Genomic DNA, 115,343 nt, shown 5'->3' on the forward strand with positions numbered 1-115,343 from the left:
TTATCTGACATAAAAAGCCTCCTTTGAGAATTAATCTATGAAGATTATCTCATCTGGAGGCTGAGTTGCATACGTGTGAAGTATTTGACGCTTACTTTTGAAACCTTTTGACCTTGAACATCTTGCTGATCAAATTCGTCAAGTTCATGGTTCAAAGCCAGTAAATGGTTCACATTCGCTTAAGAGTTCTAGAGAATCAAATAAAAAGTTTGATTTGGAAGGAAGTATAACGAATATAATACATGAAATTGGTGTACCTGCTCATATCAAAGGTTATATGTATTTAAGAGAAGCAATTACAATGGTGTATAATGATATTGAATTATTAGGCTCTATAACGAAAGTTCTTTATCCAGAAATAGCAAATAGATACAATACAACAGCCTCAAGAGTGGAAAGAGCAATTCGTCATGCAATAGAAGTTGCTTGGAGTAGGGGTAATATTGATTCCATATCTTCCTTATTCGGTTACACAGTAAATGTTTCAAAAGCAAAACCAACAAATTCAGAATTTATTGCAATGGTTGCTGACCGCTTACGATTAGAACACCGAGCATCGTAAAACTTTTTATCCTTAACATAATTTAATAATCACTAATTACTGCATAATCTTTGGATTTATGCAGTTTTTCTTTGCTTATTTTTAGTAGAATAAATTAATGCTTTATGAATAGTATGAATTTTTTGGGAAAGATTAAAAACTACTATCAATAATTGGAGGTATTAGGATGAAAAAAATATCGCTTTTGGTGTTGATTGGAATTTTTATTATGGGTGCAAATGTAGTTGCTGCAGAAGAATATGAAGTCATAAAGCATGACACATTGTGGAAAATTTCTAAGAAGTATCGAATCGGTTTATCAGAAATTATTGAGGCTAATCCACAAATAGAAAATCCAGATTTAATTTATCCAGAGCAAATCATTACCATTCCAGATAAAAATCAATTAAAGAATGTTGAATTACAAACGATTGAACTCACGAATGAAGAGAGAATTAAGTATGGACTGAACCCATTAAAAGTGGATTGGCAATTGGCAAGAGTGGCGAAATATAAGTCCAGAGATATGAAAGATAATGGATACTTTAGTCATCAAAGTCCAACATATGGATCTCCATTTGACATGATGAGAAGTTTTAATGTTTCTTATAGTGCTGCTGCTGAAAATATTGCAAAAGGACAACGGACAGCAGAAGAAGTAGTAAGAGCATGGATGAATTCTGAAGGACATCGGAAAAATATACTTAGTGAAAAATATACACATATTGGTGTAGGGCTTGTAAAAGAAGGAAATTATTGGACGCAAATGTTCATTGCAAAATAACTTTTTATAAAATGTTTCCACATACGCTATTATTTTAGGATTCATCCTTGAATTTTAACTTGTGGAGGATGTGAGGTAAAGATAACGCAAAATCTCTTCCATATGTTCGATATTAAACATAGCTTAGACATGACACCAAATTAGAAAATATGATAATATTTTTATGGTATATAAAAATATAATTGGAGAGATTAAACAATGAAGGTAGCTAAATTTGGTGGAAGCTCTGTTGCAAATGCAGAGCAATTAAAAAAAGTAGCAAAAATTATTCAAGCAGATGCAGATCGAAGAGTTATTGTAGTATCTGCACCGGGAAAAAGACACGGAGATGACACAAAAGTAACAGATTTATTAATATCTGTTGCAGAGGCATATTTCGATAATGATCCATATGAAGACAGACTTGAATCTGTTTTGAATCGTTTTCGTGAAATTACAGAACAGTTGTCACTCTCAAGTGACATTGTAGAAGAAATCCGTAATGATATTCAAAATACATTCGATTCAACTGCTTCAGATGTATTAAAATTAGACTCAATTAAAGCAACAGGTGAAGACTCTTTAGCTAAAGTATTGAGCTTGTATTTACAATCACTAGGGATGGACGCCATTTATTTAAATCCGAAAGATGCAGGTTTATTTGTAAGTGAGCAACCTGGGGGAGCGCAAGTGTTAGATGAGAGTTATGAGTTGTTGTATAAATTAAATGACAGAAAGCAAATTGTAGTTATTCCGGGCTTCTTTGGTTACACCAAAGAAGAAAAGCTAGTTACTTTTTCACGTGGTGGTTCTGATATCACAGGTTCAATAGTAGCTGCGGGTATTAAAGCAGAGCTATATGAAAATTTTACTGATGTTGATTCAGTATATTGTGTTAACCCTACAATTGTAGATAATCCAAAGGAAATAACCTCACTAACTTATAAGGAAATGCGTGAATTATCTTATGCAGGCTTTTCAGTTTTTCATGATGAGGCATTGATCCCTGCATTTAAAGCAAGTATTCCTGTATGTATTAAAAATACTAATAACCCTACAGGACTAGGAACTATCATTGTCTCTAAGAAAGAACCACAAGAAAATCCTGTAGTAGGTATTGCGAGTGATACAGGTTTTATTAGTATATATGTCAGCAAATATTTAATGAATAGAGAATTAGGTTTTGGACGAAAATTATTGAGTATTTTAGAGGATGAGGGTATTTCTTTTGAACATACACCTTCTGGTATTGATGATATTTCTATCATTGTCAGAGAATCTGGAATGCCAAAAGATGTGGAAGAAAGAGTAATTGCTAGAATTAAAGAAGAATTAGATCCAGATACTGTAACTGTAGATCGTGATTTAGCACTGATCATGGTTGTTGGTGAAGGAATGGATAGTACAATTGGTTTAGCAGATATGGCGACACATGCTTTTGCGAAAGCAAATGTTAATTTAGAAATGATAAACCAAGGCTCTTCTGAAGTTTCTATGATGTTTGGGATTAAAGCATCTAAAGTAGAATCTGCTGTTCGATCCTTATATGACACATTCTTCAAATAATAAAAGATACTTGGATGGATATTCATCCAAGTATCTTTTTCTCTTTTAACAAATCTTTATTTTTTTCGAATAATCTTTCATTATGCGAAGAGACCATTGCTTTCTCTTTTGCATTTGGATCGATAAATTTCTTTGCCTGATTTACTGCTAGTGCAGCATCTTGAAAAGCACCAGCAATTAAGTGTAACTTACCTGAATGTGTGATGATATCACCTGCAGCATAGATTCCTGGTACTGAGGTTTCAGATAAATTAGAACCATTTACAGCTCCATATTCGTCCAGGTCAAAATTCAGCTTATTTTGATCAAATAAGGATCGATCCCTTATATAGCCATGGTTTACTATTAAAGCATCCACATTAAGTTTAGTTAATGACTCTTTAGCAGAATTTTTTAATAAAACTTCTTTTATATAATTATTTTCTACATGCAAATTTTCTATTTGGCTTTCAAAAATACATTCGACAGAGCTAGAAAGTAATTTTTCAACTTGTGCTTCGTGTCCCTTTAAATCTTTATTTCGATAAACAAGATAAATTTTTTCAGCGATGGGTTCTAATTCATTTGCCCAGTCAATTGCTGCATTGCCACCACCTGAGATGAGAATCGTTTTATTCATAAATTGTTCCAATGACGGTACAGTGTAAAACAAATTGTGAATGTTTTCTGTTTCCAATCCTTTGATTTCTAATTCATGTGGTTGAAGTATGCCACTACCAACAGCAATTATTATTGTTTTACTATAATGCGTTTCACCACTAGAACCAACTACCTCAAATAGATCACCATTCTTATCAATTTTTTCAGCTTTCTCATTACATATAACGGTAGGATTAAAAGTTAAAGCTTGAAAGATCATGTTGTCCATCACTTCTTTACCAGTTGCTGGTTTTAATCCCCCTATATCCCAAATCATTTTCTGTGGATAGACGTGAATTTTACCTCCTAGAGTTCGTTGATATTCAAGTATCTTGGTTTTCATATTTCTTAAACCACTATAAAATGCTGAAAATAAACCAGCTGGTCCCCCGCCAATTATAGTGACGTCATAGATTTCTTTATTCATGAAACAAAGCCACCCCTCTAATAATGAGAATCATTATCAATAATAATACAGGAAGACTTAAAATTGAGCAAGTTGTTATTTTTTCACAAAAAAAGCAATTCTTCATATAAGATGAAAAATTGCAGATGTTACATTTATTCAAATCTTCCTTTTGTTTTTCTTCTTTTACGATCTCTATGTAAGATGAATCCTCCAATGAAAATTAATCCACCTACAAATAATAGTAACCCTACTATAAATTGTATGATCAAATGATAAAATAGGGGAGTTAGTAGACCAAAGAAAGCATCACGCATAAGCTTTATCCCAAAAGTTGATATTATACCAGGTATTAACAATAATAAAAAAGCAATAACGCGCATATTCTCACCTCAGTTAGATAGTTTTAAATCTAAAGAAATACTGTAAAATAATATTTTATATGAAAAAGGATATGGACGCAATGTATATGTTAGTTGCTAAATTTGATAGGACACGATATCATAAAACCATAATAAAAATTACGATTTAGTGAATGTTCTATAAAAACCTACTATCAATCTAAAATAAAGAGTATGCTATAAATAGAAGGATAAAATTGAACACAGTTCTAAATAAATAAATGTTGAATAATAAAAAGAGAAGGTGTTTTTATGACCAAAAATTATGACCTAGTAATATTAGGAGGTGGAACTGGTGGATATGTTGCTGCTATTAAGGCTGCAGAATTAAATTTATCAGTTGCCATAGTTGAGAAAGATAAATTAGGAGGAACATGCTTACACAGAGGTTGTATTCCTTCTAAGGCTTTATTAAAAAGTGCTGAAGTATATAGAAAAGCAAAAGAAGCTTCTCTTTTTGGGGTGCAGATTAATGAAATTGGGTTTGAATTATCTAAAGCAATGGATAGAAAAAACGAGATCGTGAATTCATTGCATCAAGGTGTAAAACAGCTTGTTAATAAAGAAAAAATAACTATATTTAAGGGTATGGGAAGAATATTAGGACCCTCTATTTTTTCACCTACTTCAGGAACCATCTCAGTAGAATATGATGATGAACGAGAAAATGATATGCTCATTCCTAAAAACGTTCTTATTTCTACAGGAGCATCACCTGTTGCGCCATCAAAATTAGGAGTTGATGGAGATAAAATTGTGACTTCTGACCATTTATTAGAATTAAAAGAACTGCCTGAAAGTATCACCATTTTAGGTGGAGGAGTTATTGGTGTTGAGTGGGCTTCGTTTTTTTGCGATCTAGGTGTAAAGGTAACAATTGTAGAAGCGGCAAAGACAATTCTTCCACAAATGGATCAAGATTTAGCTAAGCAAATGAAAAGTGCTTTAGAAAATAGAGGTGCAACTATTTACGAAAATTCAAAATTGCAGGAAGATTCAATAGAACAAAGTGATAATTCTTTAACGATCAAGGTTACACGAGATGGTGAAGAGTATTCCTTAGAGACTGAGAAGTTATTAGTATCCATTGGGCGAGCCCCAAACACAAAAAATATCGGTATCGAAAACACAGATATAAAAACTAATAAAAATGGATTCATTGAAATCAACGAATTTTATCAAACAAAAGAAGATCATATATATGCTATAGGGGATGTTATAGAAGGGAAACAATTGGCGCACGTTGCAATGCAAGAAGCAGAACTTGCTGTAGAACATATGTCAGGTGAAAAAATAGAAAAATTGAAAAATGAACATATACCTTCATGTGTTTACAGTTATCCAGAAATAGCCTCAATTGGTTTAACTGAAAATGAAGTGAAGAGTAAAGGCTTTGAATTTGAAATTGCAAAGATTCCATTTAAAATGATTGGTAAGGCAAAGATAAATGGGCAAGACGATGGCTTTGCTAAAATAATCATAAACAAAGAAAATGATGATCTGCTTGGAGCACATTTGATTGGTGATCAAGCAACAGAAATGATTACACAGCTTAGTTTAGCAAAATATTTAGACGCATCCGCATCAGAAATGGATGAGATGGTATATCCACATCCGTCTCTATCAGAAATAATTGGGGAAGCAGTTCATGCAATAAAAGGGAGGAATGTACAATGATATCGTTAAAAAGTAAAGCTGCTCATACGGAACTCGGTCTTACAAATGAAACGATGATAGAAATGTATAAACAAATCCTTTTATCAAGAAGACTTGATGAACGTATGTGGTTGTTAAATCGTGCAGGGAAAATACCATTTGTAGTATCTTGTCAGGGACAAGAAGTACAACAGGTTGCCGCTTCTATGGCCTTAAATAGAAAAGAAGACTTTGTCCTTCCTTACTATAGAGATGTAGGGGTAGTACTTAGTTTCGGAATGACTATCAAGGATTTAATGTTACAAGCATATGCAAAGGGTGAAGATCCAAACTCTGGCGGAAGACAAATGCCTGGTCATTTTGGACAGAAAAAAAACAGAATAGTTTCTGGTTCATCTCCAGTTACTACGCAAGTTCCTCATGCTGTAGGAATTGCCTTAGCAGCCAAAATGGAACAAAAAGAAATTGTTTCTTTTGTTACCTTAGGAGAAGGGTCCAGTAATCAGGGAGATTTTCATGAAGGTTGTAACTTCGCAGCTGTTCACAAATTACCAGTAATTTTCTTTGTGGAAAATAATCAATATGCCATTTCTGTACCTTTACGAAAGCAAGTAGCATGTGTGAACATTTCAGACAGAGCAATCGGATATGGAATGAAGGGTATTACAGTTGATGGTAACGATCCATTTCAAGTGTATCAGGCTGTTAAAGAAGCAAGAGCTAACGCTTTAAGTGGTGAAGGTCCTACATTGATTGAAGCTGTTTCCTATCGACTAACGCCACACTCCAGTGATGATGACGATAGTTCTTATCGAGAAAAAACTGAAGTAGAAGAAGCGAAGAAAAAAGATGGTATTAGCCATTATCGAAACTATTTAATAGAAAATTCTATATGGACCGAAGAAGAAGATGCAATATTAAATGAAAAGATAAAAAATGAAATAAATGAAGCAACTGAATATGCAGAAAATGCTGCATACGCAGACGCATCTACAATGTGGAAATATGTCTATAGTAGTAAGGAGGAAATCTAATGCCAGTCATGTCATATATCCAAGCAGTTACAAAAGCTATAGATGAAGAAATGGATCGTGATCAGAAGGTCTTCATTCTTGGAGAAGATGTAGGCGTACGTGGTGGAGTATTTAGAGCTACTGATGGTCTATATCAAAAATATGGAGAGAGCCGTGTGATTGACACTCCTCTTGCTGAGTCTGCAATAGCAGGTGTTGGAATTGGTGCTGCCATGTATGGAATGCGCCCAATTGCTGAGATGCAATTTGCTGACTTTATTTTACCTGCGGTCAATCAAATAATATCTGAAGCAGCTAAACTAAGATATCGGTCCAACAATGATTGGGAATGTCCAATTACAATAAGAGCGCCATACGGTGGCGGGGTCCACGGAGCCTTGTATCATTCTCAATCAATTGAAGCTATTTTTGCGAATCAGCCTGGCTTAAAAGTTGTGATGCCTTCCACTCCTTATGATGTAAAAGGCTTATTAAAAGCAGCGATTAGAGATGATGATCCAGTATTATTTTTAGAACACAAAAGAGCATATCGCTTAATTAAAGGTGAAGTTCCTGATGAAGATTATACATTACCAATAGGAAAGGCTGACATTAAACGAGAGGGCACAGATGTTACTGTTATAACCTACGGATTATGTGTACATTTTGCATTACAAGCTGCTGAAAAGCTTGCAGAAGAGAATATTTCAATAGAAGTATTAGATCTTAGAACGGTATATCCATTAGATCAAGAAGCAATCATTAAAGCTGCTTCTAAAACAGGTAAAGTTTTACTCATTACAGAAGATAATAAAGAAGGCAGTATAATTGGAGAAGTTGCAGCAATTATAAGTGAAAATTGTCTATTTGATTTAGACGCACCCATTAAACGTTTAGCTGGACCTGATGTTCCTTCCATGCCCTATGCTCCAACTTTAGAAAAAGAGTTTATGTTAAATGCAGATAAAGTGGAACAATCGATAAGAGAATTAGCAGAATTTTAATAGGATGAGGAGGGGTTACGTTGACGAAGGAAAGAATCAATATGCCTCAGCTAGGCGAAAGTGTAACAGAAGGAACAATAAGTAATTGGTTAGTTAAAACAGGAGATCATGTAGAAAAATACGATCCGATAGCTGAAGTAATGACAGATAAAGTAAATGCAGAAGTACCATCCTCTTTTACAGGGGAAATTAGTGAAATCATTGCTGGTGAAGGAGAAACAATTGAAGTCGGAGAATTAATGTGTTTTATAGAAACAAAAGAAAAGAAAAATGCTTTAAATGATGAAAAACCAGACAATGAAAAAGAAGACTCGTCTACTCAAACTAAGGATAATACTTCAATGAAGAAAAGATATTCACCTGTAGTTATGCGTATGGCTCAAGAAAACAACGTCGATTTAAATGAAGTAGTTGGAACAGGAAATAGTGGAAGAATAACTAAAAAAGATCTTGAAAGCTATTTAAATAATCCAAACAAGGAAAAAACAATTGAAAAAGAAGAAGTAAGTTCAGAGGATGAGGAAATAGAGTTTCATCCGCCAATAATTCGAAGAAAACCAATTGTTGCTAACCCTGGTGATAGAGAAATACCAGTAACAGGATTAAGAAAAACAATTGCTCAAAATATGGTTAGATCTAAAACTGAAATTCCTCATGCATGGATGATGATCGAAGTCGATGTTACAAATTTAGTTCGATATAGAAATGCAGAAAAAAATTCCTTTAAAGAAAATGAAGGTTACAATCTATCATATTTTGCTTTCTTTCTTAATGCAGTTGCCAAATCATTAAAACAATTTCCGCAGCTGAACAGCTGCTGGGCTGGTGATAAGATTATTCATCGCAGTGACATTAATTTATCAATTGCAGTCGCACATCATCATGAATTATACGTTCCAGTTATAAAAAATGTTGATGAAAAAAGCATAAAAGGTATAGCGAAAGAAATACATCAGCTTTCACAAAAGGCTCGTACAAATTCTTTAAAACCAGAAGACATGGAAGGCGGAACATTTACAGTTAATAACACAGGCTCTTTTGGATCTGTTGAATCGATGGGAGTAATAAATTATCCGCAATCAGCGATCCTTCAAGTTGAATCGATTGTTAAACGGCCAGTTATTATAGATGATATGTTCGCGGCTAGAGATATGGTGAATTTATGTTTATCACTTGATCACAGAGTATTAGATGGGGTTATATGTGGGGCTTTCATGTCACATGTAAAAGGAATACTAGAGAATATTTCTAGCGAAACCACTCCAATTTATTAAAAACAAATAATATTTTTTTCATATGATAAAAGTGCGTAGGCTAATTTAGCTTAGCGTACTTTTTTTATGAATATCGATAAATTAATTAAACTTGTAAAAGTGTAGGAATTATATGTTTTCCTTGCTATAATGAGTGAATATTATTTCTAAAATTGCAAGAGATGAGTGTGGTTTTATGCAACAGATGCTTAAAATAACATATGATGTGTTCATGTTAATATTAGTAATTCTAACAGTTCTGACATTATGGATGGAGAACTCATTTAATTCCATTATTGGGTGGATCGTATGGTTTATTTTCTTTGTAGATTTTGTAGTGAGATTCTTTAAAGAAAAAAAGAAATGGGTTTTCATTAAAAAGAACCCATTTCTTGTCATTGCAATTGTTCCATTTGATCAATTCTTTCAAGTTGCAAGAATTGTTCGTCTAATTTATTTGTTTAGAATAAAAACGATTACAAAATATTATATTAATCCATATTTAAATAGAATGTCCAAGTTTAAAAAGACTCTAATTTCACCTGTACTATTAGTCTTACTACTAGTTCTATCATTAAGTGTGTTTCTAATCGAAAACAAATTTGATAACCTTTATGAGAGTGTGTATATCATTCTACAACACCTTTTCCTTTTTGCGAGTAGTTTTCAAGATGTTGATCACTTTACTACTATTATTTTACTAACCTTCACATCAATGATTGGAGTCATTATTCAAGGTTTAGCTTTACAATGGCTTTTTGTTCGTATAGAAAAAATATGGAATAAGGTTACATCTACAAAAATGAAACTAGACAACAAATGACTAAAAGCGTATAATTCTCATCAGAAAGAATGAATCGTTTGTGTTTTATCAGATTTTTAAAATGAAAATTGTCTTTTTCTATTGATTATAATGAAAAAACCAAATCTAATGTTTTTCAAAAGGAGTGAGATAGATGACTTTAATCGAAACTTTTGTTTATTTTGGAACTATTGCCTTTGCAATTTCTGGCGCGTTAGTAGCTATTGATAAAAAATTAGATGTTTTTGGTGTATTACTTTTAGCTTTAACAACAGCATTAGCTGGTGGAGTTATTCGTGATATTATGATAGGTCAAATCCCACCAGTTAACTTGGTAGACCCACAATATTTTTTGATCAGCTTATTATCTGCACTAATCACGATTCTTTTTTATGAAATAATTATTAAGTTAAATCATAGTGTTATTATTTTTGACGCAATTGGACTCGGTGTATTTACTGCAGTTGGTGCTAATGCTGCAATTATGTTGGGATATTCACAACCTTTTTTAATTGTTGCAATGGGTCTTGTTACAGGTATTGGGGGCGGAGTTTTACGTGATGTATTTACACAACAAATTCCGTTAGTGTTCAGAAAAGAGATCTATGGAATTGCATCTATTGCAGGATCTGTATCGCTATATTTTGTCTATGAATATGCCCCAAATCTATCTTTATATTTATGTTTATTTGTTACTTTTTCAATCCGGATGTTGGCTGTGAAAATGAATTGGAATGTACCTATAGTTAGGAAAGCAGCAGTTGATAGTAAGCGCAACTTAACCTGATTTTATTCAATCAGTAGTTTCTTTAAGATTTTGCTTTGTCCTATTTTCAATATAGCCTGTAGCTAAAATAGCTATGGTTAAGATAATTTGAATCAACACAATTAGAAAAAAAGAGTCTAATAATAATAATCTTTTCATCTGTTGGTCCTCTGTTATCATACTAGCACCAGTATAAGCTAATATAGCTGCACCTATATAAATTAGGACTCTGTATTTCATCAACAATTTTACAATTAACTTAGAACCATAAATCATTATAGGAATACTTATAACAACTCCAATAGCTATTAACAATAGTTGTCCTTTTGCAACACCTGCTAAAGCAACCACATTATCCAAACTCATTATTGCATCAGCTAGAATAATGGTTAAGATTGCTTGTCTTAAATTTTTCGATTGTGATTTAACCTTTGTTTCAGACTCCTCATTTATTAATAATTTATAAGACACCCACAAAAGTAATATCCCTGCAATGAAGTAAATATATGGGAAATGCAGTAAGTAAACAACCCCACTTGCGAATAAAATCCTCAGCATAATTGCTCCTACAATGCCAATCGCTATAGCTTTATTTCTTTGCTTTTGAGGTAGATGCTTCGTTGCCATTGCAATTATTAGTGCATTATCACCGGAAAGTACAATATCTATTGCAATAACTTCAAGCATCATGATTAAATTAATATCCTCTAACCCAAACCATTGCATGTCCTAACCCCCATCATAAATAACTTGAAACGCTTATAAGATATAGATATGAGACAGCTTGAGTAAATATCCCATAGTATTTACAAATAAAAATGTCGAAAATAGTAGAAGAATGTAATTTTTTATGGGCAACTGGATAAATTTTATGTATAATTAAAATTATAGTTATAATATTTGTAAGAGGAGTTTGTCAGTGCTATGGAAAATAAGAAGCAAGTTAAATGGATATTATGGACTACCATAGGAGTTACAATTCTAATTATTGGAATTATTTTATTTAAATCTACGCAGATATTAAATAATATGAATGCAAAAGAAATCGTTCCACTTGAAATTTCAATCTTAACTACTGATGTGGTGACAGATCAAAGTTGGGGAAGTCTGGCATATAAAGGGCAAATTCTAATCGAAGAAAATTATCAAGCAAATGCTACGTTGCATAGTGAATTAGATGAATCTGAAATAGAAACGAAGCTTCACGATATATTAAAAAATCCAAAAGACCTTATCATTGGTCATGGAAGAGAATTTTCAGAAGCTTTTAATAAAGTAGCAGATAGCTATCCGGATGTTCAATTTGTAACGATTCATGGTGACAATTTAGCAGATAATTTAGCAGTATATACATATGATCATCAAGAAATTGAATATCTCGCTGGAATTGCGGCTGCAATAAAAACAACAAAGAAAAAAGTTGGATTGATTGATGCTATTGATAATATTGACAAGGATTGGGGATTTAGAACAGGTCTTGAAGAAATTGATCCTGATATTGAGCTTTTATATGGTGTAGCTGAGGGACGTGAGAATAAGGTTAAAGCAGTGGAGATTGCTAAAAATATGATTGATGCTGGTGTTGACATATTGTATGCTAAGGGTAATAGCTATAATAAAGCAGTATTTAATTATGCTAAGGATAAAGATGTATATCTTTTAGGATACTTAGAAGATCAATCATATATGGCTAAAGATAAAATGTTAACGAGTGTCCTAAATGATGTACCTCAAGCTTATGTCGCTATAATGGATGACTTTATAAGTGAAGAGGGAATTGCTAGTAAAAAAGTTATGTTAAATACATCACACGGGGTATATGGTTTAGCTCCTTTAGGTCCGATGTATACGCATCAAGAAAAGGAAATTGTATATGAGCATCAGGATGAAATTCTAAAGAAGCATTAATAAACAATAGGGTCAACCTTTATATAATACCGGGGGTTTAAAAATGAAAAGATGGCTACGCCTTGTAACACTTAGAAATAAAATACTTTTCATTTTACTTGGTATTATTTTTATTTTTAGCTGTTTCACTATTGTATTGACTAATTCTATATCAGAGGTTAATGAAGTAACCTATACCATTAAAGAAGATAATATCCCAGAACTTTTATGGTATAGCTACTGGGAAAAAGAATTAGATATTAAGGAATATATGGTTATTCATTATTTGCAAAATGATTTTGAGGGAAATTTTGTAGAGCAATATGAAGAAAATGAAATGGAAATGCAAAAAGAAAATAATCTGATTGAATTACCGTCCACCTTAGAAAATTATAATAGTAGAATTAATTTGTTAGATTTTATTATTGTTAACGAAGTAAGTGGTTTATTAGAGTATAATAATGTCGAAGCAGCAAAGGAAGTAATCAATAATGATTATCTTCCTGAGTTAGAAGAAATAAGATCAAGTTTAATAGAAGATATGGAGCTTGAATATAACTCATTTACCGAAAACACAAACACCTTCCCTGAAATCATCGAAAAAGCAGTTTGGTTACTAATCATAGTAATGGTTGGCACCATCATTTTATCTGTGTACGGTGCCTATCGATTAAGTAAAAACTTAACACAGCCACTAGATATTATGGTAGAAAAGGTTGATGACATTGCAACAGGAAATTATGGGGAAATTTTACCTGCTACTGATCAGAAGGAGTTAAAAACATTAACGAGTAGTATTAATCAGATGTCTGTTCGTTTACAACAATCATTTCAAACAATTCTCTCAGATAAAATAAAAAGAGAGCAAATTCTTAATTCTTTGCCTGTAGGAATTATTACATATGACCACATTCAGAAACACTTTAATCAAAATTTATTTTCAAAACAATTTTTTAATTTAACGGATGAAGAATTAGATAAAAAAGAGACTAATAATAATATTAAGAATTTTGATATTTTTAAGCTCTTATATTCAGGGGAAAATTTCCATAATCGTAAAGTTAAATTAAATTGGAATAACAAAAAATATGTATTTTTAGTATCACAAACAAATCTATATGATCATGATCACTCCATTACAGGTAGGATTTTTTATTTTGTTGATATTACGGAGCCTGAGGAACTTGAGAATAGAATGGTTCAATCGGAAAAATTGGCACTAGTTGGTGAAATGGCAGCTTCAAGCGCTCATGAAATCAGGAACCCATTAACAGTGATATATGGATTTATATCATTACTTGAAGAATCCTTATCGGAAGAGGAAAAAAACAAATTTCAAATCCCGCTTATTATGAAAGAGATTGATCGTCTTTATTCTATTGTAGAACAAATGTTGCTAATGTCACATCAAAGAGAACCTAAATTATTACCTGTTAATATAAATGACATTTTTGATGATCTATTACCATTACTAAATAGTTCTTTAGACGCGAAACAAATCCAGATTAAAATTAATGTAGCAGATTTATTAGTTTTAGCTGATTCTAAACAACTGAAACAAGTATTTTTAAATCTAATTCGAAATAGTATTGAAGCTATTAATTTTGATGGAAAAATAGAAATCTACTCCATGATTAAAAATAATAAATATTATGTATACTTTCATGATAATGGACCAGGAATTCCTACTGAAATACAGGAAAAACTTTTTGAACCTTTTGCAACCTCTAAAGAAAATGGTACGGGCCTTGGTTTGAATGTTGTATATAGAATTTTAGAAAATCATGAAGGAGAGATTGAGTTATTAAATAGTGATGGCAAAGGAACACTGTTTGTGATTGAATTATCAGTTGCTACTAAGGAAACTGAAACGTAATAATTTGATATTGTATGATACAATTGATAGGATTAAATTAGCTAGCAAAGGAATGGAGTTGATATTAATGGATTTTAACTTATTCATGAATGATGTGGTAGATAGTGCCAGAAAAGAAATAAAACAAGCGGGATATGAAGAATTAACAACACCAGAAGAAGTTGATGAGACATTTGGCAAAAAAGGGACAACCTTAGTGCTGGTAAATTCTACATGTGGATGTGCAGGTGGGGTAGCGAGACCAGCAGCTGCAAATGCAATTCATTATGATAAAAGACCAGATCAATTAGTAACTGTTTTTGCCGGGCAAGATAGAGAAGCTACAGAACGTGCAAGACAGTACTTTGAAGGGTATGCACCTTCCTCTCCATCTTTCGCAATCTTAAAAGATGGAGAAATTAAGAAAATGGTAGAACGACATGAAATTGAAGGACATTCAGCAGTAGAAGTTGTGACGAAATTACAATCATTATTTGATACGTATTGTGAGGAAATATAAAAGAAAGCTGTTCATGCAGAAAAAAGGCATCCATTTGAAATAAAATGGATGCCTTAACTTCTATTAAAACAAAATTACTTAGATTAAATAGGCTAATCCTGCGGTGAAAGTGGATAGAACCATCGCTATAATCATAATATATATAATAACTTTTGTTCTTTTTTCGCGTTTAGATAATTTTCTTGGAGCATTCGATGCCATGATAAAGCCTCCTTTATTGCCTAGTTACATATTATTTTACATCGAATAGTGATTTTGAACAAGTATATTATTTGTTTTTTCTAAAGGAAAGAATGAAGTATAAATTTTGATTTATATTACATGATGATCCAATACATTTTAAGAATGAAAGGAAATAATTGATGACAAATTCTAGACTAATTAAACAATTTATAGATCTTGTGAAAATAGATTCTGAAACCAAACATGAAAGAGAAATAGCAGATTATTTAACAGGTATTTTTGAACAACTGGGGTTAACTGTAAAGGAAGATCAAGCTAATAAAGGCACTGATCACGTGGCTGGAAACCTTATTTGTGAACTAGAGGGGAAGAATGAAGAAAAGGATGCAATTTTTTTCACTTCTCACATGGATACGGTTGTTCCTGGTAAGGGAATTAATCCTATATTGGAAGACGGGTACATAAAAACAGATGGAACCACAATCCTAGGAGCAGACGATAAAGCAGGTCTCGCAAGTATGATTGAAACAATTCATCTCATAAAAGAAAAGGAAATAAAACATGGGAAAATAACTTTTCTTATCACCTTTGGAGAAGAATCAGGGTTAGTAGGATCCTCAAAATTTAATATAACTAAATTAGATGCTAAATACGGTTACGCATTAGATAGTGATGGGGATGTTGGGAAAATTACAGTTGCAGCTCCAGCCCAAGCAAAACTATTTATAACCGTTTTTGGTAAGTCTGCTCATGCTGGCTTACATCCAGAAAAAGGTATCTCTGCAATTTTTATAGCAGCTAAAGCGATAGCAAAAATGAAACTTGGTCGTATTGATGAAGATACTACAGCAAACATCGGTCGATTTGAAGGAGGAAGGCAAACTAATATTGTCTGTGATGAGGTGCAAGTTGTTGCCGAAGCACGTTCTTTATCTAGTACAAAATTAGAAAAACAGGTTGAGCATATGTGTGAAACCTTTAAGCAAGTAGCAAAAGAAATGGGCTCATCATCAAAAATAGCTGTAAAACATATGTATCCAGGCTACCATTTTTCAGAAAAAGATCCTGTGATAGAGAAAGCAGTAATTGCTATAAATAAAATTGGTTTAAAACCTTCATTAGTTAGAAGTGGAGGAGGAAGCGATGCTAATCACTTGTCTGGAAAAGGTGTGCCGACAATTAATTTGGCTGTAGGATATGAAGATATACACACTGTTAATGAAAAAATAAAAATAAAAGAGTTAGAAAAAATTCCTTTTATGCTTCTATCTATTATCGAAGAAGCATAGGGCTGCCTTATGAAAGGACGAGATTATCATGTCAAAATGGAATCCAAAGAATGGTAGAGTGATTCTTCATGTCGATATGAATAGCTTTTATGCTTCTGTTGAAGCGGCATACGATCCTTCCTTAAAAGGGAAACCAATTGCAATAGCAGGTAATCCTGAGGAAAGGAAAGGGATAATCGTCACAAGTAGTTATGAGGCAAGGAAAAAAGGTGTAAAAACAACCATGCCCTTATGGCAAGCAAAGAAATTATGCTCAAATTTAATTGTGATGCGACCAAACTTTGAAAGATACCGTAAAGCTTCAAAAGAAATGTTTAATATTCTGTTTCGTTTTACGCCATTTGTTGAGCCAGTTTCTATAGATGAAGGCTATATGGATATAACGGAATGTGAAGAATATGGATCTCCAATCGATATTGCAAATCAAATTCAAAAAATTATATATCAAGAGCTAGATCTACCATGTAGTATAGGTATTGCACCAAATAAGTTTTTAGCTAAGATGGCTTCTGATATGAAAAAACCAAACGGAATTACAATATTGAGAAAGAGAAATGTTCAAGAAAAACTATGGCCGCTTAGCATTGATCATATGTACGGGGTAGGAGAGAAAACAGCATTAAAATTACAAGAGATAAATATTAATACGATTGGCGACTTAGCTAGTGCAAATAGAGCACAGTTAAAGCAACTCTTAGGTATAAATGGAGAAAAATTACAAGATAGAGCTAACGGATTAGATAAAAGAGCAGTGGATCCAGAATCTATTCATCGGTTTAAAAGTATTGGAAGTTCTCAGACACTTCCTTATGATACGGTGGAAGTTCAAGATATAGATCGATTACTTCATACCTTGTCTCGAAATGTAGCAAATAGATTAAGTAGAAAAGACGCTGCTGGTCAAACATTACAATTAATGATCCGTTTTCATAATCGCAAAACAATTACAAGATCAAAGAAAATAAATAAACATATAGATAAGGAAGAAGAGATTTTTGTTCATGCAAAAATTCTTTTTGAAGAAAATTGGGATGGTACAGCTATAAGATTACTAGGTGTTACCGTACAGGACATCATTACAAAAGAACAAATGGTGACTCAATTAGATTTATTTTCGTATCAGGAACATCAAGAAGATGAAAAGTTATATGAAGTTATGACCCACTTAAAAGATAAGTATGGGGATAATATTATCCGAAAAGCATCGTTTAATGAAAAAAGAAAGTTCGATTTAAAAACTAGCTTTCAAAAAGATTTTTTAGATGACTAGACTAAATTGACAAAAGTTAATAAAAAACTAAAACAAGCGAACTATACTAGAAATTTTCATTCTACTATAGTTCGCTTATTTAGTTTAAGTCGCAATAGTAGTCTAGCTTCTGAAATACTAATGAACGCTTGTTGTAATAGTGTAAGATAAGAACACACTAGCTATATGCTATTTGGTCTACTTAGTTAGCATAATCTGTGTCAGTGATAAGTACTTATTTTTAAAAAGATGATAATTCATCCCTTATATTGTAAAAAGTAAATTTTATTTATTCTAGGATAATGTATTAATTAATTGGTTTCATTCGGTGGATTTTATATGAAAAATAATCCATAGCAAGACTAGTTGCAGGAAATATAGATTTTGCTTCTTCTAATATCCTTGCGTAATCAGACTTTTGATACCTTGCTGAAATATGGGTTAGTATTAGCTGGTTTACTTGACTGGCTTTTGCAAGAGTTGCTGCTTGTCTAGTTGTAGAGTGAAAGTAATTATGTGCAAGTGTTTTTTCATCTTCCGAAAACGTCGCTTCGTGTACACAAACGTCAACACAATCCAAAAATGATACTAAATCTGGTTTATATCTTGTGTCTCCTAATATAGCGACAGATCTTCCTTTTTTATCAGGCCCTAGAAAGTCACGCTGTTTCAACACTCTTCCGTTTTCCATTTCTACAACATTTTCTTCTTTAATTCGTTGATACAGGGGTCCAGGTGGTATGTTAAGCTCGCGAAGTTTGTCTACAAGTAATTCTCCAGGACTATCTTTTTCTATAATTTTGAATCCATAACTAGCAACACCATGATCAAGTTTTGTTGAGATAACAGAAAATTTATCCGTTTCAAAAACAAATTCATTATCAAGTTCAACAATCTTAAGTTCATAGGCTAGATGTGTATTGCTAATTTCTAGACTCATCTTTATAAAGTCTTTTATACCTTTTGGTCCATAGACTGTAACGGTAGTCCTCCCATCGAGAAATGATCGACTACTTAAAAAGCCGGGTAAACCAAAGATATGATCTCCATGTAAATGTGTTATAAAAATCTTTGTGATTTTTCTAGGGCGAATTGGGACATGCAGTAACTGATGCTGGGTGGCTTCACCACAATCAAACATCCAAATTTCATCGATTTCTTCGACTAAATTAAGTAAAACAGATGAGGTATTACGTTGTTTACTAGGCATGCCTGAACCAGTTCCTAAAAATAATAATTCCATGATGCTCTCCTTTATTAAATGCTGCTTATAATTTAAGTGTTTATCACTTTTTTAGCAATATCTGGGACATCTGTTATAATCACGCGACAACCTAAACGCATCATTCTTTTTATTAAAATTGGATGATTAACGGTATAGGTACCTATATAAAGATCATGCTTTTCTGCATTTTTAATGAAATTTTTCGTTAGTAAATGATATTTCATATGAATACCTCTGACACTAAGCTCAGTTGCATGTGTATATAAATCACGAATTTTTGACGAAATTAAAAATGCTGTTTCAATAGTAGGATGATTATTACAAATTGTCCTTAAGCTTTTTTCATTAAAAGTTGAAATAGTTGTTTTTTGTGTAAGTTTATATTTATCTATCAAATAAATGACCTTTGATTCTATTTCATTATATTCAAGCACATTGTTTTTAAGTTCAATATTTAATTGAATTTCCTTGTCCTTACTCCACTTCAAAAATGCTTCAAGCGAAGGAATTTTCTCATTTTGATAGCTTTTGGAATGCCAACTACCTGCATCAAGTTTTTGTAATTCATTAAACGTATAGTCTTGAACAAAGCCTGTCCCATTTGTAGTGCGTCTAAGTGTTTCATCATGTATCAACACAGGAATTTGATCTTTTGTTAGTTGAACGTCTGTCTCTATACCATCTGCACCCATTTGATATGCTAATTCAAAAGCCGCCATGGTATTTTCAGGTGCTTTTTTACTCGCACCTCGGTGTGCGAATATTAGTTGGTTCAAGTTTCTCACCTCGTTTATGATCCCCAATTTAACTCTTAGAATAATTAACAACTTATAAGTTAATTAGAAAAAGTTGAGTTTAAGCTTTTTTAAAAATACAGCTAGTAACTAACTCTTATATAATTATGTTTAATTTATTGGAAATATCAATCATTATATCAGCTTTTATTAAAAGCGTATATGCATACTCTGTGTGATGTCACCTATTATATGCTAATATATGAAGTAACAACAATGAATAGGTGATATAATGTCAAATTTATTAAATAAAAGAATTTTAATAACTGGAGCTTCGTCTGGAATAGGAGAGAGTCTAGCATATTCGCTTGCAAAGGCTGGTAGTATAGTGATTTTAGTTGCAAGATCAGAGCAAAAGCTACTCAAGATTAAACAGGAAATAGAAGAGGAATCCTCCGCAAGTGTTTATACGTATGCAGTTGATATTACTGATACATATAAATGGATGGAATGTCTACAGAGAATTATTGATGACATCGGAACGCTTGATGCGATAATAAATAACGCCGGTATGGGATTATTTGAAGAATTATCAAATATGGATTGGAATTCAGCTCAAAAAATGATTGATTTGAATCTAACAGCATTAATAAAAACCACTCATTTCTTAATTCCTCATCTTGATGATAAAGAACCAGCGCATATTGTAAATATTTCTTCACAAGCGGGAAAAATAGCTACACCAAAATCAAGTGTTTATAGCGCAACAAAGTTTGCAGTCATAGGTTTTTCAAACGCATTACGATTAGAGCTCGCGGCGAAAAACATCTATGTAACTACTGTAAATATTGGGCCAGTACGCACGAATTTCTTTAATGTAGCAGATCCATCTGGTAAATACAAAGCTTCAGTAGATCGATTTATGCTAGAACCAGAGGAAGTTTCCAAGAAGATTCAGGAAAGCTTATTTACAAAAAAACGAGAAATCAATTTACCTATGTGGATGAATATGGCTAGTACAGTTTATCAACTTTTTCCAAAATTAGTAGAATTGCTTTTTAAAAAGCAATTCAATCAGAAATAAAGGAGTGGAAAGATGCAATTATTAATAACTCATGATGCGCTTGAAAAAATCAATACCATTTCACCAACTTCATCACCAGAATTATGGCTATATTATGATACAGAAGGCTGTGGATGTGGGGTGAACGGGGTGCCAACAGTTAAATTCTTTGATCAAAAGAAACGTGATTATGAATTAGTATATAATAAAGACTTGAACGTATTTGTGCATGCTCAACAAGCGGTATTCTTCGGTGAAGAAATAATACTCGACTTTAGAAATAATTTTTTTCAGCTTAAAAACAAAGAAGAAATGTTGAACCCTCGTATATCAGAAACCCAGTTATTACAAGCAGTAAATTAAAATGAGGAGGCAATATCGTTTGCCTCCTCATTTTTTAGTTAAGATGCTTGGTATAATTAATTGGTTTTGTTAATTGCTTTAAAGTTTCATATACGTTTCTATTAAAAGCAGTATCCATTCCATTTATATTTGTCTTTAGTTGTTTTTGACTACTGGCACCAAATACTGCTGAAGCGACAGCATCATGTTCTAACACGTATTTCAGAGCTAAGCCATTAATAGAAATATTTTTGCTTTTCACTCTATCTAATACTTGGGCCGTTTTCGCTAATTCTTCATAGCTATATTCTAAATAACCATCTTTTCCCTTTTCTTCTACCTTTTTAACTGCCTCATCTGAGAGCATTCCTTTCGCTAAAGGACCTCTTGCTACCACACTTATATTATTTTCATTTAATAAATCTAACATTTCAATCTCAGGTCTTCTGTCCAATAAACTGTATTGCATCATTACGCTAATCATATTTGATTTTTCAACAAATTTTCGAATCACATTTGGTCTTATAGAGGAAATACCATAATAACGGATATAACCTTCCTTTACTAAATCCTCAAATGCCTCAATCGTTTCTTCAGTTGGATCTTCTATCGTTCCACCGTGAAGCTGATATAAATCAATGTAATCTGTTTGAAGTCTTTTTAAGCTTTCTTTTACTTGATTTTTAATATGTGTTTTTGAAGGATCCCAATACCAAGATCCATCTTCTTTTAAATGATTTCCTACTTTAGTTGCTACTATTAAATCCTTACGTTTATGCTTGATCGCCTGACCGATTAATTCTTCATTAAGTCCTTGATCATATAGATCAGCCGTATCAAGGTAATTAATTCCATTTTCTACTGCACTATCAATTATTTTTGAAGCTTCTTTTTGATCAGTACCAAGGGACATACAACCTAACGAAAGTTCAGAAACGTACAATTCGGAATTGCCCAGTCTATTTTTTTTCATGGAATCTTCCTTTCTTTAAGTATGTTACTATTTATTTTAACCATAATAGATTTTGAATACAAAAATTATAAACACCAAGGATGACATTTTTTATGGAATAATGAATTCTGTTATAATGAGAAATATTAATTTTTCATACTTTGAAAGAGAAAGAGGGAATAGATCTTGAATAGTTTAGAAGAAAAGACTATAACAATTAAAAATATATACAAAGGAAGAATTATTGAATTAAATATTGAGGAAGTATTATTACCAAACGGTAAAAATTCACAAAGAGAAATCATTAAACACCCTGGAGCAGTGGCTATAATTGCCCTAACAGACCAAAATAAAATCGTATTAGTTAAGCAGTACCGGAAAGCTTTAGAAAAAAATATAGTGGAAATTCCAGCTGGTAAATTAGAAAAAGGAGAAAAACCAGTTATTACGGCAATAAGAGAGCTAGAAGAAGAAACAGGCTATACAACAGATCATCTAAAATATCTTACTTCATTCTATACCTCCCCAGGCTTTGCTAATGAACTCGTATATTTATATTATACAGATCAACTCTATTCACTTGAAAATAAAAAGGAACTTGATGAAGATGAGTTTGTTGAATTATTGGAGTTGTCATTAGAAGATACGGAAAAGCTAATTAATGATCAGGTGATTCATGATGCTAAAACGATGTATGCATTACTTTACTTAAAATTGAAGAGGTTAGAAAAAAATGAAAACCAATAAATATTTTGTTGATTTACATATTCATATTGGCAGAGATAAGTATGGTAAGCCTGTAAAAATTACTGCTTCTAATAATCTTTCGTTGGAAAATATAATCGAAGAAGCAAAGATAAAAAAAGGAATTGATATGATTGGTGTAATTGATGCACACACGCCTGCGTTTATAGAAGAAATGCATTCCTATATAAATAATAAGAAAGCACTAGAGTTAGCTGAAGGCGGCATAGAGATTGATAATGTGTGTTTAATCCTTGGGAGTGAAGTGGAAATTTATGACCATAATTGTAAAGGACCAATACATGTGCTTTGCTATTTTCCTACACTAAAAAGCATGGATCAATTTTCACGTTGGTTAAGTGAAAGAGTGACAAATATAAATCTAAGTTCACAGCGTTACTATGGTAGTGCTATCGATTTGCAGCATAAAGTGAAAGATTTAAAAGGATTATTTATTCCAGCTCATATTTTCACACCATTTAAAAGCCTCTATGGAAAAGGAGTAAAGAAATCTCTAATTGAAGTGTTAGACCCAGGTAAAATTGATGCCGTTGAACTTGGACTAAGCTCTGATACAACAATGGCTGAACAAATTGAAGAATTAGAAACTTATTCATTTCTTACAAATTCAGATGCTCATTCTTTAGGTAAAATTGCTAGAGAATATCAGCAAATTTCAATGATGAATTGTAATTTCAAAGAATTAGCAATGGCACTTAAACAAACATCGGGAAGAAAAGTTGAAGTTAATTATGGTTTAAATCCTCTACTTGGTAAATACTATAATTCTGTATGTAAAAATTGCCTTTCAGATAATATCACGGATTCAAGTTGTAATGATTGTGGGAGAAGTGGGATTATAAAAGGAGTGGCAAAGCGCATACAAGAAATCTCTAATTCCAGTGTTACTCCTGTTAAAAGACCACCATATATTCATCAGGTTCCATTGGACTTTTTACCTGGATTGGGACCCAAAACGTTGCAGAAATTGTTAAAACATTTTGGTACAGAGATGCATGTGCTTCATTATGTATCCTATAGTGATTTAAAGTCTATCATAGGAGAAAGATTAGCTAGTGCTATCATAATGATGCGGGAAGGAAAGCTAGAAATCAAAAGTGGTGGCGGTGGAAGATACGGAAAAATCAATAAATAAAAATTGTTGTTTCTCTCATTTGTTCTATTTATTTTTAACTTTCATATATTAAGAGGGAATCAAATCTTCGAGTTAATAGGAGAGGAAGCCCTCATGTATATGCAAAGAAAACAACGCTTTATTAATCATATTTACCACAATCAAAATACTTACGTATTCATGATCAGCTTATTTATTACTGGGATCATTTTTGGTGCTATCGTAGTAAATAGTATGAGCTTTATTCAAAAGCAAGATTTGTATTTCTATCTAGAAAACTTCTTTCATCAGTTTTCAACTGATATGAACTTATCTAAAGCAATACTATGGAAGGATTCGTATTTCTATCACCTTCAGTATATTGGCTTGATTTTCTTATTAGGTCTATCAGTAATTGGGTTACCATTAATTTGGGTGTTGATATTTATAAAAGGAACAGTTATTGGTTTTAGTGTAGGTTTTTTTATCAATCAATTAGGCTGGAAGGGGTTTATTTTATCATCGGTTGCTATTGCTCCTCAAAATCTATTGTTAATACCTATATACTTAGTAGCTGGAACAGTAGCGATGTCTTTCTCCATTCAATTACTTCAAAATCTTTTTATGCGAAAAAATCGATTAAATATTCCAATAGCTTTTTCTAAATATTTTATCACTTCACTAATACTAATTTTATTTATAGGGTTGGCTACATTTATTGAAGTGTATTTATCGTATAGCACAATGAGAATGACTATTAATAATTTATTATATTAAAATAATTATTAATAAGTATTTAATATAAATGAAGGAAGAACTTACTGAATTGAACGATTAAAGGGCTAATATAAAGCTTTTATATTGATATTCTCAATTTGTTTCTTATTTTTGTTTATAATTATTTTAATTGACACACCTTTGTAAGCTCTTTATAATTGAGCTTGTGAGGGAGGTCTCAATAATGGAACATCGATTAGACCGGATAAAAAAACAATTACATGCACAGAGCTATAAATTAACACCTCAACGAGAGGCCACTGTGAGAGTTCTTTTAGAACGAGAAGAAGATCACTTAAGTGCGGAAGACGTCTATTTATTAGTAAAAGAAAAAGCTCCAGAAATTGGATTAGCAACAGTTTACAGAACGCTTGAACTACTTTCAGAATTAAAAGTAGTTGATAAAATTAATTTCGGTGATGGAGTTTCGAGGTATGATTTACGTAAAGAAGGTGCCAAGCACTTTCACCATCATTTAGTTTGTACAGAATGTGGTTCAGTAGAAGAAATCATGGATGACCTTTTAGAAGAAGTTGAGGAAATTGTACAAAATGATTGGGGATTTTTAGTTCAGGATCATCGTTTAACGTTTCATGGTATTTGTAGAAAATGTCAAAGTGAAGGAAAAGAATAATAGTTAGGTATAATTAGAAAGCTTTTTGGCATAAATTCTAATAGAAGGAATTCTATTAGGAGTGATGACTTTGAAGGCCAAATTACTAATATTAAAAGACATAATTAAATTAATGATATTATTTGTATTGTGTACTTTCTTATTTTATTATGCTATCAAAATGATGCACCATGAATATCAAAACCTTGATAATCCTGCCCCAAGTGGAAATGCAGTTAAAGTAGTTCAACAAGAAGACAATGCTATCATCGAAAGATTGTCTATTTTTTTTCGATTAGGAGAATAGAAATGAAAGAAATGGAATATCCAATGGATGAATTCTTTCACTATTTGCAGATAGAACGGGGTTTAGCTGTTAATACGTTAAAATCCTATAAAAGAGATTTACGTATATATTATTTATATTTAAATAAACAGCGCCAAATAAGTAAATGGGAAAAAGTTGATAGAAATGATGTATTACAATTTTTGTATCATTTAAATGATACAGGGAAATCTACTGCATCTATTGCGAGAATGTTATCTACTTTACGATTATATCATCAATTTTTAATCAGAGAATTTCAATACAAGGAAGATCCAACATTACATATTGAAACACCAAAGAAAAAACGATCCTTACCTAAAGTTTTGTCTATGACAGAAGTTGAGAAACTATTAGAACTTGCACAAACTGATCCCCTATCGCTAAGAAATAAAGCGATGCTAGAAATGATGTATGCAACAGGTTTACGTGTGTCTGAATTAGTGGATCTAAAAATGAACGATTTACATCTAAGCATGGGATTTGTTCGATGTTTAGGAAAAGGTGATAAAGAAAGAATTGTACCATTAGGCGAACATGCTACGAGTGCTTTAAGCACGTATTTGAATGATAGCAGAGCGCAATTAGTTAAACGAAAGACTAGTGAGTATTTATTTGTTAATCATCATGGAAATCACTTATCCAGGCAAGGATTCTGGAAAATATTAAGACAAATTACGAAAGAAAAAAATATCCAAAAAGAAATTACACCACATACGTTAAGACACTCATTTGCAACCCATTTACTCGAGAATGGAGCAGATTTAAGAGCTGTTCAAGAAATGTTAGGACATGCAGATATATCCACTACACAAATTTACACACATGTGTCTAAATCAAGGTTAAAAGACGTCTATAAAAGCTATCATCCAAGAGCTTAATATTTTAACACGGTCTTTACTAAAATTAGATCGTGTTTTTTATTTAATTTTATTAATATTTTTTTGCATAATCACGCATAATGAAGGGTAATGAGAATAGAGGAGGGATTATTACATGAATAATTTTAATCGTGTTTTTTTAATTGTAATGGATTCTGTTGGAATCGGAGAAGCGCCTGATGCTGAACAATTTAATGATAAAGGTGCAGATACCTTAGGTCACATAGCTGCAGAAGTAAATGGCTTAAATATGCCTACTATCGGTAAACTAGGGTTGAGTAATATAAGGGAAATTAAAGGAATAGACAAAGCAGATACGCCTAAAGCTCATTATACTAAGATGCAGGAAGCCTCTTTAGGAAAAGATACAATGACAGGACACTGGGAACTAATGGGGTTATATATTGATACTCCTTTTCGAACTTTTGAGACTTTTCCGGATGAATTAATTCAAATGATCGAAGAAAAAAGTGGAAGAAAAGTGATAGGAAATAAACCAGCCTCTGGAACAGAAATTATTAAAGAATTAGGACAAGAACACATGGATACTGGTGCACTAATTGTCTATACTTCGGCAGATTCTGTGTTACAAATTGCAGCACATGAAGATATTGTTCCTATAGAAGAGCAATATGAAATCTGTGAATATGTAAGAGAAATTACATTAGATGAAAAGTATATGATTGGACGTATTATAGCTAGACCGTTTATCGGAAATCCTGGAGCTTTTGAACGAACGTCAAATCGACATGATTATGCGCTGAAACCTTTTGGTAGAACGGTTATGAATGAATTAAAAGATAGCAATTTTGATTGTTTAGCTATTGGGAAAATTAATGATATATATGATGGAGAAGGCGTTACGAAAGCCATTCGTACTACTGACAATGATGATGGCATGGATAAGCTGATTAAATCAATGGATGAAGATTTTACAGGGTTAAACTTTTTAAATTTAGTAGATTTTGATGCTAAGTTTGGACATCGCAGAGATCCGGTGGGGTATGCGAAAGCATTAGAAGATTTCGATAAACAATTACCGGATGTATTGAAAAAATTAAAAGATGACGACCTTTTAATTATAACTGCAGATCATGGTAATGATCCAGTTCATCATGGGACAGATCATACAAGAGAATACGTTCCCTTATTAGTACATTATAAAGGAATCGAAAAAGGTATGGAGCTCCCTATTAGAACTACATTTTCTGACGTCGGTGCAACCGTTGCGGATAATTTTAAAGTTACAATGCCAAAGTATGGGACAAGCTTTTTAGATAAGTTATAAAGAAGAAAGGATGATAAATATGGATAAAAATAAAGTAGCAGAAGCAGCCAGCTATTTAACAGAAAATATGAAATCTTCACCCGAAATTGGACTTATATTAGGTTCAGGCTTAGGTGTTTTAGCTGATGAAATAGAAAATGCTATCGTGATCGAATATAATGATATCCCTTATTTTCCAATGTCTACTGTTGAAGGACATAAAGGGCAGCTAGTTATTGGAACCATTGAAGGAAAAGATGTTATTGCCATGCAAGGGAGGTTTCACTTTTATGAGGGATATTCCCTTCAGGAAGTCACCTTTCCGATACGGGTCATGAAACAAATTGGTGTGGAAAATCTGATTGTAACTAATGCTGCAGGAGGAATTAACGAAAAACTTAATCCTGGTGATCTTATGCTTATCGAGGACCATATTAATAATTTAGGCACAAATCCTTTAATTGGTAAAAATGATAATGAGGCAGGAGATAGATTTCCGGATATGTCTCAGGCTTATGACCGCGAGCTAATCGATTTTGCAGAAAAGATAGCTGGAGACATTGGTTTAAATACTAAAAAGGGAGTCTACGTGGCTAACACTGGACCATCATATGAAACCCCAGCGGAAGTAAAAATGCTACGAACGTTAGGCGGTGATGCAGTTGGTATGTCAACTGTTCCTGAAGTTATTGTAGCAAAACACATGAAAATGGGTGTAATTGGCATTTCTTGCATATCCAATATGGCTGCTGGAATTCTTGATCAGCCTCTTAGTCATGAGGAAGTAATAGAGACAACAACAAATGTGAGAAGTGATTTCCTTCGTTATGTGAAAGAACTCATAAAATCTTTTCCAGATTCTAAATAATGAAAGGAGAGATAAATATGCGAATGGTTGATATTATAGCAAAAAAAAGAAATAATGAAGAATTAACAAAAGAAGAAATAGAATTTTTTATTAAGGATTATATGAGTGAGAAAATCCCTGATTATCAGGTTTCCGCTTTAATGATGGCTATTTATTATCAAGGAATGACATCATCAGAAACTGCGATCTTGACGCAGGCAATGGTTGAGTCTGGAGATCAAATAGATCTTTCCTCAATAAAAGGACATAAAGTAGATAAACACTCAACAGGTGGAGTGGGCGACAAAACCACTTTTATTGTAGCTCCTTTAGTAGCAGCAGCTGGAATACCTGTTGCAAAGATGTCTGGTAGAGGATTGGGTCATACCGGTGGAACTATCGATAAATTAGAAGCTATTCCTGGCTTTCGTGTTGAATTAACAAATGATGAATTTTTATCTACTGTTAATGAACATAAATTAGCCGTGGTTGGACAAACCGGAAATTTAGCTCCAGCTGACAAAAAGCTTTATGCATTGAGAGATGTAACTGCAACAGTAGATTCTATTCCTTTAATTGCAAGCTCTATTATGAGTAAAAAGATAGCATCAGGTGCTGATAGCATTGTGCTTGACGTTAAAACTGGTTCTGGAGCTTTTATGAAGACGCTCGAAGATTCAAAAGCTCTAGCACACGAAATGGTAAGTATTGGTAACAATCTTGGCCGAAATACTGTAGCTGTAATCAGTGATATGAATCAGCCCTTAGGCTATGAGATTGGGAATGCGAACGAAATAAAAGAAGCGGTAGAAGTTTTACAAGGCAAGAAAGTAAATGACTTACGCACATTAGGACTAGAGTTATCTGCACATATGACAATTCTTGCAGGAATTTACTCCACGTATGAAGAAGCAATAAAAGCATTAGAAGAACTGATAGATAATGGAAGTGCACTTGAAGCTTTTAAAGGTTTTATAAAAGCTCAAGGTGGAGATATTTCTGTTATAGATGATCTTTCTAAATTACCACAAGCAAACTTTGAAATTGAAGTAAAAGCTAAGTCAACTGGGTTTGTTCATGAAATAGATGCAGAGTCTGTTGGAGTTGCTGCCATGTATTTAGGTGCGGGCAGGGCGACTAAAGATGATCAAATTAATCATTCCGTAGGTATAACTTTAACGAAGAAAATTGGCGATAAAGTTGAAGATGGTGAAGTAATTGCTATTCTTCATGCAGATAAGGAAGATGTTACAGATGTAGTTGATAAAATGTTACAGGCTTATACGATTGAGGATAAGCAAGCAGTGCCAAATAAAATGATTTATGAGGTAATACGAGATTAGTTTAATACATCTAAAAAAACAAACGCAAAGAGCGACTTCATTTAATTATGAAGTCGTTTTTTTTGTGTTTAATGAAAGATATACGGATAAAATGGGAATTAATTTTAACTCTTTTGTTATAGAAGCTGTTAAATTTGGAGAAACTATTAAACATCAATCATGGAGGTGGATCATGTTTAATATTAAAGGGGTTAGCAAATTTTTTGTATTACTTTTCATCATTGCATTTTTACACCTAATTACACAACAAGATGTAAATGCCCAAGTGACTTCTACAAATACAAAACAACCTGAATTAGCGAAGGATGCAAAGTCGGCTATATTAATTGAACAAAGGACTGGAGCGATATTATATGATAAAAAAGCCCATCAAGTGCTTCCTCCAGCGAGTATGACTAAGTTAATGACACTTTTGTTGATAATGGAAGAATTGGATAAAGAAACAATAACATTAGATGAAAATATACGCGTAAGCGAACATGCCGCTTCAATGGGTGGTTCACAAATATTCCTTGAAGCTGGAGAAGAAATGAAAGTAGAAGACTTACTTAAAGGTATTGCAATAGCCTCTGCAAATGATGCTAGTGTTGCATTAGCTGAAAGAATAGCAGGAACTGAAGATGCTTTTGTAAAAAAAATGAATCTTAAAGCAAGAGAGTTGGGATTAGAAAATACGAATTTTAAAAATCCAACAGGACTACCTGCTGCTGAGCATAAAAGTACAGCCTATGACATGGCAATCATCGCTAAGGAATTACTTAATTATAAAGAAATAACTTCCTACACGGGCAAGTATGAAGACTACTTACGAAAAGGACAAGAAAATGAATTTTGGCTTGTTAATACGAATAAATTAGTGAAGTTTTACGATGGAGTTGATGGTTTAAAAACTGGATATACAAACGAAGCGAAGTACTGTTTGACTGCTACAGCCAATAAGAATAATATGCGAACCATTGCGGTTGTTATGGGAGCTGAAACATCCAAAGAAAGAAATCAAAGTGTATCAACTTTACTGGATTTTGCCTACCAAAATTATGAAGCCATAAAGCTCTATGAAAAAGGAGATAAAGTAACTGATTTAAAAATATTAAAAGCAAAGAAAAACAATTACGATGTAGTTTTAAAAGAAGACATATTTTTAATTCGCAAGAAAGAGGAGAAAAACAACTCATACGAAACGAAATGGGAGCTCAGTAAGAATATCGTTCCCCCATTACAGAAAGAAGAAAAAATAGGTATGTTAGGTATATTCCAAGATGGAAAAAAGATAGGAGAAGGGGAATTAATAGTAGAACAAAAAATAGAAAAAGCAAATTTAATTCAATTATTCAGAACAAGCATGCATGAGTTAATGTTGCGATAATTGTAATTAAGTGGGTTGTTTTTTCTAGTTTTGTCGACTTGCAGGATTTATCGAGCAAAAAAAAGAAACCTAATTTATAAAGCGAGGAGGGAATATGTATGAATTTATCTATGCAGTTTGTAAGAATGGAGAATGTCTTAGTCCTTAGATTGGAAGGGGAGCTAGATCATCATGCAGCTATTGAATTAAGAGCAGCTTGGCAAGAACAAATTAGGGTTCATAAGATTCAGCATACGATTTTAAATTTAGAAAATTTGCATTTTATGGATAGCTCAGGATTAGGTGTTATTTTAGGGCGTTATAAGGAATTAAAGCAGTTAAATGGAGAGATGGTAATTTGCTCAATAAATCCTGCTGTAAGAAGATTATTTGATATGTCCGGCCTGTTCAAAATTGTCAGATACGAATCTAATGAACACTTTGCTTTATTAAGTTTGGGGGTTGCATCATGAATAATGAAATGAATATTACATTCAAAAGTATTAGTGCAAATGAAGCTTTTGCTCGCATTTCTGTTGCTGCTTTTGTATCCTCTTTAGATCCTACTTTAGAAGAAATTAATGAGATAAAAACCGTTGTTTCAGAGGCTGTAACGAATGCAATTATCCACGGTTATGAAGAAAATCCGCATCAAACTATAGCTATCACTTGTACACTGTCTGAGGATAATTTAACTGTTATTATAGAAGATTTTGGTTTAGGAATAAATAATATAGATTTAGCTAAACAACCATTATATACATCCAAACCAGAATTAGAAAGATCTGGAATGGGATTCACCATTATGGAAAATTTTATGGATAAGGTAGAAATTCACTCTGTACCTGATGAAGGAACAAAAGTAACGATGGTAAAAGAATTTAAAAAAAGTAAAACGTTGTGCAATTAGGTGAGTATATGAAAATAGATACATCAATCACCTATAAATCAATGAATGATTATGACGTAAAAAGGCTAATAAAGCAAAGTCAATCAGGAGACCAGGAATCAAGAAATTTTTTAGTTGAACAAAACGTAAAGCTTGTATGGTCAGTAGTTCAGCGCTTTTTAAATCGAGGATATGATAGTGAAGATCTTTTCCAAATTGGATGTATAGGTTTGTTAAAATCCATAGATAAATTTGATTTAAGCTATGATGTAAAATTTTCAACCTATGCTGTTCCGATGATTATTGGTGAAATTCAGCGATTTATTCGAGATGATGGAACGATCAAAGTTAGTCGTTCTTTAAAGGAAATCGGAAACAAAGTAAGAAGGAAAAAAGAAGAGTTAACAAAGATATATGGGCGTAATCCAACTATTCATGAAATTGCAGATCAGCTCCAATTAAGTGTGGAAGATATTTTGCAAGCAGAAGAAGCGATGCGCTCACCCCAGTCCATTCACGAGACTATATTTGAAAATGATGGTGATCCAATAACTTTATTGGACCAGATTGCAGATACTGACAAACCTTGGTTTGATAAATTCATCATGGAAGAAGTAATAAAAAAATTAAATGATAGAGAAAGACTAATTGTTTATCTTAGATATTATAAGGATAAAACGCAGACTGAAGTAGCTACTCGGTTGGGAATCTCACAAGTACAGGTTTCAAGATTAGAGAAAAAAATATTAGAGGACATTAAGCAGGAATTGTTAGAGTAGAGTTATAAAATTTCAGATTAATAAATATATACATTAATCACTTTATTTAGATTCAAAGATTAAAAAGCATTTTTTATCAAATATGATAAAAGATGCTTTTTTATATTTCTTTTTTAAATGCTTAAACCACCTATGTATGAATTTATTTTTATTTCACATACTAAAGCTTAACATTTCAAAAGCTTAGATGGATGAGGTGGATTCTCTTGAACCAGAAAATTTATATAAGGCTAAAAAAGAAAATTAGAATGAAAAAAAAAGGAATGCTCTATTTAAAAGACGTCTCTTTCATAACTGGTGATAGTGATTTAATGAAAAATATAGCGCTTCTTCCAATTTATCAAGTAGAGGATAAGGATAAAAATGTAGTTGTATTAGATCATTACCAGCTATTAAAACATATACTTTCTGTTCACAAAAATATAACAATAGAATTTCTTGGGCCTACACAAGTTATTATCGAAATTATAAAAGACAACAAAAAAATGCCTGTGTTAAACATTATAATTATTTGGATTTTATTATTTATTGGTTCAGCGATGGCTATTATGAATTTTCATTATGATGTGAGCATGCAGCCGGTGCATCAACAGTTATTTTTTTTACTTACAAATAAGGAAGTAGCTCAACCATTATGGATACAAGTTCCGTATTCTATTGGATTAGGCGTAGGTATGATTCTATTCTTTAATCATATTTTCAGAAAAAGAATAAATGAAGAGCCCAGTCCACTTGAAATTGAGATGTTCAAATATCAACAAGATTTAGATGATTACTATGTCATACATGAAAACAAGATAAATAATCCTCATGATTGAAATGATATTTGTATATGCGACATTAATTTTGATTGGACTAGGTTCTGGATTAATTGTAGGTTCAGGATATGTGGCTGTTATTACTGTACTAGGTATTATTCCACGTTTAACACAAATAAGTAAAACAAATAGAGCGTTACGTTATTATCAATGGTCAGTTATTTTTGGGGCGCTATTGGGGGTGTATTTTTCCATAACAACTATAGGTTTATCTTTACCTATATTTATTAGTATTGTTTGGGGATTTACACATGGTATTTTTATTGGAATGCTCGCTGCAGCATTGACAGAAGTTTTAAATGTTTTTCCAATATTAATGAAAAGAATAAGAATGCGGGGTAATTTATTAATCCTCTTAATGGCAATCGTACTTGGAAAAATACTGGGTTCACTATTTCACTGGGTTATTTTTGTGAATTGGATGGAGTAATAACGATAAAATTATGATTTATGAGGTGTTATCATTGAAGTCAAAGTTAAATAAAGAAAATATACATAAAAATATCAATCGAAATGAAACTTTTATTAATCAGAAGTTAGGTTTAGATGTTTCATTTGATGTAGGATTTAGAAAACAAATTATTCGTGATAAAGAAATTCAATTATATTATGTTACAGGATTAACAGATACAGCTTATATTATTGAAATTATAAAAGCACTGAATCTTATTAATGAAGAAGAAAATCAGGAGCGAGATTTGTATGATCTTGTATACAATCAATTAGTACATCAACAAGTAGAAGTCATCCATACAATGGACGAAGTGGTAGATCAATTACTTTCCGGATTAGTTATCTTATTTGTAGACGGAAGTGATACAGCATTTTGCATTGATGTTAGGCAATATCCTGGCCGAGCACCTCAAGAACCTGATACCGAAAAAGTAATTCGAGGTTCTAGAGACGGTTATACAGAAAATATAATAGAGAACACTGCACTTACTAGAAGAAGAATAAGGGATGAACGACTCAGAAATGAACTTATACAAGTAGGGGAACGTTCTAAAACTGACATATGTATCTCCTATTTAGAGGATATTGCTGATCCAGTATTAATTGAAAAAGTAAAAAAAGAATTAGATGAAATTAGCATAGATGGACTTTCGATGGCAGATAAAACAATTGAAGAATATATTGTGAAACAGGGAATGAATCCTTATCCATTAGTTCGTTATACAGAAAGACCGGATGTAGCGGCAGCACATTTGTTTGAGGGACATGTTTTGATTATGGTAGATACTTCTCCTAGTATGATCATTTTACCAACTACTTTTTTCCATCACGTTCAACATGCTGAGGAATATAGAGAAGCTCCGAGCGTAGGAACCTTTGTAAGATGGATTAGATTTTTAGGAATTATAGCTTCCATTTTTCTCCTTCCTTTTTGGCTTGTACTAGTGCAAGAACCAGAATTATTACCATCTAATCTAAAATTCATCGGACCTAATGAAGTAGGGAATATTCCTATTATAGTTCAGATTTTATTAGCCGATATTGGAATTGAATTTTTAAGGATGGCCGCAATACATACCCCAACTCCATTATCCACTGCAATGGGGTTAATAGCTGCAATATTAATTGGTGAAATTGCAATAGAAGTTGGTTTATTCAGCTCAGAAGTAATTCTTTATGTCGCAGTTAGTGCTATTGGAACTTTTGCTACTCCAAGCTATGAACTTAGTGTTGCAAATAAAATGATCAGAATCCTTCTAATATTGGTGACGTTCTTTTTTGGCTTGGAGGGATTTCTCATTGGATCAACGCTTTTTATCATCTTAATAAGTGGATTGAAATCATTAGATACCCCTTATTTATGGCCTTGGATTCCATTTAATGCAAACGCCTTAACGCAAATTTTATTAAGGATTTCCGTGCCATTATCAAAAACACGACCAAGTATTGTGAAGCCTAAGAACAATAGACGACAATCAGAGTAGAATATGATATGATTTAACTTGAATTGAGAAGAGGCTTATGATAAATTTATTTTATTAATTGTCAAAAAAATTAGTACGTAATCTTCATATTCCCCTTGTCAGATCGTAATCAACGCTATCGATCGATTACGATGATAAGGGATTTTTAATGTTAAAATGGAGGGATAATTATGCTTCACCCTTTTAAAATAAGTGAAAAGGGCCACTTAATGGTCGGTGGTGTAGATACAATCGATTTAGCAAAAAAGTACGGTACACCTTTATTTGTTTATGATGTTAGTATTATCAGAAAACATGCAAGAGCATATGTTGATACATTTAAAGAATTAGGAGTAAAAGCTCAAGTAGCCTATGCGAGTAAAGCTTTTTCATCGATAGCAATGCTACAAGTAGCAAAACAAGAAAATTTAAGCTTAGATGTTGTTTCTCAAGGAGAACTGTATACTGCACTTCAAGCGGATTTTCCCACCGAGAAGATTCATTTGCATGGCAATAATAAAAGCTATCAAGAGATCGAAATGGCAGTTGAAAATAAAATTGGATGTATAGTTGTCGATAACTTTTATGAAATTGAACTCCTAACAGAAATTTTAGAAAAACATGAGACTAAAATGGATGTTCTCATTCGTGTTACACCTGGAATTGAAGCACATACACATGATTACATTCTCACTGGTAACGAAGATTCTAAATTCGGATTTGATTTAGCAAATGGTCAAGCTGACAAAGCATTTTTAAAATTGAGTGAGCACAAATGGATTAATGTGAAAGGGTTGCATTGTCATATTGGATCACAAATTTTTGAAACAGATGGTTTTGTAATGGCGATACACCGTTTATTTGATACATTAAAATCATGGAAAAAAGTATATGATTTTCAAGCACAGGTGCTTAATTTGGGTGGTGGTTTTGGCATACGGTATACAGATCATGATGAACCATTGCCACTCGAAAATTACGCAACTGTTTTAATTGAAGAAATAAGTAAGGAAGTTAAAAAACACGACATGACTTTCCCTGAAATATGGATCGAGCCTGGACGCTCTATCGTAGGAGATGCTTGTGTTACATTATATTCTGTAGGTTCAACTAAAGAGATACCTGGCATTAGAAAGTATGTATCGGTAGATGGTGGAATGACAGATAATTTAAGACCTGCGTTGTATCAAGCAAAATATGATGCGATTATAGCTAATAAAGCAAATAATCAGAATGAAGATGAAGTTTCTATCGCTGGTAAATGTTGTGAGTCCGGTGATATGCTGATTTGGGATATTCCTTTACCAAATGTGGAAGCAAATGATATTATTGCTGTGTTTAGTACAGGAGCATACGGCTATGCGATGTCCAATCATTATAATCGTTTCCCAAAAGCTGCTGTAGTATTTTGTGAAGAGGGCATCGATAAATTGGTGATTAAGCGTGAAGATTATCAAGATGTAGCAAAAAATGATTTAACATATGTATAAATTTTAGGAGGAAAAGAAAATGAAAACAGCTATTATTGAGTTTGAAAATGGAGAAAAAATCGAAATTGAAATGTTTGAAGATGCTGCGCCGAACACCGTGGGTAATTTTGAAAAATTAGCAAATAGTGAATTTTATGATGGAGTTGTATTTCACCGTGTTATCCCTGGATTTGTTGCTCAAGGTGGAGATCCAACTGGAACAGGTGCTGGTGGACCAGGCTATAGTATAGATTGTGAAACAGAAGGAAATCCTCATAAACATGTTGCTGGTTCATTATCAATGGCGCATGCAGGAAAGAACACAGGAGGAAGTCAGTTTTTCCTAGTACATGAGCCACAGCCTCATTTAGATGGTGTACACACTGTTTTTGGACAAGTTACAGAAGGTTTGGACACTGTCTTAAGAATTCAGCAAGGTGATATTATGAAGAAAGTACGTGTAAATGAAAAGTAATTCTTAGTAAAGAAAAGTGAGTCTATTGGACTCACTTTTCGCATTTATTTTCATAGTATATTTTTATATAAGTGGGTGTTAATTTTTGAAGCAAAAGAAAAAGAATTGGATTTTATTCTTTATATTACTCCTCATAGGATTTATTTGGGGATTTATCTATTGGTTTGTCCTTGTGTTATAATTTTAACAATTAGTGTTGACAAATTAATAAATATTCGATAATTAATAGTATAGGCACATTATTGATTCGATTTAGGATTACCGTCTATAACTAAGGTTTATTTTGACGAAGCATTGAACTTTTCCTAATAGCTTGTCAAAAAATATATATAAAGAGGGATTAGTATGTTAATACGTTTCAAAAAATCGTTTGAAAAAATCGCGATGGGATTACTATCCTTTATGCCCGATCAAAAAGAAGTTAAAAAACTACAACAGACCATAAAAGAATATGAGACAAATGAAAAATGGCATTTGTTTTTATGGAAAGAAGAGGAAGATATTCTGGGTGCGGTAGGCATTATACAAGAGGATAATGATATTATCTTACAACATATTACAGTTAATCCATCCCATCGAGGCGTAGGTATTGGTCAAAATATGGTAAAATCTCTCAAAGAAATGTATAAAGAACCATATAGGATTTTACCTAACAAACAAACGGAGAGATTTCTCTCTAAGTGTGATGTAAGTAATAGTGATTCAGAAAATGAGTAATGTTAGTGTGTTTTCCCTGTCTTTTTTGAATACGTTTTAGATTCTTTGTACCTTTGCTGTTTTAAAGCAAAGGTTTGTTTTTAATAGGGGGTGTCAAAAGGTGTTACAAGCTTATGAAGTTAAATTAGATGCTTTTGAAGGTCCACTTGATTTACTTTTGCACTTAGTTAATCAGTTTGAAGTGGATATTTATGATATACCTGTTGCGGAAATTACCTCACAATATTTAAGTTATATACATACAATGCAGACACTTGAACTAAATATTGCTAGTGAATATTTAGTAATGGCTGCTACATTGCTTGAGATAAAAAGCAAATTGTTATTGCCTAATCAAACCATTGATGATGATGAAATGGAAAATTATGAAGAAGATCCTAGAGATGAATTAATGAGGCGATTAATAGAATATAGAAAGTATAAAGAAGCAGCTAGTCATTTAAAGGAAAAAGAGCTAGAAGCAACTCAAATTTATACGAGACCACCTATGCAGCTTACTTCTGAGAAAAAATCACCACCTATGGAAAAAGGGGAAGTGAATCTATATGATATGCTTCAAGCAATGGGTAAGATAATGGAAAGAAAAAAATGGAATCAACCAATGGAAACAACAATAAAAAGAACGGAAATACAAATTAAAGATCGTATGCAGGAAATTAGGGCATATTTATATGAACAAACAAACGGAATCATGTTCACTCAATTATTTCCCTATCCAACCAAATCTCATATTGTTGTTACCTTTATGGCCATTCTAGAACTAATGAAGTTAGATCAGATTTATTGTAGACAAAAGCAACACTTCGAAGAAATAATGCTCTATCCAAAATTAGATGTAGTATAAAATATTGTAAATGATAGGATAGATTAGGCTTGGAGGGTAAGAAATGGAAATGAAGCAATTTAAAGCTATTATTGAAGGTATAATTTTTGCTTCTGGTGATGAGGGTGTAACTTTAAAAGAAATTCAAAAAATTTTAGAATTAGATAATGATATACTTACTCATTTAATCGATGAATTAAAATATGATTATGAAGAAGCTTCAAGAGGTATTATGCTCATTGAATCAAAGCATGCATTGCATTTAACAACCAAACCTGAACACAGTGAATATTATCAACGCTTGTTAGATCAAACAAAAACATCAAGATTATCACAAGCAGCACTTGAGACACTAGCAATTATTGCATATATCCAACCTATTACGAGAACAGAAATAGAAGAAATCCGAGGTGTAAAAAGCGATCGATCGGTTCATACACTTTTAACACGAGGATTAATTGAAGAACAAGGAAGGAAAGAGGGAATAGGTCGTCCAGTATTATTTGGGACAAGTATCGATTTTCTTACTTACTTTGGTCTAAAGTCTATTGAAGAATTACCACCATTACCAGAAAATATACAAGATATGGATATTGAAAATGAAGCTGACTTGTTTTTTGAAAGGTTTCAAGACTTAGAAAACGAAAATTAATTTCCAACACCTTTGATAAGGTGTTTTTTTAATTTCTATAAAATCATATTGATGATTTTTTCGCATATAATGAGACGAGCCTGTAATCTAAGAATGAGGTGTTATAATGCGATTTAATAAAATTATCTTGTGTATTTTATGTTCTTTTTTTATGGTTAACCTTATACCACTGAAAACTTATGCTACTATCAATGTTTCTGCTGAAAAAGCAATCCTAATCGATCAATCCAGTGGTAGAATTTTATATAAAAAGAATCATGAAGATCAAACACTGATTGCTAGTATAACAAAAATAATGACAGCTATTATTGCTATAGAATCTGGTAAATTACATGAGAAAACTACAATTAGTTCTAACGCAATAAAAACAGAAGGCTCCTCGATCTATTTAAAAGAAAACGATCGACTTTCTATTCAAGACCTTACTTATGGTTTAATGTTACGTTCCGGAAACGATGCAGCAATTGCCATTGCAGAACATATAGGAGGTAGTGAAGAAGGTTTTGTGTTACTTATGAATGAAAAGGCTGAGTGGCTAGGTATGGAAGATACTAGTTTTGCTAATCCACATGGATTAGATGAAGAAAATCATTTCTCTTCCGCCTATGACATGGCACTTTTAACCCAATATGCTATGAAAAATGATATATTTAAAAAGATATTTTCTACTAAAACATATAAGTCACAAAGCATTGAATATCCATGGATTAATAAAAACAAATTGTTAACAAGGTTATATGAGTCATCTACCGGGGGAAAGACTGGTTATACAAAAGCAGCAGGGAGAACGTTAATTTCAACTGCAGAAAAAAATGGACAATCCCTTATTGCTGTTACTATTAATGCTCCAGATGATTGGAATGATCATATTTATTTATTTGAATGGGGATTTACAAATTATAAAAAACAAAAAATTCCAGAAAAAAATAAATTTCGCATACATATTCGTGAGAGTAATGAAGTTATAGAAGGTGAAATTAAAGATTCATTACTTGTTCCGCTTACTGAAAATGAAAGTGAAAATATCTCTACTAAAATAATCCTCTCTCCACACTACAAAGATAAACAAATAATCGGAACGAAAAAATTCTATATTGATGAAGAATTTATTGCAAAATTACCTATCTATAAAATATCAGAAAAAAAAGAAAGAAAATCTTTTTTTGAGTTATTTAACACAACTATTGATTTATTCTTAGGAGATCAAAATGGTTAATATTATCTGGATGATTATGATTATTATTGGGATAATTTTTGCGATGCTTAATGGGAAAATGGGAGAAGTAAACGAAGCTATATTAACAAGTGCAGATGAGGCTATTTCGATTGTAATTGGTTTAACGAGTATCCTCATTTTTTGGTTAGGAATGATGAAAATAGCAGAAGGAGCAGGACTACTAAATAAGTTGTCTGCCTTATTATCTCCAGCAGTTAAGAAACTTTTCCCAGAGATTCCTGCAAATCATCCAGCAATGGGTTATATTTTAGCGAATTTCAGTGCGAATTTATTTGGTTTGGGAAACGCTGCAACGCCACTGGGGATAAAAGCAATGAAAGAAATGAAAAAGCTATCTCAATCAGACAAAGCTAGTAATTCTATGATCACCTTCCTTGTAATTAATACCTCCAGTATTACGCTTATACCAACTACAGTTATAGGTATAAGACTTCAGTATGGTTCCACTAATCCAACTGAAATTGTAGGTGTTACCCTTATAGCTACTGTTATTACAACAATATCTGCTCTAATAGTTGACTGGATCTTTCGTCAAAAAAGGAGACGTTGGGAATGAATTTAATTTCAAGTATCAGTCTGTGGATTATTCCTCTCATCATTTTATTTATCCTTGTTATCGCCTTAATTAAAAAAGTTCCAGCATATGAATTATTTGTAGAAGGTGGTAAGGAAGGTATGCAGTTAGCTATTTCTTTATTACCTTTTTTCTTAGGAATGTTTGTTGCTATTTCCATATTACAAAGCTCAGGCGCACTAAAAGCAGCAACATCGCTGTTGGAACCCATACTGTCATTTCTGCATATTCCAAAAGAAATTATTCCACTTGCACTAATCAGACCAATTTCTGGAACGGCTGCACTTGGTATGACTTCTGAGATAATTCAGTCATATGGACCAGATTCTTTTTTAGGCAGATTAGCTTCTACCATGCAGGGTAGTACGGATACAACATTTTATATTTTGACTGTATATTTCGGAGCAGTAGGTATTAAAAGAATGGGTGACGCTTTAAAAGTTGGACTACTTGCTGATATTATTGGTATAATAGCATCAATTATTATTGTTACGATTGTTTTCGCAAATTAAGCGTTAACGCTAAAGTTAACGCTATTATTATGTTTAAAAAGATTAACTTTTTTTGAATCGGTTGGATGGTAATAAAACATATTAATTAGGAAGTAGAATATAGGATCAAAAATTGAACTAAAGGAAATGGTGATAAAATGGAGCAGAAACTTGAACGTCTACAAAAGGTAATCGCACAGAGTGGAGTTACCTCTAGACGAAAAGCAGAAAAATTAATCGAAGATGGTAAAGTGAAGGTAAACGGTAAAACAATTAGAGAATTAGGTACAAAGGTTTCAAAAACTGACGAAGTGGCCGTTAATGGAATCCCACTAGAAAAAGAACATACGGTTGCTTTTTTATTTTACAAACCTCGCGGAGTAATCTCCTCTGTGAAAGATGACAAAGACAGAAAAATAGTATTAGATTTCTTCCCCGAGGTCCAAGAGAGAATTTTCCCTGTCGGTCGCTTAGATTATGACTCATCTGGGCTACTTCTTATGACTAATGATGGAGAACTAGCAAATTTATTGATGCACCCAAAACATGCTATATCTAAAACATATGTCATAAAGACAAAAGGTATTCCATCACCTCAAACTTTAAACCGTTGTAAAAAAGGTGTAAAAGTAGGCAAGGATATTTTAAAAGCAGATCAACTGAAAATACTGTCAACAGACAGACAAAAGGATGCTGCTATTATTGAAATTGTTTTACATCAGGGTAAAAACAGACACATAAGAAGAATGTTTGAGGCGCTTGAGTTTCCAGTCCAAAAACTAAAAAGAGAAAAATATGGACCATTAACACTTGAAAATCTTAAACCTGGTGACCATAGAGAGCTCTTACTAAAAGAAATAAACCAATTAAAGTCCTTTGCCACAAAATTGTAGAATAATATTCACAATTTAGACGAATATTGATGATACAATTAGCAAGGGGTGAGTGGAGCATGTCTAACACAACAGAGAGAAGTAAAAATAAAACAGATAAAAAAAAGAAAAGGTTAATTTTTCGATTTGTCATATTAATACTATTGTTTAGTGCCTTATTATTTGCAGTGATATCAAATGTAACAGAAGACGAAGTAAAGGTAGATATTGGAGACGTACCTCCTAACTTTGAACTGACTCATGTAAATGGAGACGGAGAAGATGATAAGATTACACTTTCTGAGTTGGAAGGTAAAGGTGTAATGCTTAATTTTTGGGCCACATATTGTAAGCCCTGTGAAGAAGAAATGCCTTATATGGAGAGTTTATATCCAGAATACAAGGAAAAAGGTGTAGAGATTGTAGCTGTAAGTGTTGATTTAACAAGATTTGTTGTAGATAACTTTATTGAAAAATACCAACTAACATTTCCAGTAGTTCATGATAATAAAAATCAAGTAATGGATGCATACGGAATTGGTCCCTTACCAACCACTTTTTTTATAAATCCAGATGGGACGATTGAAGAACGTGTAATCGGACCTCTAACACTAGATAGATTAGAAGGCTATTTGAAACAAATACAACCGATAGAATGAGAAGGTTTTAATAAGGGGTTAAATTGTTTATGAAGACGATAACTTGCAATGCTTGTGGACATATAAATAAAGAAGGTACAATGATTTGCGGCAGCTGCGGTAAACCGCTTGATAGCATTAGTGGTGAAGATAAAAATACTTTATTAAATATGCGTTATGATGGAACAGCTGTGCGCTCTAAAACGAGGAATCGATCTATTATTGATAAAATTTGGAACTTTTTTTCATCGATAAAAATTGGAGTAACATTAATCGTTCTAGCGTTGATATCTTCTGCAGTAGGTACAATTTTGCCACAAGAGATGTATATCCCACAAAACGTTGATGCTTTTACACATTACCGAGATGAATATGGTTTATTCGGTCAAATTTACTATCAATTAGGCTTTCATAATTTATATAGCTCATGGTGGTATATGATTTTAATTGCATTAATCGGTATTTCGATCTTTATTGTGAGCATTGATAGAGGGGTACCATTATACAAAGCATTAACAAATCAAAATCCAAAACGTCATACAGGTTTTTTAAAAAGGCAAAAATTATATAGTGAATCAGAAACATATGATGAAGATGAGAAAGAACAGCTTCTTTTCAACTTAAAAAAGCATCGGTATAACATTTTTGAAAAAGATGGTCACTTATTAGCAGAAAAAGGACGATTTGCTAGATGGGGCCCTTATGTGAACCATCTGGGTTTAATTATTTTTTTATTAGGTACATTATTTAGATTTGTACCTTTTATGTATGTAGATGATTTTGTATGGGTTAGAGAAGGGGAAACAGTAGTAATTCCAAGTACTTCACAAGAATATTACGTTGAAAACAAAAAATTTATTATTGAAAATTATGGAGAAGATGAAGCAGAAGTGTTTGCTGAAGCAATACAAAATCAAGAAGGCCCAATTGCCAAACATTTTGAAACACAAGCTGTTATTTATAAGGATCAGTCAACTAATATTGTAGGTGAGGAACCAGATTTAAATCAGATAAAAGAAGGTTCTATTATTGTTAACAAACCATTAAAATTTGATGGGTTTTCACTTTATCAATCTAGTTATCAAACAAATGAATTTAAAAGTATGTCTTTTAAATTGCATGAAACCTCCGATGAGAATGAGGATGCGATTGCAGAATTTAAAATTGATTTAGATAACCCAGAAAATAATTTCACTTTTGACAATGGTTATAGGATTGAATTAGATCAATTTTATCCTGATTATTATTTAGATGAAGGTCAACCAAAGTCCCAATCAAATTATCCGCGAAATCCAGGTTTTGTATTCTTTGTATATCCACCAAATGAAGAAGAACCTGAAGTCAGTTTTGCAGCAATTGGTAAAAATATAGATCCTACAAATGACAATGATTATAAAATTGGACTGACTGATTTTGAAGTGAGAAATGCATCCGGTCTAAGTCTCAAAAAAGATTATACATTACCGATTCTAGGTTTAGGTGCATTTATATTTATGATCGGTGTTATTCAAGGTATGTACTGGCAACATAGAAGAATTTGGTTCCATCCTACAAGTAAAGGAATTATAGTTGCAGGTCATACAAATAAAAATTGGTTCGGTTTCAAAAATGAAGTAGATAAAATATTTACCGGAACTTCACTTCAAGCAATAAAAGACTTAGAAGAGGATAGCAAAGAGGATAGATCACAATCATAATTTTAGTTAAACATGGAAGAAAAGGTGAAATACCGCTTTTCTTCCATTCCATATTTATTCCAAGGAGGAAATCAAATGGGGGATTTAGTTTCATTGAGTAGTACGTTTTTATATGTAGCCTTTTTCATTTACTTAATTGCTACTGTTTTATTCGCTGCAACAATTCGTGATAAGAAAAGTAAAAAAAATAATGATTTTGCTAGTAAATTAGCTGTTGGTACAACAATAGTGGGATTTGTTTCCCAGCTTCTGTATTTTATAACAAGATGGATTGCGGCAGGTCATGCGCCGGTTAGTAATCTATTTGAATTTGTCACATTCTTTGGAATGATGCTAGTATTCGCATTCCTGTTATTATACTTTATTTATCGCGTGAATTTATTAGGATTATTTACGTTACCTATTGCTTTGTTACTGATCGCATATGCAAGTGTATTTCCTAGAGAGGTTACACCGTTAGTACCTTCTCTAAAAAGTCACTGGTTGTATATTCATGTGACGACTGTTTCATTAGGAGAAGCAATACTTGCTATTAGTTTTATAGCAGGTTTAATTTATCTAATCCGTCAAGTTGATCAAACAACCAGTTCGAAAAGCACGAAGTGGTTAGAAATTGTTATATACACGTTATTCGCTACTATTGGATTTGTGTTAGTTTCGTCCGTTTATGCAGGAATGGGATATAGTTCTACTTTTGAATTTCCTTTTAAAGGTGATACGAGATCTGTGGAATATGAGATTCCTCCTCTTATAGGGCCCAATGAAGGTGTAATGCTTGATCAAGAAAGAATGAGCCCTTTAGTTGAAGCACCAAGTTTCCTACAAGGTGTGGATGCTGCTAAAAAATTGAATACATTAATCTGGTCTATGCTTCTAGGTTTTGTGTTATACCTTATTGTCAGATTAATTCTAAGAAAAAGAATTGCTGCATCTATTCAACCATTTCTTAAACGTGCAAATCCTGAATTAATAGATGAAATCTGTTATAGAGCTGTTGCTATTGGATTTCCTGTATTCACTCTCGGTGGATTAATTTTCGCAGCTATTTGGGCGCAAGAAGCTTGGGATAGATACTGGGGATGGGATCCTAAAGAGGTATGGGCTCTCATTACATTTTTCTTTTATGCTGTATTTTTACACTTAAGATTGTCAAGAGGATGGCATGGAGAGAAGTCAGCATGGTTAGCTGTAATAGGCTTTGCTATCATTATGTTTAATTTAATCGTAGTAAATCTTGTTATAGCAGGACTACATTCTTACGCTTAATAATTTTTCAAACTTTAACTACCTATAAATATACTTTATAACTTATATTTTTTCATGTTAAACTAGGAATAACTTTTAAGATTAATTGTAATAGATATTTTTTAATCATGATGAAGGGATTGTTATAAGTGGACAATACTGGACAGAAAATTTTAATAGTAGATGATGAAGACAGAATTAGAAGATTATTAAAAATGTATTTAGAACGCGAAGAATATGAGGTGGACGAAGCTGAGGATGGAGAAAGCGGTCTGCAAAAAGCTGTTTCTGAAGATTATGATGTCATCCTTTTAGACGTCATGATGCCTGGCAAAGACGGACTAGAGGTTTGTAAAGAATTACGCGTCCATAAAGCAACTCCAGTAATCATGCTCACTGCAAAAGGTGAAGAAGTAAATCGTATTCATGGATTTGAAGCTGGTTCTGACGACTACATCGTAAAACCCTTTAGTCCAAGAGAAGTTGTACTTCGAGTTAAAGCTTTACTTAGAAGATCTGGAAATACTAGTTTTGATAAAGAAGCTAATAAAACAAAAGATATTATTGAATTTCCACATTTGTTAATTGATAACGATGCACATCGCGTATTAGCTGATTCTAAGCAAGTAAATCTAACACCAAAAGAATATGAACTATTATTATTTTTAGCAAAAGCGCCAGATAAGGTCTTCGATCGTGAAGAACTATTAAAAGAAGTGTGGAAATATGAGTTTTTTGGCGATCTAAGAACAGTAGACACTCATGTGAAAAGACTCCGCGAAAAGTTAAGCAAAGTATCAAAGGAAGCAGCAACAATGATCGTTACAGTTTGGGGTGTAGGCTACAAATTTCAAGTAGCTGATGAGTGATGTTTTGGAGAAGTGTGGTAGGAAAACTATGGATAACCTTTTTACTATTGGTTTCTGTAGTTTTAGCAATATTATCATTTCTACTACTTGAATTTTTTGAAAACTTTAATATTTCAGAAGCAGAAAATAATTTAATGCAAACTGCAACAAAAATCAGTGTCATGATTGAACAGGATCATGATCAAGAATTAATTATTGAAACCGCCGAAAGAATAATTGATGATAATAGTAAATTATTTATCGTATTTAACGAACAAGATGTATGGCTCTCCGAAACAACCGATAATTCACTTGAGGATATTTCCCTTGATGTCCTATATAATGATGCTGATTTGGCAAAAGTACTCGATAATCAAGTCGAAGTTAAAAAAGAAATGGAACCGCTAAATAATCAAGCAGAATATCTTATCGTTGGGAAACCTGTAGAAGGAACAACAAGTGCTGTGTTTGTATATCAATCGTTACAGGTTGTCAATGAAACGACACAGCAAACTACTCAAATCATTTTTCTTAGTGCAGGTATTGCAATCATATTAACAACTATTTTTGCTTTTTTCTTATCTACAAGAATAACTTCACCTTTAATTAAAATGCGAGAAGGTGCAATTGAGCTTGCAAACGGTGAGTTCCATACAAAGGTACCAATTTTAACCCATGACGAAATTGGCGAACTCGCAATGGCATTCAACCGAATGGGTAGACAATTAAAGTACCATATAAATGCCCTGCAACAAGAAAAAGAACAGTTATATAGTATTTTAAGGTCAATGGCTGATGGAGTAATGACTTTAAATAGAAATGCAGAAGTAATTATATCTAACCCTCCGGCTGAAAAGTTCTTAGAAGATAGTAGCTTTGAGTTGGAAGGGAAAGAAAATAATTTAAAGCAATTACCAGAGGGTATTAAAGAACAATTTAATCAAGTAATTCAAACAGAGAAAGAAACAAGTAGTGAATTTTTCATCCAAGGAAGAAATTGGGTCGTAATCATGTCACCTTTATACGATCAGTCCTATGTCCGTGGAGTTGTTGCAATAATCAGGGATATGACAGAAGAGCGCAAAATGGATCAATTAAGGGAAGATTTCATCGCAAATGTATCACATGAACTACGGACACCAATTTCGATGCTGCAAGGATATAGTGAAGCAATAATGGATGATATAGCTGAAACGAAAGAAGATAAGAATGATTTAGCGAAAATTATAAATGAAGAATCCTTGAGAATTGGTAGACTTGTAAATGAGTTACTGGACCTTGCTAGAATGAAAGCAGGTCACAATAATTTAACGATTGAAGAAATTAATTTAGATCAGTTTATGCGGAGAATAATTCGAAAATTTCAAGGCTTAGCCAATGATAAAAATATATCACTTCAGGTAGATGACCATAGTGATATAAAAAGCTTTCACGGAGATTCAGATCGATTGGAACAGGTTTTAACTAATTTAATAGATAATGCAATTAAACATACACAAGATAACGGTGTTGTTTTAGTAACAATTGATAAAGTATCAAGTTCTATACAATTTTCTGTTAAGGATAATGGAGAAGGTATTAAAACAGAGGATTTACCGTTTGTATTTGAAAGGTTTTATAAAGCAGATAAATCAAGGAAAAGACAAAAGGGTAAAAAAGGTACAGGATTAGGCTTATCAATTGCCAAAAATATCGTTGAAGCTCATGATGGTAATATATCTGTGCGAAGTAAATTACAAGAAGGAACCACTTTTATTTTTCATATCCCTGTTGAGAATATTAACTTTGACAAGGAAGAGAACACACGTTAAATTATTTTGCAGTATCTAAAAAATTGTGATATGTTATGATAGCTAAGTTAATAATAATGAAAAATTATGATGTATAGATTACTTAATAAGGGAATCTGGTGAAAGTCCAGAGCTGTCCTCGCAACTGTAAGTGTGACGAAAAGAGAAAAACCACTGTATATGATTTATATGGGAAGGATCTCTAAGTAGGATGATACACAAGTCAGTAGACCTGTCATAATTTTTGTAATTCCATGCTTCGAGGGTTGAGCGGTTGGGATGATTGGTACATATTTGATGTGATACTTAATCAACCTAACCACTTTTGGGTAGGTTTTTTTGATTTTAATATAAGATATCGATATGTAGTAATATATTCCTCCCCTCAAAATTATAATTTTATTTGGAGGGAACAAAAATGAAAAAAAATCTTTATACAATAATTAGTGTAATTTTGATGTCTTTATTTTTAGTTGCATGTGGCGGTGGAGATGACGGAGCAACAAATTCAGATGAAGGACAAGAATCTGTTACCATTACTATTTCATCAAGTGTTTCAGGTGAAACAGAAGAATTAACTTCAGAAGAATTAGAAGTAAGTGAAACAGCATCCCTTTTAGAAGTGATGGAAGAAAACTTTGACGTGGAAACTACTGAAGATGGTTTCATTACATCAATTGAAGGAGAGTCACAGGATGTGGATAATGGTCACTACTGGCTCTATGAAGTAAATGAAGAAGAAGTAAATGTCGGAGCAAATGACTATGACCTAGAAGATGGAGACGCAGTAGAATTCGAACTTCAACCAACGGAATGATAACAATGAATGTACACCGTATAAGTTTAATAGCAGTGTTAGCTGCTCTAGCAGTGGTTGGTAGATTTGCATTTCAATTTATACCAAATTTCCAACCAGTTTCAGCTATTATTATAATTACAGGATTTATGCTAGGGCCAGTATCAGCCATTTTTATAGCTATTGTTTCCACGTATTTATCTAATTTAATACTTGGAATGGGCTTATGGACCATTTGGCAAATTATAGCATGGTCTATTATTGGATTAATCAGTGGTTTACTAGGAAAAGTATCCTTACCTAAACCAATTATCTGGTTAACCATATACAGTGTATTTGCAGGGTATTTATATGGTTTCTTAATATCGGTTGGAACCTTCAGTTACGCAGGAGAATTTTTACCTTATTACTTAGCAGGATTAATTTTTGATACAAACCATGCTGTTGGAAATGGAATATTCACTGTTCTATTGTTTCCAATTCTGCAGCGACTTTTTAAGCAATACTTATCTAATTCATCAATAAAGCACACCAACATTTAAATTTTTGTTGGTGTGTTTTCTATTATATGCGATTGTATTGCAGTATAATAAAATTTATAAATATACGTAACTTTATTCGATACATAACGACTAATTATAAGGAAGAGGGGGTCTCAAGGTGAAGACCACTTTTGAAGAACTTTATGATAAATACCATACGGATCTTTATCAATTCATTTTCTATATGGTGAAAAATAAAGAAAATACAGAAGATATCGTTCAAGAAGTGTATGTAAAGGTTTTAGAATCTTATCAAACTTTTAAAGGAGATAGTTCGGAGAAGACATGGCTATTTTCCATTGCACGTCATGTAACCATTGATTTTTTCAGAAAACAGCAGCGAAAGAAGAAACGCATACTAGATTTCTTTAATTGGTCTGAAAAAGGTGAAAGTATTCCCGCAAGTCAAGCACTACCAGAAGAGATAGCTATCCAAAATGAAGAATTAAAACAAGTGTTTCTAGCGCTGGATGATTGTACCGAAGATCAACGTTCTGTTATTATACTTCGCTATATTCAATCCTTCTCCATAAAAGAGACTGCTAGTGTATTAGGGTGGACGGAAAGTAAAGTAAAAACCACTCAACATCGTGCAATAAGTCAGCTTAAAGAACATATAGACACTTCTACTCGAAAGGAGAATAGTGTAGATGAGTGATAAAAATAATGACTTTAAAGATATAGAGAATAAAATAAAAAAGTTACCAAAAATAGAAGATAACACGCCAAAAGAAGTACTTTTTCAAAAAATCCAAAATAAGATGGATCAATCTGAAAAACCTAAAAGAAGTTCAAAAAGATGGATAATTCCTACCATGGCAACTGTTGCAAGTTTATTTATTATATTATTAATAGCGCAAAGTATTCCTTGGAATCATGTAGCCGATCAACAAGAATCTTCCATGGATCGAAATGAAGCGACTACTGAGGAAAGTACAGAGGACAGTGAAATAAGTGATTCTGCTATAGTTCCAAATGAACAGAAAGAACAAGAAACGCAAATAATGGAGGACGAAAGCAAGGATGAAGAGAATAACGATCTATCAGAATCGCAATCGTTTGAAAATGAAATAACAAATGAAGAGGAATTTGTGTATCATGTGGGATATGAAAAAAATGAAAACTTATTTGACGTGCATACGGCAGTAACTACCAATGAGGCGCAGTATGCTATTCCAATCACACTAATCGATACTAGTGGAGGAACTGATGTGAATTATTATTATAATGCATTAGAAAACTTTATAGACCCAGAAGAATACGGTATAGAGCTTTCACTATTAGAAGGTTTAGAATTTAATATTGATGCTCTATCTACAACTGGTTTTATCGATGTTTCTTCAAACTTTTCATCAGCTAGTAGTGGAACAATGGGAAATATGCTAGAGCAAATACTTGGTCATATGCTTGTACCATACGGATTTGAGAGCATTCCTTTTGAAGGTTCTACAAATAATTTAGGGCAATTGGCAGGTCAAAACCCTTTACCATTATCTGTAGAAGAGGAAGTACCATATAAGTATTATCAAGCAGGTGAAGAATATTCAAGCTTGTTAGTACCTATAACAAATGCCAATATCGCTAATATAGAAGAAACATTGGAATATATGAAGGAAGATGAGGAGCCCTTTAACGTTTTTAAATCAATTCCAAATGATGCTTCGATAACCACAAATGAAATTAGTAATACAACAATAGAAATAGCAGTAGAATCAGAACATATAGCAGAAAATCAAACTACTTTAAAAATGGTAGAAGCAATTCTAATGACTGCCAAAAGCTTTGGGTACCAAGAGGTGATATTTGATATTGGTATAAATGAGGTTGGAACGTATGATCTTACAACCGAAATAAAAGTGCCGCTTCAAATAAATCCCAAATTACTTCATTAATAAAAGAGACATTAAGGAAATAAAGACTTACTTTTCCTTATGTCTCTTTTTGTTCTTTTATAATTACCGATTCGGTAGGGCAACCATCAGACGAATCAAACATATCCTCATGATCCTGTTCATCCACCTTTAGATTTCCTTTATTATTATCGCGATGAGCGTAAGCAATACCTTCATCATCATAATCATAAAGCTGTGGTGCAGTTGCCCCACAAACGCCACAGGCTATACAGGTCTCACGATCAATCCATGTATAATAAGCCAAACATACCTCTCCTTTTATCCATTTCCTTATATTTTAACACATGAAGCTATCAATTCCCGTCATTGCTTGCTAAAATAATATAGAGAGAAGAATGAGAAGGGATGAAACGATTTGTTTCAGTTAATATTATTATCTTGTTTCGCTAAGATTAAGCAGGATCGCTCGATTTCGAGTGTGTATCATATTTTAAAAGGAAAGAAATCTGCTCAAACGATTCAAGATATGCGTCTATATGATTTAGGGAGTTATTTCGGAATCTATAAATCATTGAATAGAGCTGAGTTTGATGAAGAAGTGAGATATTTAAATAAGGTAGGGGCTATTTCAAACCCCACTGATAACTTTGTATATCTAACTAATAAAGGAAAAGATATCCTTAATTCAAAGAACCAGCTAGATATAGATATCTTAAATGGCCAAGCATTTGAGCATATTGCACCGTTATTTGAGAAAAGATTCATGCTAGCAATTCAAGTAGCAAGTCATTTGAGACTTAATAAATTAAGCTTCATTCCAATTGTTGAAGATGAGACAGCGCAGAAATGGATCAAAGAAATGATGATTTCAAAGGGGTTTTCAGCTAATCTCTTTCTATCTCATTTATACGATGAACTGCTTGAAATAGGAGAAAGTTTGTCTAATTATTGGATGGAGATTTTTGTTGATCGGATAACCTCTGATAAACAAGTAGGACAAAGCATTCAACAACTAAGCATTAATTACAATAAATCTAACCATGATATCCATCTCATTTTAACAGCAGTTTTCCATTATATTTTTACTAAAATTGAAAAAGACAAGTACCAATACAAATTATTAGCTTATATATCTGATGGATTATGGATAGATAATTCTTTAACAATTTCAGCAAGAAAAACGTATGAGTATGTGCAGCAAGGTTATACCATTGAAACGATTGCTAAACAAAGAAATTTGAAAGCCAACACTATTTATGACCATTTAATAGAAATCGCATATGTAGATAAAACAATTAAGTGGCAGACATTGCTGCCAGATGCGAACTACTTTAAAATTTTAGAAGCAATTAAAAAAAGTAATACTGGAAAATTAAAAGATATAAAGCAATTATTACCTGAATCTATATCTTATTTTCAGATTAGATTAGTGATTGCTTTAAATAATGAAAAAATGATGGGGTAAAGTATGAAACAGACGATAGAATACCAACTAGAAAACATTTTTGGCCATACTTCTTTTAAATTAGGACAAAAAGAAATAATTGAAGATGTGATAAACGGTAAAGATGTGCTGGGAATATTACCCACAGGCTCAGGAAAGTCAGTATGTTTTCAGCTTCCTGGACTTATATTTGGAGGTACCACGATTATCGTCTCTCCATTACTATCATTAATGGTAGATCAAGTGAAACAATTAAAGGCAAGTGGTATCAAGGACGTAGTAGCGATAAACAGTATGTTAGATCCTGTAAAAAGGGCTCAGGTATTAGAGAATTTATATAAATATCGATTAATCTATATTTCACCTGAGATGCTTCAAAATGAGTTTATTTTAAAAAGATTAATAAAACTTAATATTAAATTGTTTGTTATAGATGAGGCTCATTGTATATCTCAATGGGGACATGAATTCAGACCTGATTATTTAAAAATTAAAGATATCATCAATCAGCTTGATCAACCACCTGTTCTAGCTTTAAGTGCTACTGCAACAGAAGAAGTCCAGAATGATATCCTAGCTATTTTAGATCGCCCAAATATGAAAAAACATATCTATCCAATTGATCGTAAGAATATCAGTCTAGTAGTCGAAGATTTACCTGATAGAAAAGCTAAAATAGATTATTTAATTGCTCTCTTAAAGCAGAGAAAAATTCCCACAATGATTTATTTTTCTAGTAGAAAAGAAGCCGAACAAATAACACTAATTCTTCGTGAACAATTAGATAATTTTTCGATCGCTTATTACCACGGTGGGCTCGAACAAGACGAACGATTACTCATTCAACAACAATTCATGAAGAATCAGTTAGATATCATTTGTTGTACAAGCGCATTTGGAATGGGAATAAATAAATCAGATATAAGACTAATCATTCATTATCATTTGCCGACACAACTAGAATCTTTTATTCAAGAGATTGGTAGGGCAGGTAGAGATGGAGAACAATGCATAAGTATTGTTCTTTATTCAAAAAACGACGTGCAGATTCCAAGGAATTTATTTCATTCAGAGTTACCGTCTACAGATATTACGTCAGGCTTTATCAATTCATTGGAGAATTTACAGTTCAATACAACAAATGAGATTGAAAAGTATGTATATGATTTTCAAATATTCAATGAAACACAATGGAGATTTATAAGGTATCATTTAGAAGATTTTCTAATTATACAAAAAGATAAACTAGATATTTCATCAGAAAAATTAGTTCAATTCGACCGGTTTATAAAGGTGAAAATAGAGGAAAGACTAAAATATAAGCACCATAAACTAAACGATTTAATAGAATGGGTAGATCACAGCAGGTGTCGCCGAGAAAAATTGTATCAACATTTTCAATCCAATTATAGCCAGGTAGAAGAATTCTGTTGTGATAACTGTGGTTTAGCACTAGAAGAATGGCATCCTAAAGAAAATAATAAATTTGATGGTACTTCATTAGGCTGGAAAGAAAGACTTAGATGGGTATTGTTACAGGAGAAAAATAATGAGAGCAACGCAGAAAGAAATCATTAGAAGGTTATCAAGTAAGCAATTAAAAATCCAAGTGATTCTATCACAATTTATTTTGTTAATCCTAGCAAGTATTGGTTCTTTTTTGGTTTTCTCGAGTTGGAAGGACTTCTTGAGCTTATTTTTCATAAAGAATCTAAGTTTTATCTCTTTGGCAATTATTTCAGCAGTTATATTTTTTCTTATCGATTTACTTATGATGAAGTATGTCCCGAAAAAATATTGGGATGATGAGGGAATCAATAAGAAAATATTTTCTAGTGGAAATTTTTTCAGCATATTCTTTTTATGTTTTATCATTGCGTTTGTTGAGGAATGGCTTTTTAGAGGTGTCATACAGACACAATTCGGTTTCATAATAGCAAGTATCCTGTTTGCAATCGTTCATTTCAGATATTTATTTAAACCATTATTATTTATTTCTATTATTGTTCTTAGTTTTTGGATAGGGCTCGTTTATGAATGGTCAGAGAGTCTTACAATTACTTTTACTTTGCATTTTATAATGGATTTTAGTCTTGCGTTATATATCCGATATAGTATAAGAGGGGATAAACATGACAGAAAATAAACAGCACGATCAAGCAGACAATTTACGTCAAAAAGTAAGTCAGCAAGGTAATGAAAAAGAGTACGAGCAAGATAATAAATTACCACCAAGAAGAGAAGTACATCAGGATAATAAAAAACCTGTAAAAGTGAAAATTTCATTTCCGATGTTACGGCTATTATTTGTATTATTCTTAATTTTAGTTGGCTTATTAGTCAGTTATAAATATTGGGGAGATGACTTTTTACTATCTGCAGAATTGTTTGGCAATAATACCGATGCCGATAAAAATGCAGCTGAGATAGTTTTTATTCAACCGAATGTGAATAATAATCCAGGTGTTGATATTACCGAAGAAAAAGAGTATCAGGTGCATACGGTGGAAGAAAAAGATACTTTAGAATCGATTGCCGAAAAATATTACCAGGATACTGATGTAGTGGATTATCTGATTGAGGTTAACCAATTAGAGGGGCGAGATATTTTAGAAGGACAAGAATTAATCATACCTTACACAATACCTTCAAGTTAAAAAATCTAGTAACGCAGTTTGACCTGTCGTTACTAGATTTTTATTTGCATATGAAAAAAAACATTCACATATTTCAGGTTTATGCTTTTTTGAATGCATCTATTGCATCTTTAAATAAAGAAGTAGGATTTTAGAAGACTTTCTTTCTGTCTCTCTCTTCTTTTAATATTTCTGCAGCTTCTCTGAAACGCTGAGAATGAACAATTTCTCTTTCACGTAAAAATTTTAAAGAATCATTTAACATCGGATCGTCCGATACATCAATAATCCACTGGTAAGTCGCTCTTGCTTTTTCTTCAGCAGCAATGTCTTCGTAAATATCTGCAATAGGATCTCCTTTTGCTTGAATATAGTTAGCAGTCCAACTATTTCCGGCAGCATTTTGATAAAATAAGGCATGATCATGATTTACAAAATGTGCTCCTAAACCTGCTTCAACTAATTCCTCTGGTTTTGCATCCTTTGTTAACTTATAAATCATGGTGGCTATCATTTCTAGGTGTGCAAATTCCTCTGTACCTATATCATTTAATAGACCAACTACTTTGTTTGGAATAGTATATCGTTGGTTTAAGTAACGTAGAGCTGCAGAAAGTTCACCATCGGCCCCACCATATTGTTCGATTAAATATTTTGCTAGGGTGGGATTACAAGTACTGACCTTCACAGGGTATTGCAATTTTTTTTCATAATACCACATTACTTATCCCCCTTTAAATTTGCCATGGCCACGGAGCATCGTCCCAGTTCCATGGATAATACGAAAAACTTTTACCATATTGCATGAGAGGACCATACTTAGCTTCATATTGATCTTTTAATTTTTTACTTTTTAATGCTTCATTATTAAATTGTTTTATTGCATCGAGATCATTTGGATGTGTATCAAGATAGAGGGTCAGTTCAACTAAAACAAAATCAACTGCTTGGATTTGTTCCAATAATTCATAAAATTCTTTTGGTAACTCTTTTTGCTGATTCATTCTCTTTCTCCTTTCGGTGGATAAGTACTTGCTAATGATGGCCATAGCGTTCCATGGAAGAGTGCCTCTCTTGCTGTTTTAAACTGTGGAGAATGAGGAGGTTGAAATCCCAGATATAAGTTTGGTGGTGTAGAATAAGATTTAACTCTTATTGGTTTACACGGATCAAATGGACTTATATATGGATAATAATATTTGGTTTGTGTAAAATTCATATATTTTCTCCTTTCCAAATTTATTGTTATAATTCACTAATATGGAAATAGAACTTGGCCTATGCTTCATAGCTTTGTATTTTTAAATTCTCAAAAAACAGAATTAAGTCGTTATTGAAAAAAGTGAGAGGATTATCTTATATGATATATGCTGTAGTTTTCTTTATTTTGTGTGGAATCCTGATTGGTTTTATGTACGTTAATGCACATGTTGATCATTTGGTCTACATGAATGTGGGTGTAAATAAATATCTCCCAAAAGAGCAAGTAAATATTTTTTTCATTAGTGATGTGCATAATCGATTAATTAAGGAGAAAACAATAGCAAAAATACAAGAAAAACTGGATGTTATTGTTATCGGTGGAGACTTAATTGAACGTAATGTATCGATGCAAAAATTAATTAAAAATCTACAATTATTAAAAAAATTGAATGCTCCAATGATTTTTGTGTATGGTAATAATGATAAAGAGATTCTTGAGCCATCATTCACCAAAATATTAGATGAAGAAGGTGTCATTACACTTTGTAATACGCAACACACTCTCTCGGATAAGATAGTGATAGCAGGTTATGATTATATTAGGAATCATCATACGTTTATTCCATTTTCTTTTGTAGGATCAAAGGATGAATTATCAATTTTAGTTGCACATGACCCTAAAATGTTCTCGCGTCTTTCTAATGAGCAGCTCTTACGATTTGATTTTGGACTTGCAGGACATACACATGGAGGGCAAATTAGAATAGGGCCATTTGGTTTTTACACGCGCGGCGGTTGGTTCAATATAAATCGTTTTAAATATTTCGTTACTGAGGGATATGGTTATACGTTGCTACCATTAAGATTATTTACAAGGTCAGAATGCCATGTATTAAGGATAAAATCCACCTTACACGTTGATTTATAAGAATGAACAGGTATACTAATAAATATTGAAAACAAACATAAGAGATCCTTTAAAAGGGGGGAGACAATTAATGAAGAACTTATATACTTCTGTTACAGATATGATTGAAACCTCATTACTTAAATTAGGCTATAAAAATGATGTTTACCACCTATTAAAAGAACCAAATCGTATACTAAAGGTGAGAATACCTGTTAAAATGGACGATGGTTCAACGAAATACTTTCAAGGTTTTCGTGTACAGCATAACGATGTATTTGGTATTACCCATGGAAATGTGCACTTTAACCAACATATTACAGAAGAAGATATCTACGCTTATTCCATCATACGTAGTATAAAGTCGAGTATTTTAAATTTACCAGTAGGCGGTTCAAGTGGCGGAATTATTTGTGACTTAAGGCAATTATCTTTTAGAGAATTAGAAAATTTGAGTAGGGGATACATACGGGCGATTCATCACTTAATCGGGCCTCAAGTTGACGTTCCAACATCTGATGCAAAAGTTGATCAACAGATAATGGCTTGGATGTTAGATGAATATAGCAGGATAAATACTGGAGTTAATCCAGGATTTATGACAGGTAAACCACTTGTTTTAGGAGGACTTCCTGGTAAAGAAATTGCCCAAATAAAAAGCGTTCAATATGTTATGGAAAAAAGCTTGGAATACTACGAGAAAAAGCTTAAAGAAACTAAGATAGTAATTCAAGGTTTTGGAGAGATGGGAAGTCAATTAGCAGATAGTTTATATTCATCAGGTGCGACTATAATAGGAATTACAGATGCTTATGGATGCATTTATGACGAAGAGGGCATAAATATACCTGAAATATTAAACAGAAAAGATAGCTTTGGTTCTGTAACGCGTACCTTTCCAAAGGTCTTACCAGTTGAGGAATGTTATGAGCTAGAATGTGATGTCTTCTTTTTAACTGCATCAAATGAAGCTTTAACAGCAGAAAACGCAAAAAAGATGAAGGCACAAATAGTAATGGAAACCATACCATTTACAATAGAAAAAGAAGCAAACAATTATTTAAAAGAGAATAACGTAGTCGTTTTACCAGAAATTATAACTACCTTAGGTGGTGTCATTCATTCTTATTTAGAATGGAGACAGTATCAACAAGCGACACACTATACCATAAAAGAAATTGAAGACAATTTCCATAAAATGATCGATAAAAGCTTGCAGGATGCATTCAGCATGAAAGATAAAAAACAAACTGATATGGTAAATGCATCGTACATGACAGGTTTAAACAAATTAGCTGAAGCAGCTAGGTTCAGAGGTTGGATTTAATAAATGAATGAAGGAGATTGACACATGAAAGAAGATATTATAATTATTGGTGCAGGACCTTGTGGTATGTCTTGTGCTATTGAACTTCAAAAGGTTGGATTTAATCCACTCATAATTGAAAAAGGAAATATTGTGGATTCTATTTATCATTATCCGACCCATCAAACATTTTTTAGTTCCAGCGATCGCTTAGAAATTGGGGATGTTGCTTTTGTTACCGAAAAACAAAAGCCTGTAAGAAATCAAGCATTAGCTTACTACAGAGCTGTAGCAGAAAGAAAGAACTTAAGAATAAACAGTTTTGAAAAAGTAAATAAAATAAGAAAAGAAAACGATATATTTTATTTGGAATCGATATGTAATGACGGTGCAAAGAATTCATACCAAGCAAAACATGTTGTGATTGCTACTGGCTATTATGGACAACCTAACACAATGGGGATTAAGGGTGAAGATCTAGAAAAAGTTTCGCATTATTTTAAAGAAGCCCATCCATATTATAAAAAGGATGTCGTAATTATTGGAGGTAAAAATTCTGCTGTTGATGCAGCAATCGAATTGCATAAAGCTCGAGCTAATGTAACAGTATTATATCGAGGAAGTAGATATTCTCCAAGTGTTAAACCGTGGATTTTACCTGAATTTGAATCACTAGTAAGAAATGAAAAGGTGATATGTGAATTTAATGCAGAAATGGTAGAAATTAAAGAAAAAGAGGTTGTCTATCGTAAAAAAAATGAACTCATTTCGATTGATAATGACTTTGTTTTTGCTATGACGGGTTATCGACCTGATCAGAGTTTTCTTGAAAATGCAGGAGTTACTATTGATCCTGAGTCAGGAAAACCAACCTTTAATGAGAATACAATGGAAACAAACGTAAAAGGCATTTTTATTGCGGGTGTTATTGCAGCTGGTTATGACAATAATGAAATTTTTATTGAAAATGGAAGATTTCATGGTGGTCTAATAGCTAATTCAATAAAACCATCATAAGAGCAAGTCATTTAATTCGAGCCCTAAAAGTGAGTGTAAATACTCATTTTTAGGGCTCAGTACATTTAATGAATTGACTTGCTCTTTTTTTATTTTAGTTGAAAGATAAAATATTGATTACTAAATTTCATGTGAAAACGTTTCGCTAATTTCGCTTAAATTCATCCCATTTTCTAAAGCTAATAATAGCTTTATACGTGCTTTGGGGCCATTTAAGTGGTTTGAAAAAATAACTCCATCTCGCTTTAATTGTTTACCTCCACCAGTGTAATCATAATTTGGCTCTACCACTCCCTTAAAACACCTCGAAACAAAAACGATAGGAATATTGTGTTTGAGGAACCGGTTTAAAGAAAGAACCATATTGGGAGGTATATTTCCTTGTCCAAATGCTTCAAAAATAATTCCATCAATTTTCTCAATAGGTAGTTGATCTAATAAAAAGCCTTGCATTCCAGTATAAGCTTTTAATAATAAAACTTCTTTCTTTAATTTCTCTATCTCAAATCTGAATTGTCTTGGAGTAAACTGATAGAAATAAATATCTTCTTTTGTAATGATACCAATTGGTCCAAATGGTGGACTTTGAAAAGTAGCAACATTACTTGTAGAAGTTTTTGTAACGAATTTAGCTGTATGAATTTCATCATTCATTACGATAAGCGTACCTCGATTTTGTGCATCTTTAGAAGATGCCACACGAAGTGCCGCAATATAATTAAGAAACCCATCATAGCCAATCTCATTACTTGAGCGCATTGCCCCTGTAATTACTACAGGTATATTATGTTTAACGGTTAAGTCAAGAAAATATGCCGTTTCTTCCAATGTATCTGTACCGTGCGTGACAACCACGCCCTTGTAACTTGATTGATCTAAAACCTTATTTATATGTTTCGATATTTGAAGCATATGGTTTGTAGTAATATGCGGCGATGGTAAATTAAACATAATAGTTTCATCTAAATCATATTCTTTTGATGCTTCTAATAGTGGATGGTGTTCGGAAGTTGTAATACCTTTATCTATATCCTCTTGCATAGATATCGTTCCACCAGTATGGATAACCAAAATTTTTTCCATTAAATTCACCTGCTTTTCATTCTATTTTTATCCATTTAATGATACGATGAAATTATGTAAATGAAAAGAGAGGGTTCCCATGATTGCATTATTTTCCGCTGGTTTAGCTCCAGCAATTGCGTTATTATCTTTCTTTTATCTAACAGATAAATTTGAATTAGAGCCACTTCATGCAATACTGAGAGCTTTCTTATACGGGGCCTTATTAGTATTTCCAATTATGTTTATTCAGTTTGCATTTTTAGAAGAAGGATTCGCTGAAACACCTTTTATAAAGTCGTATTTATTGTATGGGTTCTTAGAAGAGTTTTTTAAATGGTTTATTTTTATGTTTGGTGTTTATACCTACACTAAATTTGATACAGTATACGATGGAATTGTCTATGCCGTAGCAATTAGTTTAGGTTTTGCCTCTGTAGAAAATATTTTGTATCTAATTGCACACGGGATTGAAGTCGCCTTCACACGAGCTATTTTTCCAGTTTCATCACATGCATTGTTTGGTGTGATCATGGGCTATTATTTAGGAAAGTCTAAGTTTAATAAAAAGAAAAGGTTATATTTTTTAGTTGTTGCTTTATTTCTTCCCATAGTATTACATGGTACGTATGATTTTATTCTCGAAGCTATACCAAAGGGTTATGCATACGCCCTAGTACCGTTTATGATAGGTTTATGGGGATATGGATTAATAAAGACTAAAAATGCGAATCAACTATACCATAAACAAATAGAAGCAAAGCTATAAAAGCCACTAGACATTCTAGTGGTTTTTTTATGCTTAAAATCCTCAACAAATTATTGGGGTGTTAACGTTTAAAGATAAAATTGAAGTCCTTAAAATAAGAGTATGAATTTTTATTTTTTTATGATTTTCAACATCTTAATCATCTTTGCCTGATTAAAATCATGTATAAAATTATCATCTAATTACAAAATATAATTAATATCAATATTTGTAATTAGGAGGGATTAAATGAGAAATAAAATCTTACTAATGATTTGCTTATTAATGATCATAAGCTTAACGCCAGATATAACGCCAAAGTATTATGGTTTTAGTGATCAAGTAATCCAACAAGGGGCTACAGGAGAGGATGTTATTGAACTTCAGGCTCGGCTACAATATCTAGGGTTTTACAATGGAAAAATTGATGGGGTATTTGGATGGGGAACATATTGGGCCCTCAGAAATTTTCAGTATGAATTTGGTTTAGAGATTGATGGTTTAGGTGGGCAAACAACAAAACAAAAGCTCGTAGCTGCCAGTAATTATGATAAAGGATTTGTACATGAACAGATCGAAAAAGGTAATAAATTCACGCATTATGGTGGAAAAGATTTAAATCAACAAAAGAAAGAGAGTCCTCCTCCAACTCAAGATAAAGATACACAAAACAATGAAACAAACAATCAACAAACAGCACCTGAAAAGAAACAATCAGAAGAACAAAATACGGAAGATAAAAAGAATCAAGATCCAAACCAAACAGCAGTAAACATGCCAGAGGGATTTTCTCAGAACGATTTAACGTTAATGGCAAATGCAGTTCACGGTGAAGCACGTGGGGAATCTTATGAAGGGAAAGTGGCAGTTGCCGCTGTCATTTTAAATAGAGTTGAGAGTGCAACTTTTCCAAACACAGTATCTGGGGTAATCTTTGAGCCACGTGCCTTTACAGCAGTGGCAGATGGTCAAATATGGTTAACACCCGATGAATCAGCCAAAAGAGCCGTTCTCGATGCAGTTAATGGTTGGGATCCGACCGGAGAAGCAATTTACTATTTTAATCCCAATACAGCAACATCAGGATGGATATGGTCAAGGCCACAAATCAAACAAATTGGTAAACATGTTTTTTGCATGTAAAAGGAGGTAGGCACATGTTTAGGTGGATTTCAATCATCTTATTATCAGTTGGAATATTAGCCGTTGCTTTTTGGGGCTATGAAGAACATCAAGAAAAAAATGCAATACTTATCCAAGCAGAAAATAATTATCAGCGTTCATTTCATGGTTTAACCTATCATGTTGATTTATTACACGATAAAATCGGAGCAACCCTTGCGATGAATTCACAACAACAACTCTCACCACAATTAGCTGAAATTTGGAGATTAACTTCTGAAGCAATGAATGAAGTTGGGCAATTACCTCTCGCTTTGTTACCATTTAATAAAACAGAAGAGTTTTTAGCCGATATGGGTGATTTTAGTTATCAAACTGCAATTAGAGACTTAGATAGTGAACCGCTATCAGAAAAAGAAACAAAGAAATTAGAAAAGCTTTATCAATCTGCTGGTGAAATTGAAAGTGAACTGAGAAAGGTACAACACCTTGTATTAAAGGATAACTTGAGATGGATGGATGTTCAGCTTGCCATTGCAAATGAAGATGAGCAAATGGATAATACGATTATAGATGGATTTAAAACTGTAGAAAAAACAGTAGAAAGCTTCTCAGAAGGTAGTCCACATAATAGTTTAACTTCAATTAGTAATAATGAAGATAGATATAGCTTTCACAATGAACCTATAATTAAAAAAGAAGAGGCAGAAGCTATTTCAAGAAATCATTTTGATATAAATGATTCGGATGAAATAACTTTAGTAACATCTGGAAAAGGCGCTCAGTTCCCGTTCTACAGTGCTTCTTATCACGATGAAGAAAAAGAAGGTTATCTTGATATTTCTGCAAATGGAGGCCATTTACTTACTTTAATGATCAATCGCGAAATTAAAGAACCTAAAATTGGACTCAACGAGGCAATGAATAAAGCATCAAAATACCTCGAAAATAAAAAATTCCCGAATATGAGTGTAATGGAAAGTAACCAATATGATCGCATTGGAGTCTTTCATTTTGTAACACAAGAAGACGATAAATATATCTATCCTGAGGCCATACAGGTTAAAGTAGCATTAGATAACGGAGAAATTATTGGTGTATCCGCAAAGGATTATTATCAAAATAAAAAAAGTAGAAAAGAAATAAAGCCGGCAATTTCATTAGAGGAAGCTCAGAAGAAAGTAAATAAGAATTTAGATATTAAAACAAATCATCTAGCGATTATTGATAATCAATTAGGAGAAGAAGTATTTGTTTACGGATTTATTGGTACGCTAGGGGATGATACCTACAAAATTTTTATTAATGCCGAGAATGGACAAGAAGAAAATGTGGTAAAATTAAAACAATCCGAGACGAAATATTAATAAAAAAGATGAGGAAATAGTATTAGGACTTTTCCTCATCCTTTTTTTTTGCGATAATATAAATATGGCTAGCTGAAATGAGAATGGGAGAGAATAAAACATTGATTAAAATAGGCACATCTATTCAGTTGGAGCGTCAACATGAAGAAACAGGGGAAAAAGAACACTACCGAAGTAGAATAATTGAGATTGAAGAAGATAAGCTTTATATTGATTATCCCATAAATATAAAAACAGATAGAACAAATATCTTTCCAAAAGGAACACCTTTCTTCATAAGCTTGATTGGCAAAGATGAATCTGTATACACATTTATGACCGAGATTATGGGTAAAAAACATAACAAAGTTCCGATGCTCATTCTTGATTTTAAGGATAAAGAATTAACAAGGATACAAAGAAGGGCATATGTTCGAGTTCCGGCATCTCTAGATATAGCGATTCACTCTGAAAATCAAGCATTTTTACCTTTTACTAGTCTTACCCAAGATATAAGTGGTGGTGGCTTATCTGTATTAGTGGATAAAAAATTTGAAAGTGACCAGAAAGAACCATTGCAGTTAATGGTAGTTTTACCGATGGATAATACTTTTCACTATTTAAAAATCAAAGGCGAAGTAGTCAGAGTTCATTTGAAGGAAAACTCTGTTAAAAATACACTTTCGGTCAAATTTCTAGATATTCAAGATCGAGATAGACAACTAATTGTTAGATACTGCTATTTATTGCAATTAAAAGAGAGACGAAAAGGCATTCGATAATAATTGTGGTACAGTATCTATTATGATAACCATATGTTATTATTTCCACGTGGTTTAAATCGAAAGAAGGGAAGATTAATAATGATAGAAAAAGATATTGCTATTGCCATTGATGGTCCGGCTGCAGCTGGAAAGAGTACTGTGGCAAAAAATGTTGCTGATGACTTGCATTACATTTATATAGATACTGGAGCGATGTATCGTTCCCTAACATATGAAGTAATAAAGCAAGGTGTATCTACTTCTAAAGAAGAAGAAGTTTTACAAGTATTACTAAATACAGAAATAATGCTACATAATGAAAATAACCAACAAGTTGTAACAGTGAATAACGAAAATATAACCGAAGAAATTCGAAAGGAAGAGGTTACTAATGCTGTTTCTGAGATTGCCTCCTTTCCATCAGTTCGAATAGAAATGGTAAAGCGCCAGCAAAAACTTGCTCTAATGCGCGGAGTTGTGATGGACGGACGTGATATAGGTACACATGTTATTCCTGATGCAGAAGTAAAAGTCTTTTTAATCGCTTCTGTTGAAGAAAGAGCACAAAGAAGACATAAAGAAAATAAGGAGAAAGGCTTTCCATCCGACTTAGAGGCTATAAAGCGAGATATCGCTCTTCGAGACAAAATGGATAGTGAGAGACAAACATCTCCTTTAAAAAAAGCGGAAGATGCGATTGAAATTGATACTACTTCGATGACGATTAATGATGTCACGAAACAAATTTTAAATTTAGTTCAAGCGTATAAGGAGGCATGAAAGTAACATGAATATATATAAATTTGCAAGATTTGTTGTTGCTGTAATTTTCAAGCCTTTATATCGCGTTAAAGTAGAAGGAGCGGATAATATACCAAGTAAAGGTCCTGTAATTATCTGTTCCAATCATATATCTAATTTAGATCCACCAATTGTTGGTATTACCAACCCTAGAAATATTTATTTTATGGCCAAAGAAGAATTGTTCGAGAAGAAATTTCTTAAAATTTTACTAAACAGTATTCAAGCTTTTCCAATTAAAAGAGGAATGCGTGATCGCAATGCATTAAGAAAGGGTTTAAAAGTTCTCAATGATGGTCACGCCCTTGGACTTTTTCCTGAAGGAACTAGAAGTAAAACTGGAGAAATAGGAAGAGGTCTTGCTGGTGCTGGCTTTTTTGCTTTGAGATCGGATGCCGTAGTCATTCCTTGCGCTATTGTAGGTGATTACACGAGAAAAACTAAACTTAGAGTAGTTTATGGTAAAGCCATACCAATGGATAATTTAAGAAGAGAAAAAAAGTCACCTCAAGAGGTAACAGATGTAATAATGGAAGAGATTAAAAAAATTAAAGAAAATGCGCTCATATAAAGTTTATAACTTGACAAATTGTCTCAAATGTTAGAAGTTAGAAAAAAGCACATAATTTTATATTTTTTTGTGTTGGAATCTGAAGGAGGTCTTTGTCATGGATGAAATGAACAATGAAATTTCAGAATTTAAGGAGCTTTCTGTTGGTGATATAGTTACCGGGAAAGTAGTAAAAGTGGAAGAAAAGCAAGCGTTAGTAGATATTGGGTACAAGGTTGAGGGTATTGTTCCAATTAGTGAATTATCCGCGCTTCGCATCGAACTCGTTACCGATGTATTAAATGAAGGTGACGAAGTAGAATTAAAAGTAAAAAAAATTGAAGATGAAGAAATTATTCTATCAAAAAAGGCAATAGAAGCTGATAAAGCATGGGATGATTTAAAACAAAAATATGAAGATCAAGAAACATTTGAGGCTGAAGTGAAAGATGTAGTTAAAGGTGGATTAGTTGTCGATTTAGGATTACGCGGCTTTATTCCAGCATCTCTTGTGGAAGCACATTATGTTGAGGATTTTTCTGAGTACAAAGGTTCAAAATTAACTCTGAAAATAGTGGAGTTAGATCAGGAACAAAATAGAGTAATATTATCTCATAAAGCAGTCATAGAAGAAGAACAATCTTCGAAAAAGCAATCTTTATTCGAAACTTTAGAGGTTGGCGAATTAATACATGGTAAAGTACAACGTATAACAGACTTTGGCGCATTTGTGGATATTGGAGGAGTTGATGGGCTTGTCCATATCTCTCAGCTATCCCATACACATGTGGAGAAAGCATCTGACGTTGTAGCAGAAGGTGATGAAATTCCGGTAAAAGTTTTAGGAATAGATGTAGAAAATGAGAGAGTTTCACTTTCTTATAAACAAACTCAACCTGGTCCTTGGGATGGTATTCTAGATAAAATTAATCAAGGTGACGTTGTAGAAGGAACAGTAAAAAGATTGGTTAATTTCGGAGCATTTGTGGAAGTATTACCTGGAGTAGAAGGGCTTGTGCATATTTCACAGATTTCTACTGAACATATCGGAACACCTCAAGAAGTGCTAGAAGTCGGTCAAAAAGTAACAGTGAAAGTTCTTGATGTCAGTGAAAAAGAGCAGCGAATTTCACTTAGCATTCGAGAGATTGAAGCGGAAAAAAACAAAGCTGAAATGAAACAATACGAAGCAGATGAAGATCATTCTGGCTTTCAACTCGGAGACATGATTGGGAACAAATTAGATAAATATAAATAAACCTTTTAGAAGCATAACTTAATGTTATGCTTCTTTTTTTACGTTAAAAATATATATACGAATTACGATTAAGATGCTGCACAAATAAATTTAGTAAATATAAAAAGAACCGAATCTTTAAAATAAATGTATTTTGCTATTTTCCACAATATATAATTTTTCCATAAAAACATCTACGTTTAATTAACCGAAAAATTGCCATACTAGATAATGGGTGATGACTATGATCGCAGAAATGGGCCATATATGGATAGCTTGGATCCTATGGATTGTGCTATCTTTTTTACTGCCTAAAAAGAGAGAATATCAATTTTTTTCTTGGCATTTATTATGGATACTAAATTTAATAAGTTTTGATTTCTCATTTTATGGGATACAAGTTAATGCAACACTTTTTTATATGATTCTTATAAGTATGATTTATTTAGCTAGTCAACCTATAAGATACACTCAATTTTTTTATATTTTATTTTGTGTTATAGGATTAACTGCCATACAAATCTGGCTTTTAATAAGTCCTATTTGGATATGGTTAATTCCAGCATTCAGTCTCTCCTTCTGTTATTGTGTTTTTATTTGTTTAATCGTTAAAAGTCTTCAAGAAAGAGTCTATTTATTTTTATTTGTAGCTTCCATTAGTGAACTATTTTTCCATTTTATATTAATTTCGTATCAAATTAGTGGAAAGATGGCTGATACTTCTTTTCTAAACTATGTTTTTCTTACAATAGGCTATTTCTTCATCTTACATAGTTGGAAATATATATCCAATCAAATTTCTGTTCTTACAACCAGATTATTAAATACTTAAAAGGGGTGAGGTAATGAATGAATATTCTTTTCCAATTTTATTTGGCGTAGTAGTTGGAACTATTGCGAGAATAATAATGCTAAGAACCGATTACAGGCAATATCCCACATACCTCCATGGAAAAATCATTCATGTAGCTCTTGGCTTTATAGCTGCAAGTTTAGGAGCAGTTGCAGTTCCTGCGATTATGGAAAAAGAATTTACCGCAGTTACCTTTCTAACGATTGCTGCATCACAATTTAGAGAGGTTCGGAATATGGAAAGAAATACATTAACTGAACTAGATCGCTACGAATTAGTCCCAAGAGGTAATACATACATTGAAGGGATAGCTATCGCATTTGAAAGCAGGAATTATTTAGTGATTTTCACATCTTTCTTAGCTACTTTTGCTTACTTAGTGTTAAATATTTATTTTGCTGTCTTTATAACTTTAGGATGCTTTATAATCATTAATCGGCTAATGAGTGGATCAACTTTAAAGGAATTAGTAACAATAGAATATAGTCAGATCCATTTTGAAAAGGCTGGGCTTTATGTAGATAATATTTACATAATGAATATCGGTTTACCAGAAAGGCAAAAAGAAATAATGGAATACGGAATGGGATTTGTATTAACTCCTATTAATTTTGATGTAAGGTCTACTATCGCAAACCTTGGCCAGCGTCAGGCTATATTACATGATACTTCTGTTTCTTTAGGTGTATTTCGTGATTCAGGCACACCTGCTTTAGTTCCCTTAATCAAAAGAGATTTAAATGATGGCCGGATTGGTGTTTTTTTACTCCCACAAAACCAAGATGTTAATCGAGCTATCGAAGTGATTGGATCAGTTCCCGTATTAGAAAATGCCATTAGAATGCCTTCAGAATCAAAAAATAAAAATAAAAACGAATAACTTAAGGAGTTTTGAGTTATGGAAATCTCAAAAATGATTTTAGCAATCATTACTACTAATTCGAATAAAACTATTGGCGGAGCCCCAACCTTTATATGTGAAAACACGGAAGAAATGGAAAGAACAGCGGCTAATCTAGAAGCAATTCTAGATGGAATTGCTCATGGCTTAAGTAAAGAAATGTATATAATTGTGAAACATTAAAACAATCAATATTGTATCCGTGGATTAGTTTTGCTAAAATAAGAAAGTTAAGGAGACTTAAATAAAAAACCAATCACTTTTATTTTATGATGATCGTACCATTGGTAAAAAGAAAGGAAGTGCCTTCATGAGAAAATCAATAGTTGCTATAGTTGGAAGGCCTAACGTTGGAAAATCAACAATTTTTAATCGGTTAGTTGGAGAAAGAATTTCTATTGTGGAAGATATTCCAGGAGTTACAAGAGATCGAATTTATGCAGAGGCTGAGTGGCTAAATACTCCATTTAATATTATTGATACTGGAGGAATTGAGCTTGGCGATGAGCCTTTGTTAGTCCAAATGCGTGAACAGGCAGAAGTTGCTATTCATGAATCGGACGTTATAATCTTTATGGTTAACGGAAGAGAAGGGATCACAGCTGCTGATGAGGAAGTTGCAAAGTTACTATATAAATCAAATAAACCAATTGTTTTAGCAGTTAATAAGATTGATAATCCGAACATGAAAGAACAAATATATGAATTTTATTCACTTGGATTTGGAGAACCCTTCCCTATTTCAGGTACTCATAGTTTAGGTTTAGGAGATCTTCTAGATGATGTGGTCAAACACTTTCCTAATCGTGAACAAGAGGATAAAGATGAAGATACTATCTATTTTAGTTTAATAGGCAGACCTAATGTTGGAAAATCCTCCTTAGTTAATGCGCTTCTTAATGAAGAACGTGTTATCGTGAGTAATATTGCAGGAACTACTCGTGACGCAATTGATACGCCTTTTAAAAGCGGTGATCAAGATTTTGTTATTATTGATACTGCTGGTATGCGTAAACGGGGTAAGATTTATGAGAAAACAGAAAAATATAGTATTTTACGTGCTTTAAAAGCGATAGAGCGATCAGACGTCGTGCTTACTTTAATCGATGCAGAAGAAGGTATTATAGAACAAGATAAAAAAATTGCTGGTTATGCTCATGAGGCTGGAAAAGCAGTTATTATCGTTGTAAACAAATGGGATACCATTAACCAGCATGATAAAGCTATTAAAGAATTCGAAGAACAAATTCGAGCACATTTCTTATTTTTAGATTACGCTCCCATTGTTTTTCTTTCAGCACAAACAAGAAAAAGAATTCATACCTTAATTCCACAGGTTATTACGGCGAGTGAAAATCATGTCAAACGAATTGAAACTAATATTTTAAATGACGTTATTATGGATGCACTAGCTGTTAATCCTGCACCAAGTAAGCATGGTAAAAAGCTGAAAGTATTATATGCTACACAAGTTTCTGTAAAACCACCAACTTTTGTTGTTTTTGTTAATGACCCAGAACTTATGCATTTTTCTTATGTTCGTTTCTTAGAAAATAAAATTAGAGAAGCATTTGGTTTTGAAGGGACTCCAATAAAAATATTTCCTAGAAAACGAAATTAAAGGAGTAGAGATAATGACAAAAATTGCAGTATTAGGAGCGGGAAGCTGGGGAACAGCGCTTGCTATGGTTTTAGCAGATAATGGACATGAAGTACGACTATGGACACATAACAAAGAGCAAGCAGCTGATATTAATGCTACGAATCAAAATCGAAGATATTTACCCGAAGTTACCTTGCCTAAGGATTTAATAGCCTATGATGATATGAAAAAGGCGGTTGAAGATGTTACGGCAATTGTATTAGTTGTACCTTCAAAAGCAACTCGGGAAATTTGCGAAAAATTAAATAAGGTAGTAAGTAAACCGGTTATTTTCATTCATGGAGCAAAAGGAATTGAACCCGATACCTTTTATCGTGTATCAGTAATTATGGAAAAAACCTTAGATAAACATATTTCAAATGGAATTGTAGCACTGTCAGGACCTAGTCATGCTGAAGAAGTAAGTAAAAGACATCCTACAACTGTGACTGTATCCTCTAATGTAATCGAACATGCAGAGCATGCACAAGATTTATTTATCAATAAAAATTTTAGAGTTTACACTAGTCCTGATCTTATTGGTGTCGAGTTAGGTGGAGCCTTAAAGAACATTATTGCGCTTGGAGCGGGTATTTCTGATGGCTTAGGTTATGGTGATAATGCAAAGGCTGCTTTAATAACACGTGGCCTTGCAGAAATAACTAGATTAGGTGCTCGCATGGGAGCAAATCCTCTTACATTTATTGGACTTACAGGTGTAGGTGATTTAATTGTAACGTGTACAAGTGTTCATAGTAGAAATTGGAAAGCTGGTCACATGCTCGGTCAAGGTGCTAAATTAGATGATGTATTAGAAAGCATGGGAATGGTTGTTGAGGGCGTAAGAACAACAAAAGCAGCTTTTCAATTAGCTATTTTACAAAAGGTCGAAATGCCTATTACCGCTGGATTATATGATGTTTTATTCGAAAATAAAGATCCCAAAGAAGTTGTTGACCAACTAATGAGCCGTGTTCGAAGACATGAAATGGAAGATTTGTCTTCCATTATGGAAGATATCTATAAAGGTTAACCGTTTTATGCCTCTTTGCATAATATGAAAGGAATTCATATGGCAAGGAGGTTGAACATTGGTAGATTCTAAAAACAAGCTTTTTGATCAAATTGAAAAGAACTCTAACGTTTCTTCTGCGGAAATTGTTAAAATTGCACAGTCTTTGCAACATGCAAATTTCAAGGATGAACGTGTCGTTCGAAATTTAGTCCGTAATTTGGCAAATCTAGCGGGGAAACCAGTTTCACAAGCAAAAGAAGATAAAATTGTAGAAACAATCGTAAATAACAAAATGCCAACTGATTTACAAACTTTGCAAAAATTAATGAAAGGCTAACCGTATTTTAGGCATATGATTAGCCAAAACTACTTGCTTTTGCATACACTAAATCGCACAATGAATCCATTTAGGGCCCCGACGGGTACTATTTAGTCAAAATGAGGTAGAATGCCCCTTCTACCTCTTTATTATTTTCATGTTTAAAGAAAAATGCCTAAAAAGATATTTGCTACACCTTCCTATGACCTTAGTTAAAATAAATGGGCAAGGTTTATTTCGTATGATATAATACTGTAGCACTATTTAAATCAATAGAAAGGGTGTCATATCATGTCACCAGCTTTACTTAAAATGTATATATCTTTTGCGGGAATAATAGCACTTTTCTTAGCTGTGGGTTTAATTATGTTAAGTCGATATAAATTAAATGGATTCATCTCTAAAATAGTAGCATTTCTTGCTTATCTATTTTTGCTTGTAGGTGGTTTAATAATTACATACGTAGTCCTAAGTGGACCAACGCCAGAGTAATGTAAGGGGGAAAACAAAATTAATGAAGATGAAAATACTTATTTTTAGTATCATGTTAGTTTTTCTAACTGGATGTATGTATCCTAACCAAAATAGAGTAGAAAATCAGACATCAAATGACGTTGAACTTGAAATGGTGCAGCAAGCAATAGATCAATACGTAGAAGATAAAAGTGGACTTGTTCCTATCGTTACTAAAGATAATGATACACCAATATACCAAAAATATATCATTGATTTTAGTAAATTAAAACAAGAAAATTATATTCAAAATACACCCTCGTCTGCCTTTGAAAATGGCGGCGTTTATCAATATGTTTTGATTACTCCAGAAGAAGATCCAACAGTCAGAGTATTGGATCTTAGAGTCACCGAAGAATTAAGAAGCACTCAACATCGTGTTAACATATATCGTGAAGAAAATACGTATCCCCCTTTTGGTGAAAAAGTTACTAGTAAATTATATACCCTAGACTACTCTAAAATAAATTTAGATCACGAAGTTTATGTGAAAAGTCCATATTCTACTAATAATTTGCCTATTCTGGTTGACGTAGAAGGGAATCTAGTTATTGATTATCGATTGGACCTTTACGAAGCACTTCAGTCTTTTGACCATAATTATCAAGAAGGAGATAATATATTACCAATATTAACTGATAATTATCCATTTGTACCAGCATACACAGTTACTTATACTGTAGAGGATGGGGAACCCGTTTTTAGCTCAGAATTTCAATAAGCATATACAAAAAGAAGTCCATTAATTTCAACAATGGACTTCTTTTCTTGTTTTATAAGAATATACATCCATTAGTAAGTATTTATTGTCTTACTTGAAAATCTTGTTTTATGGTGAAGTATTTATTATTTTAAAAATTTTTATCTTTATTAGCATAATCCAATAGGACAACATCATAGAATGAAATGGAAAAGTAAATGGTGTTTATTTATGGGTATGATCGGGAGGGGATTATTTTTGGAAAAGGTAGATATCTTTAAGGATATTTCTAAAAGGACAAACGGTGATATTTATTTAGGAGTAGTTGGTGCAGTCAGAACCGGTAAATCAACTTTTATAAAGAAGTTCATGGAAAGAATTGTTTTACCAAATATTAAAGAAGAAGTTGATCGAACAAGGGCACAGGATGAACTTCCTCAAAGTGCTGCAGGGAAAACCATTATGACAACAGAGCCAAAATTTGTACCGAATCATGCTGTTGCACTACAAGTAGAGGATGGATTAGAAGTCAATGTCCGTTTAGTAGATTGTGTAGGGTATACGGTAAGTAGCGCGCAAGGTTTTGAAGATGAAAATGGGCCGAGAATGATTCATACACCATGGTATGAAGACCCAATCCCATTCCATGATGCTGCAGAGATCGGTACAAGAAAAGTAATTCAAGAGCACTCAACAATGGGCATTGTTGTCACTACTGATGGCAGTATCGGAGAAATACCAAGAGAAGATTATGTAGATGCTGAAAAAAGAGTAATAGAAGAGTTAAAAGAAGTAGGTAAACCCTTTATCATGGTACTAAATACCGTTCAGCCATATCATCCAGATACAGAGTTGCTAAGACAAGAATTAAATGAAGCTTATGATATCCCGGTATTAGCAATGAGTGTAGAAAGCATGTCTGAAATTGATGTTCACAATGTATTAAGAGAAGTTCTTTATGAATTTCCTGTTGTAGAGGTTAATGTTAACCTTCCAAGCTGGGTAATGGTTTTAGATAAGGAACATTGGTTAAGAGAAGAATTCCAACATGCTATTGAACAAACAATGAAAGATATTAAAAGACTACGAGATGTCGATGCCGTTATTACAAACTTCAACGAGTATGATTATATTGAGCAAGCAAAATTATCTGGATTAAAAACCGGAGAAGGCATTGTATCTATTGATCTCGAGGCACCTAATGAATTATATGATCATGTACTAAAAGAAATTGTTGGAGAAGAAATAAGAGGAAAAGATCATTTATTAGAAATAATGCAGAGCTTCTCCATCGCGAAAAAAGAATATGATCAATATAGTGAAGCTTTAAATATGGTGAAACAAACAGGCTATGGGATAGCTTCTCCGCGTCTTGAAGATTTAAGATTAGAGGAGCCACAAATTATAAGACAAGGTTCGCGATTTGGAGTTAAATTAAAAGCCGTCGCTCCTTCTGTACACATGATAAGAGTAGAAGTGGAATCAGAATTCTCTCCAATTATTGGTACAGAAAAACAAAGCGAAGAGTTAGTACGTTACTTAATGCAAGATTTTGAAGAGGATCCATTATCGATTTGGAAGTCTGATATATTTGGAAGATCATTAAGTTCGATCGTGCGCGAAGGAATTCAAGGGAAATTATCACTAATGCCAGAAAATGCTAGATATAAATTAAAAGATACATTAGAAAAAATAATAAATGAGGGCTCCGGAGGATTGATTACCATTATTCTCTGACCTTTAAATTACTAGAAGCGTAGCTAACTGTTGCGCTTTTTTTATTTTTGCGATAAGCTATACAAATCAAATATTTTCCGTCTAACAACCTTGATATATCAAGGTTGTAAACCCTTGCACTTCATTTATTCTTATGATAGTATGCTTATAAATTCAAGATTTACCAATTGTTAGTTAAACTTTTTTAATAAAATAAGAGGATAATTGTTGAAATTAGACGAAAACTCAGTTATTATAAGCCTTGTCATCAAACATTTGGTGACATTTAGGTATAAAAAATAAGATTTATGTGAACAAATGGTTTAAAACCATTTATGTTCGTAATTGCAAATGATCTTATTGGGAGGAGGTGAATAGCATGAACAAGACAGATTTAATTAATAGTGTTGCTGAAAAAAGTGAACTATCTAAGAAAGATGCAACAAAAGCTGTAGACGCAGTTTTTGAATCTATCATGGATTCACTTAAAGATGGTAACAAAGTTCAATTAATCGGCTTTGGTAACTTTGAGGTACGTGAGCGTGCTGCTCGTAAAGGTCGTAACCCACAAACTGGAGAAGAAATTGAAATTCCAGCAAGTAAAGTTCCTGCTTTTAAACCAGGTAAAGCCCTTAAGGATATCGTAAAATAATTTTTGTACATAAGGGCTAAAAGGGGTGCACATTGTGCACCCCTTTTTTATACGATAAATCTATTGCAGTACAATAAAAATATATGATAATAATGATTATCAAAGACTTTTCGTGAGATATCTTGTGGTATACTATGTTAATATAGTGATGGTGTAAAGAAAGGATATGGTGATTGTAATGAGTGCTACTAATATTATTCAACAGTATATTTCTCAAGTGAAAACAGACATCCGTCATCCGTATCTTGATAAATATATTACCCATCCTGTTATAGAACCTCAAAAAGTAAAGGCCTTAAACATCATATTAACTGATACCATAAGTGAACCAACAAAGACTACATATATTAAAGCTACATTATTTGTTCAATTAGCATTACATACGCATGACTTTATTGATTTAAATAACGCCGAAAATGAAACGATGGAAACCACAAAAAAAAGACAATTACGTGTACTTGCTGGTGATTACTATTCTGGTCTATATTATCAACTCCTTTCTAAAAATAATGAAATAGAGTTTATACGGATATTAGCAAATGCAATAAAAGATACCACCGATACGAAAATGACAGTCTACTATAAAAAGCATTCAAGTATTTTGCAATTTATAGATGAATTTGCAAATGTGGATTCAAAATTAATTTTAGCTGTACTAAAAAAAGTAAACACCGCACTGGATGCTACGTTTATTCAAAATTGGCTAACCTACCATTTACTACGCAGAGAACAAAAGTTATTAGATAAAGGTGAAACGTCAGTCTTCATAGAACTTTTACAAAAAAATTTCGCGAAGAAATTTACGAATAAGGTCCTTTCTAGTAAACTTATCGATGCAATGACTCATTATAAAAAGAAACTTGAAAAAAGCGACCATCAACTCTCAAATGCATATGATGACTTTTCCTTAGATACTGAGGAAATGATGATAGAATCGCTTGATCCTGTGAAAGAAGGGTAACATATGGATAAGAACACAAAAGAGGCAAAAGTTCATCATGTTTTTGAATCTATAAGTGAAAAATACGATAGTATGAATTCCATTATCTCTTTTCAAAAACATAAAAAGTGGAGAAAAGATGTAATGAAAAAAATGGAGGTTGCAGAAAATTCCAAAGCATTAGACGTGTGCTGCGGTACAGGAGACTGGTCGTTTGCATTAGCTCAGGCTGTTGGTGAAGGTGGAGAAGTAATTGGCCTTGATTTTAGCCAAAACATGCTCGCAGTTGCAAAAGATAGACATAAAAAAAGCACGAATCAGCATTTGACATTTATTCATGGCAATGCGATGCAGTTACCATTTGAGGATAATTCATTTGATTACGTTACGATTGGCTTTGGACTAAGGAACGTACCTGATTATTTAACAGTGTTAAAAGAAATGCACCGTGTGGTGAAACCTGGTGGGAAAGTTGTTTGTTTGGAGACTTCACAACCTACATTACCTGTTTTTAGACAAATGTATTATTTTTACTTCCGTTTTATTATGCCTTTGATAGGCAAGCTATTCGCTAAAAGCTATCAGGAATATGCATGGCTTCATGAATCAGCTAAGGATTTCCCTGGAAAAGAAGCATTGCGTAAACTTTTTAAAGAAGCAGGATTCAATCATGTGAAAGTGAAAAGTTATACTGGGGGAGTTGCGGCTATGCATATGGGAATAAAAAATAAAGAAAATTAAAAAGCAAAGGTGAAAGAAATGAAACTAGTTCGCTCGTATGCTTACTTAAAAAAAGATTTAAATACAATTGAATCAGCTCTAGAAAGTACTGTAATAGCAGAGCACAAAATATTACATGAAGCCTCCCTACAATTATTAAAGGCAGGAGGCAAACGTTTGCGACCAGTTTTTGCATTACTTGCTTCTAAATTCGGAAATGCAAGTAATGAAAGAGTAACAAATGTAGCAAGTACATTAGAGCTAATTCATATGGCTTCATTGGTACATGATGATGTCATTGATAATTCTAATTTGAGAAGAGGAAAACCAACAGTAAAAGCTAAATGGGATAACCGAATAGCAATGTTTTCTGGAGATTTTATCTTTGCTCGCGCTTTAGAAAGATTTACTACTGTTGAAGATAAAAAGGCACATGAAGTTCTTTCACATACTATGATCGAATTAACCCTAGGTGAAATTGAACAAATAAAAGACAAACATAATTTTGATCAAAATCTACGTACATACCTACGAAGAATAAAAAGGAAGACGGCATTATTAATTTCATCCAGCTGTCAATTAGGCGCCATTGCTGGTCGATGTTCCCCTCAAATAGAAAAAGCACTTTTTCGCTATGGATATTTTATAGGAATGTCTTATCAAATTATTGATGATATTCTAGATTTTACTGCAACAGAGGCGCAGCTCGGAAAGCCTGCTGGAAGTGACCTTCTGCAAGGGAATATTACATTACCAGTTTTTTACGCGATAGAAAATAGTGAATTAAAGCAAGATTTAATTCACTACTTCCATAAAAATAATAATGATGAAATTAGTTTTTCTGAATTATTGAATCGAATTAAAGAATCAAACGCAATTGAACGATCTAGGGAATTAAGTAATCAATATTTACAAAAAGCTTATGATTCATTAGCCTATGTACCTGAATGTAAAGCAAAAGACACCTTGTTAGACATTGCTAATTACATTGGTGCGAGACAAATATAATTTATTAGAGGTGACTATGATGGAGAAAACATTTTTAATGGTAAAGCCAGATGGAGTTCAAAGAGGAATAATCGGTGAAATTATTACCAGATTTGAAAAAAAAGGATTTAAAATTGTTGCAGCAAAGTTCATGACAATATCAGAAGAATTAGCAAATAAACATTACAACGAACATGTTGGAAAACCTTTCTTTAATGATTTGGTAAGCTTTATTACATCAGGACCAGTATTAGCTATGGTTTTAGAAGGAGAAGATGTTATTGCTTCTTCAAGACAAATGATGGGGAAAACAAATCCTCATGATGCTGAGATAGGAACTATTCGTGGTGACTATGCTGTTGTTATGAATCGAAATCTCATACATGGCTCAGATTCAAAAGAAAATGCACAACGTGAGATATCATTATTCTTTGATGAAAAAGAAATTCAAGATTATGATAAAGCGATAGACAATTGGATTCATTAATTGGGGGAGAAAAATTAGTGAGTAATGAAGTAGAAGATTATCAGCAATTTGTAAAAAAAATATATTCAAAAACTGGAATTGATTTATCTCTTTATAAAGAAGTGCAGATGAAAAGAAGGTTAACTTCACTTCGAAATAAAAGAGAGTACGCAAGTTTTGCATTATATTATAATGCATTAATTAAAGATCAAGAGCTACTAAGAGAGTTTTTAGATAAAGTAACGATAAATGTTTCGGAATTTTATCGCAATGGATCAAGATGGAAGATACTTCAAGAAAAAATTATACCAAATTTAATTGCAAACAAAAAAAAGATAAAAATTTGGAGTGCTGCTTGTTCGACTGGTGAAGAGCCATACACTCTCGCTATGGTTGCTAATCAATTTTTTGATCTCAATCAAATCGAAATTATAGCAACAGATATCGATTCAAATGTACTTGCTAGAGCTAAACAAGGTTTATATAATGAACGTGCTCTTCAAGAAGTTCCGGCTGACATTAAAAAGAAATATTTCACACAAGAAGGAACTTCATTTAAAGTTGATGAAAAATTAAAAGAATGTATTAAATTCAAAAAGCACAACCTACTAGCAGATACATACCCAAAAGATTTCGATTTAATTGTATGTAGAAATGTCTTAATTTATTTTACTGAAGATGCAAAAAGTAAAATATATCATAATTTTAATCAGGCTCTTGTCTCTGATGGAGTATTTTTTGTTGGTAGTACAGAGCAAATATTTAATCCTGAAAAATATGGTTTCAAAGTCTTAGATACCTTTTTTTATCAAAAAAGTAATTTTTAGTATAAAAATTATTATATTTTTCCGAAAATTAAAAATAAACAAACTTTTTCACTATATTCTAGCCAAAATATTTAAGAGGTGTGATATAGTAATTAAAAATATTTAAACAGGGGGAATCTTCATTGCGCTATTTAACTGCTGGAGAATCACATGGAAAACAATTAACTACAATTGTAGAAGGGCTTCCGGCTAATTTGCCCATAAGCTCTGAGGATATAAATGAATCATTATTACGCCGCCAAAAAGGACATGGTCGAGGTAAAAGGATGCAAATAGAGAAGGACCTAGTTGACATTGTTGGTGGTATTAGACATGGATATACATTAGGCTCACCAATTGCTCTAGTGGTGCATAATGATGACTTCAAACATTGGATAGACGTAATGGGAGAAGATCCAGTTGCAGAAGACCAAAACATTAGAAGAGTGGTTACTCGACCAAGGCCAGGTCATGCTGACTTAAACGGCGCGATTAAATACGGTCATCGTGATATGAGAAACATTTTGGAGCGTTCTTCTGCTAGAGAAACTGGAGCAAGAGTTGCAGCTGGAGCAGTTGCTAAAACTTTATTAAAAAATCTGGATATAGAAATCATAGGCTATGTAAAAGAAATCGCTGGAATAAAGGCGAAGGAATACGAAGATATGCCAATGAATGAAAGAAAAGATATTTCTGAAGAATCAGCAGTTCGTTGTCTAGATCCAGAGGCAAGTCAAAAAATGATGGATGCCATTGATCAAGCCAAAAAAGACGGGGATTCCATTGGTGGAGTATGTGAAGTTTACATCGAAGGTTTGCCCGCTGGTTTAGGGTCATATGTGCATTATGATAGAAAATTAGATGGTCGAATTGCTGGAGCTGTATGCAGTATCAACGCCTTTAAAGGTGTTGAATTTGGAATAGGCTTTGAAGCTGCTAGAAAAAACGGTAGTCAAGTTCATGATGAAATTGCTTGGAATAAAGAAGATGGATATTACAGAAAATCAAATCGTTTAGGTGGCTTTGAAGGTGGGATGACAACAGGAATGCCTGTTGTTGTAAAAGGAGTAATGAAGCCAATTCCTACTTTATATAAACCACTTCAAAGCGTTGATATTGAAACAAAAGAAGTTTTTAATGCAAGTATTGAACGATCTGATTCCTGTGCTGTACCAGCCGCTGCAGTTGTTATGGAACACGTGGTTGCATTCGAAGTTGCAAAAGCAATTACTGAGCAGTTTCCTAACGATCAATTCCCTAAATTAAAAGAAGCGATAGATCAATATCGTGAGGAAATAAGGAATTTCTAATGCATACAGAAAAGATTCAAACTAATTTAGGTAGCTATCGTGTCCATGTAGCATCTGGTCTCAGATTTAATATTAATCAATTAATAGAAAAAGAATATAAACGAATTTTACTCATCACTGATTCCACAGTTGATAAGCTTTATGCTGATGATATTTCTAAGGGATTTGATGAAGCTGTGGATATTTTAAAATATGTCGTACCCTCAGGTGAAGCTTCTAAAAATATAGAAGAGTACTATCGCCTTTTAACATATTCTATTGAAAATAACATGGATCGTCATTCCCTAATTATTGCACTAGGTGGAGGAATGATTGGTGATTTGTCTGGTTTTGTAGCTTCTACTTTTATGAGAGGGATAGATTTTATTCAAGTCCCAACTACCATCTTAGCTCACGATAGTAGTGTTGGTGGAAAAGTAGCAATCAATCATCCTGAAGGAAAAAATTTAATTGGTAGTTTCTATCCTCCAGTTGCAGTAGTTTATGATGTTGATACATTACATTCTTTACCTTCTCATGAAATAAGGTCAGGTTATGCTGAAGTTATAAAGCATGGTTTTATTGCTAACGGCGACTTATTAAAAGACGTACTTCATTTAGATATAAAAAATGAGATTGAAAACACGCAATTGATAAGGCATCTATGTGACGGTATTAAAGTAAAAGCAAATATTGTTGAGAAAGATGAAAAAGAAAGTAGCATTAGAAAATTTCTGAATTTTGGCCATACCTTAGGGCACGCGATAGAGTCTGAAATGGGTTATGGTAATTTAACCCACGGGGAAGCTGTAGCGATTGGAATGCTGTTCGCTTTGGAAATAAGTGAAGAAAAATTCAATGTGGATTTATTTTCTTCAGATTATCAAGCTTGGATGGATTTTAATCATTATCCTATTAAAATCGGAAAGCTTAATTTATCCCATTTAATAAAACGGATGAAAAAGGACAAAAAAGCTAAACATGCGATTGTGCAAATGGTATTGCTTGAAAATATTGGAAAACCAATTCTTGTAGACTTCACAGATGAAGAGCTATCAGCTTATTTGGATAAATTTCTAAGAAAGTTGGGGTCAAATTGATCAGAGGAATTAGGGGTGCGACAACTGTTCGTTTCAATGAAGAAGATGAAATTATAAAAGAAACGAAACGTCTTATGGAGGAAATGGCAAAAAGTAACCAGGTGAATCCTGAACTTATTAGCTCTGTTTTTATTTCTGTGACTTCAGATATAACAGCGACCTTTCCAGCGAAGGCCTTACGACTAATAGATGGCTGGAAATATGTACCGGTGATGTGTATGCCTGAAATTGATGTTCCAGGTAGTTTAGAGAAATGCATTCGAGTAATGATGTCAGTTGAAACGAAATTGCCACAAGATAAAGTTAACCATACTTATTTGAATGAGGCGATTCAATTACGTCCCGATTTAACGAAAGAATAATTTGGCAATAGAACAGGAGCGATCAATTATGAAAGCAAAAGAAGTCTTTAACACGATGACTCCTTATACCCCTGGTAAGCAAATTGAAGATGTTAAAAAAGCTTATGGTTTAACGAATATAGTGAAATTAGCGTCGAATGAAAATCCTTTTGGGTATTCGGAAAAAGTCCAAACTGCTATTCCTAAAATGTTAGAACACCTTGAAATTTATCCAGATGGATACGCTACAAAAATTAGAGAAGAGCTAGCTAATAGACTGAATGTAGAAAAAAACCAATTAATTTTCGGTTGTGGTTCTGATGAAGTAGTCGATATTATATGCAGAACCTATTTAGATCAATCATCTGAAACTATTATGGCAGTACCTACTTTTCCACAATATAAGCATAACTCATTAATTCAAGGAGCAAGTATTAAGGAAGTTCCATTGATCAATGGATACCATGATATAAAAGGAATGCTAGAAGCTATTTCAAGTAAAACCAAAATAGCTTGGTTGTGTTCACCGAATAATCCCACTGGAGCATTAATTCCAAAACAAGAATTACTAATGTTTTTAAAAGAATGTCCAAAAGATATTTTAGTAGTATTAGATGAAGCATACTATGAGTATATTTCTGATGAAAATAATCCTCAAAGTATATCTTTACTACAAAAATATCCTAATTTAATCGTATTACGCACCTTTTCTAAAGCCTATGGTCTAGCGAACTTACGAATTGGTTATGGTGTAGCTTCAATAGAAATAGCTAATACATTAAATATTGCACGAGGTCCTTTTAATACAACATCCATAGCACAAGAAGCAGCTACGATTGTTCTACAGGATGAGGATTTCCTGGCAAATACTCTTGATGAAAACAGTAAAAATAAAAAAGCTTTTTGTGATTTTCTCGAGGAGGTTGGCTTAACTGCCTACGATTCAGAAGCAAATTTTATCTTCGTGAAATTACCTACAACAGGCGATCAATTATGTGAATATCTTTTAGAGCGCGGTTTTATAATTCGATCAGGAGAAGCCTTAGGTCATCCAAATGGTGTTCGTATTACAATTGGCGCAAAGGAACATATGGAAGAACTTTCACAATTAATAAAAGGTTTTTTAGAAGAAGTAAAAGAGGAGAATAAGTAGTGGAACAAAAAGTTCTGGTAGCGGGCCTCGGTTTAATCGGAGGCTCGTTAGCTTTAAATATTAAAAAAAATACAAATGCATTTGTTTATGGCTATGATACTAACCCGTCCACGTTAGAATACAGTAGGATGAACGGGATAACAGACGCAGTCTCTACTGATTTTGAAGAAGTTATTCAAAAGGTGGATATTTGTATCTTAGCAGCACCGGTTTCCGTAACGGTTGATTTAATTCATCAAATCTCTCATATTGCATTTGAAAATAAGATTATCATTACTGATGTTTCTTCTGTTAAAGGTCCCGTTATGGAAGCGGCGTTAAGTATAACAAACCCTAATATTTCCTTTATTGGTGGCCATCCTATGGCAGGTTCTCATAAAAAAGGTATCCAAGCCTCTAAAGGTCATTTATTTGAGAATGCTATCTATGTGCTTACACCTACCGAATCTTCTACTAGTAATGATATAAATGACTTGAAAACATTACTATTTCACACTAAAAGTAAATTTCTTATTTTAGATGCTGATGAACATGATGAAATGACTGGTGTAATCTCACATTTCCCTCACCTCATTGCCTCTTCACTTGTTCACCAAGCTAAAAGCTGGCAGAAAAAGCATCCTTATATCCCTAAGTTAGCCGCAGGTGGGTTTAGAGATATTACTAGGATAGCTTCAAGTAATCCTAGTATGTGGAAGGATATATTCTTTCTGAATAAGGATAAAATGAGCACGCTATTAGCCGATTGGATAAAAGAAATGACAGAAATAAAAGAACTTATTGACTCAGGAGAAAATGAGAAAATCCAGAAATATCTAGAAGAGGCAAAAGATTTTAGAGATGGTCTAGACAGTAAGAAAAAAGGCGTTATACCTTCGTTCTATGATCTTTATGTCGATATTTTTGACCAGCCTGGTGCCTTGCTAAAAGTTATTGAAATTTTAGCAAACCAAGCAATTAGTATAAACAACATTGAAATTTTGGAAATTCGCGAAGGAATTACAGGTGTTTTAAGACTTAGCTTTCAAGATAAAAATGACCAAGTTGTTAGTAATGCTATATTAAAAAGAAATGGTTATGAAACCATGATAGAAGAATAGGAGGGATGTATTTGTCAACGAAGTTATTGAACTATACGAATCAGTCGATAAAAGGGGCTATTCAAGTTCCTGGAGATAAATCTATTTCTCATCGTGCAGTGATGTTTGCCTCAATGGCTAATGGAACCTCATTAATTACAAATTTTCTAGCAGGTGAGGATTGTATCTCTACTATAAACGCATTTCGTTCAATGGGTGTAAACATTACCCAGGAAAATGATAATGTTACGGTTAACGGAAGAAGTATAGCAGGACTTAAAGAACCATTAGTACCTATTAATTTAGGGAATTCGGGTACTACTTCTAGATTATTATTAGGGATTCTGGCTGGTCTTCCGCATCATTTTACTTTATTCGGAGACGCTTCCTTAACTGTTCGCCCTATGGACCGAATTGTTGTCCCACTCTCTTTAATGGGTGCCCAAATTGATGGTAGAGAACAAGGTAAATATCTTCCACTTGCCGTTAGGGGTAAAGAATTAAACGCGATTACCTATCATACACCAGTTAAAAGTGCGCAAGTAAAGTCTGGGGTTTTGCTCGCGGGTTTATTAGCAAATGGAACCACTGTAGTGGAAGAAGATGCTAAAACAAGAGATCATACCGAAAACATGCTTCAAGCATTTGGTGTAAAGCTTGAAATTGATAAAAATACAGTAAGTATCGAGGGTAAACAGCAGCTTACAGCCTGTGATATACAAGTACCAGGAGATATTTCATCTGCAGCATTCTTTCTTGTTGCTACGGCACTTGCTAAAAATAGCAAATTAACCATTGATGAAGTTGGCCTCAATCCAACAAGAACTGGAATATTAGATGTTTTAAAAATGATGGATGTAGATATCGATGTCGTAGAAGAGAAAACAATTGGTGGCGAATTAATCGGATCCATTAAAGTTCAAAGCTCCGATATAAAAGCTACTACAATTGAAGGAGATATCATTCCTAGGATTATTGACGAAATTCCTATTATTGCTTTACTGGCAACGCAAGCATCAGGAAAAACCATTATTAAAGATGCCGAAGAATTACGATTTAAAGAAACCGATCGAATCGCTTCTGTAGTCGAAAATTTAAAAGCACTTGGTGCAAATATTGAACCTACTAATGATGGTATGATTATTAATGGTCCTACTAAATTAAAAGCAAATAAAACCAATTCTTATGGTGATCATCGTATAGGTATGATGGTTGCAATTGCCTCTTTGATAGCGGAAGGCACAATTGAATTATCTGACGCAGCGTGTATTTCAGTATCATATCCTAGGTTTTTTGAAGATTTGGACAAACTAATAAACTAATATTTAAAACTTTGACTTCTTTCATGTTATCATCGATTTACGATCGATAAATGTTAGGAGTTTTTTATTGATGCTTCTAACTTGCTCAGATATGATAAAAGAAGATGAAATTACAGACATGTATAGAAGGGTTGTTTATATGAATATTTTTGAACAGGGTATAGAGTGGATTCAAGAAGGTAAAACAGAAGAAGCTATTGTACTATTAGAAGACAATGTAATGGAAGTCGATCTAGATCAAAGGTTAGATATTGCAGCATTATTTATTCAGCTAGGCTTACATGACAAAGCAGAGCAAATATTGTTACAAATAAAAGATAATAGTGAAGCGAAAATATTATTATCAGACATTTATATTGATCTTGATAATGACGATGAAGCTATCGCTATTTTAAATGAATTTGAGCCAGAAGAAGAAGGTTATCTTGCTGCATTAGTGCAGTTAGCAGATCTTTATCAATCTCAAGGATTGTATGAGGTGGCAGAAAATAAATTATTAGAAGCAAAAAATACCAATCCCACTGAAATTGTGATTGATTTTGCTTTAGGCGAATTGGCGTTTTCGTTAGCCGAATATGTGAAAGCTAGTAATTATTATGAAAAAGTATTACGAAAAGAAAGCCAAGTAGCAGATATAGATATTAAGCTTCGTCTAGCAGAAGCTTATGCTGGCTCTGGTGAATTTGAAAAAGCATTTGAATTTTATGAAAATAGTGATACAAATGATCCAGAAGCCTTGTTTAGATATGCGTATTTAGCTTTTCGAGCAGAAAGATTTGATATTGCTATAGATTCCTTTAAAGCACTATTAGAAAAAGATGAAGACTATCCTGCTGTCTATCTATACCTAGCAGAAGCTCTCTATGAAGAAGGGCAAAAAGATGAAGCTTATAAGATTGCCAAAAAGGGTGTAGAGATAGATCCTTTCAGCAAAGAATTACAACTAGAACTAGGAAGGTTAGCTCATCAATTTAGAGAAGATGAGCTAGCAGAAGCTTCTATAAAAAAAGCGTTAGAATTAGATCCTGACTATAAAGAAGCTATATTATTTTTAATTGAAGTATTTAAACAGAAAAATGACTATACTGCCATTATCGACCATTTAACCTTGTCTACTGAGCTTGATGACCAGGATGGACTTCTTAAGTGGGAATTAGCAAAAGCATATAGTGAAGAAGAGTATTATGAAAAAGCATTAAAATCTTACGAGGAAGCATATAATAATTTAAAAGAAGATGCAGATTATTTAAAGGATTATGGGTACTTTTTAATGGAAGAAGGAAAAGTAAAAGAAGCAATCGTGATACTAGACAGCTATTTAAAAATAGATCCTTCTGATGTTGAAATGGAAGAGTACTTGAATCGCGTTAAAGAACAATAAGTCTTTAAATATTGGAGGGGAAAACAGCGTGGAATCTTCCATAACATTAAAAGATAAGAAAGACTTTATAAAGTATTTCTTAAGTCATTATCAGCCAAAGAAAAGAGAAAGTGTTTGGATTCTTAATTATTTGTTAAATCATGATGAAATTTTGAATTACACTCATTTTGTTCGTGAAGCTAAGTTTTGTCCACGCGCCATGATTATATCAACACATTGTACGGATCAAGTTGCTTTTCGGTTTTACAAAAAGCATATTGTGACAACAGATGCGGATAAATCTTTTCATGATATAAGATTAAACCGTAAGGACCCAATTTATATTCAACTTAATTTTAAAAATTCGAAATACTCTATCCCATATGCAGTAGTGTTAGAGGATAATCCATATTTACCTGAAGATTATTTTCTTACAAGTGGGGATAAAGAGAATATTAGCGAATTACTAAGTTTTTCTGTCTACAAATTTCAAAAGGATAAAATTGAAGCAGCAATAAATAATGCTTTAGACTCTAAAAATGAAACTGATTTTATTTTTTATACCAACGCCTTAAAGGATTTAGAAGAAAGTAATAAAAAGCTTAAATAAACTTGGGATAATTGACAAAGGATGAAAATAAACCATGGAATGGAAACAAAAGGATAGAGAACGATATCAAGAAGCAAAAGAGTACGTCGATACAATATTCATACCACTTCTAGGAATTGATGATATTGCATCAAATCAGGCTCAAGATTGGTTAGAACAAGCAGATGCAATACAAGTAATATCCAAAGAAATCGAAAGACATTATACTGGTCGTGTTTTCTTATACCCAACTTATACCTACCATGTAAAATGTGATTATCAATTAGAAGTAAACCGCTTAAACAATTGGATAGAAAACCTTAAAAATGAACATTTCAAACATGTGTTTTTCTTAAGTTTTGATCCACAATGGAAATTAAATGAGAAGGATCTTAATGGACAATTATTATGGATTACTGCACCTTCGATAAATGAAAGAGAAAAAGAGGATGCCTTAAAGGTGTTACATCATCAAGCAAAGCTATTATCTGATTTGATTCGAACTTATTGGAAAAATAGTTAAATTGGTGCTTATTTTTTCAAATATGCTATTGACTTTTAAAAAACATACTAAATAGTATTTTTAGTAATTATATTTTATTGACCGGGTCCTTAGTTTGCGCTATCATGGTAATGTCCTAGTATTATAAGAGATAAAAATCCATGATTCGGAATATAGACAGAGGGGGGTAAAATTATGAGTGGGAAAAAACAACCAGTATCGCGTCGTCAGTTTTTAAATTATACACTTACTGGGGTAGGTGGATTTATGGCAGCTGGTATGTTAGCACCAATGGTTCGCTTTGCCATTGATCCAGTATTACAAGCTTCTAGCGGTGGAGATTTAAAGGCTGTTGCGCAAGTGGACGAACTAACAACTGAACCACAAAGATTTGATTGGACGATTGATCAAGTTGATGCATGGTATGAATCCGAAGTTACAAAAAGTGCGTGGGTATATAAAACAGATAATGATGAAATAATGGCTTTATCTCCTGTGTGTAAGCACTTAGGCTGTGTAGTTAATTGGCAAGGGGATCCTGATCATCCTGAGCAATTCTTTTGTCCATGTCATGATGGAAGATATTATAAGGATGGGGTAAACGTACCAAATACACCTCCTAATGCTGCTCTTGATGTGTTTGAGCATGAAGTAAGAGAGGGTACACTGTATTTAGGTAATGCGAAACCAAGAGGGGAGTTTTAATGATGCTACAGAAAGTATACGATTGGATTGATGATCGTGTAGATATCACCCCATTATGGCGAGATATTGCCGATCACGAAGTACCAGAGCATGTAAACCCTGCGCATCACTTTTCTGCGTTTGTTTATTGTTTTGGTGGATTAACTTTTTTTGTTACTGTTATTCAAATTTTATCCGGTATGTTTTTAACAATGTATTACGTACCAGATATTGAAAACGCTTGGCGAAGCGTATATTATTTACAAACAGAAGTTGCTCATGGACAAATTGTTCGTGGAATGCACCATTGGGGAGCTAGTGTGGTAATTGTCATGTTATTTTTACATACTTTACGCGTGTTTTTCCAGGGTGCATATAAAAAACCTCGTGAGCTTAACTGGATGGTAGGTGTCATGATCTTTTTCATCATGCTAGCACTTGGTCTAACTGGTTACTTACTTCCATGGGATAATAAAGCATACTTTGCAACACAGGTAACGTTAGAAATTGCTGAAGGTGTGCCATTTATTGGTGAAGCAACTAAATCTTTACTTGGTGGAGACCCTGAAATTGTTGGGGCACAAACACTTACAAGATTCTTTGCTATTCATGTATTCTTCTTACCAGCCGCATTATTTTTACTAATGGGTATTCACTTTATTATGATTCGTAAACAAGGGATCTCAGGCCCACTATAAAATTCATGGATGAAAAGGAGGGATAGCTGTGAAAAGAGGAAAAGGAATGCGTTTTGTCGGTGATTCACGTGTTACTGCCGACAAACAAAAATTTATTCCAAAAGATTATTCAGAATATCCAGGCAGAACGGAAGCATTCTGGCCAAACTTTCTATTAAAAGAATGGCTAGTTGGGGCAGTTTTTCTAGTAGGCTTTTTATGCTTAACAATTGCTCACCCAGCACCATTAGAAAAAATGGCTGATCCAACTGATGCTGCATATTTACCTTTACCTGACTGGTATTTCTTGTTTTTATATCAATTACTGAAATATCAATTTGCAAGTGGCCCATACGTTGTTTTGGGTGTTATCGTTATACCTGGATTAGCTTTTGGCGGTCTGTTACTAGCTCCGTTTTTAGATAAGGGTCCAGAAAGAAGACCACATCGCAGGCCAATTACAACTTCTTTAATGCTACTCGGAATTATTTCTGTATTTTGGTTAACCTATGAAGCGGCAGCTGCCGTCGATTATGAGGCAAAAGCAGAAAATAACAAACCCGTATTAGAAGAAGAAGTTGAGATTGATACAGAAGATCCAGGCTATGCAGCTTATGAGAATAGTTGTTTGCAATGTCATGGTGGGTCTTTAGAAGGTGGTGCAGCAGCTCCTAGTTTAATAGGAATCGAATATACTGCTGATGAAATTAAAGAAATCGCTGTTGATGGTATCGGCTCTATGCCTGCTGATCAGTTCCAAGGAACAGATGAAGAATTGGATCAATTAGCAGAATTTATCGTTTCAGTTAACGAAGAAGAATAAAAAAAGCTCTCGCACACTTTTGCGAGAGCTTTTTAAAAGGGAAGAATGAATATGATTAAATTTATGTTGTTTGATCGTAAATTTATTTTTTTATTGTTTATTATAAATCTACTCGGGACAATCTATGGGTACTACTGGTATAAAAGTCAACTTGAAGTGACACCGATTCATTTTTTGCCATTTGTACCAGATAGTCCTACAGCAAGCCTATTTTTCACAATTTTTTTGTTCCTGTTTTTAATTAAGAAGCAAAGTCCAACAATCGAGGCATTGGCATTTGTTTCATTAGTAAAATACGGTATTTGGGCAGTTATGATGAATTTACTTACCCTGATCGTTGACGGCACCTTGTCGTGGACTGGTTACATGCTGATGGCATCTCATTTTGCAATGGCTCTTCAAGCAGTATTATATGCACCTTTAATGCGCATAAAATTAAAACATCTTACCATTGCGAGTATATGGATATTACATAATGAAATAATTGATTACGTTTTTGATATGATGCCCACATATTCCAAATTAGCCCTTTATCAAGATGAAATTGGATATGTCACTTTTTGGCTAAGTATTTTTACCATTCTTCTTGCATACAAAATATTAATTTCCAATCAGCAACTCAGTTTATCTAAAACACGATGAGAAACAGTTTTATTGACACAAACAGTGTTTTTGACTAAAATTGACCATATAGAATTACACGCAAGACATACAACTGGAGGAATGAGAATGATAGGCTATCTCGTTTATTTTGCAATTCTTATGCTCGTACCTTTTTTGGCGCAATCAAAAGTGAAAAAAACCTATAAAAAATATTCAAAAATAATGAATGCATCAATGATGACTGGTGCACAGGTTGCTAGAAAAATACTAGATGATAATGGTCTTTTTAATGTAAGTATTGAGGAAACAAAAGGAATGTTGTCAGACCATTATGATCCACGAAAAAAAGTAGTGCGTCTTTCAAGTGCAAATTATCACGGATATTCTGCTGCAGCTGAAGCAATTGCAGCTCATGAGGTTGGACATGCTATTCAAGATGCAGAAGCCTATGCCTTTTTACGATTAAGGCATAAATTAGTTCCAATTGCGAGCCTTGGAGATAAAATGGCATTTGTATTCATTATTGCTGGTATGATTATGGGTGCGATGAATTTAGTTTTAGCAGGTGTTATTTTCATGTCATTTGCCGTATTATTCCAACTGGTAACACTACCTGTTGAATTTGATGCATCAAATCGAGCAATGACTCAGCTTGTTTCAACTGGAATTATTAATAACAACGAGGAAAGACAAACGAAGAAGGTTCTAAATGCCGCAGCCCTTACGTATGTTGCTGCAGCACTCGTAGCGCTTGCAGAATTAATTCGATTTGCTTCGATGTTTTTCTTACAGGGTGACGAATAGTTTTTACAACTAACAACTCATCGTTTGATGCTTTATGATAGAAGGAATATTCGGTGTGAGCTAACAAAAATTAGCTCACACTTTTTTACTATATAAAATGGGTTCACATTATTAAAGTTAAAATGTTGTCAAAAGTCTTACTTTTAGCTAACATTAAAAATAATAACTTATTTGGAGTGTTTACATGGAACAAAACCAAACCACAGATGATATGCAGAAAAGGGTCGACAATTTTATTTCGCAATTTGAAGAAGGTTACTTTTCTCCTTTAAGCATGCTGGCAAGGTTTACAGAAGAAATAGGAGAGCTTGCCCGGGAAGTTAACCATGTGTACGGAGAAAAACCTAAAAAGAAGGAAGAGAAAGAAAATACAATTGAAAATGAATTAGGAGATTTATTCTTTGTCTTGCTCTGTTTTTGCAACGAGCAAAATATAAATTTATCTGAAGCTTTTGATCAAACCATGAGTAAAATTGAATCTCGTGACAAAAACCGTTGGACAAAGAAAAATAATGAGGAGGATTTTCATGAATAAAATAAAGGTAATTGTAGCTGGAGCTAGAGGAAGAATGGGTAGTGAGGCAGTAAGAATGATTGAAAAAACAGATAATTTGGAATTGGTTGCTTGCTTAGAAAATAAGTATGATGGAAAAAAGATAAATGAATTTGATGCAGAAATTGATACTGAGGCTATTATTTATACGGACATAGATACTTGTTTCAAGAACGTTAAGGCCGATGTATTAGTTGATTTAACTATACCTGAGGTGGGGTATTTACATACAAAAACTGCAATTAATTATGGCATAAGACCAGTAGTAGGAACAACAGGTTTTACAGAGGATCAGCTAACAGAATTAACAGATTTAGCAGAGGAAAAAGGTATTGGTGTTATCATTGCCCCAAACTTTGCAATAGGTGCAGTATTAATGATGCAATTCTCAAAATGGGCAGCTAAATATTTCCCTGATGTTGAAATAATTGAAAAACATCACGATCAAAAATTGGATGCACCATCTGGAACTGCTGTTAAAACGGCATCACTGATTAAGGAAGTAAGAGAACAGAAGACGCAAGGACATCCAGATGAAAAAGAAACAATTCCAGGTGCAAGAGGTTCTGATGTAGATGGTATGCGTATCCATAGTGTTCGACTACCTGGTTTAGTAGCACATCAAGAAGTCATCTTTGGTTCTACCGGTGAAAATTTAACGATCAAGCATGATTCATTTCATCGTCAATCATTTATGACTGGTGTAAAATTAGCCGTTGAGCAAGTAATGAAAATTGATGTATTAGTTTATGGTCTTGAAAATATATTGGAATAGTGGGGGAAGAAAAATGAAAATTGCATTAATAGCACATGATGAGAAAAAAGATGATATGGTTAATTTTACAATTGCATATAGTAATATTTTAAAGCAGCATGAATTATTTGCTACTGGTACTACCGGTACACGTATTTCTGAAGCTACGGGCTTATCAATAGCACGATTTAAGTCAGGTCCGTTAGGTGGCGATCAACAAATCGGTGCTAAAATTGCTGAAAATGAAATGGATTTGATCATTTTCTTTAGAGATCCTCTGACGGCTCAGCCTCACGAACCTGATATTAGTGCATTGATGCGTTTGAGTGACGTTTATCAAATCCCACTTGTCACCAATACTGGCGGTGCAGAAGTAATGATTAGAGCATTAGATGCCGGATTTTTTGACTGGAGAAATATCGTGAAGGAAAAGAAATAGTAAAGGTAATTAAATAATAAAAGTTAGGATATTAATTATGATGAAAATTGGAATCACATGTTATCCATCTGTAGGTGGCTCTGGAATAATTGCTACAGAATTAGGGAAAATGTTAGCTGAAAAGGGACACGAAATCCATTTTATAACTTCAAGTGTTCCTTATCGCTTAGATCAAGTTTATCCGAATATATTTTTCCATGAAGTTGAATTAAATCATTATCCAGTTTTTCAATATCCTCCGTATGATCTAGCTTTAGCTAATAAGATGGCTGAGGTAATTGATACAGAAGAACTGGATATTCTACATGCCCATTATGCTATGCCACACGCAGTGTGTGCCATACTTGCGAAGGAAATGGCACAAAGAGACGTAAAGATCATTACGACGCTCCATGGTACGGATATTACCGTCTTAGGAATAGATTCAAGTCTTAAAAAAATGATCAAATATGGCATTGAAAAATCGGATGCTGTAACTGCCGTTTCACATAACTTAGTTAATCAAACAAAAGATATGCTAGATATAGAAAAACCAATGCACGTATTATATAACTTCATAAATGAAAATGATTATTTCCCACAACCGAATCAGCTATTACGAAATAAGTATCAAATAAAAGAGGATGAAAAAATATTAATACATGTTTCCAACTTCAGAAAAGTAAAACGAGTACAGGATGTAATATATGCTTTTGAAAAAATCAGAAGAAAAATCCCTGCTAAACTTTTCTTAGTAGGAGACGGCCCTGAATACTGTGAAATCCATATGCTAGTTAAAAAGCTGGGATTAATTGATGATGTTTTATTTTTAGGTAAACAAAAGAACATACCTGAATTATTATCGATTTCCGATATGAAATTACTTCTTTCAGAAAAAGAAAGCTTTGGACTCGTATTGTTAGAAGCAATGGCATGTGGGGTTCCTTGTATTGGTACAAATGCTGGTGGAATTCCTGAAGTGATAAAAGATAATGAAAATGGCTATATCGTTCCTGTGGGGGATATAGAGGCTACTGCTGATAAAGCAATTGAGTTATTGACAGATGAAAAAAAATGGAAGCAATTTTCTAAAGAAGCAATAAATCACGTGAAAACACAATTTAATTCTTCTGAAATATTAGCAGGATATGAGAATCTATATAAATCAGCAATAAGGAATGATAAACGTGCATAAGCAAATGTTTCATGATGCTTTTGAAGTGTTAGATATAATTAACGAGGCAGGACATGAAGCATTTATAGTTGGTGGTGCTGTCAGAGATTATTACCTTAACAGACAAATTGGTGATATTGATATAGCATCATCAGCAACACCTTCAGAGATTATCAAATTATTTAAAGATGTTATCCCTGTAGGAATTAAGCACGGTACTGTTATCGTGCGGTACAAAAAGAAGTCTTACGAGGTAACAACCTATCGCACTGAGACAGGCTATAGTGACTACAGGCATCCTGATAAGGTTGAGTTTGTTACAGACATACTAACAGATCTTTCAAGGCGAGATTTTACTATTAATGCCATGGCCATGGATAAGCATTTTAAAATAGAAGATCCATTTGAAGGTAAAAAAGATATAGAAAGAAGACTAATTAGAACTGTAAGAAATCCCTTTGAAAGATTTGAAGAAGATCCGCTTCGAATGATGCGTGGATTGCGATTTAGTAGTCAATTAAACTTTAAAATGGATATCGAATGCACAGAAGCAATACATTCTTTGCATCCGGCTATAGAGTATATTGCGGTGGAAAGAATCGCGGTGGAATGGGAGAAAATGTTTAAAGGGGAGAATGTACAATATTCTCTTCGATTATTGTTTCAAACCAATTTAGTGAATTGCCTGCCGCTCATCAAAGAAAGCAAGCAATTAAAGCGCTCATTATTGAAGCATCAAGCCAGATTGTTTAGCATGGCTGAAATTGTTACTACCTTCTACTTGTATGATTCTTCTATACATATAAACAAGTGGGCGAAAGAATGGAAGCTATCTAGCAAAGCGAAAAGAAACGCCATTATTTTAGCTGATCTAATAAATGATGTAGAAAGAAAAGAAGCTTTAGCTTGGATTATATATCGCCTTCCAAAGGAATTGATCAGTAGCTTCTGTCGAACTGGCGAATTATTTGTCGATCTACCAGCTAAAAATATGTTAAAATATCAAAAGAATAAATTACCAATATCAAACAGAAAAGAACTAGCTTTAAACGGAAATGATATCATCTCGACCTTTCCTGAAAGAAAACAAGGAAAATGGATCGATAGTCTGTTATTAGAAATTGAAAAAAAAGTAGTACTTGGTGAAATAGATAATACTAAGCTAGCTATAAAGGAGTGGTTATTGCATGAAAAAAAATAAAGAAAGACTGATTTCTTTATTAGCTAGCTCTAAAAATGCGTATATTTCTGGTGAAAATTTATCAGAAGAGCTCCAGGTAACAAGAACTTCCATATGGAAATACATAAAGGAACTAAAAGAAGAAGGTTATGAAATTGAAGCGATACGCAAAAAAGGATATATGCTGAAGCAAATCCCACTGCACCTTAGTGAATCTGTTTTAAAATGGGACTTGAAAACCGCCTTTATTGGACAAAATATCATATATAGGCCCGTGCTTTCTTCTACTCAAGACATGGCCCATGAGTTAGCTAGATCAGGTTGCGAAGCTGGAACACTTGTTATCGCTGATAAGCAAACGTCTGGTAGAGGAAGACTTAATAGGGAGTGGGAATCAAATCATAGTGGGGGAATTTGGATGAGTTTAGTACTCCGACCTGAAATAGCCCCTAACAATGCCCCACAGCTAACTTTATTATCAGCTGTTGCCGTTAGTAATGCGATAGAAAAATTATTAGCGATTGATGTACAAATCAAATGGCCAAATGATATTTTTCTTCACAATAAGAAATTAGCAGGCATTCTTACGGAGATGCAAGCGGAAGTTGATAAGATAAATTACTTGGTAATTGGTATAGGTATTAATGTGAATCAACAAATAGAAGTATTTGGTGAAGAGCTTCAATCAAAAGTTATCTCCTTAAAAGAACTTTTAGATCAAGAAATTGATCGTAAAACCTTTATTCACTGTATACTAGAAGAATTTGAATTACTTTATAATGACTACTTAGAGAATGGATTTAAACCGATTCAAAAAAGCTGGGTAGATAAAGCGTACAAAATTGGTGAAGAAATATCACTTAAGACACCGAAAAAGAATTTTAAAGCTATTTTTGAAGGAATAGAGCATGATGGCAGCTTACTTGTAGAAAATTCAAATGGAGATATAGAGAAAATATATAGTGCTGAAATTGATTGGTAAGGAGCTATAGTAATGTTAACAACTGATAAAATTATCCAAATGAAAAATAATAGTGAAAAAATATCTATGGTTACTGCTTATGACTACCCATCAGCAAAACTGGTTGAAGAATCAAATATAGACATGATTTTAGTTGGAGATTCCTTGGGAATGGTGGTTCTAGGGTATAAAAGCACAGTAGAAGTAACACTAGATGACATGATCCACCACTCTAAAGCCGTTACAAGAGGTGCTCCTGAAACTTTTGTTATAGTTGATATGCCATTTATGTCTTATCATATATCAGAGGGAGATGCGATTACGAATGCAAGAGAATTATTTCAAAAAACAGGTGTACAAGCCATTAAAATAGAAGGGGCTTCTCCTTTGACCTTAAATATAATTAGACGTCTTACAGAGGCTGGTATTCCCGTTGTAGGGCATATCGGATTAACACCACAATCTGTAAATGTGTTAGGTGGATACAAAGTGCAAGGTAAAGATGCTGCTTCAGCAAATCGATTAGTAGAAGAAGCAGAGAAGTTAGAAAAAAGTGGAGTCATTTCTATTGTGCTGGAATGTGTTCCTGGACCTCTTGCCGAACATATCACTAAAAAACTAACCATTCCTACAATCGGAATAGGTGCTGGGGAATATTGCGATGGGCAAGTACTCGTTTACCACGATATACTTCAATATGGAATTGATCGAACACCTAAATTTGTAAAATCGTATGCAGATATGAATACCGTAATAAAAGATGCTGTGTCATCTTTTCATAAAGAAGTAAAAGAAAAGACTTTTCCTAAGGAAGAGCACACCTTTAAAATAGATGATGATGTGATTAATCATTTGTATTCGGGGGAATAAAAGTGAAAATTGTTCGTTCGATAAGTGAAATGGAAGCTTTAACAACACATTTAAAAGAGAAAGATAAACGGATTGGATTTGTGCCCACGATGGGATATTTACATGATGGCCACACACAACTTATAGACAAATGTAATGAAAAATCCGATGTAACCATTTTAAGTATTTTTGTGAACCCACTACAATTCGGTCCGAATGAGGACTTTGAAAGATATCCTAGAGATGAAAAAAGAGATATAGAAATTGCAAAACAGCATCAGGTTGATTATATTTTTATGCCATCCAAAGAAGAAATGTATCCAAACGAATCTTCTGTTAAATTGTACGTTAAAGACAGAGTAAATGTCCTTTGCGGGAAGAGTAGACTAGGACACTTTGATGGTGTAGCAACTGTATTAGCCAAATTATTTCACATTACTAAGTGTGACCTTGTCTTTTTCGGTTTAAAGGATGCACAACAAGTCGCAGTTGTTAAAGGTCTTATAGATGACATGAATTTTACAGTTGAATTGATTCCTGTGGAAACTGTCAGAGAAAAAAGCGGTTTAGCAAGAAGCAGTAGAAATGTCTATTTATCTGAACTCGAAAAAAATGAAGCAAGTGCAATTTTTGGATCCTTGAATTATGCAAAAAAATTAATGTTTGACGGTGAAAATAATCCTGTTATTATTAAAAGGAAAGTAACTGAATTTCTTGAGGCAAAAATAAAAGCGGATATTGAATATATTGAAATTTATAACTATCCAGCTCTTAAAGAGATCGAGGTAATAAATGAAAGAATTATTATTGCTATTGCCGTACAATATAAAAATGCCAGGCTAATAGATAATATAATTTTAGATAAAGATGGTAACCTGCCTCATTCTTTTATATAGGGGGAAAATGCAAATGATGCGTACTATGATGAAAGCAAAAATTCATCGCGCACGTGTAACAGAAGCGAATTTAAATTATGTTGGTAGTATAACGATTGATGAAGAAATTCTAGAAAAAATTGGTATCCTTCCACATGAAAAAGTACAAATAGTAAATAATAATAATGGTGCTCGGCTTGAGACCTATGTAATACCTGGTGAAAAAGGAAGCAAGGTTATCTGTTTAAATGGAGCAGCTGCAAGACTTGTACAACCAGATGACATTATTATCGTCGTATCTTATGGTATTTTAACAGAGGATGAGCTAGAGAACTTCCGACCAAAGGTTGCTATTATGAATCATGACAATGATATAGTGGAAATTTTAGATCAGGAACCACCACTAACAACGCACTCGTAAATGGAAACTCTTATCGCTATCATTAGATAAGAGTTTTTCTATGTACTATAGCATTTTTAATAGCACAAGGAAAAAGAGAAAATTTACCTTTTCGCACCTTGGATTATTTTAATATCTTTGTACGTAGCGCGTGGAAAGGAGTGAATAATGAGACGGTTTGTTGTAATCGACTTAGAAACAACTGGGCAATTACCTTCTAAAGGAGACCGAATTATAGAAATTGGAATTGTCGTTATTGAAAATAAAAAAATAATAAAAAAATATGCGCAGCTTATTAATCCGAAAAGAAATATTCCTGTATTTATCAGTCAACTAACAGGAATTGAGATGGAAGATACAATTAATGCTCCAGCATTTGAAGAAGTCGCAGAAGATATTTTAAAATTGATAGATAATAGTTACATTGTGGCACATAATATTCCATTTGATATCGGATTTTTAAATGCAGAGTTAAACCGACTAGGTTATGATTCCTTAAAAAACAAGATGATAGACACCGTGGAATTAGCCAGAATCGCATTACCAAAAGCAAATAGTTATAAATTAAATGAACTTGCTCATTTTTTAAATTTACGTCACGATGATCCACATCGTGCACTTTCTGATGCATGGATAACCGCAGATTTATTACTTTTTATTTTAAGAAAAATAGAGCGTTTACCGACGGAAATAATTAAAAAATTTCTACAAATTGAAAAATACTTTAAATCAGATATATTCGACATATTAGAAGATATAAGCGAGATTCAAAAGGATATAAATACTAATATTCTAATGGAACATCAAGATTTGATTATTCGTAAATTTAATCCATCCAAGCTCTCTAGCTCATTTATAAAAAATGATAATTTTCAAGATTTAGCTGATAACTTTTTTGATATTGAAGGTATGCTACATACAACCATTAACAATTATGAATTAAGAAAAGATCAAAAAGAGATGGCAGAGACAATCTATGACCATTTCCGATCAAAAAACCATGCTATTATAGAAGCGGATACTGGTATTGGGAAATCATTTGCCTATTTATTACCTGCAATTTATGAAAGTGTACAATTAAATGAACCGATTATTATTTCTACTCATACCACTCATCTGCAAACGCAATTATTGGATAATGAATTAGAAACACTGCACCACTTACTACCTAGTGCATTTTCAGCAGTATTAGTAAAAGGTAAAAACCACTACATTAGCTTAGCTAAAGTGGAGAAGTTTATTAAAGATCAAACAATCGTAAATTATCATGATAATCTTTTTAAAGGTATATTACTAATCTGGTTAACAGAAACAGATACTGGTGACTTAGATGAAATCCAAATCCCAAGAAAAGACTTCAAATTACTGCAAAAAGTAGTTACAAAGCACACAACTCATAACGAGTTATGGAGAGATATCGATTTTTATGAACGTAAAAAAGAATCCGCAAAAAAAGCGAATATCATCATCACAAATCACGCACTTTTATGTAAAAGTCTAAAAAATAAAGAGAGTATTTTACCTCAATTTCATAAAGTGATCATTGATGAAGCTCATCAATTTCAGCAAGTTGCCGCAAAGCATTTTGGTTTAGAGCTTGATTACACGGCTTTAATAACAGAATTGCAACAAATAAAATCTGACTTTCTAAAAATTATTTCTTCTCAATTTTTTAAAAATTGGGAGTTAAAATGGGAATTGTTGTTAGAAGAGTTTGATATCTTATTTAGAAATCTATATCGTTTCGTAGCAGAAGACAGCAATGCAAAGAAAAATAAAAGTGATATCGGAAGAATACAAAAAATTTGGGTAGAACAAGATTTAAACAACGAAACGGTGTTAATCAAGGAAATAGTTAATAGGATTATGTTTGAATTACTGGATATGCTTGCTATTAAAACGACTGCAGAGCAATTAAAAGACCAAGCTAAGGAAGAGAAACGAGATAGTAAACAAGCAATCCTTTTTCAACAAATCGAGGCTCTAAAAAATAATTTTCAACAGATGTTATTAAAGGGAGATTCCAATAGTATTACATGGGTTGAAATCGACCCACATGGTGCACAAAACGCAGCTTATTTATATAGCGAGCCTATAGACGTTTCTAAACACTTGTATAAAGAATTGTTTAACACAGATAAAACTGCAGTTTTAACTAGTGCTACTTTATCCATTCGAAATAATTTTGATTATTTAAAACAGCATTTAGGTCTTGCAAAAGAGACCGATACGTATCAATTCTATGCATCGTTTGATTATGAAAAACAAGTACAATTGATGGTGCCTAATGATTTTCCGACAATAAAATATTCAGATATGCAACCTTATACTTATGCAGTAGCAGAAGCAATCGAATCATTAGCTTTAATCTCTGGAGGAAGAATGCTTGTCTTATTTACTTCATATGAGATGTTAAAGCAGTGCTATTATATTTTACGTGAAATAGAAAGTTTAGAGCAATACATCGTGATAGGACAGGGTATTTCAAGTGGTAGTAGAGATCGTTTACGGAAGAACTTTCAATCCTTTGATAAAGCCATCTTACTGGGAACAAATTCTTTTTGGGAAGGCGTGGATATTCCAGGGGATGATCTAAGATGTATCGTAATTGCTAAGCTACCATTTCAGGCGTTTAATCATCCTTTGTATGATGCAAAAGCGACCTATCTAAAAAGTAGAGGGGAGAATCCTTTTACGAGTTTATCATTACCAGATGCTGTCCTTCGCTTTCGACAAGGCTTTGGTCGCCTAATTCGAAAGCAAACAGATAAAGGTATTATCTTTGTCTGTGATGATAGAATAATGAATAAATCTTATGGAAAAGACTTTTTACGATCTATTCCAAAAGTAAAAGTTTTGCATGCTTCTCTTCGCAAACTGATTGATGAAGCAGACGAATGGTTATAATGGATTCGACAAATTTTTAAAAGTTTTTCAGATATCTATGGTTATTAGTTGAAAAATTAGCTCGACTCAATCAAAATATAAAAGTAGACGAATACAAAGAAAATAATGGAGGTGCAGTTTTGAACCCATCACAATTAAAAACATTATCTACTGTAACCGTAAAATATTCAGAGGACTTATATAAGATCGTTGATAGTTTGAATCGCACTTTGAAGGATGATGACCTTATGTTTGGTTTATCATTAAATGAGGATAACAATGAAGAAGCAATCTTCACGATTTACCGTACCTAATAAGCTTTTTTTATTTGTTACTATTTTGAGTGTTATCACTATCAGCATTATAAGTTACAGTGTGCATCTTTATCAAGAAGTTGTCAGTGATAGAGATTTGGATTTGAATGAAGTAGAAGCGTACGTCAAAGAGGAGTCAGCTATCGTCCAGATTTCAGAAATAGACCGATATCACGGTGATATGCTTTTCCATGCTGTGAAGGGAAAAACAGAAGATGGAAAGGAATTGTTAGTTTTCTTCTATGAAGAAGATGATGTTAAAGAGATAATTACGTATGAAATGGATAATTTAATGTCGAAAGAAGAAATAATGAATAATTGGTCTAGTACTTGCGATGGTTGCGAATTATTAGGTTCATCATTTGGAATGGACAATGAAGTTCCTGTGGTAGAAATCAAGTACATCGATCAAGAAGAAAGACTTGTTTATGAATATGTTCAATTAAGTAATGGAGAATCTTATACACTTAGATTAAAACAAGCAATCTACTAAAAGAAAGGTGATCAATAATGGAATTAGCGAAACGAGTAAAAACATTAACACCATCTTCAACATTAGCAATTACTGCAAAAGCAAAAGAATTACGACAAGCAGGTCATGATGTAATTGGATTAGGAGCTGGAGAACCAGATTTTAATACCCCAACTCACATCATAGAAGCAGCAACAAAAGCAATGAATGAGGGGTTCACGAAATATACGCCTTCTGGTGGGACAGTTGAACTTAAAGAAGCAATTAAAAATAAAATGAAAAAAGATCAAAATCTAGATTATTCACATGAAGAAATTATTGTTACAATTGGTGCGAAACATGCTTTGTATACTTTATTTCAAGTATTATTAAATCCCGGAGAAGAAGTAATTGTTCCTGCACCGTATTGGGTAAGTTACCCTGAGCAGGTTAAGCTAGCTGAAGGTACGCCTATTTTTGTAGGAGCTTTAGAAGAAAATGATTTTAAACTTACACCGGCACAATTAGAGGAATCAATTACAGATAAAACAAAAGCAGTTATTATTAATTCACCAAGTAACCCAACAGGTGTAATGTATACAAAGGATGAGTTAGAAGCACTAGGAGAAATTTGTTTAAAACATAATATACTAATCGTATCTGATGAAATTTATGAGAAATTAACGTATTCTGAAACACCACATATCTCTATTGCTGAAATTTCACAAAAATTAAAAGAGCAGACTATTATTATTAATGGTGTCTCAAAATCTCATTCGATGACAGGCTGGAGAATAGGTTATGCTATTGGTAAAAAAGAAATAATCAAAGCAATGACTAACCTTGCATCACATTCTACTTCTAACCCGACTTCTATGGCACAAGTTGCTGCAGAAGTAGCATACAATTCACCACAGGATGAAGTAGTTGTGATGAAAGAAGCATTCAAAGAGAGATTAATGAAGCTATATCAATGGATAACTAATATACCTGGTATCACTTGTGTTAAACCTAAGGGTGCTTTTTATCTATTTCCAAATGTCAGTGAAGCAGTTAAACTAAATGGTTTCGATAACGTTGACGACTGGGTTACGGCGCTATTGGAAGAAGAAAAAGTAGCATTAGTTCCTGGATCAGGCTTTGGCGCACCAGATAATGTTCGTCTATCCTACGCTATATCATTAGACCAATTAGAAGAAGCTGCTGTTCGAATCGAGAGATTTGTTAAAAATCATACTAAGTAAGTGAAGGTTTACGGAGGGAAGTCAAGATGAAAACAACCATTAATCATATAGATAAATATAATGGGAAAGAAGTAACGATTGGAGCTTGGTTAGCAAACAAGCGATCAAGTGGAAAAATAGCATTTTTGCAATTACGTGATGGAACAGGATTTATTCAAGGTGTTGTGGCAAAGGCAGATGTAACAGAAGAAATTTTTCAATTAGCTAAGTCATTAACACAAGAATCTTCTGTTTATATAACTGGAACTGTGGTGGAAGATTCACGTTCACCGTTAGGTTTTGAATTACAGGTCTCAAATATTGAACTTATCCATGAAGCTGTAGATTTTCCAATAACGCCGAAAGAACATGGCACAGAGTTTTTGATGGATCATAGACATTTATGGTTAAGATCAAAAAAACAACATGCTATCATGAAAATAAGAAATCAAATCATTCAAGCAACCTATGAATTCTTTCAAAAAGAAGGATTTTTGAAAATTGATCCACCCATTTTAACTGGATCAGCTGCAGAAGGTACTACTGAGCTCTTTCATACAAAGTATTTTGACGAAGAAGCTTATTTATCACAAAGTGGTCAGCTTTACATGGAAGCTGCTGCTATGGCCTTTGGAAAGGTATTTTCTTTCGGTCCAACTTTTCGCGCTGAAAAATCAAAAACGAGAAGACACCTTATCGAGTTCTGGATGATAGAGCCTGAAATGGCTTTTACAACCCATGAGGAGAGTCTATCTATTCAGGAAAACTATGTAAGTTATCTTGTGGAATCAGTTTTAGAAAATTGTGACTTGGAATTAACTATTTTAGAAAGAGATAAAGATATATTAAGGAAAATTAAAGCTCCTTTTGAAAGAATTAGTTATGATAAAGCAATTGATTTATTAAAAGAAAAAGGCTTTACAGATATTGAATGGGGAGAAGATTTCGGGGCACCGCATGAAACTGCGATAGCAGATCACTTCGATCGACCTGTATTTATTACACACTATCCTAAAGATATCAAAGCTTTTTACATGAAGCCTGATCCAAACCGTCCAGAAGTTGTCGAGTGTGCTGATTTAATCGCACCTGAGGGTTATGGCGAAATAATCGGAGGATCGGCGCGAATTGATGATTTAAATTTAATGCAAAAACGATACGAAGAGCATGCTTTAACTGGTGACGCTTATAAATGGTATCTTGAATTAAGAAAATATGGAAGTGTTCCACATGCAGGTTTTGGCTTAGGGCTAGAACGAACTGTTGCATGGATCAGCGGAGTTGAGCATGTTAGAGAAACAATCCCATTTCCACGTTTATTGAATAGGCTCTATCCTTAATAGCAAGATAATAATCCTTTGCGATATAAGCAAAGGATTATTTAATGTTATACTAAAAAAGAGGTGACTTCTAGATGAAAGAATTAAACATGCAGAAAATTTTTAATGATCAAATAAATGTACCAGCTTCTTTATTAAAAAATTATAAAAAGCTTCATATAACAGAAACGGAAGCAATGCTATTACTACACTTATATCGCATTCATTTAGAAGGCGATTTATTTCCTACGCCTGATAAACTTCAAAGTTTTTTAACCATTTCAAAAGAAGATTGCTCCAAAATACTTAGAAAATTAATACAAATGAGTTTATTAAGTATAGAGGAAGATAAAGAAAAAGATAAGGTGGAAGAATATTATTCTTTTGAACCTTTATGGCGAAAACTATACTTAGAAAAAGAAGAAAGTAAAAAAGAAGAAGTAGATCATTTTGGTGAAATTTTTCTTCGATATGAACAGGAATTTGGTAGACCACTTTCCCCATTTGAAATTGAAATGATAAACCTGTGGATTGATGAAGAAGAAATACCGAAAGAATTAATTTATGCAGCACTTCGTGAAGCGGTATTAATGGCAAAGATTAACATGAAATACATTGATCGAATTTTAAGAGATTGGAAACAAAAAGGAATAAAATCAGTTCATGATGCTCGTTTACAGGGGAAAAACTTCCATAGCCAAACAAATAATAACGAATCAAAAGATGAAGATATAAACACAAAAGAACTTTATTATAACTGGTTAGAAGAATAGAAGGGAATCTAATGAGATGCTAAACAAAACTCAAATTAGACAAGTATTAGATACAATGGAGGAAATGTTTCCAGATGCAGAGTGTGAACTAGTCCATAGAAACCCATTTGAATTATTAATAGCAGTCGTTTTATCTGCTCAATGCACAGATGCTTTGGTAAATAAAGTAACAAAGGATTTGTTCTTAAAGTATAAGGCACCGGAAGATTTTCTAGCCGTTCCTATTGAAGAATTACAAAATGATATTCGATCGATTGGATTGTATCGAAATAAAGCGAAGAATATTCAGAAATTATCAGCTGCATTAATAGAAAAATATGATGGAGAAGTACCACATAGCAAAATAGAGTTAGAAAGTTTAGCGGGTGTCGGTAGGAAGACCGCAAACGTTGTAACTTCAGTAGCATTTTCAGAACCTGCCATAGCAGTTGATACTCATGTGGAGCGAGTTTCCAAAAGATTAGGTATATGTAGATGGAAAGATTCTGTATTAGAAGTGGAAAATACATTGATGCGGAAGGTACCAAAAGAAGAGTGGAGTGAAACACACCATCGGATGATTTTTTTTGGTAGATACCATTGTAAAGCTAAAAATCCTCAATGTGGTATCTGCCCCTTATTAGATCTCTGTAGAGAAGGGAAAAAGCGTATAAAAAAACTTGCATAGAACCGATAGACAAACTATGCACAAATATATTGTATGAAAATTTAAAAATCCAGTACAGCTTTTATAAACTGTACTGGATTTTTTTATGTTTCTTTATTCCTCCGTCGCAGTGTCATCTTCTGTGGAGGTGTCTTCGCCGTCGTCTTGCTGTTGTTCTTCGTCTTGTTGTGGGTCTTGCTGTTCTTCGTCATCATTATTTTCGGTATCGTTATTTTCCTCATTTTGTTGTTCATTATTACCTTCTTCAGTTTCTTCTTCTTCAGCTTCAGCTGTTTCAAAAGAAATCGATGAACCTTCACCTCTAATTTCAGTGTCATTTCTAAAATACGGGGTGACAACTATTGTATAGGATCTTCCATTTTGCAATTGAGAAATATTAACACTTTTTTTATTTGTATTAAATTGGTCAATTTGACTGCCAGCTTCATTAACGGATACTTCAAATTCAACCGGTCCATCACCACCATAGCCCCAACTGATCAACACGCTATTTTCATTCTCGTTATAATCATGGGTTAGACTCTGAATAGCTTCAATTTCTTGCTCATCGTCTGGAATAGATACTTCAACTTGGCTAGCTTCACTTGTAAGAGAATCATTTTCTGTATTTACAACCACAACTTCAATTGTATATGTTTCACCAGCTTCTACATTTTCAATGGTTAACTCTTTATTTTCTGTTGTAGTAAGCTCACTCAAATTACCATTTGTACCCGCTGAAACTTTAAATGCTACATCTTCATCCTCTTCATAATTCCACTGAATTGCAATTAATTCCTCATCTTCAACATAAGAGGCTTCTAAGTTTTGAACAGGTTCAAGTTTATCAAATTTTTCAGAAGTATCATCAGGTTCGTTTCCTTTTACAAATAATTCTGTAACTATTTGAGAGCTAGGCGTATACTCACTAGGTCTTTTTGCAGGATTTGATCCTTTTTCAACTTCAAGTTCTACAACTGAGTCTGGTTGCGTAAAGTCTGCAGTTTCAATACCTTCTGAAATTTTTGTCATTGTTTCTTTAAAAATTCGTTGTGACACTTTTGTATCGGGAATTGCTTTTGTTGGATCATCATAACCAGTCCAAACTGCTATCGTAAAATTACTGGTATAGCCACTAAACCAAGAATCAGGGCTACCTGGTCCACTATCCATACTAGTTGTACCTGTTTTACCAGCCATAGGTAAATTACTTACATTTGCCATCGTTCCTGTACCTTCTTGTACCACACTTTTTAACATGTCTGTAATCATATAAGCTGTATAATCGCTCATTGCAGATACTGCTTCAGAAACAAGTTCCTCTGTGCGATTATCTGGGTATACAATTTCCTTAACAGAATATGGTTCGTGATAAACACCTTCATTTCCAAACGCTGCATAAGCACCAGCAAGCTGTAAGGAAGAAACACCATTTTGCGTTCCGCCAATTGCATCCCGAATTGTCATTTGATCGTCAGTGAAATCAATTCCCAATCCTTCTGCAAATGCTTGTGCATCGCTGTATCCAACTTCTTCCAACGTTTTTACAGCTGGGACGTTTAGCGATTGCTCAAGTGCATATCTTGCCGTTACCCAACCTTGAAAATCTTTATTCCAGTTTTTGATAGGAGTACTACCACCAACTTCATAAGCCTTATCATCATTTAACTGGTGATAAGTGGACCATTTTAGATATTCAATGGCAGGACCATATGCAGTGATTGGTTTGATAGTAGAACCCGGTTGTCTGTTTTCATTATCAATGGCATAGTTCCAACCATTGTTTCCACGATTCCGTCCTCCACCAATAGCTTTTATTGCTCCTGACTGTGTATCTACCACCGAAAGTCCGACTTGTAACTCATCATCTGGATAAGCGATTGGATTTTCTTCTGAATCACTTAATAGTAATTCCACATGTGTTTGTGCATCAGGATCAATTGTTGTATATACTTGAAGACTGTCTTTATAGATATCTGCACCAGTTTTTTCTCTCACTTCATCTTCTACTTGTTGGATAAAGGCTTCATATTTTATACCTTCTGGTTTACGGTTGGTAAGAAGAGAAGTCACATCAACGTTTCGAGCTTCTTCCGCTTCTTCTTCAGTGATTTTATTATGGTGGACCATTAAACTTAAAACAGTATTCATTCTCTCTTGAGCTAAATCAGGATTTTTAAATGGATCATACGCACTTGGACGCTGTGGCAACCCTGCAAGAAGTGCAGCTTCAGCAAGAGTTAAGTCATTTAAATTTGTCTTCCCAAAATAAATTTCAGATGCTTTAGCAACTCCATAAGCTCCAGAACCATAATAGATTTTGTTTAAATACATTTCCATTATTTCTTCTTTTGAATATTCCCGATCAAGTTTTAAAGCTAACCACTGTTCCTGTACTTTTCGCTTGATTTTTTTATCATTCGATAAGAAGGAACCTTTCACAACTTGTTGGGTAATGGTACTAGCTCCTTGAGAACCAAAGCCATCTTGGAAATTGGCGATTACAGCTGCACCAATTCTTCTAACGTCAATACCCATGTGATCGAAAAAGCGAGCATCCTCCGTAGCAATTACTGCATTTAAAAGGACAGGGGAGATTTCATTGTAATCAATTTGTGTCCTTTTCTCTGAGCCTAAATCAGCAAACACTTCGCCATTAATATCATATAGCTTTGTGGATGCTGGATCAGATAATAGGTCAGCATCTATATCTGGTGCCGTAGCAATAAAGTAACTAAAAACAACTCCTACACTTATGATTGAGATTAAAAAAACTAATAATGCTATACGCCATATTTTTTTCCATAAAGGTTTTTTCTGTTTCTTTTGTTCTTTTGCTTGTTTTCTTCTTGCTGTACGTGACTGATTATTATTAGCCATGTGTTGTTCCTCCGTTCTTCATACAAATCTTATCAATAATATCTAAATAATCTACTCTTGCTTGATATTTCATAGGAATAAGGTAGCCACTTTCTTCAAAAGCTTTAAGTGGAATTGATTTACGCCCGCCTTTATCTCTATCATCACAAAATTCAAATAGTTTAATAGACGGGAAGTAAAAGGTTTTTTGATGAGCTGTAAATCTGACTATTAAAAAGGCAATTCCACCATGCTCTGCCACTTGCTTCATATGATTAATTTGATGCTCATGAATATTATTTAGCGGGAAAGAAAGCTTATTTTTCGTTTCCTTAGCCTCAAAATCTATATAACGATTTCGGTATACTCCATTATAATCTGTTGTAGAAGCTTGTTTAAAATATGCTTCTTTGATTACTGCTGCACTTCGTTTAGGATAATCAACTTGAACAATTTGAACCGGTGTTGGTTTTTTATGAATAACTGCTCGATTAGATATTAAATAGAACTCATTTGTATCGTTTATGTCTTGTTCTAGAGTCATACCTCTATTACTGTAATGGGTACTAGAAGGATGACTATTTATACCTTGATTAGCCACTTTTCTCTTTCCATTTGGATACCGCATCTTCTACCTCCAACTTTCATGAATACACCAAATAATATCTATTATTCAAGTTATCGAGCTATGAACATAATAAGCGATGACTTGAAATGAAGCAATAGATATGTAAGCAACCTTAATATTCCAATTTAGCATAATCTCTAACTAAATTCTACTACAGTAATCAGAAAGATATACTTAATATAGTTCGAAGGTATGATTTGCTTTATAAGGGTTAGGCACAATAAACATCAGTTTTACTTCCATGAAAATATATACCTCAATAAAAGAATGTTAAGACGAATTTGGTATGAGCAAGAGGCATAACCGTAGAGGTACCACTAATTTTATAAGTAAAGCTTCTATTCCATTATATCGGAATAGAAGCTAAGTACGTTAAGATTTTAAGTCGAAGGTCTATTGGGACCATCTAATTTTTTATCAATTATAGTTTTTTCTTCTACTTTTTTAGAGTTAGACTTCGACTGCGCTTGTTTGTTTTCTTTATCATTTTTAGACATGTTATCCCTCCTTATGAATAGTGTCATCGAATAAAACATATTCATACATAAAATTTTAGTGAAATATTAGTCGAGATTTCTATTTCATGGTACATTATGTATATAAGGGGGGAGAACATGAGTTTATATGAGGATATTATTAAGTTAAATAGAACATTTAGTTCTCTAAAAGAACTGTATGAAAAAAGTGAAAAACCCCAAGATAAGAAAGACCCAGCTTTATTTTCTTATGTAAAACAACAAACCTTGCCAATCTTTAAAGATATTGATAATTGGAAAGAAAACGCATTAGAGTTTGTAAAACAGCGATCTGTTGCTGTTCACCCGCAACAAATTGAATCAACTGCTGAAAATCTAGAACTACTTTTAATGCACAGTTATTATATTGATGTGAAAAGAAAAAGATACATGGAATTGTACCAATCTATCGTATATGTCTTTGATTTACTATTAAAGGATTTAGAAAGTAATACTAAATAGAAGGGATGAATAGAATGGATAAAAATGAATTACTACAACTTGCAAAAGAGGCACGTGAATATGCTTATACACCATATTCAAAATTTCAAGTAGGAGCTGCCTTAGTAACTAAATCAGGAAAAATATATACGGGTTGTAATATCGAAAATGCTGCATACCCAGTAACACTTTGTGCAGAAAGAGTGGCGATTTTTAAGGCTATTTCTGAAGGTGAAACTGAATTTGAACAATTAGCTGTAGTCGCTGATACTAAACGCCCAGTTCCACCTTGTGGGTCTTGTAGACAAGTTATGAGTGAGTTTTTCAATCATGATATGGAAATATATGCGGGGAATCTGGGAACTGAAAAGAAAACAATTACAATGGAAGAATTACTTCCTTTTTCTTTTGAAGCAAGTGACATGGATTAAAAACCACTTTTCTAAAGATTGGAATTTTATAAATAATTAATGGAGCTTTGACATATGAAGGTAGCAACTCTAACAGGTAATAAACCAAACGAATTACAAATTAGTGGAGATAATGATCCTAAAATTCACTATTTAAAGATAGCGTTGGAAAAGAAAATTTTATCTTTGATTGATGAGGGATTAGAATGGTTAATTATCAGTGGTCAAATGGGAGTAGAATTATGGGCTGCTGAGGTGGTATTAGATTTAAAACAAGCATATGATATAAAACTTGGTATTTTTCCACCTTTCTTAGAATTTGAAAGTAGATGGCCTGAGTCCTATCAACAGAAATTTCTGAAGGTAAAAGAAGAAGCAGATTTTTACAAACCAATATTCGATTCCGCTTATAAGGGAAGCTTTCAATTTGCAAAAAGAGATCAATGGTTAATAGAAAAGAGCGACGGTTGTATAATTTTAGGTGACGAGGAATATCCTGGAAGTATGAAATTTTTTCTTTCTAAAATTAAAACTGCACAACAGAATTCTAATTACCAGCTCGCTTTTATAACACCTTTTGATTTAGAAGAAATAGTAAGGGAGGAACAGGAGAAAAAAGCTTTTGAAGACTAGTATTTGATTGACATTTTGAAACTACTTTGAAAAAATAGAAAAGTATAGTAAATGAAGAGGAGAATAAGAATGTCCAATCAACACAATTTAACAGGTAAGGATATTTTGGAGAAAAATTTTAAAACTGGTATGCGAGGTTACAATCAAGAAGAAGTAGATGAATTTTTAGATATCATTATTCAGGATTATGAATATTTCACACAAGAGCTAGAGCGACTAAGTAATGAGAACGACCGTTTGAAAAAACAGTCTGAAAACACACGCATCCGATCAACTACGTCTAACCATCAAGTTAATTATGATATTTTAAAGCGATTATCTAATTTAGAAAAAGCAGTATTTGGTAAAAAATTCGAGGAATAATTTACTTGTTCATTGGTAATAATGAAAGAGATTACCATTGACTATTTCTTACAGCATGTTAAAATAAATAGGCAAATAGAATGAATGTCGAAGTAATCGCTGCATAGATTATGATCTATTGTAGAGGAAAGTCCATGCTCACACATGTTGAGATGCATGTAGTGTTCGTGCTTAACGAAATCATAAGTTAAGGTAACTGTTTAGCAGTTAACGGCTGGTACCCTGCCTAAGTCTTAGGATATGGTAGGTTCACCTATAAAAGTGCCACAGTGACGAAGTCAAAATGGAAACATTTTGAGTGGAACGAGGTAAACCCCACGAGTGAGCAACCCAAATATTGGTAGGGGCATCTTCGATTAGGGAATTCAACCGAAAGAAGGACAAGTATTACTACTTGTAGACAGATGATTACTCCTTGCGTACAAGGCTGACCACCGCTCGTAGTACTAATAGGACAAAACATGGCTTACTGACATTCATTCGGTCGTCATTTGTATTTATATTTTCAACTAACCCTTACTAATGATGTTAGTAAGGGTTTTTTATAGCTTATTGTATTTGAAATTTTTGAAATGAGGGAAAATAATGGCCAGTTTCACATTAATTGCAACAGCGGCAATGGGCTTAGAGTCTATTGTAGCAAGAGAAGTTAAGGCTTTAGGTTACGAAGATGTCATTGTTGAAAATAGTCGCGTAATCTTTAAAGGCGATGAAAATGCTATCGCTAGATGTAACCTTTGGCTTCGAACAGCGGATAGAGTAAAACTTTTAGTAGGTGAATTTCAAGCAACTACTTTTGATGACCTTTTTGAACAAACCAAAGCTTTACCTTGGCATGAATTTATTGCAGAAGATGGTGCTTTTCCCGTGTCTGGTAAGTCGGTTAAATCCACACTATATAGTGTGCCTGATTGTCAGGCTATCGTGAAAAAGTCTATTGCTGAAAAACTCAAACAAAAACATGGTGTAGCTTCATGGCTAGCAGAAGACGGTGCATTACATAAAGTAGAAGTTGCCATTCTAAAAGATAAAGTCACTTTAACGTTAGATACTTCAGGCGTTGGGTTGCACAAGAGAGGATATCGTTTAGGCCAAGGGGATGCTCCATTAAAAGAGACGTTGGCTGCTGCATTAGTACAACTTACTAATTGGCATCCAGATCGACCGTTCTATGATCTCTTTTGTGGTTCAGGTACAATTCCTATCGAAGCTGCTTTAATTGGGCAAAATATTGCTCCTGGATTTAATCGAGCTTTTTCCTTTGAAGAATGGAATTTTATATCCCAAAAGACAATAGAAACGGCATTAGAAGAAGCAGAGGATCAAGCAAATTACGATCAAGTTCTCGATATACATGGTATGGATATTGATCATCGCATGATCAATATCTCTAAAGAAAATGCTACAGAAGCTGGACTTAGTGATCTCATTCAATGGAAACAAATGCAAGCAACCGACTTTCATCCAGAACAAGAAGGAGGCTATATTGTAAGCAATCCTCCTTATGGGGAACGACTAGGTGATAAAGAACAG

Annotated in this window: 128 protein-coding genes, 1 other RNA gene, 1 pseudogene and 1 riboswitch (1 of these 131 running past the window's edge); of the genes and pseudogenes, 115 read left to right on the forward strand and 15 right to left on the reverse strand. The window is 33.2% G+C overall.

Translation table 11 applies throughout. The annotated features are described in order from the left end of the window. Positions 1–94 precede the first annotated feature (94 nt). The 3 genes and pseudogenes from spo0A to DFR57_RS13365 form a co-directional block, all read left to right on the forward strand. Positions 95–562, forward strand: a pseudogene (gene spo0A / locus DFR57_RS13355) (sporulation transcription factor Spo0A); the annotation flags it as partial. A gap of 166 nt (positions 563–728) precedes the next feature. Continuing rightward, a complete protein-coding gene (locus tag DFR57_RS13360; RefSeq protein ID WP_114353715.1) occupies positions 729–1,325 on the forward strand; it encodes a CAP domain-containing protein in 597 nt (198 codons plus the stop codon). A 198-nt stretch (positions 1,326–1,523) separates the two neighbouring features. Continuing rightward, positions 1,524–2,870, forward strand: a complete 1,347-nt coding sequence (locus tag DFR57_RS13365; RefSeq protein WP_114353716.1) for an aspartate kinase — start codon at positions 1,524–1,526, stop codon at positions 2,868–2,870. A 22-nt stretch (positions 2,871–2,892) separates the two neighbouring features. On the opposite strand, the gene DFR57_RS13370 is transcribed toward DFR57_RS13365, so the two are convergent. Then, positions 2,893–3,936 carry an NAD(P)/FAD-dependent oxidoreductase gene (locus DFR57_RS13370; RefSeq protein ID WP_114353717.1) on the reverse strand — a complete coding sequence of 348 codons (1,044 nt, stop codon included), beginning with the start codon at positions 3,934–3,936 and terminating at the stop codon, positions 2,893–2,895. Positions 3,937–4,070: 134 nt separating this feature from the next. Next, entirely contained in the window at positions 4,071–4,298 is a 228-nt protein-coding gene (locus DFR57_RS13375; RefSeq protein ID WP_114353718.1) for a DUF2627 domain-containing protein, read from the reverse strand. A 270-nt stretch (positions 4,299–4,568) separates the two neighbouring features. Here DFR57_RS13375 and lpdA point away from each other — a divergent pair, with 270 nt between their 5' ends. The 6 genes from lpdA to DFR57_RS13405 all read left to right on the forward strand — a co-directional run bounded on the left by lpdA (position 4,569) and on the right by DFR57_RS13405 (position 10,831). Beyond that, positions 4,569–5,993 carry a dihydrolipoyl dehydrogenase gene (gene lpdA, locus DFR57_RS13380; protein WP_114353719.1) on the forward strand — a complete coding sequence of 475 codons (1,425 nt, stop codon included), beginning with the start codon at positions 4,569–4,571 and terminating at the stop codon, positions 5,991–5,993. After that, complete coding sequence (locus tag DFR57_RS13385) at positions 5,990–7,006, forward strand: thiamine pyrophosphate-dependent dehydrogenase E1 component subunit alpha (protein WP_114353720.1); 1,017 nt, start codon at positions 5,990–5,992, stop codon at positions 7,004–7,006. The genes lpdA and DFR57_RS13385 overlap by 4 nt, the downstream gene beginning before the upstream one ends. After that, entirely contained in the window at positions 7,006–7,989 is a 984-nt protein-coding gene (locus DFR57_RS13390) for an alpha-ketoacid dehydrogenase subunit beta (RefSeq protein ID WP_114353721.1), read from the forward strand. Before DFR57_RS13385 ends, DFR57_RS13390 begins: the two co-directional genes overlap by 1 nt. A gap of 41 nt (positions 7,990–8,030) precedes the next feature. Then, entirely contained in the window at positions 8,031–9,263 is a 1,233-nt protein-coding gene (locus tag DFR57_RS13395) for a dihydrolipoamide acetyltransferase family protein (RefSeq protein ID WP_425450972.1), read from the forward strand. Positions 9,264–9,438: 175 nt separating this feature from the next. Further along, positions 9,439–10,065, forward strand: a complete 627-nt coding sequence (locus DFR57_RS13400; protein ID WP_114353723.1) for a transporter — start codon at positions 9,439–9,441, stop codon at positions 10,063–10,065. A 133-nt stretch (positions 10,066–10,198) separates the two neighbouring features. Next, a complete protein-coding gene (locus DFR57_RS13405) occupies positions 10,199–10,831 on the forward strand; it encodes a trimeric intracellular cation channel family protein (protein WP_114353724.1) in 633 nt (210 codons plus the stop codon). Between the two features lie 6 nt (positions 10,832–10,837). On the opposite strand, the gene DFR57_RS13410 is transcribed toward DFR57_RS13405, so the two are convergent. Beyond that, positions 10,838–11,536, reverse strand: coding sequence for a TerC family protein (locus tag DFR57_RS13410; RefSeq protein ID WP_147269786.1), 699 nt, complete (start codon positions 11,534–11,536; stop codon positions 10,838–10,840). Positions 11,537–11,734: 198 nt separating this feature from the next. Here DFR57_RS13410 and DFR57_RS13415 point away from each other — a divergent pair, with 198 nt between their 5' ends. From DFR57_RS13415 to DFR57_RS13425, 3 genes are all read left to right on the forward strand, one after another. Further along, positions 11,735–12,718 carry a BMP family ABC transporter substrate-binding protein gene (locus DFR57_RS13415; RefSeq protein ID WP_114353725.1) on the forward strand — a complete coding sequence of 328 codons (984 nt, stop codon included), beginning with the start codon at positions 11,735–11,737 and terminating at the stop codon, positions 12,716–12,718. 43 nt (positions 12,719–12,761) lie between these two features. Then, positions 12,762–14,573 (forward strand): ATP-binding protein, encoded by a 1,812-nt coding sequence (locus DFR57_RS13420; protein WP_114353726.1) that lies wholly within the window; start codon positions 12,762–12,764, stop codon positions 14,571–14,573. Between the two features lie 67 nt (positions 14,574–14,640). After that, positions 14,641–15,072, forward strand: a complete 432-nt coding sequence (locus tag DFR57_RS13425) for a BrxA/BrxB family bacilliredoxin (RefSeq protein WP_114353727.1) — start codon at positions 14,641–14,643, stop codon at positions 15,070–15,072. Between the two features lie 78 nt (positions 15,073–15,150). Here the strand turns inward: DFR57_RS13425 and prli42 are convergent, their stop codons facing one another. After that, positions 15,151–15,273 carry a stressosome-associated protein Prli42 gene (prli42, locus tag DFR57_RS13430; RefSeq protein ID WP_114353728.1) on the reverse strand — a complete coding sequence of 41 codons (123 nt, stop codon included), beginning with the start codon at positions 15,271–15,273 and terminating at the stop codon, positions 15,151–15,153. 158 nt (positions 15,274–15,431) lie between these two features. Here prli42 and DFR57_RS13435 point away from each other — a divergent pair, with 158 nt between their 5' ends. Both DFR57_RS13435 and DFR57_RS13440 read left to right on the forward strand, forming a co-directional pair. Next, complete coding sequence (locus DFR57_RS13435) at positions 15,432–16,544, forward strand: M20/M25/M40 family metallo-hydrolase (RefSeq protein ID WP_114353729.1); 1,113 nt, start codon at positions 15,432–15,434, stop codon at positions 16,542–16,544. Positions 16,545–16,572: 28 nt separating this feature from the next. After that, positions 16,573–17,814, forward strand: a complete 1,242-nt coding sequence (locus DFR57_RS13440) for a DNA polymerase IV (RefSeq protein WP_114353730.1) — start codon at positions 16,573–16,575, stop codon at positions 17,812–17,814. A 286-nt stretch (positions 17,815–18,100) separates the two neighbouring features. On the opposite strand, the gene rnz is transcribed toward DFR57_RS13440, so the two are convergent. Both rnz and DFR57_RS13450 read right to left on the reverse strand, forming a co-directional pair. Then, positions 18,101–19,036 (reverse strand): ribonuclease Z, encoded by a 936-nt coding sequence (gene rnz / locus DFR57_RS13445; RefSeq protein ID WP_114353731.1) that lies wholly within the window; start codon positions 19,034–19,036, stop codon positions 18,101–18,103. A 32-nt stretch (positions 19,037–19,068) separates the two neighbouring features. Continuing rightward, positions 19,069–19,794, reverse strand: coding sequence for a glycerophosphodiester phosphodiesterase (locus tag DFR57_RS13450; RefSeq protein WP_114353732.1), 726 nt, complete (start codon positions 19,792–19,794; stop codon positions 19,069–19,071). Positions 19,795–20,044: 250 nt separating this feature from the next. Between DFR57_RS13450 and DFR57_RS13455 the strand changes: the two genes are divergently transcribed. Beyond that, positions 20,045–20,836, forward strand: coding sequence for an SDR family NAD(P)-dependent oxidoreductase (locus DFR57_RS13455; protein WP_114353733.1), 792 nt, complete (start codon positions 20,045–20,047; stop codon positions 20,834–20,836). Positions 20,837–20,848: 12 nt separating this feature from the next. Continuing rightward, on the forward strand, positions 20,849–21,178 hold the full coding sequence (locus DFR57_RS13460) for an iron-sulfur cluster biosynthesis family protein (RefSeq protein WP_114353734.1): 330 nt from the start codon (positions 20,849–20,851) through the stop codon (positions 21,176–21,178). Between the two features lie 34 nt (positions 21,179–21,212). On the opposite strand, the gene DFR57_RS13465 is transcribed toward DFR57_RS13460, so the two are convergent. After that, positions 21,213–22,130, reverse strand: coding sequence for an aldo/keto reductase (locus DFR57_RS13465; protein ID WP_114353735.1), 918 nt, complete (start codon positions 22,128–22,130; stop codon positions 21,213–21,215). A gap of 165 nt (positions 22,131–22,295) precedes the next feature. Between DFR57_RS13465 and DFR57_RS13470 the strand changes: the two genes are divergently transcribed. The 34 genes from DFR57_RS13470 (at position 22,296) to DFR57_RS13635 (ending at position 52,525) form a co-directional block, all read left to right on the forward strand. Next, positions 22,296–22,856, forward strand: a complete 561-nt coding sequence (locus DFR57_RS13470; protein WP_114353736.1) for an NUDIX hydrolase — start codon at positions 22,296–22,298, stop codon at positions 22,854–22,856. After that, on the forward strand, positions 22,843–24,009 hold the full coding sequence (locus DFR57_RS13475; RefSeq protein WP_114353737.1) for an endonuclease Q family protein: 1,167 nt from the start codon (positions 22,843–22,845) through the stop codon (positions 24,007–24,009). Before DFR57_RS13470 ends, DFR57_RS13475 begins: the two co-directional genes overlap by 14 nt. A gap of 93 nt (positions 24,010–24,102) precedes the next feature. Beyond that, on the forward strand, positions 24,103–24,744 hold the full coding sequence (spoIIM, locus tag DFR57_RS13480) for a stage II sporulation protein M (RefSeq protein WP_245937471.1): 642 nt from the start codon (positions 24,103–24,105) through the stop codon (positions 24,742–24,744). A gap of 184 nt (positions 24,745–24,928) precedes the next feature. Next, on the forward strand, positions 24,929–25,378 hold the full coding sequence (gene fur, locus DFR57_RS13485; RefSeq protein ID WP_114353738.1) for a ferric iron uptake transcriptional regulator: 450 nt from the start codon (positions 24,929–24,931) through the stop codon (positions 25,376–25,378). 64 nt (positions 25,379–25,442) lie between these two features. Next, a complete protein-coding gene (locus tag DFR57_RS13490) occupies positions 25,443–25,664 on the forward strand; it encodes a DUF4227 family protein (protein WP_114353739.1) in 222 nt (73 codons plus the stop codon). An 11-nt stretch (positions 25,665–25,675) separates the two neighbouring features. Continuing rightward, on the forward strand, positions 25,676–26,563 hold the full coding sequence (gene xerD / locus DFR57_RS13495) for a site-specific tyrosine recombinase XerD (RefSeq protein WP_114353860.1): 888 nt from the start codon (positions 25,676–25,678) through the stop codon (positions 26,561–26,563). A gap of 115 nt (positions 26,564–26,678) precedes the next feature. Beyond that, positions 26,679–27,851 (forward strand): phosphopentomutase, encoded by a 1,173-nt coding sequence (gene deoB / locus DFR57_RS13500; RefSeq protein WP_114353740.1) that lies wholly within the window; start codon positions 26,679–26,681, stop codon positions 27,849–27,851. 19 nt (positions 27,852–27,870) lie between these two features. Beyond that, on the forward strand, positions 27,871–28,698 hold the full coding sequence (locus DFR57_RS13505) for a purine-nucleoside phosphorylase (RefSeq protein WP_211315368.1): 828 nt from the start codon (positions 27,871–27,873) through the stop codon (positions 28,696–28,698). Between the two features lie 17 nt (positions 28,699–28,715). Next, on the forward strand, positions 28,716–30,020 hold the full coding sequence (locus DFR57_RS13510) for a pyrimidine-nucleoside phosphorylase (protein ID WP_114353742.1): 1,305 nt from the start codon (positions 28,716–28,718) through the stop codon (positions 30,018–30,020). Positions 30,021–30,192: 172 nt separating this feature from the next. Next, positions 30,193–31,386: a D-alanyl-D-alanine carboxypeptidase family protein gene (locus tag DFR57_RS13515; RefSeq protein ID WP_114353743.1), complete on the forward strand. Its 1,194-nt coding sequence runs from the start codon at positions 30,193–30,195 to the stop codon at positions 31,384–31,386. A 98-nt stretch (positions 31,387–31,484) separates the two neighbouring features. Then, entirely contained in the window at positions 31,485–31,838 is a 354-nt protein-coding gene (gene spoIIAA / locus DFR57_RS13520) for an anti-sigma F factor antagonist (protein ID WP_114353744.1), read from the forward strand. Continuing rightward, on the forward strand, positions 31,835–32,275 hold the full coding sequence (gene spoIIAB / locus DFR57_RS13525) for an anti-sigma F factor (protein ID WP_114353745.1): 441 nt from the start codon (positions 31,835–31,837) through the stop codon (positions 32,273–32,275). The genes spoIIAA and spoIIAB overlap by 4 nt, the downstream gene beginning before the upstream one ends. An 8-nt stretch (positions 32,276–32,283) precedes the next feature. Then, a complete protein-coding gene (gene sigF, locus DFR57_RS13530; RefSeq protein ID WP_114353746.1) occupies positions 32,284–33,033 on the forward strand; it encodes an RNA polymerase sporulation sigma factor SigF in 750 nt (249 codons plus the stop codon). A 206-nt stretch (positions 33,034–33,239) separates the two neighbouring features. Then, on the forward strand, positions 33,240–33,851 hold the full coding sequence (locus DFR57_RS13535; RefSeq protein WP_245937473.1) for a stage V sporulation protein AA: 612 nt from the start codon (positions 33,240–33,242) through the stop codon (positions 33,849–33,851). Beyond that, complete coding sequence (locus tag DFR57_RS13540; protein ID WP_114353748.1) at positions 33,844–34,281, forward strand: stage V sporulation protein AB; 438 nt, start codon at positions 33,844–33,846, stop codon at positions 34,279–34,281. Before DFR57_RS13535 ends, DFR57_RS13540 begins: the two co-directional genes overlap by 8 nt. A gap of 34 nt (positions 34,282–34,315) precedes the next feature. Continuing rightward, positions 34,316–35,788, forward strand: coding sequence for a spore germination protein (locus tag DFR57_RS13545; RefSeq protein ID WP_245937474.1), 1,473 nt, complete (start codon positions 34,316–34,318; stop codon positions 35,786–35,788). 170 nt (positions 35,789–35,958) lie between these two features. Continuing rightward, on the forward strand, positions 35,959–37,257 hold the full coding sequence (lysA, locus tag DFR57_RS13550; RefSeq protein WP_114353750.1) for a diaminopimelate decarboxylase: 1,299 nt from the start codon (positions 35,959–35,961) through the stop codon (positions 37,255–37,257). A gap of 19 nt (positions 37,258–37,276) precedes the next feature. Beyond that, positions 37,277–37,711 carry a peptidylprolyl isomerase gene (locus DFR57_RS13555; protein ID WP_114353751.1) on the forward strand — a complete coding sequence of 145 codons (435 nt, stop codon included), beginning with the start codon at positions 37,277–37,279 and terminating at the stop codon, positions 37,709–37,711. Positions 37,712–38,056: 345 nt separating this feature from the next. Next, complete coding sequence (locus DFR57_RS13560) at positions 38,057–38,428, forward strand: GNAT family N-acetyltransferase (RefSeq protein WP_114353752.1); 372 nt, start codon at positions 38,057–38,059, stop codon at positions 38,426–38,428. 100 nt (positions 38,429–38,528) lie between these two features. Then, a complete protein-coding gene (locus DFR57_RS13565) occupies positions 38,529–39,272 on the forward strand; it encodes a segregation/condensation protein A (RefSeq protein WP_114353753.1) in 744 nt (247 codons plus the stop codon). A 43-nt stretch (positions 39,273–39,315) separates the two neighbouring features. Further along, complete coding sequence (scpB, locus tag DFR57_RS13570; RefSeq protein WP_114353754.1) at positions 39,316–39,903, forward strand: SMC-Scp complex subunit ScpB; 588 nt, start codon at positions 39,316–39,318, stop codon at positions 39,901–39,903. Positions 39,904–40,009: 106 nt separating this feature from the next. After that, the gene (locus DFR57_RS13575) at positions 40,010–41,119 is read left to right on the forward strand and encodes a D-alanyl-D-alanine carboxypeptidase family protein (protein WP_114353755.1); all 1,110 of its coding nucleotides are present in this window, start codon (positions 40,010–40,012) and stop codon (positions 41,117–41,119) included. After that, the gene (locus tag DFR57_RS13580) at positions 41,112–41,696 is read left to right on the forward strand and encodes a nucleoside recognition domain-containing protein (protein ID WP_114353756.1); all 585 of its coding nucleotides are present in this window, start codon (positions 41,112–41,114) and stop codon (positions 41,694–41,696) included. The genes DFR57_RS13575 and DFR57_RS13580 overlap by 8 nt, the downstream gene beginning before the upstream one ends. Continuing rightward, a complete protein-coding gene (locus tag DFR57_RS13585) occupies positions 41,693–42,226 on the forward strand; it encodes a spore maturation protein (protein ID WP_114353757.1) in 534 nt (177 codons plus the stop codon). The genes DFR57_RS13580 and DFR57_RS13585 overlap by 4 nt, the downstream gene beginning before the upstream one ends. Positions 42,227–42,363: 137 nt before the next feature. Then, the gene (locus tag DFR57_RS13590) at positions 42,364–43,098 is read left to right on the forward strand and encodes a pseudouridine synthase (protein WP_114353758.1); all 735 of its coding nucleotides are present in this window, start codon (positions 42,364–42,366) and stop codon (positions 43,096–43,098) included. A gap of 59 nt (positions 43,099–43,157) precedes the next feature. After that, positions 43,158–43,736, forward strand: coding sequence for a thiol-disulfide oxidoreductase ResA (resA, locus tag DFR57_RS13595; protein ID WP_114353759.1), 579 nt, complete (start codon positions 43,158–43,160; stop codon positions 43,734–43,736). A gap of 29 nt (positions 43,737–43,765) precedes the next feature. After that, complete coding sequence (locus DFR57_RS13600) at positions 43,766–45,412, forward strand: cytochrome c biogenesis ResB family protein (RefSeq protein WP_114353760.1); 1,647 nt, start codon at positions 43,766–43,768, stop codon at positions 45,410–45,412. 75 nt (positions 45,413–45,487) lie between these two features. Beyond that, the gene (ccsB, locus tag DFR57_RS13605) at positions 45,488–46,678 is read left to right on the forward strand and encodes a c-type cytochrome biogenesis protein CcsB (protein ID WP_114353761.1); all 1,191 of its coding nucleotides are present in this window, start codon (positions 45,488–45,490) and stop codon (positions 46,676–46,678) included. 128 nt (positions 46,679–46,806) lie between these two features. Then, entirely contained in the window at positions 46,807–47,526 is a 720-nt protein-coding gene (locus DFR57_RS13610; protein WP_114353762.1) for a response regulator transcription factor, read from the forward strand. Further along, positions 47,526–49,316, forward strand: coding sequence for an ATP-binding protein (locus DFR57_RS13615; RefSeq protein ID WP_211315369.1), 1,791 nt, complete (start codon positions 47,526–47,528; stop codon positions 49,314–49,316). The genes DFR57_RS13610 and DFR57_RS13615 overlap by 1 nt, the downstream gene beginning before the upstream one ends. A 50-nt stretch (positions 49,317–49,366) precedes the next feature. After that, positions 49,367–49,549: riboswitch (cobalamin riboswitch) on the forward strand. A 164-nt stretch (positions 49,550–49,713) separates the two neighbouring features. Then, the gene (locus tag DFR57_RS13620; protein WP_114353764.1) at positions 49,714–50,112 is read left to right on the forward strand and encodes a DUF4430 domain-containing protein; all 399 of its coding nucleotides are present in this window, start codon (positions 49,714–49,716) and stop codon (positions 50,110–50,112) included. A 5-nt stretch (positions 50,113–50,117) separates the two neighbouring features. Further along, positions 50,118–50,633 (forward strand): ECF transporter S component, encoded by a 516-nt coding sequence (locus tag DFR57_RS13625; protein WP_114353861.1) that lies wholly within the window; start codon positions 50,118–50,120, stop codon positions 50,631–50,633. A 118-nt stretch (positions 50,634–50,751) separates the two neighbouring features. After that, positions 50,752–51,291 carry an RNA polymerase sigma factor SigX gene (gene sigX, locus DFR57_RS13630; RefSeq protein ID WP_114353765.1) on the forward strand — a complete coding sequence of 180 codons (540 nt, stop codon included), beginning with the start codon at positions 50,752–50,754 and terminating at the stop codon, positions 51,289–51,291. Beyond that, entirely contained in the window at positions 51,284–52,525 is a 1,242-nt protein-coding gene (locus tag DFR57_RS13635) for a hypothetical protein (RefSeq protein WP_114353766.1), read from the forward strand. Before sigX ends, DFR57_RS13635 begins: the two co-directional genes overlap by 8 nt. A 37-nt stretch (positions 52,526–52,562) precedes the next feature. On the opposite strand, the gene DFR57_RS13640 is transcribed toward DFR57_RS13635, so the two are convergent. After that, entirely contained in the window at positions 52,563–52,790 is a 228-nt protein-coding gene (locus tag DFR57_RS13640; RefSeq protein WP_114353767.1) for a ferredoxin, read from the reverse strand. A gap of 111 nt (positions 52,791–52,901) precedes the next feature. On the opposite strand from DFR57_RS13640, the gene DFR57_RS13645 reads away from it, so the two are divergent. From DFR57_RS13645 to DFR57_RS13660, 4 genes are read left to right on the forward strand one after another with little or no spacing between them, the layout of a single operon-like run. Next, on the forward strand, positions 52,902–53,951 hold the full coding sequence (locus DFR57_RS13645; protein ID WP_114353768.1) for a YpbB family protein: 1,050 nt from the start codon (positions 52,902–52,904) through the stop codon (positions 53,949–53,951). 3 nt (positions 53,952–53,954) lie between these two features. After that, positions 53,955–55,508: a RecQ family ATP-dependent DNA helicase gene (locus tag DFR57_RS13650; protein WP_114353769.1), complete on the forward strand. Its 1,554-nt coding sequence runs from the start codon at positions 53,955–53,957 to the stop codon at positions 55,506–55,508. Further along, positions 55,480–56,076 carry a CPBP family intramembrane glutamic endopeptidase gene (locus DFR57_RS13655; protein WP_114353770.1) on the forward strand — a complete coding sequence of 199 codons (597 nt, stop codon included), beginning with the start codon at positions 55,480–55,482 and terminating at the stop codon, positions 56,074–56,076. Before DFR57_RS13650 ends, DFR57_RS13655 begins: the two co-directional genes overlap by 29 nt. Next, positions 56,063–56,587, forward strand: coding sequence for a LysM peptidoglycan-binding domain-containing protein (locus tag DFR57_RS13660; protein WP_114353771.1), 525 nt, complete (start codon positions 56,063–56,065; stop codon positions 56,585–56,587). Before DFR57_RS13655 ends, DFR57_RS13660 begins: the two co-directional genes overlap by 14 nt. Before the next feature lie 130 nt (positions 56,588–56,717). On the opposite strand, the gene DFR57_RS13665 is transcribed toward DFR57_RS13660, so the two are convergent. From DFR57_RS13665 to DFR57_RS13675, 3 genes are read right to left on the reverse strand one after another with little or no spacing between them, the layout of a single operon-like run. After that, the gene (locus DFR57_RS13665; protein ID WP_114353772.1) at positions 56,718–57,287 is read right to left on the reverse strand and encodes a manganese catalase family protein; all 570 of its coding nucleotides are present in this window, start codon (positions 57,285–57,287) and stop codon (positions 56,718–56,720) included. A 13-nt stretch (positions 57,288–57,300) separates the two neighbouring features. Next, positions 57,301–57,570 carry a spore coat protein CotJB gene (locus DFR57_RS13670; RefSeq protein WP_114353773.1) on the reverse strand — a complete coding sequence of 90 codons (270 nt, stop codon included), beginning with the start codon at positions 57,568–57,570 and terminating at the stop codon, positions 57,301–57,303. Then, the gene (locus DFR57_RS13675; protein ID WP_114353774.1) at positions 57,567–57,785 is read right to left on the reverse strand and encodes a spore coat associated protein CotJA; all 219 of its coding nucleotides are present in this window, start codon (positions 57,783–57,785) and stop codon (positions 57,567–57,569) included. The genes DFR57_RS13670 and DFR57_RS13675 overlap by 4 nt, the downstream gene beginning before the upstream one ends. A gap of 141 nt (positions 57,786–57,926) precedes the next feature. Here DFR57_RS13675 and DFR57_RS13680 point away from each other — a divergent pair, with 141 nt between their 5' ends. From DFR57_RS13680 to DFR57_RS13690, 3 genes are all read left to right on the forward strand, one after another. Further along, positions 57,927–58,697 carry a metallophosphoesterase gene (locus tag DFR57_RS13680; RefSeq protein WP_114353775.1) on the forward strand — a complete coding sequence of 257 codons (771 nt, stop codon included), beginning with the start codon at positions 57,927–57,929 and terminating at the stop codon, positions 58,695–58,697. Between the two features lie 70 nt (positions 58,698–58,767). Then, the gene (locus tag DFR57_RS13685) at positions 58,768–60,003 is read left to right on the forward strand and encodes a Glu/Leu/Phe/Val family dehydrogenase (protein WP_114353776.1); all 1,236 of its coding nucleotides are present in this window, start codon (positions 58,768–58,770) and stop codon (positions 60,001–60,003) included. Positions 60,004–60,027: 24 nt separating this feature from the next. After that, positions 60,028–60,999, forward strand: coding sequence for a YpdA family putative bacillithiol disulfide reductase (locus DFR57_RS13690; protein ID WP_114353777.1), 972 nt, complete (start codon positions 60,028–60,030; stop codon positions 60,997–60,999). A 120-nt stretch (positions 61,000–61,119) separates the two neighbouring features. On the opposite strand, the gene DFR57_RS13695 is transcribed toward DFR57_RS13690, so the two are convergent. Next, complete coding sequence (locus tag DFR57_RS13695) at positions 61,120–62,082, reverse strand: asparaginase (protein ID WP_114353778.1); 963 nt, start codon at positions 62,080–62,082, stop codon at positions 61,120–61,122. A gap of 79 nt (positions 62,083–62,161) precedes the next feature. Here DFR57_RS13695 and prsW point away from each other — a divergent pair, with 79 nt between their 5' ends. The 52 genes from prsW (at position 62,162) to nth (ending at position 107,982) form a co-directional block, all read left to right on the forward strand. Next, entirely contained in the window at positions 62,162–62,830 is a 669-nt protein-coding gene (gene prsW / locus DFR57_RS13700; RefSeq protein WP_114353779.1) for a glutamic-type intramembrane protease PrsW, read from the forward strand. A gap of 249 nt (positions 62,831–63,079) precedes the next feature. Beyond that, complete coding sequence (sleB, locus tag DFR57_RS13705) at positions 63,080–63,952, forward strand: spore cortex-lytic enzyme (RefSeq protein ID WP_245937481.1); 873 nt, start codon at positions 63,080–63,082, stop codon at positions 63,950–63,952. A 14-nt stretch (positions 63,953–63,966) separates the two neighbouring features. Next, positions 63,967–65,298, forward strand: a complete 1,332-nt coding sequence (gene ypeB, locus DFR57_RS13710; RefSeq protein ID WP_114353781.1) for a germination protein YpeB — start codon at positions 63,967–63,969, stop codon at positions 65,296–65,298. Between the two features lie 101 nt (positions 65,299–65,399). Beyond that, positions 65,400–66,059 carry a flagellar brake protein gene (locus DFR57_RS13715; RefSeq protein ID WP_170132987.1) on the forward strand — a complete coding sequence of 220 codons (660 nt, stop codon included), beginning with the start codon at positions 65,400–65,402 and terminating at the stop codon, positions 66,057–66,059. Between the two features lie 84 nt (positions 66,060–66,143). Then, complete coding sequence (cmk, locus tag DFR57_RS13720) at positions 66,144–66,821, forward strand: (d)CMP kinase (protein ID WP_114353862.1); 678 nt, start codon at positions 66,144–66,146, stop codon at positions 66,819–66,821. A 7-nt stretch (positions 66,822–66,828) separates the two neighbouring features. After that, the gene (locus DFR57_RS13725; RefSeq protein WP_114353783.1) at positions 66,829–67,413 is read left to right on the forward strand and encodes a lysophospholipid acyltransferase family protein; all 585 of its coding nucleotides are present in this window, start codon (positions 66,829–66,831) and stop codon (positions 67,411–67,413) included. A gap of 97 nt (positions 67,414–67,510) precedes the next feature. After that, complete coding sequence (gene rpsA, locus DFR57_RS13730) at positions 67,511–68,650, forward strand: 30S ribosomal protein S1 (protein WP_114353784.1); 1,140 nt, start codon at positions 67,511–67,513, stop codon at positions 68,648–68,650. Positions 68,651–68,885: 235 nt separating this feature from the next. Beyond that, on the forward strand, positions 68,886–69,461 hold the full coding sequence (locus tag DFR57_RS18670; protein WP_425450973.1) for a YphA family membrane protein: 576 nt from the start codon (positions 68,886–68,888) through the stop codon (positions 69,459–69,461). Positions 69,462–69,474: 13 nt separating this feature from the next. Next, positions 69,475–70,362 carry a YIEGIA family protein gene (locus DFR57_RS13740; protein ID WP_114353786.1) on the forward strand — a complete coding sequence of 296 codons (888 nt, stop codon included), beginning with the start codon at positions 69,475–69,477 and terminating at the stop codon, positions 70,360–70,362. A gap of 18 nt (positions 70,363–70,380) precedes the next feature. Next, positions 70,381–70,566, forward strand: a complete 186-nt coding sequence (locus DFR57_RS13745) for a capping complex subunit for YIEGIA (protein ID WP_114353787.1) — start codon at positions 70,381–70,383, stop codon at positions 70,564–70,566. A gap of 127 nt (positions 70,567–70,693) precedes the next feature. Then, the gene (gene der, locus DFR57_RS13750) at positions 70,694–72,004 is read left to right on the forward strand and encodes a ribosome biogenesis GTPase Der (protein ID WP_114353788.1); all 1,311 of its coding nucleotides are present in this window, start codon (positions 70,694–70,696) and stop codon (positions 72,002–72,004) included. A 13-nt stretch (positions 72,005–72,017) separates the two neighbouring features. Continuing rightward, on the forward strand, positions 72,018–73,058 hold the full coding sequence (locus DFR57_RS13755) for an NAD(P)H-dependent glycerol-3-phosphate dehydrogenase (RefSeq protein ID WP_114353789.1): 1,041 nt from the start codon (positions 72,018–72,020) through the stop codon (positions 73,056–73,058). Positions 73,059–73,116: 58 nt separating this feature from the next. Then, a complete protein-coding gene (locus DFR57_RS13760) occupies positions 73,117–73,377 on the forward strand; it encodes a stage VI sporulation protein F (RefSeq protein ID WP_114353790.1) in 261 nt (86 codons plus the stop codon). Positions 73,378–73,650: 273 nt separating this feature from the next. Beyond that, positions 73,651–73,851 carry a DUF2768 domain-containing protein gene (locus DFR57_RS13765; RefSeq protein ID WP_114353791.1) on the forward strand — a complete coding sequence of 67 codons (201 nt, stop codon included), beginning with the start codon at positions 73,651–73,653 and terminating at the stop codon, positions 73,849–73,851. 22 nt (positions 73,852–73,873) lie between these two features. Then, positions 73,874–74,593: a DUF3939 domain-containing protein gene (locus tag DFR57_RS13770; protein ID WP_114353792.1), complete on the forward strand. Its 720-nt coding sequence runs from the start codon at positions 73,874–73,876 to the stop codon at positions 74,591–74,593. Between the two features lie 237 nt (positions 74,594–74,830). Next, positions 74,831–76,309: a stage IV sporulation protein A gene (gene spoIVA / locus DFR57_RS13775; RefSeq protein WP_114353793.1), complete on the forward strand. Its 1,479-nt coding sequence runs from the start codon at positions 74,831–74,833 to the stop codon at positions 76,307–76,309. A 358-nt stretch (positions 76,310–76,667) separates the two neighbouring features. Next, positions 76,668–76,940 carry an HU family DNA-binding protein gene (locus DFR57_RS13780; protein WP_114353794.1) on the forward strand — a complete coding sequence of 91 codons (273 nt, stop codon included), beginning with the start codon at positions 76,668–76,670 and terminating at the stop codon, positions 76,938–76,940. A gap of 178 nt (positions 76,941–77,118) precedes the next feature. Further along, entirely contained in the window at positions 77,119–77,901 is a 783-nt protein-coding gene (locus DFR57_RS13785; protein WP_170132988.1) for a heptaprenyl diphosphate synthase component 1, read from the forward strand. A 3-nt stretch (positions 77,902–77,904) separates the two neighbouring features. Continuing rightward, positions 77,905–78,621, forward strand: coding sequence for a demethylmenaquinone methyltransferase (locus tag DFR57_RS13790; protein ID WP_114353796.1), 717 nt, complete (start codon positions 77,905–77,907; stop codon positions 78,619–78,621). 18 nt (positions 78,622–78,639) lie between these two features. Then, entirely contained in the window at positions 78,640–79,608 is a 969-nt protein-coding gene (gene hepT, locus DFR57_RS13795; protein ID WP_114353797.1) for a heptaprenyl diphosphate synthase component II, read from the forward strand. 19 nt (positions 79,609–79,627) lie between these two features. After that, on the forward strand, positions 79,628–80,074 hold the full coding sequence (gene ndk / locus DFR57_RS13800) for a nucleoside-diphosphate kinase (RefSeq protein WP_114353798.1): 447 nt from the start codon (positions 79,628–79,630) through the stop codon (positions 80,072–80,074). A 17-nt stretch (positions 80,075–80,091) separates the two neighbouring features. Beyond that, a complete protein-coding gene (locus tag DFR57_RS13805) occupies positions 80,092–80,880 on the forward strand; it encodes a CheR family methyltransferase (protein WP_245937475.1) in 789 nt (262 codons plus the stop codon). A 122-nt stretch (positions 80,881–81,002) separates the two neighbouring features. Beyond that, positions 81,003–82,169, forward strand: a complete 1,167-nt coding sequence (gene aroC / locus DFR57_RS13810; RefSeq protein WP_114353799.1) for a chorismate synthase — start codon at positions 81,003–81,005, stop codon at positions 82,167–82,169. Further along, positions 82,169–83,248, forward strand: a complete 1,080-nt coding sequence (gene aroB / locus DFR57_RS13815) for a 3-dehydroquinate synthase (protein WP_114353800.1) — start codon at positions 82,169–82,171, stop codon at positions 83,246–83,248. Before aroC ends, aroB begins: the two co-directional genes overlap by 1 nt. Continuing rightward, a complete protein-coding gene (gene aroH / locus DFR57_RS13820; protein WP_114353801.1) occupies positions 83,245–83,610 on the forward strand; it encodes a chorismate mutase in 366 nt (121 codons plus the stop codon). Before aroB ends, aroH begins: the two co-directional genes overlap by 4 nt. Positions 83,611–83,638: 28 nt before the next feature. Beyond that, on the forward strand, positions 83,639–84,742 hold the full coding sequence (gene hisC / locus DFR57_RS13825) for a histidinol-phosphate transaminase (RefSeq protein ID WP_114353802.1): 1,104 nt from the start codon (positions 83,639–83,641) through the stop codon (positions 84,740–84,742). After that, on the forward strand, positions 84,742–85,842 hold the full coding sequence (locus DFR57_RS13830; RefSeq protein WP_114353803.1) for a prephenate dehydrogenase: 1,101 nt from the start codon (positions 84,742–84,744) through the stop codon (positions 85,840–85,842). The genes hisC and DFR57_RS13830 overlap by 1 nt, the downstream gene beginning before the upstream one ends. 5 nt (positions 85,843–85,847) lie before the next feature. Further along, positions 85,848–87,143 carry a 3-phosphoshikimate 1-carboxyvinyltransferase gene (aroA, locus tag DFR57_RS13835; RefSeq protein WP_114353804.1) on the forward strand — a complete coding sequence of 432 codons (1,296 nt, stop codon included), beginning with the start codon at positions 85,848–85,850 and terminating at the stop codon, positions 87,141–87,143. Positions 87,144–87,213: 70 nt separating this feature from the next. Continuing rightward, positions 87,214–88,524, forward strand: coding sequence for a tetratricopeptide repeat protein (locus DFR57_RS13840; protein WP_245937476.1), 1,311 nt, complete (start codon positions 87,214–87,216; stop codon positions 88,522–88,524). 28 nt (positions 88,525–88,552) lie between these two features. After that, positions 88,553–89,113 carry a ReoY family proteolytic degradation factor gene (locus tag DFR57_RS13845; RefSeq protein ID WP_114353805.1) on the forward strand — a complete coding sequence of 187 codons (561 nt, stop codon included), beginning with the start codon at positions 88,553–88,555 and terminating at the stop codon, positions 89,111–89,113. Between the two features lie 34 nt (positions 89,114–89,147). Beyond that, positions 89,148–89,615 carry a DUF2487 family protein gene (locus tag DFR57_RS13850; protein WP_114353806.1) on the forward strand — a complete coding sequence of 156 codons (468 nt, stop codon included), beginning with the start codon at positions 89,148–89,150 and terminating at the stop codon, positions 89,613–89,615. Between the two features lie 174 nt (positions 89,616–89,789). After that, the gene (locus tag DFR57_RS13855; RefSeq protein ID WP_114353807.1) at positions 89,790–90,299 is read left to right on the forward strand and encodes a Rieske (2Fe-2S) protein; all 510 of its coding nucleotides are present in this window, start codon (positions 89,790–89,792) and stop codon (positions 90,297–90,299) included. A 2-nt stretch (positions 90,300–90,301) separates the two neighbouring features. Further along, positions 90,302–90,976 carry a menaquinol-cytochrome c reductase cytochrome b subunit gene (qcrB, locus tag DFR57_RS13860; protein ID WP_114353864.1) on the forward strand — a complete coding sequence of 225 codons (675 nt, stop codon included), beginning with the start codon at positions 90,302–90,304 and terminating at the stop codon, positions 90,974–90,976. A 28-nt stretch (positions 90,977–91,004) separates the two neighbouring features. Beyond that, entirely contained in the window at positions 91,005–91,778 is a 774-nt protein-coding gene (locus DFR57_RS13865) for a menaquinol-cytochrome c reductase cytochrome b/c subunit (RefSeq protein ID WP_114353808.1), read from the forward strand. A 45-nt stretch (positions 91,779–91,823) separates the two neighbouring features. After that, the gene (lhaT, locus tag DFR57_RS13870; protein ID WP_114353809.1) at positions 91,824–92,420 is read left to right on the forward strand and encodes a lipoprotein heptaprenylglyceryl N-acetyltransferase LhaT; all 597 of its coding nucleotides are present in this window, start codon (positions 91,824–91,826) and stop codon (positions 92,418–92,420) included. Between the two features lie 87 nt (positions 92,421–92,507). Then, positions 92,508–93,185 carry a zinc metallopeptidase gene (locus tag DFR57_RS13875; protein ID WP_114353810.1) on the forward strand — a complete coding sequence of 226 codons (678 nt, stop codon included), beginning with the start codon at positions 92,508–92,510 and terminating at the stop codon, positions 93,183–93,185. Positions 93,186–93,369: 184 nt separating this feature from the next. Further along, a complete protein-coding gene (locus tag DFR57_RS13880; RefSeq protein WP_114353811.1) occupies positions 93,370–93,720 on the forward strand; it encodes a nucleotide pyrophosphohydrolase in 351 nt (116 codons plus the stop codon). Beyond that, positions 93,713–94,513 (forward strand): 4-hydroxy-tetrahydrodipicolinate reductase, encoded by an 801-nt coding sequence (gene dapB, locus DFR57_RS13885; protein ID WP_114353812.1) that lies wholly within the window; start codon positions 93,713–93,715, stop codon positions 94,511–94,513. The genes DFR57_RS13880 and dapB overlap by 8 nt, the downstream gene beginning before the upstream one ends. 13 nt (positions 94,514–94,526) lie before the next feature. Further along, a complete protein-coding gene (gene mgsA / locus DFR57_RS13890; RefSeq protein WP_114353813.1) occupies positions 94,527–94,931 on the forward strand; it encodes a methylglyoxal synthase in 405 nt (134 codons plus the stop codon). Positions 94,932–94,968: 37 nt separating this feature from the next. After that, the gene (bshA, locus tag DFR57_RS13895) at positions 94,969–96,105 is read left to right on the forward strand and encodes an N-acetyl-alpha-D-glucosaminyl L-malate synthase BshA (protein ID WP_114353814.1); all 1,137 of its coding nucleotides are present in this window, start codon (positions 94,969–94,971) and stop codon (positions 96,103–96,105) included. Next, positions 96,098–97,285, forward strand: coding sequence for a CCA tRNA nucleotidyltransferase (locus DFR57_RS13900; RefSeq protein ID WP_170132989.1), 1,188 nt, complete (start codon positions 96,098–96,100; stop codon positions 97,283–97,285). The genes bshA and DFR57_RS13900 overlap by 8 nt, the downstream gene beginning before the upstream one ends. Beyond that, the gene (locus DFR57_RS13905; RefSeq protein ID WP_114353816.1) at positions 97,272–98,246 is read left to right on the forward strand and encodes a biotin--[acetyl-CoA-carboxylase] ligase; all 975 of its coding nucleotides are present in this window, start codon (positions 97,272–97,274) and stop codon (positions 98,244–98,246) included. The genes DFR57_RS13900 and DFR57_RS13905 overlap by 14 nt, the downstream gene beginning before the upstream one ends. A 12-nt stretch (positions 98,247–98,258) precedes the next feature. Next, on the forward strand, positions 98,259–99,095 hold the full coding sequence (panB, locus tag DFR57_RS13910; RefSeq protein ID WP_114353817.1) for a 3-methyl-2-oxobutanoate hydroxymethyltransferase: 837 nt from the start codon (positions 98,259–98,261) through the stop codon (positions 99,093–99,095). Between the two features lie 2 nt (positions 99,096–99,097). After that, entirely contained in the window at positions 99,098–99,970 is an 873-nt protein-coding gene (panC, locus tag DFR57_RS13915; RefSeq protein ID WP_114353818.1) for a pantoate--beta-alanine ligase, read from the forward strand. Positions 99,971–99,983: 13 nt separating this feature from the next. After that, positions 99,984–100,370: an aspartate 1-decarboxylase gene (gene panD, locus DFR57_RS13920; RefSeq protein ID WP_114353819.1), complete on the forward strand. Its 387-nt coding sequence runs from the start codon at positions 99,984–99,986 to the stop codon at positions 100,368–100,370. A 147-nt stretch (positions 100,371–100,517) separates the two neighbouring features. Beyond that, positions 100,518–103,256 (forward strand): ATP-dependent DNA helicase DinG, encoded by a 2,739-nt coding sequence (gene dinG, locus DFR57_RS13925; protein ID WP_114353820.1) that lies wholly within the window; start codon positions 100,518–100,520, stop codon positions 103,254–103,256. A 119-nt stretch (positions 103,257–103,375) separates the two neighbouring features. Next, positions 103,376–103,549 (forward strand): YpmA family protein, encoded by a 174-nt coding sequence (locus DFR57_RS13930; RefSeq protein WP_114353821.1) that lies wholly within the window; start codon positions 103,376–103,378, stop codon positions 103,547–103,549. Then, entirely contained in the window at positions 103,515–104,042 is a 528-nt protein-coding gene (locus DFR57_RS13935; protein ID WP_114353822.1) for a hypothetical protein, read from the forward strand. The genes DFR57_RS13930 and DFR57_RS13935 overlap by 35 nt, the downstream gene beginning before the upstream one ends. A gap of 17 nt (positions 104,043–104,059) precedes the next feature. Continuing rightward, positions 104,060–105,244, forward strand: coding sequence for a pyridoxal phosphate-dependent aminotransferase (locus DFR57_RS13940; RefSeq protein WP_114353823.1), 1,185 nt, complete (start codon positions 104,060–104,062; stop codon positions 105,242–105,244). A 26-nt stretch (positions 105,245–105,270) separates the two neighbouring features. After that, entirely contained in the window at positions 105,271–106,563 is a 1,293-nt protein-coding gene (gene asnS, locus DFR57_RS13945) for an asparagine--tRNA ligase (RefSeq protein ID WP_114353824.1), read from the forward strand. 74 nt (positions 106,564–106,637) lie between these two features. Further along, the gene (locus tag DFR57_RS13950; RefSeq protein ID WP_114353825.1) at positions 106,638–107,315 is read left to right on the forward strand and encodes a DnaD domain-containing protein; all 678 of its coding nucleotides are present in this window, start codon (positions 106,638–106,640) and stop codon (positions 107,313–107,315) included. 16 nt (positions 107,316–107,331) lie between these two features. After that, the gene (gene nth / locus DFR57_RS13955; RefSeq protein WP_114353826.1) at positions 107,332–107,982 is read left to right on the forward strand and encodes an endonuclease III; all 651 of its coding nucleotides are present in this window, start codon (positions 107,332–107,334) and stop codon (positions 107,980–107,982) included. Positions 107,983–108,075: 93 nt separating this feature from the next. Here nth and DFR57_RS13960 read toward each other — a convergent pair whose 3' ends face one another. The 3 genes from DFR57_RS13960 to DFR57_RS18385 form a co-directional block, all read right to left on the reverse strand. Beyond that, a complete protein-coding gene (locus DFR57_RS13960) occupies positions 108,076–110,841 on the reverse strand; it encodes a transglycosylase domain-containing protein (protein ID WP_114353827.1) in 2,766 nt (921 codons plus the stop codon). Further along, positions 110,834–111,448, reverse strand: coding sequence for a Holliday junction resolvase RecU (gene recU, locus DFR57_RS13965; protein ID WP_114353828.1), 615 nt, complete (start codon positions 111,446–111,448; stop codon positions 110,834–110,836). Before recU ends, DFR57_RS13960 begins: the two co-directional genes overlap by 8 nt. A gap of 380 nt (positions 111,449–111,828) precedes the next feature. After that, on the reverse strand, positions 111,829–111,945 hold the full coding sequence (locus tag DFR57_RS18385) for a spore protein (RefSeq protein WP_245937477.1): 117 nt from the start codon (positions 111,943–111,945) through the stop codon (positions 111,829–111,831). 117 nt (positions 111,946–112,062) lie between these two features. On the opposite strand from DFR57_RS18385, the gene DFR57_RS13970 reads away from it, so the two are divergent. The 6 genes from DFR57_RS13970 to DFR57_RS13995 form a co-directional block, all read left to right on the forward strand. Continuing rightward, complete coding sequence (locus DFR57_RS13970; protein WP_114353829.1) at positions 112,063–112,425, forward strand: DUF1798 family protein; 363 nt, start codon at positions 112,063–112,065, stop codon at positions 112,423–112,425. A 14-nt stretch (positions 112,426–112,439) separates the two neighbouring features. After that, positions 112,440–112,835, forward strand: coding sequence for a cytidine deaminase (locus DFR57_RS13975; protein ID WP_114353830.1), 396 nt, complete (start codon positions 112,440–112,442; stop codon positions 112,833–112,835). Between the two features lie 54 nt (positions 112,836–112,889). Then, positions 112,890–113,447, forward strand: a complete 558-nt coding sequence (locus DFR57_RS13980; RefSeq protein ID WP_114353831.1) for an SLOG family protein — start codon at positions 112,890–112,892, stop codon at positions 113,445–113,447. 69 nt (positions 113,448–113,516) lie between these two features. Next, positions 113,517–113,810 carry a cell division regulator GpsB gene (gene gpsB, locus DFR57_RS13985; protein WP_114353832.1) on the forward strand — a complete coding sequence of 98 codons (294 nt, stop codon included), beginning with the start codon at positions 113,517–113,519 and terminating at the stop codon, positions 113,808–113,810. An 83-nt stretch (positions 113,811–113,893) separates the two neighbouring features. Beyond that, positions 113,894–114,284: RNase P RNA component class B (gene rnpB, locus DFR57_RS13990), an RNA gene on the forward strand. A 111-nt stretch (positions 114,285–114,395) separates the two neighbouring features. Next, a protein-coding gene (locus tag DFR57_RS13995) for a THUMP domain-containing class I SAM-dependent RNA methyltransferase (protein WP_114353833.1) crosses the window boundary here: on the forward strand, positions 114,396–115,343 show its 5' portion. Its footprint extends 189 nt past the window's final position; only the first 948 of its 1,137 coding nucleotides appear in the window; it begins with the start codon at positions 114,396–114,398; its stop codon lies beyond the right edge, outside the window.

The organism is Saliterribacillus persicus, from assembly GCF_003337485.1.
Classification (GTDB): Bacteria; Bacillota; Bacilli; order Bacillales; family Amphibacillaceae; genus Saliterribacillus; species Saliterribacillus persicus.

Coding starts and splice junctions, on each gene's coding strand:
- spoIIAB (WP_114353745.1), top strand. CDS start 31,835: ATGAATAATGAAATGAATATTACATTCAAAAGTATTAGTGCAAATGAA.
- hisC (WP_114353802.1), top strand. CDS start 83,639: ATGAAAGCAAAAGAAGTCTTTAACACGATGACTCCTTATACCCCTGGT.
- DFR57_RS13405 (WP_114353724.1), top strand. CDS start 10,199: ATGACTTTAATCGAAACTTTTGTTTATTTTGGAACTATTGCCTTTGCA.
- DFR57_RS13650 (WP_114353769.1), top strand. CDS start 53,955: ATGAAACAGACGATAGAATACCAACTAGAAAACATTTTTGGCCATACT.
- DFR57_RS13975 (WP_114353830.1), top strand. CDS start 112,440: ATGGATAAAAATGAATTACTACAACTTGCAAAAGAGGCACGTGAATAT.
- asnS (WP_114353824.1), top strand. CDS start 105,271: ATGAAAACAACCATTAATCATATAGATAAATATAATGGGAAAGAAGTA.
- DFR57_RS13395 (WP_425450972.1), top strand. CDS start 8,031: ATGCCTCAGCTAGGCGAAAGTGTAACAGAAGGAACAATAAGTAATTGG.
- DFR57_RS13780 (WP_114353794.1), top strand. CDS start 76,668: ATGAACAAGACAGATTTAATTAATAGTGTTGCTGAAAAAAGTGAACTA.
- DFR57_RS13690 (WP_114353777.1), top strand. CDS start 60,028: ATGAAAGAAGATATTATAATTATTGGTGCAGGACCTTGTGGTATGTCT.
- DFR57_RS13465 (WP_114353735.1), bottom strand. CDS start 22,130: ATGAAAAAAAATAGACTGGGCAATTCCGAATTGTACGTTTCTGAACTT.
- der (WP_114353788.1), top strand. CDS start 70,694: ATGAGAAAATCAATAGTTGCTATAGTTGGAAGGCCTAACGTTGGAAAA.
- DFR57_RS13785 (WP_170132988.1), top strand. CDS start 77,119: ATGAGTGCTACTAATATTATTCAACAGTATATTTCTCAAGTGAAAACA.
- spoIIM (WP_245937471.1), top strand. CDS start 24,103: ATGTATATGCAAAGAAAACAACGCTTTATTAATCATATTTACCACAAT.
- DFR57_RS13390 (WP_114353721.1), top strand. CDS start 7,006: ATGCCAGTCATGTCATATATCCAAGCAGTTACAAAAGCTATAGATGAA.
- DFR57_RS13740 (WP_114353786.1), top strand. CDS start 69,475: ATGAATGAATATTCTTTTCCAATTTTATTTGGCGTAGTAGTTGGAACT.
- DFR57_RS13940 (WP_114353823.1), top strand. CDS start 104,060: ATGGAATTAGCGAAACGAGTAAAAACATTAACACCATCTTCAACATTA.
- DFR57_RS13375 (WP_114353718.1), bottom strand. CDS start 4,298: ATGCGCGTTATTGCTTTTTTATTATTGTTAATACCTGGTATAATATCA.
- aroA (WP_114353804.1), top strand. CDS start 85,848: ATGTATTTGTCAACGAAGTTATTGAACTATACGAATCAGTCGATAAAA.
- DFR57_RS13560 (WP_114353752.1), top strand. CDS start 38,057: ATGTTAATACGTTTCAAAAAATCGTTTGAAAAAATCGCGATGGGATTA.
- DFR57_RS13695 (WP_114353778.1), bottom strand. CDS start 62,082: ATGGAAAAAATTTTGGTTATCCATACTGGTGGAACGATATCTATGCAA.
- DFR57_RS13840 (WP_245937476.1), top strand. CDS start 87,214: ATGCTTCTAACTTGCTCAGATATGATAAAAGAAGATGAAATTACAGAC.
- DFR57_RS13505 (WP_211315368.1), top strand. CDS start 27,871: ATGGATAAAAATAAAGTAGCAGAAGCAGCCAGCTATTTAACAGAAAAT.
- DFR57_RS13540 (WP_114353748.1), top strand. CDS start 33,844: ATGATTGAAATGATATTTGTATATGCGACATTAATTTTGATTGGACTA.
- scpB (WP_114353754.1), top strand. CDS start 39,316: ATGGAAATGAAGCAATTTAAAGCTATTATTGAAGGTATAATTTTTGCT.
- bshA (WP_114353814.1), top strand. CDS start 94,969: ATGATGAAAATTGGAATCACATGTTATCCATCTGTAGGTGGCTCTGGA.
- DFR57_RS13875 (WP_114353810.1), top strand. CDS start 92,508: ATGATAGGCTATCTCGTTTATTTTGCAATTCTTATGCTCGTACCTTTT.
- sleB (WP_245937481.1), top strand. CDS start 63,080: ATGATTTGCTTATTAATGATCATAAGCTTAACGCCAGATATAACGCCA.
- DFR57_RS13555 (WP_114353751.1), top strand. CDS start 37,277: ATGAAAACAGCTATTATTGAGTTTGAAAATGGAGAAAAAATCGAAATT.
- DFR57_RS13850 (WP_114353806.1), top strand. CDS start 89,148: ATGGAATGGAAACAAAAGGATAGAGAACGATATCAAGAAGCAAAAGAG.
- DFR57_RS13440 (WP_114353730.1), top strand. CDS start 16,573: ATGTCAAAATGGAATCCAAAGAATGGTAGAGTGATTCTTCATGTCGAT.
- DFR57_RS13385 (WP_114353720.1), top strand. CDS start 5,990: ATGATATCGTTAAAAAGTAAAGCTGCTCATACGGAACTCGGTCTTACA.
- gpsB (WP_114353832.1), top strand. CDS start 113,517: ATGTCCAATCAACACAATTTAACAGGTAAGGATATTTTGGAGAAAAAT.
- DFR57_RS13455 (WP_114353733.1), top strand. CDS start 20,045: ATGTCAAATTTATTAAATAAAAGAATTTTAATAACTGGAGCTTCGTCT.
- dapB (WP_114353812.1), top strand. CDS start 93,713: ATGAATAAAATAAAGGTAATTGTAGCTGGAGCTAGAGGAAGAATGGGT.
- DFR57_RS13685 (WP_114353776.1), top strand. CDS start 58,768: ATGAAGAACTTATATACTTCTGTTACAGATATGATTGAAACCTCATTA.
- DFR57_RS13660 (WP_114353771.1), top strand. CDS start 56,063: ATGACAGAAAATAAACAGCACGATCAAGCAGACAATTTACGTCAAAAA.
- ndk (WP_114353798.1), top strand. CDS start 79,628: ATGGAGAAAACATTTTTAATGGTAAAGCCAGATGGAGTTCAAAGAGGA.
- DFR57_RS13950 (WP_114353825.1), top strand. CDS start 106,638: ATGAAAGAATTAAACATGCAGAAAATTTTTAATGATCAAATAAATGTA.
- DFR57_RS13680 (WP_114353775.1), top strand. CDS start 57,927: ATGATATATGCTGTAGTTTTCTTTATTTTGTGTGGAATCCTGATTGGT.
- ccsB (WP_114353761.1), top strand. CDS start 45,488: ATGGGGGATTTAGTTTCATTGAGTAGTACGTTTTTATATGTAGCCTTT.
- aroB (WP_114353800.1), top strand. CDS start 82,169: ATGCATACAGAAAAGATTCAAACTAATTTAGGTAGCTATCGTGTCCAT.
- DFR57_RS13615 (WP_211315369.1), top strand. CDS start 47,526: ATGTTTTGGAGAAGTGTGGTAGGAAAACTATGGATAACCTTTTTACTA.
- deoB (WP_114353740.1), top strand. CDS start 26,679: ATGAATAATTTTAATCGTGTTTTTTTAATTGTAATGGATTCTGTTGGA.
- resA (WP_114353759.1), top strand. CDS start 43,158: ATGTCTAACACAACAGAGAGAAGTAAAAATAAAACAGATAAAAAAAAG.
- DFR57_RS13425 (WP_114353727.1), top strand. CDS start 14,641: ATGGATTTTAACTTATTCATGAATGATGTGGTAGATAGTGCCAGAAAA.
- DFR57_RS13635 (WP_114353766.1), top strand. CDS start 51,284: ATGAGTGATAAAAATAATGACTTTAAAGATATAGAGAATAAAATAAAA.
- DFR57_RS13855 (WP_114353807.1), top strand. CDS start 89,790: ATGAGTGGGAAAAAACAACCAGTATCGCGTCGTCAGTTTTTAAATTAT.
- prsW (WP_114353779.1), top strand. CDS start 62,162: ATGATTGCATTATTTTCCGCTGGTTTAGCTCCAGCAATTGCGTTATTA.
- mgsA (WP_114353813.1), top strand. CDS start 94,527: ATGAAAATTGCATTAATAGCACATGATGAGAAAAAAGATGATATGGTT.
- hepT (WP_114353797.1), top strand. CDS start 78,640: ATGAAACTAGTTCGCTCGTATGCTTACTTAAAAAAAGATTTAAATACA.
- DFR57_RS13365 (WP_114353716.1), top strand. CDS start 1,524: ATGAAGGTAGCTAAATTTGGTGGAAGCTCTGTTGCAAATGCAGAGCAA.
- DFR57_RS13625 (WP_114353861.1), top strand. CDS start 50,118: ATGAATGTACACCGTATAAGTTTAATAGCAGTGTTAGCTGCTCTAGCA.
- DFR57_RS13400 (WP_114353723.1), top strand. CDS start 9,439: ATGCAACAGATGCTTAAAATAACATATGATGTGTTCATGTTAATATTA.
- DFR57_RS13655 (WP_114353770.1), top strand. CDS start 55,480: ATGAGAGCAACGCAGAAAGAAATCATTAGAAGGTTATCAAGTAAGCAA.
- DFR57_RS13665 (WP_114353772.1), bottom strand. CDS start 57,287: ATGTGGTATTATGAAAAAAAATTGCAATACCCTGTGAAGGTCAGTACT.
- DFR57_RS13420 (WP_114353726.1), top strand. CDS start 12,762: ATGAAAAGATGGCTACGCCTTGTAACACTTAGAAATAAAATACTTTTC.
- ypeB (WP_114353781.1), top strand. CDS start 63,967: ATGTTTAGGTGGATTTCAATCATCTTATTATCAGTTGGAATATTAGCC.
- DFR57_RS13960 (WP_114353827.1), bottom strand. CDS start 110,841: ATGGCTAATAATAATCAGTCACGTACAGCAAGAAGAAAACAAGCAAAA.
- panB (WP_114353817.1), top strand. CDS start 98,259: ATGTTAACAACTGATAAAATTATCCAAATGAAAAATAATAGTGAAAAA.
- DFR57_RS13585 (WP_114353757.1), top strand. CDS start 41,693: ATGAATTTAATTTCAAGTATCAGTCTGTGGATTATTCCTCTCATCATT.
- rnz (WP_114353731.1), bottom strand. CDS start 19,036: ATGGAATTATTATTTTTAGGAACTGGTTCAGGCATGCCTAGTAAACAA.
- dinG (WP_114353820.1), top strand. CDS start 100,518: ATGAGACGGTTTGTTGTAATCGACTTAGAAACAACTGGGCAATTACCT.
- qcrB (WP_114353864.1), top strand. CDS start 90,302: ATGCTACAGAAAGTATACGATTGGATTGATGATCGTGTAGATATCACC.
- nth (WP_114353826.1), top strand. CDS start 107,332: ATGCTAAACAAAACTCAAATTAGACAAGTATTAGATACAATGGAGGAA.
- xerD (WP_114353860.1), top strand. CDS start 25,676: ATGGAATATCCAATGGATGAATTCTTTCACTATTTGCAGATAGAACGG.
- DFR57_RS13415 (WP_114353725.1), top strand. CDS start 11,735: ATGGAAAATAAGAAGCAAGTTAAATGGATATTATGGACTACCATAGGA.
- DFR57_RS13575 (WP_114353755.1), top strand. CDS start 40,010: ATGCGATTTAATAAAATTATCTTGTGTATTTTATGTTCTTTTTTTATG.
- recU (WP_114353828.1), bottom strand. CDS start 111,448: ATGCGGTATCCAAATGGAAAGAGAAAAGTGGCTAATCAAGGTATAAAT.
- DFR57_RS13590 (WP_114353758.1), top strand. CDS start 42,364: ATGGAGCAGAAACTTGAACGTCTACAAAAGGTAATCGCACAGAGTGGA.
- DFR57_RS13360 (WP_114353715.1), top strand. CDS start 729: ATGAAAAAAATATCGCTTTTGGTGTTGATTGGAATTTTTATTATGGGT.
- DFR57_RS13765 (WP_114353791.1), top strand. CDS start 73,651: ATGTCACCAGCTTTACTTAAAATGTATATATCTTTTGCGGGAATAATA.
- DFR57_RS13460 (WP_114353734.1), top strand. CDS start 20,849: ATGCAATTATTAATAACTCATGATGCGCTTGAAAAAATCAATACCATT.
- DFR57_RS13515 (WP_114353743.1), top strand. CDS start 30,193: ATGTTTAATATTAAAGGGGTTAGCAAATTTTTTGTATTACTTTTCATC.
- DFR57_RS13675 (WP_114353774.1), bottom strand. CDS start 57,785: ATGAATTTTACACAAACCAAATATTATTATCCATATATAAGTCCATTT.
- panD (WP_114353819.1), top strand. CDS start 99,984: ATGATGCGTACTATGATGAAAGCAAAAATTCATCGCGCACGTGTAACA.
- lhaT (WP_114353809.1), top strand. CDS start 91,824: ATGAATATGATTAAATTTATGTTGTTTGATCGTAAATTTATTTTTTTA.
- DFR57_RS13770 (WP_114353792.1), top strand. CDS start 73,874: ATGAAGATGAAAATACTTATTTTTAGTATCATGTTAGTTTTTCTAACT.
- DFR57_RS13510 (WP_114353742.1), top strand. CDS start 28,716: ATGCGAATGGTTGATATTATAGCAAAAAAAAGAAATAATGAAGAATTA.
- DFR57_RS13620 (WP_114353764.1), top strand. CDS start 49,714: ATGAAAAAAAATCTTTATACAATAATTAGTGTAATTTTGATGTCTTTA.
- DFR57_RS13490 (WP_114353739.1), top strand. CDS start 25,443: ATGACTTTGAAGGCCAAATTACTAATATTAAAAGACATAATTAAATTA.
- fur (WP_114353738.1), top strand. CDS start 24,929: ATGGAACATCGATTAGACCGGATAAAAAAACAATTACATGCACAGAGC.
- DFR57_RS13370 (WP_114353717.1), bottom strand. CDS start 3,936: ATGAATAAAGAAATCTATGACGTCACTATAATTGGCGGGGGACCAGCT.
- lpdA (WP_114353719.1), top strand. CDS start 4,569: ATGACCAAAAATTATGACCTAGTAATATTAGGAGGTGGAACTGGTGGA.
- DFR57_RS18670 (WP_425450973.1), top strand. CDS start 68,886: ATGGGCCATATATGGATAGCTTGGATCCTATGGATTGTGCTATCTTTT.
- DFR57_RS13970 (WP_114353829.1), top strand. CDS start 112,063: ATGAGTTTATATGAGGATATTATTAAGTTAAATAGAACATTTAGTTCT.
- DFR57_RS18385 (WP_245937477.1), bottom strand. CDS start 111,945: ATGTCTAAAAATGATAAAGAAAACAAACAAGCGCAGTCGAAGTCTAAC.
- DFR57_RS13725 (WP_114353783.1), top strand. CDS start 66,829: ATGAATATATATAAATTTGCAAGATTTGTTGTTGCTGTAATTTTCAAG.
- lysA (WP_114353750.1), top strand. CDS start 35,959: ATGCTTCACCCTTTTAAAATAAGTGAAAAGGGCCACTTAATGGTCGGT.
- spoIIAA (WP_114353744.1), top strand. CDS start 31,485: ATGAATTTATCTATGCAGTTTGTAAGAATGGAGAATGTCTTAGTCCTT.
- DFR57_RS13935 (WP_114353822.1), top strand. CDS start 103,515: ATGAAGAAGCAATCTTCACGATTTACCGTACCTAATAAGCTTTTTTTA.
- DFR57_RS13410 (WP_147269786.1), bottom strand. CDS start 11,536: ATGCAATGGTTTGGGTTAGAGGATATTAATTTAATCATGATGCTTGAA.
- DFR57_RS13670 (WP_114353773.1), bottom strand. CDS start 57,570: ATGAATCAGCAAAAAGAGTTACCAAAAGAATTTTATGAATTATTGGAA.
- DFR57_RS13980 (WP_114353831.1), top strand. CDS start 112,890: ATGAAGGTAGCAACTCTAACAGGTAATAAACCAAACGAATTACAAATT.
- rpsA (WP_114353784.1), top strand. CDS start 67,511: ATGGATGAAATGAACAATGAAATTTCAGAATTTAAGGAGCTTTCTGTT.
- DFR57_RS13790 (WP_114353796.1), top strand. CDS start 77,905: ATGGATAAGAACACAAAAGAGGCAAAAGTTCATCATGTTTTTGAATCT.
- prli42 (WP_114353728.1), bottom strand. CDS start 15,273: ATGGCATCGAATGCTCCAAGAAAATTATCTAAACGCGAAAAAAGAACA.
- DFR57_RS13755 (WP_114353789.1), top strand. CDS start 72,018: ATGACAAAAATTGCAGTATTAGGAGCGGGAAGCTGGGGAACAGCGCTT.
- DFR57_RS13880 (WP_114353811.1), top strand. CDS start 93,370: ATGGAACAAAACCAAACCACAGATGATATGCAGAAAAGGGTCGACAAT.
- DFR57_RS13905 (WP_114353816.1), top strand. CDS start 97,272: ATGAAAAAAAATAAAGAAAGACTGATTTCTTTATTAGCTAGCTCTAAA.
- DFR57_RS13475 (WP_114353737.1), top strand. CDS start 22,843: ATGAAAACCAATAAATATTTTGTTGATTTACATATTCATATTGGCAGA.
- DFR57_RS13600 (WP_114353760.1), top strand. CDS start 43,766: ATGAAGACGATAACTTGCAATGCTTGTGGACATATAAATAAAGAAGGT.
- sigF (WP_114353746.1), top strand. CDS start 32,284: ATGAAAATAGATACATCAATCACCTATAAATCAATGAATGATTATGAC.
- DFR57_RS13745 (WP_114353787.1), top strand. CDS start 70,381: ATGGAAATCTCAAAAATGATTTTAGCAATCATTACTACTAATTCGAAT.
- DFR57_RS13580 (WP_114353756.1), top strand. CDS start 41,112: ATGGTTAATATTATCTGGATGATTATGATTATTATTGGGATAATTTTT.